At 31.6% G+C, this 115,343-nt stretch carries 91 protein-coding genes and 1 tRNA gene (1 of these 92 running past the window's edge); 46 read left to right on the plus strand and 46 right to left on the minus strand.

Going from position 1 to position 115,343, the window contains the following annotated elements:
• Window positions 1-51 precede the first annotated feature (51 nt).
• Window positions 52-894 carry an AraC family transcriptional regulator gene (locus CHB67_RS06810; protein WP_089380999.1) on the plus strand — a complete coding sequence of 281 codons (843 nt, stop codon included), beginning with the start codon at window positions 52-54 and terminating at the stop codon, window positions 892-894.
• On the opposite strand, the gene CHB67_RS06815 is transcribed toward CHB67_RS06810, so the two are convergent.
• Genes CHB67_RS06815 through hemW form a run of 3 tightly spaced genes read right to left on the minus strand, consistent with a single transcriptional unit; the run spans window position 891 to window position 3,026 of the window.
• On the minus strand, window positions 891-1,247 hold the full coding sequence (locus tag CHB67_RS06815; RefSeq protein WP_089381000.1) for an MmcQ/YjbR family DNA-binding protein: 357 nt from the start codon (window positions 1,245-1,247) through the stop codon (window positions 891-893). The genes CHB67_RS06810 and CHB67_RS06815 overlap by 4 nt on opposite strands.
• A 7-nt stretch (window positions 1,248-1,254) precedes the next feature.
• Window positions 1,255-1,863 carry a DUF4230 domain-containing protein gene (locus CHB67_RS06820; RefSeq protein WP_089381001.1) on the minus strand — a complete coding sequence of 203 codons (609 nt, stop codon included), beginning with the start codon at window positions 1,861-1,863 and terminating at the stop codon, window positions 1,255-1,257.
• A gap of 23 nt (window positions 1,864-1,886) precedes the next feature.
• The gene (gene hemW / locus CHB67_RS06825) at window positions 1,887-3,026 is read right to left on the minus strand and encodes a radical SAM family heme chaperone HemW (protein ID WP_089381002.1); all 1,140 of its coding nucleotides are present in this window, start codon (window positions 3,024-3,026) and stop codon (window positions 1,887-1,889) included.
• A 115-nt stretch (window positions 3,027-3,141) separates the two neighbouring features.
• On the opposite strand from hemW, the gene CHB67_RS06830 reads away from it, so the two are divergent.
• A complete protein-coding gene (locus tag CHB67_RS06830) occupies window positions 3,142-3,429 on the plus strand; it encodes a putative quinol monooxygenase (protein ID WP_089381003.1) in 288 nt (95 codons plus the stop codon).
• 1 nt (window position 3,430) lies between these two features.
• Here the strand turns inward: CHB67_RS06830 and ruvC are convergent, their stop codons facing one another.
• Window positions 3,431-3,985 carry a crossover junction endodeoxyribonuclease RuvC gene (gene ruvC / locus CHB67_RS06835; RefSeq protein WP_089381004.1) on the minus strand — a complete coding sequence of 185 codons (555 nt, stop codon included), beginning with the start codon at window positions 3,983-3,985 and terminating at the stop codon, window positions 3,431-3,433.
• A 105-nt stretch (window positions 3,986-4,090) separates the two neighbouring features.
• Here ruvC and CHB67_RS06840 point away from each other — a divergent pair, with 105 nt between their 5' ends.
• Both CHB67_RS06840 and CHB67_RS06845 read left to right on the plus strand, forming a co-directional pair.
• The gene (locus CHB67_RS06840) at window positions 4,091-4,969 is read left to right on the plus strand and encodes a hypothetical protein (RefSeq protein ID WP_089381005.1); all 879 of its coding nucleotides are present in this window, start codon (window positions 4,091-4,093) and stop codon (window positions 4,967-4,969) included.
• Complete coding sequence (locus tag CHB67_RS06845) at window positions 4,966-6,093, plus strand: glycosyltransferase family 2 protein (protein WP_089381006.1); 1,128 nt, start codon at window positions 4,966-4,968, stop codon at window positions 6,091-6,093. The genes CHB67_RS06840 and CHB67_RS06845 overlap by 4 nt, the downstream gene beginning before the upstream one ends.
• Before the next feature lie 157 nt (window positions 6,094-6,250).
• On the opposite strand, the gene mnmD is transcribed toward CHB67_RS06845, so the two are convergent.
• Window positions 6,251-6,913: a tRNA (5-methylaminomethyl-2-thiouridine)(34)-methyltransferase MnmD gene (gene mnmD, locus CHB67_RS06850; protein WP_089381007.1), complete on the minus strand. Its 663-nt coding sequence runs from the start codon at window positions 6,911-6,913 to the stop codon at window positions 6,251-6,253.
• 266 nt (window positions 6,914-7,179) lie between these two features.
• Between mnmD and CHB67_RS06855 the strand changes: the two genes are divergently transcribed.
• The 3 genes from CHB67_RS06855 to nadB all read left to right on the plus strand — a co-directional run bounded on the left by CHB67_RS06855 (window position 7,180) and on the right by nadB (window position 10,960).
• The gene (locus CHB67_RS06855; protein ID WP_089381008.1) at window positions 7,180-8,232 is read left to right on the plus strand and encodes a branched-chain amino acid aminotransferase; all 1,053 of its coding nucleotides are present in this window, start codon (window positions 7,180-7,182) and stop codon (window positions 8,230-8,232) included.
• Window positions 8,233-8,356: 124 nt separating this feature from the next.
• Complete coding sequence (gene nadA, locus CHB67_RS06860) at window positions 8,357-9,352, plus strand: quinolinate synthase NadA (RefSeq protein WP_089381009.1); 996 nt, start codon at window positions 8,357-8,359, stop codon at window positions 9,350-9,352.
• A 12-nt stretch (window positions 9,353-9,364) separates the two neighbouring features.
• Window positions 9,365-10,960, plus strand: a complete 1,596-nt coding sequence (gene nadB, locus CHB67_RS06865) for an L-aspartate oxidase (protein ID WP_176461230.1) — start codon at window positions 9,365-9,367, stop codon at window positions 10,958-10,960.
• Between the two features lie 36 nt (window positions 10,961-10,996).
• On the opposite strand, the gene obgE is transcribed toward nadB, so the two are convergent.
• The 3 genes from obgE to secDF form a co-directional block, all read right to left on the minus strand.
• Entirely contained in the window at window positions 10,997-11,989 is a 993-nt protein-coding gene (obgE, locus tag CHB67_RS06870; RefSeq protein ID WP_089381010.1) for a GTPase ObgE, read from the minus strand.
• Window positions 11,990-12,051: 62 nt separating this feature from the next.
• Window positions 12,052-13,167: an adenylate kinase gene (locus tag CHB67_RS06875; RefSeq protein ID WP_089381011.1), complete on the minus strand. Its 1,116-nt coding sequence runs from the start codon at window positions 13,165-13,167 to the stop codon at window positions 12,052-12,054.
• 131 nt (window positions 13,168-13,298) lie between these two features.
• A complete protein-coding gene (gene secDF, locus CHB67_RS06880; RefSeq protein WP_089381012.1) occupies window positions 13,299-16,298 on the minus strand; it encodes a protein translocase subunit SecDF in 3,000 nt (999 codons plus the stop codon).
• Window positions 16,299-16,468: 170 nt separating this feature from the next.
• Here secDF and CHB67_RS06885 point away from each other — a divergent pair, with 170 nt between their 5' ends.
• The gene (locus tag CHB67_RS06885) at window positions 16,469-18,145 is read left to right on the plus strand and encodes a formate--tetrahydrofolate ligase (RefSeq protein ID WP_089381013.1); all 1,677 of its coding nucleotides are present in this window, start codon (window positions 16,469-16,471) and stop codon (window positions 18,143-18,145) included.
• Between the two features lie 79 nt (window positions 18,146-18,224).
• On the opposite strand, the gene CHB67_RS06890 is transcribed toward CHB67_RS06885, so the two are convergent.
• Together CHB67_RS06890 and gyrB are read right to left on the minus strand one after the other, a co-directional pair.
• The gene (locus CHB67_RS06890) at window positions 18,225-19,148 is read right to left on the minus strand and encodes a malate dehydrogenase (RefSeq protein ID WP_089381014.1); all 924 of its coding nucleotides are present in this window, start codon (window positions 19,146-19,148) and stop codon (window positions 18,225-18,227) included.
• 188 nt (window positions 19,149-19,336) lie between these two features.
• Entirely contained in the window at window positions 19,337-21,280 is a 1,944-nt protein-coding gene (gene gyrB / locus CHB67_RS06895) for a DNA topoisomerase (ATP-hydrolyzing) subunit B (protein WP_089381015.1), read from the minus strand.
• 389 nt (window positions 21,281-21,669) lie between these two features.
• Between gyrB and guaA the strand changes: the two genes are divergently transcribed.
• On the plus strand, window positions 21,670-23,202 hold the full coding sequence (gene guaA, locus CHB67_RS06900; RefSeq protein ID WP_089381016.1) for a glutamine-hydrolyzing GMP synthase: 1,533 nt from the start codon (window positions 21,670-21,672) through the stop codon (window positions 23,200-23,202).
• A 26-nt stretch (window positions 23,203-23,228) separates the two neighbouring features.
• Entirely contained in the window at window positions 23,229-24,941 is a 1,713-nt protein-coding gene (locus tag CHB67_RS06905) for a LysM peptidoglycan-binding domain-containing protein (protein ID WP_089381017.1), read from the plus strand.
• A gap of 60 nt (window positions 24,942-25,001) precedes the next feature.
• Here CHB67_RS06905 and ppk2 read toward each other — a convergent pair whose 3' ends face one another.
• The 4 genes from ppk2 to CHB67_RS06925 form a co-directional block, all read right to left on the minus strand.
• Window positions 25,002-25,802, minus strand: coding sequence for a polyphosphate kinase 2 (ppk2, locus tag CHB67_RS06910; RefSeq protein ID WP_089381018.1), 801 nt, complete (start codon window positions 25,800-25,802; stop codon window positions 25,002-25,004).
• Between the two features lie 70 nt (window positions 25,803-25,872).
• Entirely contained in the window at window positions 25,873-27,525 is a 1,653-nt protein-coding gene (locus CHB67_RS06915; RefSeq protein ID WP_089381019.1) for a dipeptidyl-peptidase 3 family protein, read from the minus strand.
• A gap of 6 nt (window positions 27,526-27,531) precedes the next feature.
• Window positions 27,532-29,130 carry a mechanosensitive ion channel family protein gene (locus tag CHB67_RS06920; protein ID WP_089381020.1) on the minus strand — a complete coding sequence of 533 codons (1,599 nt, stop codon included), beginning with the start codon at window positions 29,128-29,130 and terminating at the stop codon, window positions 27,532-27,534.
• A 73-nt stretch (window positions 29,131-29,203) separates the two neighbouring features.
• On the minus strand, window positions 29,204-31,141 hold the full coding sequence (locus CHB67_RS06925) for a YgiQ family radical SAM protein (protein ID WP_394335354.1): 1,938 nt from the start codon (window positions 31,139-31,141) through the stop codon (window positions 29,204-29,206).
• 150 nt (window positions 31,142-31,291) lie between these two features.
• Between CHB67_RS06925 and CHB67_RS06930 the strand changes: the two genes are divergently transcribed.
• The gene (locus tag CHB67_RS06930) at window positions 31,292-31,774 is read left to right on the plus strand and encodes a hypothetical protein (RefSeq protein WP_089381021.1); all 483 of its coding nucleotides are present in this window, start codon (window positions 31,292-31,294) and stop codon (window positions 31,772-31,774) included.
• A gap of 63 nt (window positions 31,775-31,837) precedes the next feature.
• Here CHB67_RS06930 and CHB67_RS06935 read toward each other — a convergent pair whose 3' ends face one another.
• Genes CHB67_RS06935 through CHB67_RS06945 form a run of 3 tightly spaced genes read right to left on the minus strand, consistent with a single transcriptional unit; the run spans window position 31,838 to window position 35,477 of the window.
• Entirely contained in the window at window positions 31,838-32,632 is a 795-nt protein-coding gene (locus CHB67_RS06935; RefSeq protein WP_089381022.1) for a glucosaminidase domain-containing protein, read from the minus strand.
• A gap of 2 nt (window positions 32,633-32,634) precedes the next feature.
• Window positions 32,635-33,567 (minus strand): 1-aminocyclopropane-1-carboxylate deaminase/D-cysteine desulfhydrase, encoded by a 933-nt coding sequence (locus tag CHB67_RS06940; RefSeq protein WP_089381023.1) that lies wholly within the window; start codon window positions 33,565-33,567, stop codon window positions 32,635-32,637.
• Window positions 33,558-35,477, minus strand: a complete 1,920-nt coding sequence (locus CHB67_RS06945) for an ABC-F family ATP-binding cassette domain-containing protein (RefSeq protein WP_089381024.1) — start codon at window positions 35,475-35,477, stop codon at window positions 33,558-33,560. Before CHB67_RS06945 ends, CHB67_RS06940 begins: the two co-directional genes overlap by 10 nt.
• A 124-nt stretch (window positions 35,478-35,601) precedes the next feature.
• Here CHB67_RS06945 and CHB67_RS06950 point away from each other — a divergent pair, with 124 nt between their 5' ends.
• Window positions 35,602-36,000, plus strand: a complete 399-nt coding sequence (locus CHB67_RS06950; protein WP_089381025.1) for a DUF983 domain-containing protein — start codon at window positions 35,602-35,604, stop codon at window positions 35,998-36,000.
• On the opposite strand, the gene CHB67_RS06955 is transcribed toward CHB67_RS06950, so the two are convergent.
• The 7 genes from CHB67_RS06955 to topA form a co-directional block, all read right to left on the minus strand.
• Complete coding sequence (locus CHB67_RS06955; protein ID WP_089381026.1) at window positions 35,984-37,021, minus strand: NAD(P)/FAD-dependent oxidoreductase; 1,038 nt, start codon at window positions 37,019-37,021, stop codon at window positions 35,984-35,986. The genes CHB67_RS06950 and CHB67_RS06955 overlap by 17 nt on opposite strands.
• Window positions 37,022-37,096: 75 nt before the next feature.
• On the minus strand, window positions 37,097-37,999 hold the full coding sequence (gene porN / locus CHB67_RS06960) for a type IX secretion system ring subunit PorN/GldN (RefSeq protein ID WP_089381027.1): 903 nt from the start codon (window positions 37,997-37,999) through the stop codon (window positions 37,097-37,099).
• A gap of 15 nt (window positions 38,000-38,014) precedes the next feature.
• On the minus strand, window positions 38,015-39,559 hold the full coding sequence (porM, locus tag CHB67_RS06965) for a type IX secretion system motor protein PorM/GldM (RefSeq protein WP_089381028.1): 1,545 nt from the start codon (window positions 39,557-39,559) through the stop codon (window positions 38,015-38,017).
• Between the two features lie 49 nt (window positions 39,560-39,608).
• Window positions 39,609-40,244: a type IX secretion system motor protein PorL/GldL gene (gene porL, locus CHB67_RS06970; protein WP_089381029.1), complete on the minus strand. Its 636-nt coding sequence runs from the start codon at window positions 40,242-40,244 to the stop codon at window positions 39,609-39,611.
• A gap of 43 nt (window positions 40,245-40,287) precedes the next feature.
• Window positions 40,288-41,640, minus strand: a complete 1,353-nt coding sequence (gene porK, locus CHB67_RS06975) for a T9SS ring complex lipoprotein PorK/GldK (protein ID WP_089381030.1) — start codon at window positions 41,638-41,640, stop codon at window positions 40,288-40,290.
• 116 nt (window positions 41,641-41,756) lie between these two features.
• Window positions 41,757-42,917, minus strand: a complete 1,161-nt coding sequence (locus CHB67_RS06980; RefSeq protein ID WP_089381119.1) for a formimidoylglutamase — start codon at window positions 42,915-42,917, stop codon at window positions 41,757-41,759.
• 49 nt (window positions 42,918-42,966) lie between these two features.
• The gene (gene topA / locus CHB67_RS06985) at window positions 42,967-45,450 is read right to left on the minus strand and encodes a type I DNA topoisomerase (protein ID WP_089381031.1); all 2,484 of its coding nucleotides are present in this window, start codon (window positions 45,448-45,450) and stop codon (window positions 42,967-42,969) included.
• A gap of 225 nt (window positions 45,451-45,675) precedes the next feature.
• Between topA and miaB the strand changes: the two genes are divergently transcribed.
• The 8 genes from miaB (at window position 45,676) to CHB67_RS07025 (ending at window position 53,140) form a co-directional block, all read left to right on the plus strand.
• Entirely contained in the window at window positions 45,676-47,109 is a 1,434-nt protein-coding gene (miaB, locus tag CHB67_RS06990; RefSeq protein WP_089381032.1) for a tRNA (N6-isopentenyl adenosine(37)-C2)-methylthiotransferase MiaB, read from the plus strand.
• A 4-nt stretch (window positions 47,110-47,113) separates the two neighbouring features.
• On the plus strand, window positions 47,114-48,358 hold the full coding sequence (locus tag CHB67_RS06995; protein ID WP_089381033.1) for a sigma 54-interacting transcriptional regulator: 1,245 nt from the start codon (window positions 47,114-47,116) through the stop codon (window positions 48,356-48,358).
• 58 nt (window positions 48,359-48,416) lie between these two features.
• Window positions 48,417-48,923: an LptE family protein gene (locus CHB67_RS07000; RefSeq protein ID WP_089381034.1), complete on the plus strand. Its 507-nt coding sequence runs from the start codon at window positions 48,417-48,419 to the stop codon at window positions 48,921-48,923.
• 4 nt (window positions 48,924-48,927) lie between these two features.
• Window positions 48,928-49,752: a hypothetical protein gene (locus CHB67_RS07005; protein WP_089381120.1), complete on the plus strand. Its 825-nt coding sequence runs from the start codon at window positions 48,928-48,930 to the stop codon at window positions 49,750-49,752.
• Entirely contained in the window at window positions 49,749-50,093 is a 345-nt protein-coding gene (secG, locus tag CHB67_RS07010; protein WP_089381035.1) for a preprotein translocase subunit SecG, read from the plus strand. Before CHB67_RS07005 ends, secG begins: the two co-directional genes overlap by 4 nt.
• Window positions 50,094-50,255: 162 nt before the next feature.
• The gene (locus CHB67_RS07015; protein ID WP_089381036.1) at window positions 50,256-50,534 is read left to right on the plus strand and encodes a co-chaperone GroES; all 279 of its coding nucleotides are present in this window, start codon (window positions 50,256-50,258) and stop codon (window positions 50,532-50,534) included.
• Window positions 50,535-50,651: 117 nt separating this feature from the next.
• Window positions 50,652-52,286: a chaperonin GroEL gene (gene groL / locus CHB67_RS07020; protein WP_089381037.1), complete on the plus strand. Its 1,635-nt coding sequence runs from the start codon at window positions 50,652-50,654 to the stop codon at window positions 52,284-52,286.
• A 275-nt stretch (window positions 52,287-52,561) separates the two neighbouring features.
• Window positions 52,562-53,140 carry an adenine phosphoribosyltransferase gene (locus CHB67_RS07025; RefSeq protein ID WP_089381038.1) on the plus strand — a complete coding sequence of 193 codons (579 nt, stop codon included), beginning with the start codon at window positions 52,562-52,564 and terminating at the stop codon, window positions 53,138-53,140.
• A 74-nt stretch (window positions 53,141-53,214) separates the two neighbouring features.
• Here CHB67_RS07025 and CHB67_RS07030 read toward each other — a convergent pair whose 3' ends face one another.
• From CHB67_RS07030 to xrtF, 3 genes are all read right to left on the minus strand, one after another.
• Window positions 53,215-53,670, minus strand: coding sequence for a heavy metal-binding domain-containing protein (locus CHB67_RS07030; protein WP_089381039.1), 456 nt, complete (start codon window positions 53,668-53,670; stop codon window positions 53,215-53,217).
• Between the two features lie 102 nt (window positions 53,671-53,772).
• A complete protein-coding gene (locus tag CHB67_RS07035; RefSeq protein WP_089381121.1) occupies window positions 53,773-54,207 on the minus strand; it encodes an exosortase F system-associated membrane protein in 435 nt (144 codons plus the stop codon).
• On the minus strand, window positions 54,204-54,740 hold the full coding sequence (xrtF, locus tag CHB67_RS07040; RefSeq protein WP_089381122.1) for an exosortase family protein XrtF: 537 nt from the start codon (window positions 54,738-54,740) through the stop codon (window positions 54,204-54,206). The genes CHB67_RS07035 and xrtF overlap by 4 nt, the downstream gene beginning before the upstream one ends.
• A gap of 41 nt (window positions 54,741-54,781) precedes the next feature.
• Here xrtF and CHB67_RS07045 point away from each other — a divergent pair, with 41 nt between their 5' ends.
• From CHB67_RS07045 to rodA, 7 genes are all read left to right on the plus strand, one after another.
• Complete coding sequence (locus CHB67_RS07045; RefSeq protein WP_089381040.1) at window positions 54,782-55,234, plus strand: GAF domain-containing protein; 453 nt, start codon at window positions 54,782-54,784, stop codon at window positions 55,232-55,234.
• A 172-nt stretch (window positions 55,235-55,406) separates the two neighbouring features.
• Window positions 55,407-56,933, plus strand: a complete 1,527-nt coding sequence (purH, locus tag CHB67_RS07050) for a bifunctional phosphoribosylaminoimidazolecarboxamide formyltransferase/IMP cyclohydrolase (protein ID WP_089381041.1) — start codon at window positions 55,407-55,409, stop codon at window positions 56,931-56,933.
• Between the two features lie 54 nt (window positions 56,934-56,987).
• Complete coding sequence (locus CHB67_RS07055; RefSeq protein WP_089381042.1) at window positions 56,988-58,016, plus strand: rod shape-determining protein; 1,029 nt, start codon at window positions 56,988-56,990, stop codon at window positions 58,014-58,016.
• Window positions 58,017-58,038: 22 nt separating this feature from the next.
• Window positions 58,039-58,869 (plus strand): rod shape-determining protein MreC, encoded by an 831-nt coding sequence (mreC, locus tag CHB67_RS07060; protein ID WP_089381043.1) that lies wholly within the window; start codon window positions 58,039-58,041, stop codon window positions 58,867-58,869.
• 94 nt (window positions 58,870-58,963) lie between these two features.
• Complete coding sequence (locus tag CHB67_RS07065; protein WP_089381123.1) at window positions 58,964-59,368, plus strand: hypothetical protein; 405 nt, start codon at window positions 58,964-58,966, stop codon at window positions 59,366-59,368.
• Window positions 59,369-61,219, plus strand: a complete 1,851-nt coding sequence (gene mrdA / locus CHB67_RS07070) for a penicillin-binding protein 2 (protein ID WP_089381044.1) — start codon at window positions 59,369-59,371, stop codon at window positions 61,217-61,219.
• Window positions 61,209-62,486 carry a rod shape-determining protein RodA gene (gene rodA / locus CHB67_RS07075; protein ID WP_089381045.1) on the plus strand — a complete coding sequence of 426 codons (1,278 nt, stop codon included), beginning with the start codon at window positions 61,209-61,211 and terminating at the stop codon, window positions 62,484-62,486. The genes mrdA and rodA overlap by 11 nt, the downstream gene beginning before the upstream one ends.
• 233 nt (window positions 62,487-62,719) lie before the next feature.
• Here rodA and rpsT read toward each other — a convergent pair whose 3' ends face one another.
• The 3 genes from rpsT to proS all read right to left on the minus strand — a co-directional run bounded on the left by rpsT (window position 62,720) and on the right by proS (window position 64,634).
• The gene (gene rpsT, locus CHB67_RS07080; RefSeq protein ID WP_089381046.1) at window positions 62,720-62,971 is read right to left on the minus strand and encodes a 30S ribosomal protein S20; all 252 of its coding nucleotides are present in this window, start codon (window positions 62,969-62,971) and stop codon (window positions 62,720-62,722) included.
• Between the two features lie 25 nt (window positions 62,972-62,996).
• Window positions 62,997-63,068, minus strand: a tRNA-Glu gene (locus tag CHB67_RS07085).
• Window positions 63,069-63,155: 87 nt separating this feature from the next.
• Window positions 63,156-64,634, minus strand: coding sequence for a proline--tRNA ligase (proS, locus tag CHB67_RS07090; RefSeq protein WP_089381047.1), 1,479 nt, complete (start codon window positions 64,632-64,634; stop codon window positions 63,156-63,158).
• 106 nt (window positions 64,635-64,740) lie between these two features.
• Here proS and CHB67_RS07095 point away from each other — a divergent pair, with 106 nt between their 5' ends.
• From CHB67_RS07095 to porT, 5 genes are all read left to right on the plus strand, one after another.
• Window positions 64,741-66,138 carry a hypothetical protein gene (locus CHB67_RS07095; RefSeq protein WP_089381048.1) on the plus strand — a complete coding sequence of 466 codons (1,398 nt, stop codon included), beginning with the start codon at window positions 64,741-64,743 and terminating at the stop codon, window positions 66,136-66,138.
• A 22-nt stretch (window positions 66,139-66,160) separates the two neighbouring features.
• Complete coding sequence (locus CHB67_RS07100) at window positions 66,161-67,504, plus strand: OmpP1/FadL family transporter (RefSeq protein WP_089381049.1); 1,344 nt, start codon at window positions 66,161-66,163, stop codon at window positions 67,502-67,504.
• 108 nt (window positions 67,505-67,612) lie between these two features.
• Window positions 67,613-68,503: a NifU family protein gene (locus tag CHB67_RS07105; protein ID WP_089381050.1), complete on the plus strand. Its 891-nt coding sequence runs from the start codon at window positions 67,613-67,615 to the stop codon at window positions 68,501-68,503.
• 7 nt (window positions 68,504-68,510) lie between these two features.
• Complete coding sequence (ubiE, locus tag CHB67_RS07110) at window positions 68,511-69,239, plus strand: bifunctional demethylmenaquinone methyltransferase/2-methoxy-6-polyprenyl-1,4-benzoquinol methylase UbiE (RefSeq protein ID WP_089381051.1); 729 nt, start codon at window positions 68,511-68,513, stop codon at window positions 69,237-69,239.
• Between the two features lie 3 nt (window positions 69,240-69,242).
• Window positions 69,243-69,941, plus strand: a complete 699-nt coding sequence (gene porT, locus CHB67_RS07115; RefSeq protein ID WP_089381052.1) for a type IX secretion/gliding motility protein PorT/SprT — start codon at window positions 69,243-69,245, stop codon at window positions 69,939-69,941.
• On the opposite strand, the gene CHB67_RS07120 is transcribed toward porT, so the two are convergent.
• Entirely contained in the window at window positions 69,938-70,666 is a 729-nt protein-coding gene (locus tag CHB67_RS07120) for a TrmH family RNA methyltransferase (RefSeq protein WP_089381053.1), read from the minus strand. The genes porT and CHB67_RS07120 overlap by 4 nt on opposite strands.
• 78 nt (window positions 70,667-70,744) lie before the next feature.
• On the opposite strand from CHB67_RS07120, the gene tamL reads away from it, so the two are divergent.
• From tamL to accD, 3 genes are all read left to right on the plus strand, one after another.
• On the plus strand, window positions 70,745-73,216 hold the full coding sequence (tamL, locus tag CHB67_RS07125; protein ID WP_176461231.1) for a translocation and assembly module lipoprotein TamL: 2,472 nt from the start codon (window positions 70,745-70,747) through the stop codon (window positions 73,214-73,216).
• Window positions 73,217-73,334: 118 nt separating this feature from the next.
• The gene (fbaA, locus tag CHB67_RS07130; RefSeq protein ID WP_089381055.1) at window positions 73,335-74,402 is read left to right on the plus strand and encodes a class II fructose-bisphosphate aldolase; all 1,068 of its coding nucleotides are present in this window, start codon (window positions 73,335-73,337) and stop codon (window positions 74,400-74,402) included.
• A gap of 105 nt (window positions 74,403-74,507) precedes the next feature.
• A complete protein-coding gene (accD, locus tag CHB67_RS07135; RefSeq protein ID WP_089381056.1) occupies window positions 74,508-75,368 on the plus strand; it encodes an acetyl-CoA carboxylase, carboxyltransferase subunit beta in 861 nt (286 codons plus the stop codon).
• A gap of 68 nt (window positions 75,369-75,436) precedes the next feature.
• Here the strand turns inward: accD and CHB67_RS07140 are convergent, their stop codons facing one another.
• Window positions 75,437-76,291 carry a hypothetical protein gene (locus CHB67_RS07140; protein ID WP_089381057.1) on the minus strand — a complete coding sequence of 285 codons (855 nt, stop codon included), beginning with the start codon at window positions 76,289-76,291 and terminating at the stop codon, window positions 75,437-75,439.
• Between the two features lie 213 nt (window positions 76,292-76,504).
• On the opposite strand from CHB67_RS07140, the gene rpsO reads away from it, so the two are divergent.
• From rpsO to rpe, 4 genes are all read left to right on the plus strand, one after another.
• The gene (gene rpsO, locus CHB67_RS07145; RefSeq protein WP_089381058.1) at window positions 76,505-76,774 is read left to right on the plus strand and encodes a 30S ribosomal protein S15; all 270 of its coding nucleotides are present in this window, start codon (window positions 76,505-76,507) and stop codon (window positions 76,772-76,774) included.
• 141 nt (window positions 76,775-76,915) lie between these two features.
• The gene (locus tag CHB67_RS07150) at window positions 76,916-79,138 is read left to right on the plus strand and encodes a polyribonucleotide nucleotidyltransferase (protein ID WP_089381059.1); all 2,223 of its coding nucleotides are present in this window, start codon (window positions 76,916-76,918) and stop codon (window positions 79,136-79,138) included.
• Window positions 79,139-79,296: 158 nt separating this feature from the next.
• Complete coding sequence (locus CHB67_RS07155; protein ID WP_089381060.1) at window positions 79,297-80,160, plus strand: sigma-70 family RNA polymerase sigma factor; 864 nt, start codon at window positions 79,297-79,299, stop codon at window positions 80,158-80,160.
• A gap of 103 nt (window positions 80,161-80,263) precedes the next feature.
• Window positions 80,264-80,923 (plus strand): ribulose-phosphate 3-epimerase, encoded by a 660-nt coding sequence (rpe, locus tag CHB67_RS07160; protein ID WP_089381061.1) that lies wholly within the window; start codon window positions 80,264-80,266, stop codon window positions 80,921-80,923.
• Here rpe and CHB67_RS07165 read toward each other — a convergent pair.
• On the minus strand, window positions 80,920-81,360 hold the full coding sequence (locus CHB67_RS07165) for a CBS domain-containing protein (protein ID WP_089381124.1): 441 nt from the start codon (window positions 81,358-81,360) through the stop codon (window positions 80,920-80,922). The two genes, rpe and CHB67_RS07165, sit on opposite strands and share 4 nt — an antisense overlap.
• A 213-nt stretch (window positions 81,361-81,573) precedes the next feature.
• Here CHB67_RS07165 and CHB67_RS07170 point away from each other — a divergent pair, with 213 nt between their 5' ends.
• From CHB67_RS07170 to CHB67_RS07190, 5 genes are read left to right on the plus strand one after another with little or no spacing between them, the layout of a single operon-like run.
• On the plus strand, window positions 81,574-82,719 hold the full coding sequence (locus CHB67_RS07170; protein WP_089381062.1) for a glycoside hydrolase family 26 protein: 1,146 nt from the start codon (window positions 81,574-81,576) through the stop codon (window positions 82,717-82,719).
• Window positions 82,716-84,554 carry a sodium:solute symporter family protein gene (locus CHB67_RS07175; protein ID WP_089381063.1) on the plus strand — a complete coding sequence of 613 codons (1,839 nt, stop codon included), beginning with the start codon at window positions 82,716-82,718 and terminating at the stop codon, window positions 84,552-84,554. The genes CHB67_RS07170 and CHB67_RS07175 overlap by 4 nt, the downstream gene beginning before the upstream one ends.
• A 5-nt stretch (window positions 84,555-84,559) precedes the next feature.
• Window positions 84,560-85,729 (plus strand): glycoside hydrolase family 130 protein, encoded by a 1,170-nt coding sequence (locus CHB67_RS07180; protein ID WP_089381064.1) that lies wholly within the window; start codon window positions 84,560-84,562, stop codon window positions 85,727-85,729.
• Window positions 85,729-86,910: an AGE family epimerase/isomerase gene (locus CHB67_RS07185; RefSeq protein WP_089381065.1), complete on the plus strand. Its 1,182-nt coding sequence runs from the start codon at window positions 85,729-85,731 to the stop codon at window positions 86,908-86,910. Before CHB67_RS07180 ends, CHB67_RS07185 begins: the two co-directional genes overlap by 1 nt.
• A gap of 17 nt (window positions 86,911-86,927) precedes the next feature.
• On the plus strand, window positions 86,928-88,238 hold the full coding sequence (locus CHB67_RS07190; protein ID WP_089381066.1) for a glycoside hydrolase 5 family protein: 1,311 nt from the start codon (window positions 86,928-86,930) through the stop codon (window positions 88,236-88,238).
• A gap of 6 nt (window positions 88,239-88,244) precedes the next feature.
• Here the strand turns inward: CHB67_RS07190 and CHB67_RS07195 are convergent, their stop codons facing one another.
• The 7 genes from CHB67_RS07195 to CHB67_RS07225 form a co-directional block, all read right to left on the minus strand.
• Window positions 88,245-89,681: a carbohydrate porin gene (locus CHB67_RS07195; protein WP_089381067.1), complete on the minus strand. Its 1,437-nt coding sequence runs from the start codon at window positions 89,679-89,681 to the stop codon at window positions 88,245-88,247.
• Window positions 89,681-90,793: an SGNH/GDSL hydrolase family protein gene (locus tag CHB67_RS07200; protein ID WP_176461232.1), complete on the minus strand. Its 1,113-nt coding sequence runs from the start codon at window positions 90,791-90,793 to the stop codon at window positions 89,681-89,683. The genes CHB67_RS07195 and CHB67_RS07200 overlap by 1 nt, the downstream gene beginning before the upstream one ends.
• Before the next feature lie 4 nt (window positions 90,794-90,797).
• On the minus strand, window positions 90,798-92,996 hold the full coding sequence (locus CHB67_RS07205; RefSeq protein ID WP_089381069.1) for a beta-glucosidase family protein: 2,199 nt from the start codon (window positions 92,994-92,996) through the stop codon (window positions 90,798-90,800).
• 3 nt (window positions 92,997-92,999) lie between these two features.
• Window positions 93,000-95,630 carry a glycoside hydrolase family 3 C-terminal domain-containing protein gene (locus tag CHB67_RS07210; protein ID WP_089381070.1) on the minus strand — a complete coding sequence of 877 codons (2,631 nt, stop codon included), beginning with the start codon at window positions 95,628-95,630 and terminating at the stop codon, window positions 93,000-93,002.
• A 44-nt stretch (window positions 95,631-95,674) separates the two neighbouring features.
• Window positions 95,675-98,965 (minus strand): VCBS repeat-containing protein, encoded by a 3,291-nt coding sequence (locus tag CHB67_RS07215; protein WP_089381071.1) that lies wholly within the window; start codon window positions 98,963-98,965, stop codon window positions 95,675-95,677.
• Between the two features lie 109 nt (window positions 98,966-99,074).
• Window positions 99,075-100,619, minus strand: a complete 1,545-nt coding sequence (locus CHB67_RS07220) for a RagB/SusD family nutrient uptake outer membrane protein (protein ID WP_089381072.1) — start codon at window positions 100,617-100,619, stop codon at window positions 99,075-99,077.
• Between the two features lie 21 nt (window positions 100,620-100,640).
• The gene (locus CHB67_RS07225; protein WP_089381073.1) at window positions 100,641-103,646 is read right to left on the minus strand and encodes a SusC/RagA family TonB-linked outer membrane protein; all 3,006 of its coding nucleotides are present in this window, start codon (window positions 103,644-103,646) and stop codon (window positions 100,641-100,643) included.
• A 169-nt stretch (window positions 103,647-103,815) separates the two neighbouring features.
• Here CHB67_RS07225 and CHB67_RS07230 point away from each other — a divergent pair, with 169 nt between their 5' ends.
• Entirely contained in the window at window positions 103,816-104,688 is an 873-nt protein-coding gene (locus CHB67_RS07230) for an AraC family transcriptional regulator (protein WP_089381074.1), read from the plus strand.
• A gap of 73 nt (window positions 104,689-104,761) precedes the next feature.
• On the opposite strand, the gene CHB67_RS07235 is transcribed toward CHB67_RS07230, so the two are convergent.
• Window positions 104,762-107,197 (minus strand): GH36-type glycosyl hydrolase domain-containing protein, encoded by a 2,436-nt coding sequence (locus CHB67_RS07235; protein ID WP_089381075.1) that lies wholly within the window; start codon window positions 107,195-107,197, stop codon window positions 104,762-104,764.
• A gap of 490 nt (window positions 107,198-107,687) precedes the next feature.
• Between CHB67_RS07235 and CHB67_RS07240 the strand changes: the two genes are divergently transcribed.
• Window positions 107,688-109,937, plus strand: a complete 2,250-nt coding sequence (locus CHB67_RS07240; RefSeq protein ID WP_089381076.1) for a glycoside hydrolase family 3 N-terminal domain-containing protein — start codon at window positions 107,688-107,690, stop codon at window positions 109,935-109,937.
• Between the two features lie 144 nt (window positions 109,938-110,081).
• Here CHB67_RS07240 and CHB67_RS07245 read toward each other — a convergent pair whose 3' ends face one another.
• The 5 genes from CHB67_RS07245 to CHB67_RS07265 form a co-directional block, all read right to left on the minus strand.
• The gene (locus CHB67_RS07245; RefSeq protein WP_089381077.1) at window positions 110,082-110,921 is read right to left on the minus strand and encodes an endonuclease/exonuclease/phosphatase family protein; all 840 of its coding nucleotides are present in this window, start codon (window positions 110,919-110,921) and stop codon (window positions 110,082-110,084) included.
• A gap of 23 nt (window positions 110,922-110,944) precedes the next feature.
• A complete protein-coding gene (locus tag CHB67_RS07250) occupies window positions 110,945-112,207 on the minus strand; it encodes a glycoside hydrolase family 5 protein (protein ID WP_089381078.1) in 1,263 nt (420 codons plus the stop codon).
• 2 nt (window positions 112,208-112,209) lie between these two features.
• The gene (locus CHB67_RS07255) at window positions 112,210-113,034 is read right to left on the minus strand and encodes an alpha/beta hydrolase (protein ID WP_089381079.1); all 825 of its coding nucleotides are present in this window, start codon (window positions 113,032-113,034) and stop codon (window positions 112,210-112,212) included.
• Window positions 113,031-114,419 (minus strand): ADP-ribosylglycohydrolase family protein, encoded by a 1,389-nt coding sequence (locus CHB67_RS07260; protein ID WP_089381080.1) that lies wholly within the window; start codon window positions 114,417-114,419, stop codon window positions 113,031-113,033. Before CHB67_RS07260 ends, CHB67_RS07255 begins: the two co-directional genes overlap by 4 nt.
• A 68-nt stretch (window positions 114,420-114,487) precedes the next feature.
• A protein-coding gene (locus tag CHB67_RS07265; protein WP_089381081.1) for a glycoside hydrolase family 2 protein crosses the window boundary here: on the minus strand, window positions 114,488-115,343 show its 3' portion. It continues 983 nt past the right edge of the window; the window shows 856 of its 1,839 coding nt (coding positions 984-1,839); its start codon lies off the right edge, out of view; its stop codon occupies window positions 114,488-114,490.

Below are 115,343 nucleotides of genomic sequence, written 5' to 3' on the forward strand. Positions count from 1 at the left end.
AAATTAGTTTTTTTAAAAAAATAGATTAGTTTTGATTTAGCATTTTATGTTATGAAAGTTTTACCATTTAAAATACCGAAGCCTGACAATATTACTTTATTTATTAAAGAGTATAAAGATGAGTCGTTTTATGAAAAATTACACCAACACAAGGAGATACAAATTAGCCTTGTTTTACACGGTGAAGGAACGTATATTATTGGTGATTGTGTTGGTGATTTTAAACAACATGATATTTTTGTTGTAGGTGAAAACTTGCCGCATGTATTTAAAAGAGATGAAGCCTTTGAGCATAATACTTCTATGGTTTCTATATTTTTTACGAAGGATTCTTACGGAGAAAACTTTTTCGAACTTCCTGAATTCGAACATTTTACCGACTTTTTTAATAATTTAGAGTTGGGGTATAAAGTGAATTCTAAAAAAGCTAAATTAACAAAACTATTAACTGATATACAGTACGAAAGCAAATACCGTCAGTTTACTTCATTTTTAGAAATTTTAAATTTAATAGCAAAAGCAAAAAAACGAAAACTATCATCTTTGATTAATTTGAAAAAATATGCAGGTGATGAAGGAAAGCGTATGAGTGATATTTTTCAATACTCTATGGATAATTTTCATAAAGAGGTAAGTTTACATGATGTTGCTAATATTGCGAATATGACACCAAATGCATTTTGCCGTTACTTTAAACAACGAACCAACAAAACTTTTGTAAACTTTTTAATTGATATTAGAATTGGGAACGCTTGTAAGTTGTTGACTAAAAAAAATGATTTAAGTATTACCGAAATTTCCTACAAATCTGGGTTTAATAATTTGGCTAATTTTAATCGAAAGTTTAAAGCGATTAAAGGGATTACGCCTTCAGAATACCGTAAAAAACATTAAAGAAAGCCTAACTCTTTTTGTTTTTTCTTTGTCATTCCTTTTACAACCAAATCGTACGAATGGTCTATTAGTTCAATAATTAATTCATTAGAAATATAGCCTTCAATAGTAACAGTATTCCAATGTTTTTTACTCATATGGAAACCTGCAATTACATCTTCGTGAGCTTCTCTTAATTGAATTGCTTTTTCAGGATCGCATTTTAAATTAACTTTAGTTGGTTGATGTTCTAATCCGGTTAGTGCAAACATTTTTTCAGCAACTTTAAAAACCAAGGTTGTTTCATCAAAAGGAAAACACTCTGTTACATATTTTTTTGACAAGCAATAGTCTCTAAATTCTTCTATATTCATAATTTAGTTAATTATTTAAATCCTTTTTATTTTCAGGTAAAACCAAATGTGTGTACACAAATTTCCAACCAGCAGTTTCTAATAATTTTTCAATCATTTCAATTGAATCTAGTGCTTCTTTTTTTGCCGAAATAAGCAACCCACTTTCTGGAATTTTATCAATAATAAAATCTTTAGCTTCTTTATTTAATTCTGTTAAATCATCAGCCTTAAACTTATTAAAAAAACCGTCTTTTTTATCAAAGTATTTTACATCTGTTTCAACCGATAATATTTTTGGTTCAGGAAATTGAGTCAATAAAATTTCTTTAGATTGATTTTTTGATTCTAATTTAATTTGAGATAAATCGTACCCAATATGCACTTTGGCCTTAATTAATAAAATTGCCTTTTTTTTGGAGATAAAAAATTTAAGAAAATGCTTCTTTTTATCTTCATATTGATAAATTTCGGCAAATTCTCCTTCCACAGAAATCAAATTACAAACACTTTTAATTTTCTGAATTAATATTTCAGATTGTTTTACAGTTTGCTTTTCACTTACCTTCCATTTAAAATAAGTAATACCTAAATATGCTAAAACGGCACCTAATAAAGACCCTAAAAATATATCCATAGTAATCAAAGATAACAAATGTATTAGATTATAAACAAATCACTTGCAATACCATCGGCTAAAAACTTACCTTTTTTGGTAGTTAATAAAACGCTAACTAAATCAGGGTTATTTTTAATTTGCAACAAACCATTTTTAATAAAAGGCGCTGCATTTATTTTTAACTTTTGAAGAAATTCTGAACCAAAGTCTGTTTCTATTTTAGTAAATGAAACACCCCAAATGGTTCTTAAGCCTGTCATAATATACTCGTTATACCTATTTTCTACTGAAAGTTCTTCAACAGTTATTGGTAAAATATTAGCTTCTAAAGACTTTATATATTTTGCATTGTTTGAAATATTCCAAGCGCGCTCGGTTCCATTAAAAGAATGCGCTGACGGACCAATACCTAAATAGTTTTCGCCCAACCAATAAGAAGTATTGTGCTTTGAAAAATAAGCAGGTTTACCAAAATTTGAAATTTCATAATGTACAAATCCCTGTTTTTGGGTTTGGGAAACCAACAGATTAAAATGTTCCAAGGCTAAATTTTCATCAACAGGGGCAACTTTTCCTTTTTTAATAAAACTTGCTAATGCTGTTTTTTCTTCAACCGTTAAGGCATAACTTGAAATGTGTGGCACTCCAAATTCAAAAGCTATTTTTAAATTTTCGAGCCATTTTTTTGCGCTCATATTTGGCACTCCGTAAATTAAATCGATGGTAATATTGTCGAAATATTTTAGGGCTTCTTTTAAGCACTTTTTAGATTCTTCAGCTGTATGCGCCCTATTCATAAACTTTAAATCGTCTTCAAAGAAAGATTGAATTCCTATACTTAGACGGTTAATCTGTAATTTTGATAGTTCAAGTATTTTTTCAGAAGTTAAATCGTCTGGGTTAGCTTCTAGTGTAATTTCAGCATTTTCAATTACCGTATAATTTGAATAAATAACCTCAAAAATCTCATGTAATTCCTTTGAATTCAAAATACTTGGAGTTCCTCCTCCAAAATAAATGGTTTTTATTGCTTCGTTACCAAATTCATGTTTTCTTAGTACAAGTTCTTTTTTTATTGCAAGTAGCAACTCATTTTTCTTTTTTAATGAAGTAGAAAAGTGAAAATCGCAATAGTAACATGCTTGTTTACAGAAAGGTATATGAATGTAAATTCCGGCCAATGGGTTGTTTTTTAGATAAATCAAATGTACACTTTTATTTAAAAAAACTAGAAACGTGATTTAAGTTACCTATTTTGTAAAAACAGTATTGTAAATTTGAGAAAACCGAACTGTTATGTACACCTATATTGTATCTTTTAAAGTAAAAGAAGGCGAAGGTATATCCTTTGTTGAACTGCAAAAATTTGAAGAATTAACTGAAGCTAAACCAGCTGGTTTGGATCATTTTCATATTTTTAAAGACCAAAATGAAGAAAATCGCTTTTTTTTAGTTGAATATTGGGCCTCAAAAGAAGATCGTTTAAAAATGGAAGCTTCAAAAGAGTACCAGTTGTTTCGTGAGCATAGAAAACTCGTAGTTGAGAAAAAATATGAAACGTATGAGTGTGATGTAATTATCTAATTTACTTTTTTACTCTTTTTTCGTTTTGCTTTACAAATGAAGCCCAGCCTGTGTAATTTTTATCGACTGTGGCTTTTCCGCTATTGTAAAAATGACAAACAGCAGCTGCTAAACCATCGGTAGAATCTAGGTTTGTTGGTAATTCTTTAATTTTCAATAAACTTTGTAACATTTTGGCAACCTGTTCTTTACTTGCATTTCCGTTACCCGTAATGGCCATTTTAATTTTTTTGGGGGAATATTCGGTAATAGGAACTTCACGCGATAAACCAGCAGCCATTGCTACACCTTGAGCTCTCCCTAATTTTAACATAGATTGTACATTTTTCCCAAAAAAAGGCGCTTCAATTGCAATCTCATCAGGATGATAAGTCTCAATTAAATGAATGGTGCGTTCAAAAATTAATTTCAGTTTTACATAATGGTCGGAATACTTTTTCAGCATCAATTCATCTAACCGAATTAACTCCATTTTTTTATTTACAACTTTAATCAATCCAAACCCCATAATGGTTGTTCCTGGATCTATGCCTAATATGATTTTTTCTGAACTCAATTATTTGTTTATTTGTAAAACCAAATGTACAATATCTCACACAAATATAAACGCATACTATTTTTAATAGTTAAACTTGTTATTGTTTTTGCAGCCTGTTACTTTATGTATCATAAACTAGCTGACAATGAACTTTTATCGTTTACCAAGCTTAGAGAACAATTCACCTTAGTTTTTTCAAACAATAGTTGGGCATTAATAGGCATCCTATTATTTACAGATGCCAATTGGTTTTTAGAAATATTTAAGTGGAAAACATTGGTTACTTCATTTAAAAAAATCACTTTTGTTGAAGCCTATGAACAAAGTTTTGGATCGCATACTGCTGCGTTAATTACACCAAACAGAATTGGAGAATACGGGGCAAAAGCCCTATATTTTGAAAAAGAAAATCAAAAAAAAATTATAGGATTAAATTTTATTGGCAATCTATGTCAGTTAACCGCAACTGTATTATTTGGTTGTGTAGGTTTGTTTGTTGTGCTTTCAAAATTCAAGTTAAATTTACCCTCATTTAATTTTAAAACTGTTTTCATAATAACAATTATTTTAGGCATTTTAATAGTATTCAGAAAACAATTTGGGTTCTTAAAAATTGAAACCTATTTACATCAATTTTTACGGTTTTTTAAATCCGTTTCTACAACAATCTACCTAAAAACATTGGGATTATCCATCGCTCGTTATTTGGTATTTTCACATCAATTTTATTTTTTATTGCTATTATTTGGGGTTGAAGTCGATTATATTACAGTTATAAGTCTCATTTTTTGTATGTATTTTTTTGCTTCATTTATTCCTAGCTTATCCATTTTTGATTGGGCAATCAAAGGTTCGGTTGCAGTTTGGTTGTTTCAGCTAATTGAAATTAACGAGTTAACCGTAATTACAATCACCACTTTTATGTGGATTTTAAACTTTGCAATACCTGCTTTAATTGGAAGTATATTTGTATTGAACTTTAAAACTTCTCATTTAAAATGATTGTTTTTACAATACTAATTTTCATTGTTTACACTCTTTTGGTTTTATCATTTATGGTAGGTTTTGATAAAATTAAATTGACTACAACAACTTTTGAAAAACCAAACAACCATTTTTCTATCATCATTCCTTTTAGAAATGAAGCTGCTAATTTGAAAGCGCTTTTACAATCAATTTTAGAACTTAATTATCCTACTCAATTATTTGAAATTTTATTGGTAAATGATGACTCTTACGATGATTCTTTTGCTATTATTGAAACCTTTCAGCACAAAAACTCACAACTCCATATAACTTTAATTCAAAATAATCGGAAAACAGGTTCTCCCAAAAAAGACGCCATAAACACTGCTATTGAAAATGCACAATTTAATTGGCTTATAACTACGGATGCCGATTGTGAAGTTCCTAAAAATTGGCTCAACAGTTTCAATACTTTTATTGAAGAAAAACAACCTGTTTTTATAAGTGCTCCTGTAAAGTTTCAAAAGGAAAAATCGTTGCTATTTCATTTTCAAAATTTAAATTTTATAAGTTTAATAGGGAGTACCATTGGAGGCTTCGGTATAAAAAAACCATTTTTATGCAACGGAGCTAATTTGTGTTACAGAAAAGATATTTTTAAAAAAATAAACGGTTTTGAGGGAAATAACTCTATTGCAAGTGGAGATGATATTTTTTTGTTAGAAAAAATGTTCCAAAATTACCCAACTAAAACACTGTTTTTAAAATCTAGCGAAGCTGTAGTTAGCACAAAAGCTGAGAACTCTTGGAAATTATTTTTTAACCAACAAATCCGTTGGGCTTCAAAAACAAATGCTTATAAAAATTGGTTTTCAAAAATGGTAGGTTTGGCTGTTTTTACAACAAATTTAGCCATTGTAATTGTTGGGGTTTCACTTTGCTTCACCCCCCATAATTGGATGTTTTTTATTGCTATACTTGTACACAAAATGTTTATTGATGTACTTTTAATTGAAAAAACAACACAATTCTTAAACGCAAAAGATTCCCTACTGTATTACCCTTTAATAAGCATTGCATACCCACTTTATATTGTGTTTATAGCAAGTGCTTCATTACTTAAAAAGTACGAATGGAAAGGACGCATATTTAAGCAATAATTACTCTTTTATTTCAAATAAACTTGAAATAATTCCTTCAGAATTTAGCCACAAATAAGCTATAACCACTAATAATAGTAATAACAAAAACAGTCTTTTTTTATTAGGTTGTTTTCTTTTTTTAAACCGTTGATCTCCCATAATAATATTTTTAAAATTATTCTTTTTTAGCGCGTAACATTTCTCTTTTCCCTGGAGGACCAGGCAATCTTTCTACCGTAAAACCAACAGTTTGTAAAGCTCTTCGTACGCTTCCTTTTGCACTATAAGTTACTAAAACTCCTTCTTTTTTTAACGAATTAAACATTGCTTCAAAAATTTCTTCGGTCCATAATTCTGGTTGAACCCGTGCCCCAAAAGCATCAAAATAAATTAAATCGAAGGTATTTTCATCATCAATTTCATTAAAAAACTGTTTTCTTTTTGTTAAAGAAAATTCAGAAGAAACCGCTTGTTTTTCATCCCAATTTTGCTGATGCATTTTTTTGAAAATTTCAATCGTATTTTCAGCACCTAACTCTGAAACATAATTTAATTTCTCAACTTCTTCTAAAGCCACAGGATACGCTTCTACCCCAACATAATCAATTTTCAACTTTAATTTCTGAGCTTCTAAAAACGTAATAAAACTATTTAAGCCTGTTCCATAACCAATTTCAAGAATACTTAACTCGCTATTTGCAAACAATTGTAAACCACTTTTAATAAAAACGTGATAAGCCTCTTGAATAGCGCCGTATTTAGAGTGGTATTGTTCATTCCATTCTGGTAAATGTATGGTTGAAGAACCATCAGCTGTTACAATAATTTCTCGCTTCAAAAGTTTGCTTTTTAAATTAAAATTTCAATACACAAATATCACAATTTTATCAACGCCATAAACAAAAAAGTAATAGTTTAATTTTTATAAAAAAATAAAACATATCTAAGTTATTGTGTTAATTGTGCATTTTTTTTTTTAGCTAATTACTTATTCATATACTTTTGGGGTATTAATTTAAAAATAAGATATTTACCTTTTTAAAAAATTGAATTACTAATGAAAAAAATATAGTAATTTTGTTTTAACTTAAAATACGATTAACAATGGCTTTACATATAGAAAAAATAGCGACCTCTAAAATTTCAGAAGTTGATTTTAGCAACTTAAAATTTGGACAAGTTTTTACAGATCATATGTTTGAATGTGATTTTGAAAATGGAGCATGGCAAACGCCAAAAATTAGACCATACCAAGCTCTAAGCATTGATCCTTCTGCAAAAGTTTTCCATTATGGGCAAGCAGTTTTTGAAGGCATGAAAGCTTATAAAGACGATAATGACGAAATTTGGTTGTTTAGACCAGAACAAAACCAAGAACGTATCAACAAGTCAGCTGAGCGTTTAGATATGCCTGCTTTTCCAAAAGAATATTTTATGGAAGGCTTAAATACCTTGCTAAAAATGGATAGCGAGTGGGTTAAAAAAGGAGAAAATAATGCTTTGTATATTCGTCCGTTTGTAATAGCTACAGAAAATTGCGTTTCTGCATCCTCATCAACCAACTATAAATTTATGATTATTTGCTCTCCTGTTCAAGGGTATTATGCAGGTGAAGTAAAAGTAGTTTTTGCTGACAAATACAGTAGAGCAGCAAATGGCGGTGTAGGATTTGCAAAAGCAGCAGGTAATTATGCAGCATCATTTTACCCTGCAAAATTAGCAGCAAATGATGGTTACCAACAAATTGTTTGGACAGATGCTTCAACCCATGAGTATTTAGAAGAAGCGGGTACAATGAATGTGTTTTTTAGAATAAATGACACGTTATATACTGCACCAACTAGCGATCGTATTTTAGATGGCGTTACCCGAAAAAGTATTATTGAATTAGCCAAAAGCGAAGACATCAATGTTGAAGTAAGAAAAATTAGTGTAAAAGAAATTGTTGAAGCTGCTAAAAAAGGTGAATTATTAGAAATGTTTGGAACTGGTACAGCCGTGGTTATTAGTCCTATTTCAGCATTTTCAAATAAAGGTGAGAATTTTGATCTTCCTAAATTGGAAAACAGCTACGCAGCATTGCTTAAAAAGAAAATGACAGATATTCAACGTAACTTATCTGAAGATAAATTTGGATGGAGAGTAAAAGTACAATAAATCAAAAAATAGGGCGTTTTGCGAAACACCTTTAAATTTTATATATTACAACTGCTAAAACAATCGGAGTAACTTCCGATTGTTTGGCGTATATTTTGACCTAGGTCAAATTAAAAACCAACCTATGAATACATTAAACGAAGCTAAAAAAAACTTACAAGAAAAAGGGTTTCTAGCTATTGAAACTCCAAAAAACATAAATTATGTTGAGGAAATTAACAAACTAAGAAAAGAGAAAAATGCCGTTATTTTAGCTCATTATTACCAAGAAGATGCCATTCAAGATATTGCTGATTTTGTTGGTGACAGTTTAGCATTGGCACAAAAAGCAGCAAATACAGATGCTGATATTATAGTTTTTGCCGGAGTACACTTTATGGCCGAAACTGCTAAAATTTTAAATCCAGAAAAAAAAGTAGTATTACCTGATTTAAAAGCAGGCTGTTCATTGGCTGATTCTTGTCCGCCAGCTGAATTTGAAGCTTTCAAAAAATTACATCCAAATCACTTGGTTGTTTCTTATGTAAATACTTCCGCAGAAATTAAAGCATTGACTGATATTGTTTGTACTTCTTCAAACGCTGAAAAAATCATTAATTCTATTCCAAAAGATCAACCAATTATATTTGCTCCTGATAGAAATTTAGGTGCTTGGTTGATTAAAAAAACAGGAAGAGATATGGTACTTTGGGATGGTGCTTGTATGGTTCACGAAGCTTTTTCTATAGAAAAAATATTGAATTTATATGCTGAAAATCCGGAATCTGAAATTATTGCACATCCTGAATCTGAAGCACATTTATTAAAAGTAGCCAAATATGTTGGTTCAACTTCAGGCTTGTTAAATTATGTAAAAAATAGTCCGGCTAAAACATTTATTGTGGCTACTGAAGTTGGTATTTTACATAAAATGAGACAAGAATCTCCTGATAAAATATTAATTCCAGCACCTGTTGAAGACGATAACTGTAACTGTAGCGAGTGTTTTTACATGAAAATGAATACGATGAAAAAATTGTATTTATGCTTAAAACACGAATTACCTGATGTTGAAGTTGATGCTGAGTTAAGCAAAAAAGCACTAGTTTCAATAGAACGTATGTTAGAGCTTTCAAAATAAACAACCATTTAAATGAACGCTGAAAAGAAGATACACAATACTGATTTTTTAGTTATTGGATCAGGAATTGCAGGTTTATCATTTGCTTTGAAAACTGCAAACCATTTTAAAGATGCTTCCATTACAATTATTACTAAAGATGAAAAAAATGAGTGTAATACAAAATATGCTCAAGGTGGAATTTCAACAGTTTGGGATAAAACAGTCGATTCATTTGAACAACATATTAAAGATACTTTAATTGCAGGTGATGGTGTTTGTGATGAAGATGTGGTAAAAATGGTAGTTAAAAGCGCTCCTGACCGTTTACAAGATTTAATTGAATGGGGCACACAGTTTGATAAAACTAAAGATGGCAACTATACTTTAGGACGTGAAGGAGGTCATTCTCAAGACCGTATTTTACACCACAAAGACATTACAGGAGCAGAAATAGAACGCGCTTTAATAGAGCAGGTTGATAAAACAAAAAACATTACTTTTTTAACCTATCATTATGCTATTGATTTAATTACAGAACATCAGTTAAAAAAGAAAAAAACTAAGCGAGCTGAAAAAATTACTTGTTACGGTGCTTATGTCTTAGATCAGAAAAAAAACATTGTAAAAACATTTTCAGCAAAAGTTACCATGCTTGCTACTGGTGGAAATGGTCAGGTTTATAATACAACTACCAATCCTGTAATAGCAACCGGAGACGGAATTGCAATGGCTTATAGAGCCAAAGCTGAAATTTCAGATGTTGAATTTATTCAATTTCACCCAACAGCATTGTACAATCCAGGGGAATATCCTGCTTTTTTAATTTCTGAAGCTGTAAGAGGAGAAGGTGCCATTTTACGTGATTATAATGGCAAACGATTTATGCATAAATACGATCCTCGTGAAGAATTAGCATCGCGTGATATTGTAGCCAGAGCCATTGACACAGAATTGAAAAAAAGTGGAACAACAAATGTTTATTTAGATTGCACGCATATTGACTTTGAAGCTTTTAAAAAACATTTCCCAAATATAACCGAAAAATGCTTGACTTTAGGAATTGATGTACGCAAAGATTACATTCCTGTTTGTCCAGCACAACACTATATTTGTGGAGGCGTTACTGTAAATAAAAAAGCAAAAACATCTATTAAAAACTTATATGCAAGTGGTGAAGTAACACGCTCTGGTTTGCATGGCGCCAACAGATTGGCTTCAAATTCATTATTAGAAGGACTTGTATATTCTTACAATGCTTTTAAAAATTTGACCAGACGTTTTCATAAAATAAAAACTCCAAAAAATATTCCTGTATGGAATGATAGTGGTGTTGTAAAAAACATGGAAAAAATACTGATTACGCATGATAGAAATGAAGTAAAAACCATTATGAGTAATTATGTAGGTATTGTTCGGTCTAATGAACGCTTATTACGTGCTGAACGGAAACTACGCGTTTTATACGAAGACAATAAACGTTTGTACGATCATTCTGAACTTTCTACAGATTTATGTGAACTAAGAAATTTAATAACAACAGCTTATTTAATTACACAATTTTCAAAAAATAGAAAAGAAAATAAAGGCGGTTTTTTTAGCGCTGATTTAATAAAAAAGGAGAGTTAAAAGCTCCTTTTTTATTTGTTATAATTTTAAATAAGTTTAATCATTCAACATTTCCCACAAAGTATCCTTTAACTCTGTAAGTCCTTGCTGTGCAACCGATGAAATAAACAAGGTTTGAATACCTTCAGGAAGTTCCTGCTTAATTTCTGCTTTCAACTCATCGTCTAACATATCTGATTTTGAAATAGCCAACAAACGGTCTTTATCTAACAATTCAGGATTATGTTGTTTCAACTCATTTAATAGAACATTGTATTCTTTTTTAATATCATCTGAATCAGCAGGTATTAAAAATAACAAGGTTGAATTTCGTTCAATATGACGTAAAAAACGATGCCCTAAACCTTTGCCTTCAGCAGCTCCTTCAATAATACCCGGAATATCAGCCATTACAAAAGTTTGAAAATCTCGGTATTCTACAATTCCTAAATTAGGTTTTAAGGTAGTAAAAGCATAATCTGCAATTTTTGGTTTTGCAGAAGTTAATACTGACAACAAAGTAGATTTTCCAGCATTTGGGAAACCAACTAAGCCAACATCAGCCAATACTTTTAATTCTAATTGAAACCAACCTTCTTGCCCTTCAACACCTGGTTGCGCATAACGCGGAGTTTGATTTGTTGAACTCTTAAAATGCCAGTTACCTCTACCTCCCATTCCTCCAGGAAGTAATTTTTGTTCTGTATTTTCTTTAGTTATTTCAAATAAAATTTCTTGAGTTTCACCATCACGAATAATAGTTCCTAAAGGCACATCAATGTAAACATCTTTTCCGTCGCTACCTGTACTACGTTGTTTAGATCCGTCTCCACCATGTTCGGCTCTAAAGTGCTTTTTAAATTTTAATGGATATAGTGTCCACATATTCGTGTTTGCACGGATAATTACATGACCACCACGACCACCATCACCACCATCAGGTCCACCTTTGTCAATGTATTTTTCTCTATGTAAATGCATTGATCCTCTACCACCTTTTCCCGATTCAGCGTGGATTTTAATATAGTCTACAAAATTTCCTTCAGTCATGATATCAATGTTTAACCTAATTTGTTGAATAAAAAGCTACGCATTATGCGTAATATTAATTTTTAAAGCCTATCGAAAACGTTACTTAAACGCTCTGTAATTTCGCTTATTTCACCTACCCCATTAATTCCAAAATATTTATTTTGAGCTGCAAAATAATCTTTTAAAATCGCTGTTTTGGTATTGTATTCATTAAAACGATTACGGATTTTACTTTCGTCTTGGTCATCAGATCTTCCACTCGTTTTTCCACGTTCTAATAAACGTTCTACTAGTAAATCTTCTGGAACTTCTAAAGCAACCATACCGCTAATTCCTTGTCCTTTTTCTTCTAAGAAAGCATCTAAAGCTGCTGCTTGAGATTCCGTACGAGGAAAACCATCAAAAATAAATCCGTTAGCATCGGCATTTTTTTCAACTTCAGCTTTTAACATATCAATGGTTACTTCATCTGGTACTAAATTTCCACCATCCATAAATGTTTTAGCTAACATTCCAAGTTCAGTTTCATTTTTGATATTGTATCTAAAAACATCTCCTGTTGAAATGTGAATTAAATTATACTTATCTTTTAATACATCTGCTTGGGTTCCTTTTCCTGCTCCAGGAGGGCCAAATAAAACGATATTCTTCATTGTTGGTTCTTTAGTTAGTTGATATATACTTTCTAGGTTTCTTCCAAATCCATCATAATCTAAACCATAACCAACAATAAACTTATCTGGAATTGAAAGTCCGATATAATCAATTGGTAATTCCTTTTTGAAAACATCTGGTTTAAAAAATAAGGTTGCAATTTTTAATTGCTTTACTTTTTTATCTTTAAAAATTTCATAAATTTCTTGAAGCGTATTACCCGTATCAATAATATCTTCCAAAATAACAACTGTGCGTCCTTCTAAATCTTCATTAACACCAACCAATTGTTTTATGTTCCCTGTTGAACTTGTTCCTTCGTAAGAAGCTAACTTTACAAACGAAACTTCACAATCTGAATTGTATTTTCTTACAAAATCAGCCACAAACATAAAGGAACCATTTAAAATTCCGATAAACAACGGTTTCTCACCTTGCAAGTCATTTGAAACTTGATTAACAAGTGATTGAACTGCTTCATTAATTTTCTCTGCTGAAATGTACGATTTAAAGTACTTGTCGTGTAATTTAATAATACTCATAGTGTTACTTTGTTGCAAATTTAAGAATCAATCCTTAAACTTAAATTTTATTTTTAATATTTACTAGTTTGAAATACAAAAACCGTTTTGAAATTTCAAAACGGTTTTTGTTGTATTAGGTTAACACCTAATTATTTTTTCTTTTGCTCTAATTTCTTAGTAGTATCATACATAATTGGAGATGCAATAAACAATGACGAATACGTACCTACAACTACCCCAACAATTAACGCGAACATAAATCCTTTAATTGAATCTCCACCAAATAAGAAGATGGACATTAATACCACTAACGTTGTTAATGATGTATTAATTGTTCGTCCTAATGTAGAACTTAAGGCTACGTTTACAATTTTTGAGAATTTCCAAGAAGTATGTATTCCTGTAAACTCACGAATTCTATCGAAGATTACCACCGTATCATTCAACGAGTAACCAACTACTGTTAAAATGGCCGCAATAAATGATTGTCCAATTTCCATGTCAAATGGTAATATTTTATAGAAAATTGAAAAAATTGCCAATACAATTAAAACATCATGGAAAACCGCAGCAACAGCTCCTAAACTGTATTGCCATTTTCTGAATCGGAATAAAATATATAAGAATACCACTAATAGTGATCCAAAAATAGACCATCCAGCTGCAATCTTAATATCCGAAGCAATTGTTGGTTCAACTTTAATAGAAGCCACAATTCCGGCAATTTTCTCACCATCATAACCAGGCTTAAATTGATCCATTGTTAACCCTTCAGGAAGGAATGATTTCAAGTTTTCGAATAATAAATCTTGAACTTCATCATCAATATGGTTTCCTTCTTCTTCAATTTTGTATTTTGTAGTTACTTTTAATTGACTAGCCTCACCGTAAGTTTTTACTTCAGGAGCACTTCCAAAAGCACCTTCTAAGGTTGTTCTAACATCAGCAGGGCTTGTAGCTTTATCAAATTTAATTACATAAGATCTACCTCCAACAAAATCAACTCCGTAATTCAATCCGTTTGTTACTAAAGATGCTAAACCTGCAATAATTAAACCTCCTGAAATAATGTAAGCAATTTTACGTTTTTTCAAGAAATCAACATTAATATTTGCAAATAAGTTTTTAGTAATGCTTGTGTTGAATGTAAATAATTTTCCTTTTGCAGCATACCAGTCAATTAATAAACGTGTTATAAATACTGCTGTAAATAATGAAGTTACAATACCTACCATTAATGTATAAGCAAAACCTTTTACTGGTCCTGTTCCAAATACATATAAAATAATACCAGTAAGCATGGTAGTAATATTGGCATCAATAATTGCAGATAAAGCTCCTTTAAAACTAAATCCGTGCTCAATTGAAGCTTTTAAACCTTTACCTTTGTTTAACTCTTCTTTAATTCTTTCAAAAATAATTACGTTGGCATCAACCGACATACCTATTGTTAAAATAATACCTGCAATACCTGGCAACGTTAATACGGCTCCAAATGCTGTTAAAATTCCGAAGATAAATAAAATGTTTACTGCTAAAGCTACATCAGCAAATGCTCCTGCTTTACCATAATAAAATATCATCCATAACAACACTAATATTAATGCCAATCCAAATGATAGCATACTGCTATTAATTGCTTTTTGTCCTAAAGATGGACCAACAACTTCTGATTGAATAATATGTGCTGCAGCTGGTAATTTACCTGCTTTTAATACGTTTGCAATATCTTGCGCTTCACTTACACTCATACTTCCACCTGAAATAGAAGTTCTACCTGTAGTAATTGGTGTATTTACTGAAGGTGCAGTGTGTACATTGTCATCTAAAACAACAGCAACAAACTTACCTACATTTTCAGTAGTCATTTTACCCCATAATCTTGAACCTGTTGCATTCATTGTCATACTAACTTCAGGCTTTCCTGTTTGACCGTATTCCTGACTTGCATCGTCAATTACATCCCCTTCAATAGGAGCAATATCTTCACGGTTAGATTTAATACCGTATAAATAAATTAGCTCAGTATCTTCTCCTGTTGTAATTAATTGCGATACAAATGATTTTGAATCCCATAAGAACTTCGCATATTTCATGTCGTTAGACAATAAAGCTCTTACCTCTTTTAAAGCTAAGTATGAATTTACTTTTGCAGTATCGGCTACTTTTGCAGTTGCAATTACAGATGATACTTGATTTTGTGATTGTGGTACACTTGGCGTTAAAACTGTAAATAAGTTATTCACTTGTTTTGTAGCTAAAGAATCTGAAACCTCCCCTAACAAATCATTCAATTCATCTTTGGTTGAAGTTGCTTCTTCTTCAGTAGTAACTTCTTGTTGTTTTACTAAACCTTCAATAACTGAATTTGCTTGGAAAAAGAAATTTGCTGTTTCTTGGTTTGTATATACTTCCCAAAATTGTAATTCGGCAGTACTTTGTAATAATTTTTTAACACGATCAATATCTTTGGCCCCAGGTAACTCAATTAAAATACGACCTGATTTTCCAATACGTTGAATATTTGGTTGTGTAACACCAAACTTATCAATACGACTACGTAATACTTCAAAAGCTGTATTTACAGAACCTGTAACCTCTTCTTCAATAATTGGCATTACTTCCGCATCCGTCAACTTAAAGTTAATTTTTTCACGTAAAGATTTGTTACCAAAAATACTTGGATCACTTAACTTAATGGTTCCTTTGCTTAATTTTTCAAACTCATCAAAAAATAGGTTTAAGAAAGTATCATCACTTCTTTTTTGAGCTTCTGCAGCATTTGCTAAAGCTTCATTAAAAATAGGATTCTTAGACTCGTTAGACAGTCCTACTAAGATATCTTTAACCGAAACTTGTAAAATAGCATTGATACCTCCTTTAAGGTCTAATCCTAAATTAATTTCTTTATCCTTAATATCACTATAACTAAATTGTGCAAAACCTAAATCAATTACAGGTTTGTTTGCAACAGAGTCTAAATAAACTCTTTCTAAATTTGCTATTTCTCTACCATCATCAGTTCTTGATATAGCATATTCATTTGCTTTACTTTCTACATTTTTTGTAAACCAAGTAAATGATAATTGATATATACTTACTAATCCAAATAAAATAGCGAATAACTTTATTAATCCTTTATTCTGCATGTTAAAATTTATTTAATATAAAATTCATTTTTAATAAACGTGCAAATATATAATTTCAATTAAGAACTAACAATTCTTTTTTCCTTTATTTACGTGTAAATTAAAGGTAACTTAATTTACAGCGTACTCAATTATGATTTTGCTATATTTGATACCAAATTTTTACTAAAATGAAATATTTATCAGACATAGAAATTGCTCAGGAAAAAGAACTTATTCATATAAAAAAAGTGGCTGAAAAATTAGGGGTTGAAGAAGATGACCTTGAAATGTATGGCAAGTACAAAGCCAAACTACCATTAAATTTAATTGATGAAGAAAAAATTAAGAGAAATAATTTAATTTTAGTTACCGCAATAACCCCAACCCCTGCTGGGGAAGGAAAAACAACGGTTTCAATTGGTTTAACTGAAGGTTTAAACAAAATAGGTAAACAGGCTACTGTGGTATTAAGAGAACCCTCTTTAGGCCCAGTTTTTGGAATAAAGGGCGGAGCTGCTGGTGGTGGCTACTCTCAAGTAGTTCCTATGGAGGACATTAATTTACATTTTACAGGAGATTTTAATGCGGTTGAAAAAGCAAACAATTTACTTTCAGCATTGATTGATAATAATTTACAAAGTCGATGCTGCACTTTAAATTTAGACCCTCGAACTATTCTTTGGAAACGCGTAATTGACATGAATGATCGTTCTCTGCGCAACATTACTATAGGTTTAGGCGGAACTGCAAATGGTATTCCTCGTGAAGACGGTTTTAACATTACACCAGCCTCAGAAGTAATGGCTATTTTATGCATGGCTACAGATTTTGAAGATTTAAAAAAACGCTTGGGGAATATTTTAATTGGGTTTACATTTGATAAAGACCCAATTTTCGCAAGAGATTTAAAGGCTGAAAATGCTATGGCTATTTTATTAAAGCAGGCTATTCGACCTAATTTAGTGCAAACATTAGAAGAAAATCCGGCAATTATTCACGGAGGTCCTTTTGCCAATATTGCACAAGGCACAAACACCATTATTGCCACAAAAATGGGCTTATCATTATCTAATTATGTGGTTACTGAAGGTGGTTTTGGAGCAGACCTTGGTGCTGAAAAGTTCTTAAACATAAAGTGCCAGGCTGCTAATTTAAATCCTAAAGCTGTGGTTTTAGTTGCTACCATTAAAGCGCTTCGTCATCATGGTGGTGCGCAAAAAGACAAACTTGAAATACCTAATTTGGATTTTGTAAAAGACGGTTTCTGTAATTTAGAAAAACACATTGAAAATATTAGAAAATTTAATATTGAACCTGTTGTTGCAATCAATACTTTTAAAAGCGATTCTTATGAAGAGATAGATTTTATAATTCGTGAATGCGAGAAATTAAATGTGAACGCTGTAGTTTGCGACTGTTGGTCAAAAGGTGGTGAAGGCACCAAAAAGTTAGCGCAAGCAGTTGTTAATATTGTTGAATCTAGTAAGTCTACTTTTAAACCTCTTTATAGCTGGGATTCACCTGTAAAAGAAAAAATTGAAACTATTGCAAAAGAAATTTATGGTGCTGATAGTGTTGATTTTGATAAAAAAGCTAAATTAAACTTAAAACGTATTGATAGTTTAGGGTTTAATGATTTTGCTATTTGTATGGCGAAAACACAAAAATCATTTTCAGATAATGAGTTTTTAAGAGGAAGACCTCGAAATTTTGTTGTCACCGTTCGTGAAATTGAAATTGCGGCAGGAGCTGAGTTTATTATTCCTATTTTAGGTCAAATGATGCGTATGCCAGGACTTCCTTCAAACCCTGCATCAGAAAACATGACTATTGATAAAGATGGGATTATTTTTGGGCTTTCTTAAAATTTAGTAAAGCGTCACAAACCAAAAAAGCTCCAAAATTAAAATTTTGGAGCTTTTTTTATATAAAACTTAGATAATACTAACCTAATAATGCGTTTGTAGCTTTAACACCAGCAGCACTTTCTTTAATTTTAGCAGATTCTGCTTCAGTCAATTCAACTTCAACAATTTGCTCAATTCCATTTTTACCAATAATACAAGGTACACCTATTGAAATATCACTTAATCCGTATTCACCATCCAATAAAGCTGAACAAGGGAACATTTTTTTAGAATCTAAAGCAATAGCTTTCACCATTTCAGATACTGCAGCACCTGGAGCATACCAAGCACTAGTTCCTAATAATTTAGTTAAAGTAGCACCTCCAACTTTAGTATCTTCAACAACTTGTTGCATTTTTTCTTCTGATAAAAATTCAGAAACTTTTACACTGTTACGAGCTGCTTTTCCAATTAATGGAACCATACCCACATCACTGTGACCACCAATTACCATACCATCAACATCAGATGCAGGACATCCAATAGCTTCAGCTAAACGGAATTTAAAACGAGCGCTATCTAAAGCTCCACCCATACCTATAATTCTATTTTTTGGTAATCCTGTTGCTTTATGAGCTAAATAAGCCATCGTATCCATTGGGTTACTAACAACAACAATAATTACTTCAGGAGAAAACTTAATTAAGTTTTCAGCAACTGTTTTTACAATTCCAGCGTTAATTCCAATTAATTCTTCACGCGTCATTCCCGGTTTTCTTGGAATACCACTTGTAATTACAGCCACATCACTTCCTGCTGTTTTTGAATAATCGTTTGTTATTCCTGTAATTTGAGTATCAAAACCATTTAAAGAAGCACACTGCATTAAATCCATAGCTTTACCTTCAGCAAAACCTTCTTTAATGTCAATTAACACTACTTCGTCAGCAAAATCTTTAATTGCAACGTACTCAGCGCAACTTGCACCAACAGCACCTGCTCCTACAACTGTAACTTTCATATTTTTAATTTTATTTTAATATTATTATTTTTCGAGGTATAAAAGTACTACTTTTTATATAAATAAAATGAACATTTAAGGTAATTTACGAAATCGATATTGATGATTTTTATCACGTTTATTTTACGATAAATATAAAAAAAGCAGCTTTTTACAGCTGCTTTTTACATTTTTACAAAAGAAACACCTTACGCATCAATATTTGCATATTTTGCATTTTTCTCAATAAATTCTCTACGAGGCGGAACCTCATCACCCATTAACATTGAGAATACTCTATCTGCTTCTGTTAAACTATCTATAGTTACTTGACGTAATGTTCTAAATTCAGGATTCATTGTAGTGTCCCAAAGTTGTTCAGCATTCATCTCCCCAAGACCTTTATAACGTTGAATATTCACACTTCCTCCCATATTAAGCGCAATTAAATCACGCTGATCGTCATCCCAAGCATATTCTCTTTTCTGACCTTTCTTCACCAAATAAAGTGGAGGTGTTGCAATAAATATATGTCCGTTTTCAATTAACTCTTTCATATACCTAAAGAAGAACGTAAGAATTAACGTTGCAATATGGCTACCATCCACATCGGCATCACACATAATAACTACTTTGTTATATCGAAGTTTTGACAAGTTTAACGCTCTCGGATCTTCTTCTGTTCCTATAGAGACACCCAATGCTGTAAACATATTTTTAATCTCTTCGTTTTCAAAAACCTTGTGCTGCATTGCTTTTTCAACATTTAATATTTTACCTCTTAATGGTAAAATAGCTTGAAAAGCTCTATCACGTCCTTGTTTTGCTGTTCCACCTGCCGAATCTCCCTCAACTAGGAAAATCTCACATTTCTCTGGATCAGTTTCAGAACAGTCACTTAATTTACCAGGTAAGCCACCAATGCTCATTACCGTTTTACGCTGTACCATTTCACGTGCTTTACGAGCAGCGTGACGTGCAGTTGCAGCTAAAATCACTTTTTGAACAATTATTTTAGCATCATTTGGATTTTCTTCCAAATAATCTTGTAACATTTCAGAAACTGCCTGACTTACAGCTGAAGTAACTTCACGGTTTCCTAATTTAGTTTTTGTTTGCCCCTCAAATTGAGGTTCTGCAACCTTAACTGAAACAATGGCTGTTAATCCCTCACGGAAATCATCTCCAGCAATTTCAAATTTAAGATTTTTAAGCATCCCTGATTCATCTGCATACTTTTTTAATGTTGCTGTTAAACCACGTCTAAAACCAGATAAATGTGTACCACCTTCATGGGTATTAATATTATTAACATACGAATGTAAATTTTCAGTATATGATGTATTATACACCATTGCAACTTCAACAGGTACACCATTTTTTTCACCTTCCATTGCAATAACTCCTGCAGTTAATTGTTCACGAGTTGCATCTAAATAGTTTACAAACTCAGGCAAACCAATTTCACTGAAAAAATGTTCTGTAGGATGATTTCCTTCTTCGTCAGTTACTCTTTTATCAGTAAGTGAAATTTTAAGTCCTTTATTCAAGAAAGAAAGTTCTCTTAAACGCGTAGCTAAAGTTTCGTAGTTGTACTCTGTAGTTTGTGTAAAGATAGATTTATCTGGAGTAAAGGTAACCAAGGTACCTTTCTCTGTTGTTTCCCCAATTGGTTTTGCAGGATACATAGGTTTACCTTTCTCATATTCTTGCTCCCAAATTTTACCATCACCAGAGTAAACTGTAGCTTTTAAATGGTCAGATAGTGCATTTACACAAGATACACCTACACCATGTAAACCTCCAGATACTTTATAAGAATCTTTATCAAATTTACCACCTGCTCCAATTTTAGTCATTACAACCTCTAAGGCTGAAACCCCTTCTTTTTTGTGCATTCCAACTGGAATACCACGACCATTATCTCTTACAGATACTGAGTTATCTTCATTAATTGTAACATCAATTGTATCACAGTGGCCAGCCATTGCCTCATCAATAGAGTTATCTACCACTTCATATACCAAATGGTGTAATCCTCTAATACCAACATCTCCAATATACATAGATGGACGCATACGTACGTGCTCCATCCCTTCCAACGCTTGAATACTGGAAGCGTCATAACTGTGCTTTTTTGCTTCTTCGCTCATAAAATTTAAGTTTTTTTATGTATTAACTAAATACAAATATAAGGCTTCAATTTATAGTTTTAAAACCTGCTAAGAGCTCCTAATTTGAAGTTATTAACAATTTGTAAATTACTAAAACTACGCTTAGAAACTATAAAAACCTCTAAAAACTAGTTTTTTGAATTTTTAACTTCAACTAAAATATTAAATTCTTTAATAATGGCTTATTTCGCTTTATTTTAAGTCATTTTACAAACAAAAAACGGACCTAAACTTCAATTTCGATACATATAAAGTCGTTTTCACCATGAAACACTGTTAAAAACTGAAAATAACCACACTAAATTTACATTGTTAAGAAAAAATGAAATAAAGTATTTATACTCTATATAATAATATTATTTTTGCGGATGCAACATCAGGTACTTATATTAGATTTCGGTTCGCAATACACTCAGTTGATTGCTCGAAGAGTTAGAGAATTAAACATATTTTGTGAAATTTTTCCTTACAATAGTAAAACTTTTGATATTAAAGATTACAAAGCTGTAATTCTTTCAGGAAGTCCTTTTTCTGTAAGAGCTGAAGACGCTCCACATCCCGATTTATCAGAAATTAAAGGAAAAATTCCACTTTTAGGAGTTTGTTATGGCGCTCAATATATGGCTCATAATTTTGGAGGAGAAGTAGGTGCTTCAAACACACGTGAGTATGGAAGAGCAAACCTTTCATTTATCAAAGAAAACGAATTGTTTTTTGAAGGAGTAAATGAAGGTAGCCAAGTTTGGATGAGTCACAGTGACACCATATTGGATTTACCAGAAACTTTTGAATTAATTGGTAGCACCCACGACGTTAAAAATGCTGCGTTTAAAATTAAAGATGAAAGTACATATGGCATACAATTTCACCCTGAAGTATATCATTCAAAAGATGGTTTAACTATTTTAAAAAACTTTTTAGTAAACATTGCAGGGGTTGAACAAACTTGGACTCCAGATTCTTTTGTTGAAACTACTGTTGCTGAATTAAAAGAAAAATTAGGAAACGATAAAGTTGTTTTAGGTTTATCAGGTGGTGTAGACTCTACAGTTGCGGCTACTTTAATTAGTAAAGCAATAGGTGAAAACTTGTATTGTATTTTTGTAAACAATGGTTTATTACGAAAAAATGAATTTGAAAACGTATTAGATCAATACAAACATATGGGCTTAAACGTAAAAGGCGTTGACGCTTCGGCACGTTTTTTGAAAGAATTGGAAGGAGAATCTGACCCTGAAGGAAAACGTAAAATTATTGGTCGTGTTTTTATTGAAGTTTTTGATGATGAAGCACATGAAATTCAAGATGTAAAATGGTTGGCTCAAGGAACAATTTATCCTGATGTGATAGAATCTGTTTCGGCAACTGGCGGACCTTCAGCAACTATAAAATCACATCATAATGTAGGTGGATTACCTGACTTTATGAAGTTAAAAATAGTAGAACCTTTAAATACTTTATTTAAAGATGAAGTGCGAAGAGTAGGGGCTTCAATGGGAATTGACGCTGAATTATTAGGTCGTCACCCTTTTCCAGGCCCTGGGTTTGGAATTCGTATTTTAGGAGATATTACTGCCGAAAAAGTAAGAATGCTACAAGAAGTTGATCATATTTTTATTCAAGGTTTAAAAGACGAAGGCTTATACAACAAAGTTTGGCAAGCTGGTGCTATGTTATTACCTGTAAACTCTGTGGGTGTAATGGGAGATGAGCGTACTTACGAAAAAGCAGTTGTTTTACGCGCTGTAGAATCTACCGATGGTATGACTGCCGATTGGGTTAATTTACCGTATGAGTTTCTACAAAAAACATCAAACAAAATAATAAATGGTGTAAAGGGCGTTAATAGAGTAGTATATGACATTAGCTCTAAACCACCTGCGACTATTGAGTGGGAATAAACTTTTAATAAAATCAATTTTAATTTATGAAGATAATTAAGATTTTCACATTCATACTCCTCTTTTCTACCGTAATTACTTTTGCGCAAGAAAAAAAGTACATTTCGTATGAAATAAAAAAAGGGGAGACCCTAAAAAGTATTGCCAAAAATTACAATTTATCAACTAGAGATTTAGCAAGATTAAATCCTGGAGTTAGTAGAAAACCTGTGCTTGGTACTGTTATAATTGTTCCAAATAAAAACTATGGAAAAGTAACAACAGTTGTAAAACAGGAAGAAAACTTATACAAAGTTCAGCCTAAAGAAACTTTATTTGGTATTTCAAAAAAACATGGAATTACCATTGAAGAATTAAAAGCTGCCAACCCAACTTTAAGTGATGGTCTTAAAATTGGCATGAATTTAATTATTCCTAAACCTGCGGCAACACAATTAAAAGACACTATTAATTATGTGCTTCACAAAGTAATTAAAGATGATACTGTTTTTAACTTAACAAAACGATATCATGTTTCTAAAGAAGCTTTATACCTTTTAAACCCAACATTAAAAAACGGTTTAAATTTAGGAATGTTATTAAAAATAAAACCTATTGAAGTTGAAGAAATTGAGGAAATACCTAGTGATTCTTTAGTGGTTTTTGAAGAAAAATTAATTCTTTCAAAAGAAATTAAAGTTGCGCTATTATTACCTTACCAATTAAACAAACTAAACGATTCTATTGTTGAAGAAAGTTTTGCAAAAAGCAATTCGTTAGTAAACATAGCAACAGATTTTCATTTAGGTGCAAAAATGGCTATTGATTCTTTAAAAAGAAAAGGGTTGAAAATTAATGTTTCTTATTTTGATACTGAAAATTCTAATCAGAAATTACAGTTATTATTAAGTAGAAATCAAAATTTTAATACTACCGATGTAATTATTGGACCTTTATTTTTTGACAAAGCGCATTGGGTTTCAAAAAGAACAAAGGCACAAGTAATTGCACCGCTTCCATCTAAAAAACAAGATGAATTAAATACTGCCAATTTAATTAAAACAGCTCCTAATAGAGCTTCACATCAAGAGCGATTATTGGAACACATGGAGACTACTTATAAAGGTCAAAATGTACTAATTATAAATGACGGAAAAGCTACAACTCAAACGCAATTGTGGCAAATGGTTAATAAAATTAAAAGCTTTGATTCTATTCAAAATGTAAGCGTTATAAAACCTGAAGAAGGTTACATTAACCGCAATAAGTTTTTAACCAAATTAGATTCATTATCAAGTAATTGGATTGTTTTAATTAGTGATGAAAATGTGACTACTTCAACTACCATTAATAATTTAAAGGGGTTTGCTGATAGAATTGACATTAATTTATTTGCCTTAAATAAAGGGAAAAATTTCAATAATATTGATAATTCATTTTTAGGAAAGTTAAATTTTACGTATCCTACTTCTGAATTTTTAAATATTGAGGACCCTGAAATATCAAAATTTTATAATTCTTTCAAACGACAAAATGCTGCATATCCATCAAAATATGCCATTAGAGGATTTGAAGTTACTTATGATGCTCTAGTGAGGCTTGCAAGTAGTGAAAATATTAATGAAGGTTTTACTTCAGGAGAATCTACCCGTGTATTTTCTAAATTTAACTATTCGAAAAATACGTTGGGGAGTTTTGAAAATTACGGTTTATTTTTAGTGCAATATCATGAAGATTTAACCACTACAATTTTTGAATAAATTCTACATAATTTAAAAAAACGTCCATCAAAATATTTTGATGGACGTTTTTTTATACTTTTAATATTTATCTGGCACAAATGTTTGATAATCCATTGGAGGTCTCACATAGCCAACATGTTCAGGTAGCGAAGGCAACTCTATTGGTTCTAAATTCATTTTTTCATAAGGAATTTTACTCAAAATATGACTGATACAATTTAATCGTGCTTTTTTCTTGTTATCGGCATCCACTACATACCAAGGCACTTGTTTTGTATCGGTATGTGCAAACATAACATCTTTTGCTTTTGAATATTCCATCCATCTTGAACGAGATTCTAAATCCATTGGACTAAACTTCCATCTTTTTAAAGGACTTTCAATTCTACTTTTAAATCGTTTCTCTTGTTCTTCATCACTTACAGAGAACCAATATTTTAATACAATTATTCCTGATCGTACTAACATTCTTTCGAACTCAGGACACGAACGTAAAAACTCATTATATTCACTTTCGGTACAAAAACCCATGACCTTTTCAACACCAGCTCTATTGTACCAACTTCTATCAAAAACAACAATTTCACCAGCTGCAGGTAAATAAGGTACATAACGCTGAAAATACCATTGTGATTTTTCTTTCTCAGTAGGAACGCCCAATGCTACTACTTTACAAACTCTCGGATTTAAAGGCTCTGTAAATCGCTTTATAGTTCCACCTTTTCCTGAAGCATCTCTACCTTCAAAAATAATAACAACTTTTAACCCTTCGTTTTTCACCCATTCTTGAAGATGTACTAATTCTTTATGTAAGGTCTCAAGTTCAGCTTCGTAGTTTAACTTTTTCTTTTTTTCTGTTTTATTATTAGATTCTGCCATACGCTAATTTAACAAAAAACATAAAAAAAAGCCTTCAAATTGAAAGCTTTTTAATTCTATATGTTATTTTTTATAAACCTAAAGTCTTCACTCCTTGTTCAAAAACTATATCAACAGGAATATTAGCTTTGCTTAATTTATTTAAATCGTTTTGTAAATCTGCAGGAATAATTCCTTTTTCTTTTACTAATTGGGCAACACCGTCATAATCTCCGTTTCCTTGAAGCGTTAAAATTAAATTTGATAAATCTGCCATAGCAGTTTCCATTTTATCGTAGTTTACTTTGTATGTTCCATCTTCATTTTTGGTGAAAGCACCTTTTTCTTTAAAGAAATTAAATCGAATCATATTTGCTTTTCCGTGTGCACTTGAAGCTCCAAAACGAACCGATCTAAAAATACCCGCCATAAAAGTGGTCATATAATCTTTCATATCACCTTCAATCTCTCCTTTTTTATGTAATTGCTGCACCATATACAACCCTAAAATATCAGCTTTACCTTCTTCCAAAGCTGAAGCCAATTCTTTTAAAGAACTTCTCACAGTTCCTTTATTATTAATGGTGTTCTTAATTCCTAAACCGTGTGCAACTTCGTGAAACATGGTATTGGCAAAAAAGGCATCAAATTTCACATATGCTCTTTGACTTTCATCAATTAAAACTTCTGAAATTGGTACTAATATTTTATCGAATTTAGCGCGCATAGCATTTTTTAATTGCAACCTTCGCGTTCCTTTTTGCAATTGCACTTCTTCATCATTTGGCAAATTAATAGCTATGGTTTTTCCACCTGCATTGCAATCACCTGCATAATAAACCACATCATACGCATTTAAATCTGAATCGGTCCCTGGAACCTCGGTTTTATAAGCTTCATCAACAGGCAATCCTTTTTGTAACTCAGGTAAAAAGTTTGCAAAATGCGCCAGTTTTTCACTCCATTTTTGGTCTTTAATTAACACATACGCTTCATGTGTTGCTTTAATTCCGAACAATTGATCTTCGTACGTTTCAATTGGACCAATTACAATATCAAGTGTATTTGTTTTCATATCCATCCAAGCAAAATCGCTTTCTTGATACTTATCATTTAAAAAAGCAGCAGCACGTAATTCTAAATACTTTTTTAATCCAGCATCTTCGGCCAACGCAGAAGCTTGTAACAGTAAATTTGAAACTTCTTTTACTTGACTTTCAAACTGTATATGAAAAGGAATTGTTTTTAAACTTCCATCATCATTTCTTCTTAAAAAAGTATACAAACTCGTTTTTGATACATCATCAAATTTTTCAAATTCCTCTTTGGACATATCTGAAGGATAGTAATTTGCACCTAAAGGTTTTTCTTCGATTCCTTCAACAAATGATACATTTCCGTTCAATCTATCCCAAGGACCGTAATTTATGTCAACATACTTTTTAATGTCTTCATCAGAAATTTTAGCGAGTAGTTCATTTTTATCACCGTAAGCTTCGTGCCAAAAAAGTTCGTTCATTTTATCAGCTGCTTTTATTAAAATTGGCAACATTTTTAGTTCATTTTCAGTTAAACCACTTAAATCAGCTGTTAACTTAAAAGAAACATATTTATTAATATTATCGGCCATTGTTTGTTGATTTTCTTCTACTGTACTTTGCTTTACAGGCTTACGAGCTTCCTTTGTATTTTCACAAGAAACTATAACTAATAAAGTAAATAGAGTTATTATTATTATTTTCATTCTTATTTATTTTTTAGTGATATTATTCATTATTTGTTGAATTCTTTTCTCTTCTATAGCATAATTTGGCATAGGACCTTTTTTCTCTGGAAACTGCTCAATCATAACGGTAGTAGATGGGAAAGCAAATTCTACTCCTAGGTCAGCTGCTAATTTTAAAATAGACATATGTAAACTATGTTTTGATGATTGTTCGGTAGTCCAATCCAGTGCTTTAAAATACACATTCACTAAAATTAATAAGCCAGAATCACCGAACCCTGTAAACTCAACATTAAAAGCTTCATCGCGTGTATTTGGGTGTATTTCAATAATTTTACGCACCCCATTTACAAATGCTTCAATAAGTTCTGGAGGTGTATCGTATCTAATACCTAAGTTTGTAGTGTATCTTCGGAAAGCTCTCAACCCTTTATTATTTACCACCATTTCAGACAAAGAACTGTTTGGAATTTGGTAAACTGAAGTATCAGCAGCTCTTACTCTTGTTGATCTAAAACCTACTTTTTCAACAGTTCCTACAACAGTTCCGGCTTCAATCCAATCTCCAATATGAAATGGTTTGTCCAAAAATATCATTACGGTACCAATTAAATTTTTCACGGTATCTTGAGAAGCTAAAGCAACGGCTAAACCTCCAATAGAAGCACCTGCAATAACAGCTCCTGGCTCTATACCAAAAAGCGTTAAGAGCTTTAATAACCCAACAAAAACAACAATTCCAGTTAAAAAATTATTTAAAATAGGTACTAGTTGATCGTCTAATTTAGAATCTGTTCCTTCAGCATAATCAGAATAAATACTCATTACAACTTGTACTAATTTTAAGAACACATAAATCCAAAAAACCGTAGTCATAATATTTATTCCCAAAAACAAAAAGGTGTTTACATCTAAATCTAAAAATAACGAAGGTAAAACCAATTGAATAAACCACATTAAAACTAACAACACCAAGGGTCTCGATAATTTTTTAAGCGAGGAATTTATTTTATCGTTTGAAATATGAACAATCCAAAACTGAATTTTTCGTAATAAGTAGAATATAATTTTATGCAAGAAATAAAATAAAATAAAACAAAACACTATTAATATTAAGAGTCCTAAATATTGCCATAATTCAATTTTTAAAAACTTTTTATGACCTATTTCTGGTATTATTTGATGTAATTTTTCTGTATACCACGGAAAAACACTGTCGTAAATTTCATTTACACTTTTGGTTGTTTCAGGTGAATAATACCATTTCCCCCCTATTCTTTCCACATAAACCTCAGGCATTTGATAAGGAAATAACACATACCTATTTCCTATTTTATAACCTGTAGTATCTGAAAACATAGTGTCAGATGGCACTTTACTAAAATCAACCTTTAAGCCTTTTCCGTCTAAAATTTGTTTTAGTTTTATAGCTATATCTTCAGCTTCTTCACCTTCAAACCCGTATATAGTTGTGGCAGCTTTTTCAGGTTCATAAGACTCTGGCTGTAAAAAATATAAGTGTGTATATATTGCCGAATTTGGATTACTTAAATCTACTTCAACCTTTTTTTGAGCTATAAGTGAAGTTGAAAAAACTAAGAAAAATATCAGTATCTTTTTCATTCTAAAATTGTTTTATAAAGTAACCTCAAATTTAAGACTTTAAATTATCAATTATAGAATGTGCTATAAATAATTATCTTTTTCTACGTTTCTTGTACTTATTCTTTCTTCTTGAAGTAGTTGTAATGGTATCATTAAAAGTATCTTTCGCTTTTTCACCCTTATTTTTTCGCCAAGAATTATTTTCAGGCAACAACTTTTGCAATAAATCGTTCCTACCTACTTTTGATAAGGTGTTTCTAATCCATTGTTGATTTTCCTTTTTGTACCAAAAGAAAAATCGATGTTGTTCATCTTTTTCTTTTTTAGATTTTGGTGTTCGTGTAGGTTTTAAAGTATATGGATGGTAACCGCTATAATAAATAACCGTAGCAACCGTCATAGGCGTTGGCGTAAAACCTTGCACTTGCTCTAACTGAAAGCCCATATCTTTAGTTTCAGCAGCTAAGTTAGCCATATCTTCAACCTCACAAGCTGGGTGGTTTGAAATAAAATAAGGAATTAACTGAAGGTTTAATTTTTTTCTGAAGTTAATTTTATCAAAACGCTCTTTAAACTTATGAAAATAGGTGAAAGATGGTTTACGCATTAACTTTAATACAGGATCAGATGTATGTTCTGGCGCAACTTTTAATCTACCAGAAACGTGGTTCGTCATAACTTCTTCCGTATATGCATCTAATTCTTTTGGATCTGCTTTTTTATTAAATTCAGGCACCAACATATCATGCCGAATTCCACTACCAATAAATGATTTTTTCACTTTTGGATGCTTATCAACAGCTTTATATAAATCTGTTAACGGTTTATGTGAAGTATCTAAATTATGGCAAATTACAGGTGAAATACAAGAAGGCGATACACATTTATCACAAATCTCCTGCACCTTCCCTTTCATTTTATACATGTTTGCTGAAGGTCCGCCAATATCAGATAGATACCCTTTAAAGTCTTCCATTTTGGTAACCTTATCAACTTCTTTTAAAATTGATTCCTGACTTCTACTAGCTATAAATTTACCTTGATGAGCTGAAATGGTACAAAAACTACATCCTCCAAAACAACCTCTATGAATATTTATTGAGAATTTAATCATTTCAAACGCAGGAATTGGTCCTCGCTTGTTGTATTTTGGATGTGGTAAACGTGTAAAAGGCAAATCAAATGACGCATCAATCTCACTTTCAGTCATTGTTTCATAAGGTGGATTAATCACCAATGTTGAATTTCCAACATCTTGAAAAACACGGTCTGCAAATAATTTATTTGATTCTTGCTCAATTACTTTAAAATTCGCGGCAAACTTCTTTTTATCCTTCAAACAAATCTCATGTGAATTTATAGAAACATCTTTCCAATTTTTATTTTTAGGAATCTCGACTCCTTTCTTCAATAAAAATGCGGTTTGTTTTACTGTTGTTAAACTAACAAAAGGCACTCCTTTTTGTAATAAACTAACAATTTCTCGCAATGGCTGTTCACCCATTCCATACACCAATAAATCAGCTTTTGAATCTTCTAAAATGGTTGGTTTTAGCGTATCACTCCAATAATCATAATGCGTAACCCTTCTTAAAGAAGCTTCAATACCACCAATTAAAACTGGTACATCAGGAAACTTTTCTTTTAAAATTTTGCTATAAACTGTAGTTGCATAATCGGGTCTAAAACCTTTATCACCGTTTGGTGTATAAGCATCCGTATCTCTTCTTCTTTTGCTTGCCGTATAATTGCTTACCATCGGATCCATACAACCACCTGTAACCCCAAAAAATAATTTTGGAGTTCCTAGTTTTGTAAAATCCTGTAAATTATCATGTACACTAGGTTGCGGAACAATGGCAACTCTTAAACCATAACTTTCTAAAATCCTTCCAATTACAGCAGGCCCAAATGCCGGATGATCAACATACGCATCTCCACTAAAAAGAATTACATCTAATTCTTCCCATCCTCTAAGCTTTACCTCTTTATTTGTTGTAGGTAACCAATCTGAAAGTTTATGCATCATAATTTTGCAAAAATACACTATTTAAAACAATTCTATATAAAATTTAAAATAAGGCTTTTTGTTAACGAATGTTAATGAGTGTTAACGTATTAAACCTTTAAATATTTTGAGGGTCAAAGAGATATAACACAAAATTTAAAAGTTACAATTATGAGAAAATTAGCAGGAATTACAGTATTAGTTTTATTGATATCATTCAGTATAAATGCACAACAAAAGCAGCAAAAACAACGAAAAGGCTCAGATTTTACAACTGAACAAATGGCTACATTAAAAATGAAGCAAATGACTTTAGATTTAGATTTAAACGCTTCTCAGCAAAAAGAGGTTTTTGAATTAATGAAAAAAAGTACTGAAGAGCGTAAAAACGCTATGACCGAAAGAAAAGAAAACAAACAGAGTGGTGTTGAACTGACAAGTGACCAAAAATTTGCAATACAAAATAATCGTTTAGATAAAATGATTGCGCATAAAACTGCAATGAAAAATATATTATCTAAAGATCAGTACGAAAAATGGGAGAAAAAAATGAAACACCAAAAAAGGTCAGGCAAAAAAAACATGGCTAAAAACAACCAAAAAGGTATGAAAGGTGGTCAACAAAAAAAACGCCCAGACAATAACAGAATTTAAGTTTAGTTTGATTAATTGGCAATCTTGGATTGTTTAAAAAGCATCGTTTTTACGGTGCTTTTTTTATTTTATTAGTAACGTTTGACCTATGCTAATGTTGTTTGAATTTAAGCCGTTTATTTTTTTGAGTTTATCAACAGACAATCCATATTTTCGTGAGATTGAATATAAAGTATCACCTTTAACAACTTCATGATTTGATGTTTTTGACAATTTAGGTTTATTATAATTTTTACCTAAAACTTCCATATCAAATTTATGCAAATTGTACTTTTCAATTAACCCAATTAATTTTGCAGGATATCTTCTGTCAGTAGCATAACCTGCAGCACTTAACCCCTTAGCCCAGCCCACATAATCTCCAGGTTCTAATTCAAATAAACTGCTATACCTACTTCTTGTAGTTAAAAATTCTGAATGATCTTTAAATGACGTTCTTGGATCTTTATAAACTCTAAAACATTCTCCTTTCTCATCATCATCGTGATAGGTTTTTTTACCTTTCCAGCCTTTATGACATTTAATTCCGAAATGGTTATTTGAACGCAATGTTAATAAACTTCTACCACTTGAAGATTCTAAGATTCCTTGTGCTAAAGTTATACTTGCCGGAATTTTATAATCGCGCATTTCTTTCACTGAAATATCGCTGTACTGTTTTATATACTCTTCTGTAGAATTTGTTATAACAGATTTTACCTCTTCTGTTTTTTTTACCGGTTCAATAGTTTCAACTTTAGGTTGAACAATCTCTTTCACAACGGGTTTTGATTGTTTTTTTACAGCACTCTTTTTTGACTTACAACTAGCCAGTAAGCTTACAATAAACAAACAAATTAATATATATTTAAACTTCATTATTAAACTATTTGAGGTAAATTTTTCTTTTTCAATATTAAATTCATGCCATCAATTCCTTGTAAACCACCTGTATGAATTGCCAAAATTTTGGTTCCTTTTTTAAAATAATCTTTTTTAATTAAATCAACAATTCCAAATAACATTTTTCCCGTATAAACCGGGTCTAAAGGAATTCCTGTTTCGTTTTTAAAATTATTGATAAATGTAACTAAATCTTCAGAAATTTTAGCATAACCTCCAAAATTGTAATTGGTATTTAAACTCCAGTTTTTATTTTTTAATACATATTTCTCAATTTCATGCTGTAAAAAATCACCTTTTAGCGCAGGAAAACCAATAACACTTTGGTGTTTTTTTGTTGAATTAATTATTCCTGAAATAGTGCCTCCTGTTCCAATTGCAGTACAAATTATATTGAATTGAGTATCTTCTTCTGTCAAAATTTCTTCACAACCTTTTACCGCAAACTTATTTGTACCACCTTCAGGTACTAAATAAAAATCTCCAAATTGCTCTTTTAATGTTGAAATAAATGCTTCCGAAGTTTTATTTCTATAAGCACTTCGTGAAACAAAATGAAATTTCATACCGTGTTCACTCGCAAATTTTAAAGTAGGATTGTATTTTAAGACATGCTCTAAATCATTCGCCAATTCATCACCTCTAATAACACCAATGGTTTTAAAATTATGTTCAAAACCAGCGGCGGCGGCGGCGGCAATATGGTTTGAATATGCGCCACCAAAAGTAAGTAAGGTCTGTTGATTTTGTTTTAAAGCTTCTGCTAAATTATAGTTTAGCTTTCTATATTTATTCCCCGAAATAAATGGATGTAATTCATCTTCACGTTTTATAAATAACGAAACTTCTTTTGTTGAAATTTCCTTTAAAAGAACTTCTTGAACCCTACTATTTTTATTTTCTAAGAACAATTTTCTATTTTTTCTTCAATTTCAGACCATTCTTCCATTAACTTTTCAACTTCAGCCTTTTTTAATTTATATGTTTCAAAAAAATCAGGTTTTGCCGAAACTACTTCATAATTTTCTTCTAATGCTGTATCAATCTCTGAAATTTCTTTTTCCAAATCATCAATTTGGGTTTCAATTTTTGATAATTTATTCTTCAACTTTTTTAGTTCTTTCTCTTCCTCTCTAGAAAGTTGTTGTTTTGCCTTTTTAACAGTGTCGGGTTTCTTTTCTACTACCGTTCTTTTCTCTGCTTCTCGTAAATTTTCAATTTGATGTTGCTCTAAGAAAAAGTCTATATCACCTAAATACTCTTTAATTACTTTATCTTTAAAACCATACACTGTAGTTGTTAATCCTTGTAAAAAATCTCTATCATGAGACACTACAATTAAGGTTCCGTCAAACTGTTTTAATGCCTCTTTTAATACATTTTTTGATGCAATATCTAAATGGTTTGTTGGCTCATCCATTATCAACACATTAAACGGAGATAATAAAAGCTTACACAGTGCCAACCTATTTCGTTCACCTCCAGACAACATTTTGGCTTTTTTATCAACTGCTTCACCTCCAAACAAAAATGCACCTAACATATCTCTAACTCGCATTCGGTTAGTATCGGTAGCTGCATTTTCCATAATTTCTAACACTGTTTGCTCAGGCTCTAAATGTTCTGATTGATTTTGAGCAAAATACCCAATTTCAACATTATGCCCCAACTTTAAGTGTCCTCCGTGTGCAATTTCGCCCACCATGATTTTTGCCAAAGTAGATTTCCCTTGTCCGTTTTGACCAACAAAAGCAATCTTACTGTTACGTTCAATCAGTAAGTCAACATTCTCTAACACATGTTTATCGCCATAACTTTTTGATAAATCTTCAGCCTCAACAACTATTTTACCCGGCTCTTTAGAAATATTAAAACGAACATTCATTACTGCATTGTCATCATTATCAACTTCAATTCGCTCAACTTTATCCAATTTTTTAATTAAAGACTGCGCCATTGAAGCTTTGTTAGCTTTTGCTCTAAACTTATCAATTAATAGCTGAGTAGCTTTAATTTCTTTTTCTTGATTTTTCTGAGCCTGTAATTGTTTTTCCTTTATTTCACCACGTAACAATAAAAATTGTGAGTATGGCTTTTTGTAGTCGTAAATTTGACCCAATGAAATTTCAATGGTACGATTGGTAACATTGTCTAAAAACATTTTATCATGCGAAACCAATACAATAGCGCCTGAATAGTTTTTTAAGAAATTCTCTAACCAAATAATAGATTCAATATCTAAGTGGTTTGTTGGCTCATCCAGTAGTAAAATATCATTGTTTTGCAATAATAATTTAGCCAATTCAATACGCATACGCCAACCTCCAGAAAAGGTATCGGTAAGTTTGTCAAAATCTTCTCTTTGAAAACCTAAACCTTGTAATATTTTTTCGGTATTTCCTTTATAATTATAACCTCCTAGTAATTCGTAACGATGTGAAAAATCATTTAAATTCACCATTAAATCATGATAGTATTCACTTTCATAATCGGTTCTTTCAGCTAATTCTTCGTTAATTTTATCGAGTTTTGCTTCTAGTTGTTTAATTTCTTCAAAAGCTTCATAAGCTTCTTCTAAAATAGTTCTTCCTTCAACAAAATCAATATCCTGACGTAAAAAACCTATACGTATGTCTTTATCAAAAGCCATGGTTCCTCCAGAGCTTTCAATATCTTTTGAAATTACTTTTAATAAAGTTGATTTCCCCGCTCCATTTTTACCAATTAATCCAATTCTATCTCCTTTATTCAATTTAAAAGTTATTCCCGAAAACAAATCAGAACCGGCAAAAGAAACCGTTAAATTATGTACGTTAAGCATTTACTTATTTTAAAATTATGTATTTTTGGATTTTTCCAAAATTCTTGCAAATTTACTATAAATTAAATTGGTTCTCAATTAAAGTAAAATTTTAATTAGGTGAAGAAAGCTAAACTCAACAAAAATGTTTAAAAAAGGAGCAAAACTGTATAGTATATTTTTTAATAAATGTCCAAGATGCCATGAAGGAGATTTTATGAAAGAAAAAAATATTTTTAAATTACATAAGGCCTTTCAAATGCATGAAAACTGTTCCTCTTGTGGTTTAAAATATATGATGGAGCCTTCGTTTTTCTATGGTGCTATGTATGTAAATTATGGGCTTACCGTTGGTGTAGGTATTCTTACTTTTGCAATAGCTACCTTACTTTTTAAGTTAAGTTTACTTGAAAGCTTTATTCCAATTGTAGTACTATTAATTTTAACGGCTCCTATTACTATACGACTTTCAAGAATTGTTTGGATTAATATTTTTGTAAAGTACAATGCTAATTCAAAAAAGAATGCTAAAACCGATCAATAGTATACTCTTCATCAATCTCAACGCCATTTTCTATATGATTGTACAACATTTTAGCCGAAACAGGTGCAATCATAACTCCTCTTATTCCTAAGCCATTTAAAATAGCCAAATTTGGGTATTTTGGATGTGTACCAACTAAAGGCCTTCTGTCTTTAACCGTTGGTCTAATCCCTGCAATATGCTCAACAATGGTGTAAGGTGTTTTTATAAATGATTCTAATTTTTCGATCAACTCGATTTTCCCTTCTTCGGAAGGTGCTTGCGTTTTATCTTTCCAGTTAAATGTTGCACCAACTTTGTACAAATTGTTACCTAAAGGAAGCACAAAAACGGCTGCTTTTATTAAAAAATCGATAGTTAAATTTGGCGCATGAATAATTAACAATTCACCTTTTGCTTCTTGCATTGGTAAATAGTTGAAAAATGGATTCTTTTGAAGTCCGAAGCCTTCACAAAATATAATTTTTGAAGCTACAACATCTTTATATTGAACAAAGTTTTCATTAATCACTAATTCGTCATATTGAAAACTCTCTTTTCTTACTTTGTGATTCAAAATTAAATAATTCCGATAGTTTTTCAATAGTTGTTTAGTGTCAATTCTACCTGTTTTAATTAATTTACCATAACCATAATCGGCAACAACTCCTTCATGGTTTTCGTGTACAATTTCCGAAGTCATGTAATTTGAAAGCTTAGGTTTATCAGAAGCTATAAACCAATTATTTTGTTCTTCAACAGATTTAAATATTCTATAAATATCAACTGAATAATGGTATGTAGCTTTTAATTTCTGCTCTAATTCTTCATAAAAAGGCAATGCAATAGCTAATTGCTCCGTTGCATTCCAAACAGGAGTAAATCTTTTTAAAATTACAGGATTGTACATTCCACCTGCAACTAAGGATGAGTTTTGAGATTCATCTTCAAAAACAATAAAAGACTTACCTTTATCTTCTAACTCTTTAGTGAAAGCCAAACCTGCCAAACCTAAACCTACAACAATATAATCTACTTGCATATTTTAAACGTACGAATTAAAAAAAAACTCTTGCAAATATGCAAGAGTTTTTAAATGTATATTAAATGGAGTTACTTAATAATTCCACATATCAATTTCTTTATCACGTATCTCACCCTTTATTTTGTTAGATTCTAACACTTGAAATAAAGCATTTCCTTTTACATATTCTGAAACATCCCTGTTACCATAAATATTTTCGGTACGGTAAATAATAGCACTGAATCTTCTTGCATTTAAAAGATGGTCAAATGAAATTGGATGTGCTGAATTTTTATGATTAAACACTTTCATATCATGTAAAACTTCACGAGAATCTGGGTACCAAACCCAAAATAACGCTAATTGTTCAGTATTATCAGCAACCTCATCATTTCCCATTACTTGAACATCTGGAGCTACAGGTGCTATTGCTAGCAATCTATATTTTAATTCTCCCTGACGCTTGTCAAAATACCAAAGCCCTTTAATTTTAAAACCTTCAATATCATGAGATGTTAAATTAATTCTATCTATATATTCTTCAATATTAGTATTTCCTAAATTTAATTCATCAAAACCAGCATCTGTTGTATCAACTCTAGATAATTTCCCAGCTATTTCAGCTTTGGTCATTTTAGCTGTAAAATAAGAATCGTCGTAAATTTCAGTAATTTCACCAGACTTAATACCCCTTAACAACGTATCAAATAATGAACGTCTATTGATTGAAACATTTACAGTATCAACTGGGTAGTAAAGTGGCAAATTAATACGCTCATTTAAGTCAATATATTCCCATACTACTTTAGACCAAACAATATCTCTATCGTCTAGGTAGCCGTATTCTAATGGTTTATCATTATCAACTGCTAATTGCTGAGCTGTTTTTTTACCAATATCAGAAGGTACTTTTGCATTTAGTAAATTTGATTGTGCAAAAGTATTTTGAAACAATACTAAAGCCAATACAAATATTCCAACATGTTTCTTATTCATCATAAAATTTTGTAATTACTGTATTTCTACGCTTACTGCTGAAGCAGGTTTAATTTTATATGTACTATTACCTACCAACGAAGATTTGATATCAAAAATTGTGACTACATCTCCTCTTCTTGCTTTTGCAATTGCTTTTTTAGCTTGCGCATTCATTTTATTTCCGCTTACAACCACTGCTGATTGCCCAGGAACTTTAATTGTAAAACCTGTAGTTCTTAAAGTTAAATCAAAATCAAAATCAGGTAATGTAGATCCAATGGTAGCTTTTTCTAGACTCTGTTTTTGCATTTTTAGATAACCTACTTCTTTTCTAACAGTTCCACTTGGTGAAGGTATCCCTTTTATTCTAAATTTTTGAGATGTACTTACCGTTGTTCCATCAGGTAATTTACCTGAAACATTGATAGTTACTTCTTTACCTGAAACTGGTTTCATAATATATTTACCTCCTCCACTAGCTTTACTTAAACCATTACCAGTAGCTGTAACTTTATTATCTGAAATTCCAGGGATAGAAATCGTCATTGGGTTATCAACACCCATATAAACCACGTTCATTTTGTCTGCTGAAATAACTGCATTGTTTGGTTTTGGTATTACTGCATAGCTTGTTTCGATAGGAATTACTACATCTTTTCCATCCTGAGTAAAAATAAATTCACCTTTCACAGGGACTTCACCCACAGCTCCAGCAGGAAATTCTAATTCAACACCACCATCTTTAAAGTATTTTTTATCTATTTTTTTTCCATTTACAATAACTTCTGATGGTTTTAAAGTAGCATCATAACGCCCTAAAACAAGTTTACCTTTAAAGTTCTCTCCTTGGAAAAAAGCAGATTTTTCAGTTGTTAATATTGTTTTATATGTATTTCCTGAAATACCTGCATCAGATTCTAACTGCCCCCCTAAAATAGTATTGAAAATTTCAGCATTTGTAATCTTAATATCCGTTTTCATGGATGTTAAATTAGTAACAGTCGAAATTAAAGGAAAACCTTCATACCTGTTATTTAACCAAGCCTGATCTTTTCCATCTCTATTTTTTTGAGTATCTGTATTGAATCTTTTATTTATGTTCGCTACTAATGGGCTATTTTCACCTATAATTTGAATAACGCCTTCTCTATAATCTCTAATGTGATTTATAAATTCTTGTCCTTTTTTTGTTAAGCCATCTCCAACAAAAAAGTATTCATCTACAGTACTTGTCTTATCCATAGATTCATAATCTTTTACATCCTTAACGCCATCTAAAAATTTTGCACTAAGCGAATCAATATATGCATTAAAAGTCTCGGATAAGTTTTTAATCTTTTCAACCTTTGCAAATTTATCTGCATACTTATCGGGTTGTTCTGCCGCTTTTGTTTTTAGATTTTCATATTTTGCCAGATTGCTCTCTTGAAACAAAACATTATTATCTGTTAATTTTTCATTCATGTAACCAAATGCAGAAAGAACTTGCTTAGACATTTGCATTGCAATCATAGCAATGAAAACTAAGTACATTAAGTTAATCATTTTCTGCCTTGGTGATAATTTACCTGAAGCCATTTTTATTAGTTTTTTGTGTTAATAATTTAGTTAAACAATCAACTAATTCTTATTTTTTTGGAGACATTGCAGATAACATACCGCCATAAACTCCATTTAAAGACGATAAATTGGTAGCCATTGATTCCATTTGTTCTTTTAATTTACCTGCATGTTCAGTAACCTCTTGGTTTATTTCGGCTTGTCTGTTTGCACTTTCTAATTGAACTTTATACAAACTATTTAAAGATTCCATTTGAGCAGCTGCTAATGAAAGTTGCTCACTGTATTTGTTTGTTGCTGCAATTGAATCTACAGCAGGAGCAATATTATCAGCTGCACCTTTAAAATTTTGTAGACTTTCTCCTAAACTTTGCATTAATCCTGCATCTAGTTTAGCTTCTTTTAACATATCATCTAACTTTTGAGACAATAAGCTTTGAGATTCTCTTGCATCTTTTCTATCTTTATCTCTATCTTGACCTGATGCTAGTTCAGGGTAAACTAAACTCCAGTCTAAATCTTCTTCAACAGATTCAAAAGCTGATAAGAAAAATACGATGGCTTCAACTGCCATACCTAATGTTAGCATTTCACTTCCAAAAGGCCAGTGTTGAATTTTAAAAAGAGCTCCTACAATAACAACTGCTGCTCCAATACCGTATGCGTAATTAAAAAATTTTTTCTTGTTTTTCGACTGTGCCATAATAAATTTTTTTTGTAAGTTTTGGGGTTAGTTTTAATTAATATTAATTTGAGGTTGTACCTAGAAAATCTTGTACAGTTCTAAATCCAATATAACTTCTCGCTGAATCTTTATATTCGTAATCACGAGTACTTACTTCTAAATAGTAAGCAACATCTTTCCAAGACCCTCCTCTAATTACTTTGCGATGGTTATTTTCAATTTCTACATTAGGATTCATTGTTGAACCTATTTTATATGATGCTTCGTTGTAAGCGGTATTGGTCCATTCTGAAACATTACCCGCCATATTGTACAATCCATAGTCGTTAGGGTTGTATGATTTTGCTTCCATAGTATACAAGGCTCCATCAACTGCATAATCTCCTCTACTAGGTTTAAAGTTCGCTAAAAAACACCCTCTATCACTTGTAGTGTAAGGACCACCCCAAGGATATTTTGAAAAATTTAGTCCACCTCTGGCTGCATACTCCCATTCTGCTTCTGTAGCTAATCTAAAATAAGGAACCGTTGTTGCATTCTTTTTTGAGCCTAAGAAATCATTTTTCTTTTTTGTTCTCCAACTACAAAAAGCCTTTGCTTGAATCCATCTTACACCAACAACAGGATAATCATCGTATGCTTGATGATAAAAATAATCTTGGTGCATTGGATCATTGTATGAATAGTTAAAGTCTTTTACCCATACAGTTGTATCAGGATATACTTCAACAATATCGGATTTGATATAATCTTTTCTAGCTCCTTTACCTCTTGCAGCAGATTCACTATCAAACCATGCATATTTGTATTTCAGTTTTTTTGTATCTAAAATTCTTTTTCCATCAAAACTATTTTCTAAAGGAATATACATGGTATCCATGACTTCAGAATAATATTCATCAGGGAAATCACTTGAACTCCAAATTAAATCTTCCTCCCAACTCAATGAACGCCCTTGTAAAGGAGAATTAATATCTCCAAGGCTTCCATAATTATTCATCATGTATTTTTCATAAGGTGTCATATCAGTAGTATCAATGTTTTTAAACTGATACTCTTCTAACACAATATTTGTATCATCAGACATTAATTCTGATAACATTGCTAGCTCAGTTCTAATAATTGAATCTCTTACCCAAAACACAAATTGCTTATATTCAGCATTGGTTATTTCTGTTTCATCCATATAATATGGTCGAACTGTAACAGTACGAGTTGGAGAATTGAGTGACCCTGCAACATCTTCATCTTGACGCCCCATTGTAAAAGAACCTCCAGGTATCAACACCATTCCTAGTGGCTTTTTTGAATGCCACTCGCTCTTTGATCTTACTCCTGTAAGCTCTCCCTGATCACTTGAACCACAGCTATATATTAATAAGGATAATAAAATATACAATGATATTTTCTTCATAATAATTTTCTTCTTAATCTATTTACGCAAACCTATTACTAATTATTTTAAAAAACAATAGTTTATTTAACCTCTTAAACATTTAAAAAAGTGTTTTAGTATATCTTTTTTAAAAATTAAACAATTTTTTTTAACGTTCTAATCCACCTATCAGGTATTTCTTGATTGGTGGCACTAATATAATCTTCGTATGTACAAGGTATTAACGTATGTCTTTTATTTTTATTATTCTCATTTAAAGCAATTTCCATCCACCATCTTCCACTTTTATTACTTTTATGAAAATTCAATACCTGATCGTCTATTGGAACAATATATTTGTGATACCTATCTTTCACCCCAAAAGGATAATCATTTGCACGGTAGTTTACACCTTCAATAAAATACCAAATCATTTGTGATATTAATTGAGCTGTTTGATTTTTATCATCGTATATGGCATTATACTCATAAATACCAAAGGATGTTACTTTATCACTAATTCCAGCATATCTTGAAACAGCACACATTTCAGCCCCAGTAAAACCATTTGGAGATGCGTTTTTATTTGCAGGTGCTTCTGAATTTTTAGCGGCAGACATATCAATACTCACAATATCTGCATCTCGTAAAACAGGCTCCACAATTTGCATTGAATTTAACACCTCTCCTAAGCGATGTGTTTCAAAAAACAAGCTATCTAATAAATCAATTTCATCTTGAGAATTGAAATAGGTTTGATAACCAATATTGCAAAAATTAAACAGATTGGCAGGTTGATTCATTACAATTTTGCTAAGATATGTTTGAGAGGTTAACTCATCATCTATTGAACCTAGGTCAAACTTACTATCTACAGCAACTAAATTTACGGTTTGCTCTAATTCATCGTATGCTCTGTAATTAGAGTATGTTAAATCTTGACCTCCACCAATAATTACAGGTATTATACTTTTTTTAAGAAGGTAAGTTACTGTTTCTTTAAGAGCAAAATAAGTATCTTCAATGGTATTGCCTTGTTGAATATCACCCAAATCGGCAACATAAACGGGCCAGTTTCCTGGATACAGTTTATACAATTCTGTTCTAATAGCATCAATACCGCTTCCAACGCCATAATTACCTTCTGAAGCACGGCCTTCTAAAACCCCAATAATGGCTATTTTAGTTTTATCTAAGTCTGGAATTTCATTTTTCGAAGTATAAATTTGAATACTTTGCCCTAAACTTTGATTCGGTTGCATTTTTGCTTGAGCTAACAAATCGTCATTAACAGGTTTCAAGTAATCCAAATTCATATACAGGGGGCTAATTTTTATTTTTTCGGACGCAATATAGCTAAAAATATTATTTCTTTTTAGTTTTGCGTTTGGTTGTTTTCTTTTTAGGTGTCTTTTTTTCAATAATATCTTTTACTTCTTCTAAAGTTAATTTAGTTGCATCAACCGTTTTTGGGAGTTCTATTTTTAACTTTCCTTTTAAAATATTAGATCTTCCCCAACGAGCTTTTTCAACTCTAATTCCTTCATCTTCCCAGTTATGAAGTACTTTTTCAATGTCTTTACGCTTCTTATCTTCAATTAATTCAACAATATCAGTTGCTGATAAATTATCAAAATCGTATTTTTTATTCACATTAATATAAATACCATTCCACTTTAAAAAAGGTCCAAAACGTCCTACTCCTTTTTGCACGGGTAAACCATCGTGTTCTGCAATTGGCGCATCAGCCTTTTGTTTTTCTTGAATTAACTCTATAGCTCTCTCTAAATCAATAGACATTGGGTTTTCATCCTTTGGAATAGAAACAAACATTGTATCGTATTTTATATACGGTCCAAAACGTCCGTTAGCTACAATAACCTCCTCTTTTTCATAGTCTCCTATTGTTTTAGGAAGTTTAAACAAATCCATAGCCTCTTCATACGTGATAGAATTTAGGGTTTGATCTCCCTGTAAACTGGCAAACTTTGGTTTTTCTTCATCAGTAGCTTCTCCAATTTGAACCATTGCTCCAAAACGACCTAAACGTGCATACACATTTTTACCGCTATCTGGGTCAATTCCCAACAAACGTTCTCCTTTTGCTCTTTCTGCATTTGCAGCAACATCTTCAACAATTGGGTGAAAATTTGTGTAAAATTCCTTAATCATTGAAATCCAGTCTTCTTTTCCTTCAGCAATATCATCAAATTCAGATTCTACCTTTGCCGTAAAACCAAAATCTAAAATATTCGCAAAATTTTCAACCAAAAAATCATTTACAATATTTCCAATATCAGTTGGAACCAATTTTCCTTTATCAGAGCCTACTTTTTCAGTTAAAACATTTGTATAAACACTATTGTTTTCTAATTTTAACTGGGTATAATTTCTTTCAACTCCTTCAACAGTCCCTTTTACTACATACTCTCTTCTTTGTATGGTTGAAATGGTTGGGGCATAGGTTGATGGTCGTCCAATACCTAATTCTTCTAATTTCTTCACCAATGAAGCTTCCGTATATCTGTACGGTGCTTTTGAATAGCGTTCAGTAGCTGTAATATATTCGTTATTTAAATAATCTCCTAAAGTTAATGTAGGCAACATACCATCTTGCTCTTCATCTTCATTATCTGTACCTTCTAAATACACTTTTAAAAAACCATCAAACTTTATCATTTCACCATTTGCAGTAAAAATGTTTTTATTGTTTGAATTTGATATTTTTACATTGGTACGCTCTAATTGAGCATCACTCATTTGAGAAGCAATGGTTCTTTTCCAAATTAAATCGTACAATCTATCTTGGTCATAATCAACAGAAACTGACTGCTGACTCATATTAGTAGGTCTAATTGCTTCATGCGCCTCTTGCGCTCCTTTAGATTTGTTACTAAAATTTCTTGGAAAACTATAACTTTCGCCATACGATGAAGTAATTTCTTGCTGTGCATCGTTTTTACAATCATCTGATAAATTAACACTATCAGTTCTCATATATGTAATAAACCCCGATTCGTACAATCGCTGTGCTATCATCATTGTTTTGGCAACAGGAAAATACAATTTACGAGCCGCTTCTTGTTGTAATGTTGACGTTGTAAATGGTGCTGCTGGTGTTTTTTTAGCAGGTTTTTTCTGTAAATCCTTCACTTTAAAATCAGCACCTAAACATGAATTCAAAAAAGATTCAGCTTCCTTTTTAGTATCAAAACTTTTTGGCAACGTAGCCTTAAACTTTTTCCCTTCGGAAGTCGTAAATTCAGCAACAACTTTATATGATGCTACTGGAATAAAATTTTCAATTTCGCGTTCACGTTCAACAATTAATCGAACTGAAACAGACTGTACTCTACCCGCCGATAGACCTCCTTTTACTTTTCTCCATAAAACAGGAGAAAGCTCATACCCCACCAATCTATCTAAAACTCTTCTTGCTTGCTGTGCGTTTACTAAATTATAATCTATACTTCTAGGATTTTCAACAGCTTTTAAAATAGCTTTCTTCGTAATTTCATGAAAAACAATTCGCTTAGTAGCAGTATCTTTTAATTTTAATTGCTCATATAAATGCCAAGCAATAGCTTCACCCTCGCGATCCTCATCAGATGCTAACCAAACAGTTTCTGCCTTTTTTGCTAAAGCTTTTAATTTTTTAACCAAAGCCTTTTTATCTGATGGCACTGCATATTTCGGCATAAAATCACCGTCAACATTAATCCCTATCTCTTTAGAAGGTAAGTCTGCAATGTGCCCAAAACTAGATTCAACTTGAAAATCTTTACCTAAAAATTTTTCAATTGTTTTTGCTTTTGCAGGTGACTCAACTATTACTAAATTCTTCGCCATATATCTTATTCTTTAGATTTTTTCAACTCTTAACAATTGCCTTTTAACAGAAATTTCTGAAAAATTTGTTGAGTTTTTGGACTGCAAAAGTAGATTCTTTTTTTTAAAAACAAATTTTAAGTTTCAAAAACCCTCTTTTTTAACATAGTTTTAGCGCCGAATTTTCTGCCAATTTGTCATATTTTTAAGAATTAATTGTATCTTTGCTCTCACTAAAAAAAGAATATGGGTAGCGAAAAAGTTATAGAAGAAAAAAAGCAAGGGCAAGCGCTTTTAACTGCTAACAAAGAAGGTAATTCTAAAAAATTATATATAGAAAGTTATGGCTGTCAAATGAATTTGAATGACAGTGAAATTGTAGCATCCATACTTTCAGAACAAGGATACAATACCACACATTTAATGGAAGAAGCCGATTTAGTATTGGTAAACACCTGTTCTATTAGAGAAAAAGCAGAGCAAACAGTTCGTAAGCGTTTAGAAAAATACACTGCCGTAAAAAAAATAAATCCAACTATGAAAGTTGGTGTTTTAGGTTGTATGGCTGAACGTCTTAAAACAAAATTTCTAGAAGAAGAAAAAATAGTTGATTTAGTAGTAGGGCCAGATGCTTATAGAGATTTACCTAATTTATTAGCAGAAGTAAGCGAAGGAAGAGATGCTGTAAATGTTATTTTATCAAAAGAAGAAACGTATGGAGATGTTTCTCCTGTACGTTTAAACAGCAATGGGGTTTCGGCATTTGTTTCAATTACAAGAGGTTGTGATAATATGTGTACTTTTTGTGTAGTTCCTTTTACGCGTGGTAGAGAAAGAAGTAGAGATCCTAAAAGTATTTTAGAAGAGATTAAACAGCTGGTTAACGATAATTATAAGGAAATTACTTTATTAGGTCAAAATGTAGATAGTTACCTTTGGTATGGCGGCGGTTTGAAAAAAGATTTCAAAAATGCTTCTGAAATTGCAAAAGCTACCGCTGTAGACTTCTCACAGTTATTAGACCTAGCGGCTACTGAATTTCCAAAAACACGTTTTCGTTTTTCTACATCTAATCCGCAAGATATGAGCTTAGATGTAATTAGAACAATGGCAAAACATGAAAATATTTGTAAGTACATTCATTTACCTGTGCAATCTGGTAGCACCACTGTTTTAGAAAGAATGAATCGCCAGCATACGCGAGAAGAATACATAGAATTAATTGATAATATTAAAGAAATACTACCCGATTGTGCCATTTCACAAGATATGATTACTGGTTTTTGTGGAGAAACCGAAGAAGAGCATAAAGATACGTTAAGCCTATTAGAATATGTAAAATATGACTTCGGCTTTATGTTTGCTTATTCAGAAAGGCCAGGAACACCAGCTGCTAAAAAAATGGAAGATGATGTTAGTTTAGAAGATAAAAAAAGGCGTTTAAATGAAATTATTCAATTACAAAGAGCACATGGATTATTTCGTTTAGAACAATATGTTGGGAAAACTGTTGAAATTTTAATTGAAGGAACCTCAAAAAAATCGGAAACTCATTGGAAAGGTAGAAATTCTCAAAATGCCATGGTTATTTTCCCTAAAGGAGATGAGCAAATTGGTGATTTTGTAAATATATATGTAGAAAATTGCACCTCAGCCACACTATTAGGAAAAAGAGTTTAAAACTATGGAATCATTACAAGTAATAAAACAACGTTTTGAAATTATTGGAAACGATTTACTTTTAAATCGCGCACTTGAAAAAGCCATTCGCGTAGCACCAACTGATATTTCGGTATTAGTTACTGGTGAAAGTGGTGTTGGTAAAGAAAGTATTCCTAAAATAATTCATCATTTATCGCACAGAAAACATGCAAAATACATTGCTGTAAACTGTGGCGCAATTCCTGAAGGAACCATAGACAGTGAACTTTTTGGTCATGAAAAAGGTGCATTTACAGGTGCTACTGCAACACGTAAAGGATATTTCGAAGTTGCCGATGGCGGTACTATTTTTTTAGATGAAGTTGGCGAATTACCACTTACAACGCAAGTTAGGTTATTGCGTGTTTTAGAAAACGGAGAATTTATAAAAGTAGGTTCATCACAAGTTCAAAAAACAAACGTTCGAATTGTTGCTGCTACTAATTTAAACATGCACGAAGGCATCAGCAAAGGTAAATTTAGGGAAGACTTATATTACCGATTAAGTACCATTGAAATTTCTTTACCCCCATTACGAGAAAGAAAAAACGATATTCATTTATTGTTTCGAAAATTTGCAGCTGATTTTGCTCAAAAATATAAAATGCCAACCATAAGATTGACTGATGATGCTGTAAAAATATTAGAAAACTACGGCTTCCCTGGAAATATTCGTCAGTTAAAAAATATTGCTGAACAAGTTTCAGTTATTGAAGAAACTAGATTAATTGACGGAAAAAGTTTAATGCAATATTTACCAAGCAAAGGAACCAACTTACCATCAGTTATTGATGCTAAAAAATCTGCAAGTGATTTTTCTTCGGAAAGAGAAATTATGTATAAAATATTATTTGATATGCGTAATGACATTAACGATTTAAAAAAATTAACGCTTGATTTAATGAAGGGCGACGATACTGTAAAAGTAAGAGAAGATAACAAACAATTAATCCAGAAAATTTACAGCGATAAACCAAGTGAACAACCTTCAGAAAACAAAGTTGAAGTTGTTCGTTACAACGACACTTATGAAAATGATGATGACGATGACGATTATGAATTTGCTGAAACTATTGATGCTGATGAAAGTTTATCAATTCAAGATAAAGAAATTGAATTAATTAAAAAATCATTAGAAAGAAATAGTGGTAAACGAAAACTCGCCGCTAAAGAATTAGGGATTTCTGAAAGAACCTTATATCGAAAAATAAAACAATACGATTTATAATTCTTAAAATTAACTATTCCTAAAATTGATTACTTTTACAACGTATCAAACATTATAAATGAAAAAACTTAGCTATTTAATCCTATTTCTACTAACATTCGCCATTCAAAGTTGTGGTGTTTATTCCTTTACAGGTACAAATTTACATCCTGATGTAAAAACAGTACAGGTTGATTATTTCCCTAACAATGCAGTATTAGTTGAACCTACATTAAGTACACTTTTTACTTTAGCGCTTCAAGATATATTTTTAACACAAACCAATTTAGATTTGGTAAAATCGAACGGAGATTTACAATTTGAAGGAGAAATTACGGGTTATAAAATAAACCCTATGACTGCAACAGCCGAACAAACTGCTGCACAAAACAGAATTACAATAACGGTAAATGTTCGTTTTTATAACAACAAATTAGAAGAAGATAATTTTGAACGTTCTTTCTCATTCTACTATGACTTTCCTGCTGAGCAATCGCTTACCGGAAGCCTACTTACAGATGCTTATGATGAAATTTTAGAACGTATTACACAAGATATTTTTAATGCTTCAGTTGCAAAATGGTAAACTAATGAATAGAGAAGACATTACTTTTTTATTGCAAAACCCAACAAGTATAGATACTTCAAAAACAGCACTTTTAAATGAAGTTGTTGAAATGTACCCCTATTTTCAAGCTGCTAGAGTAATTCAATTAAAAGCATTAAAATCGACTAATAGCGTAAAATACAATCAATCATTAAAAAAAACTGCAGCCTATACTATTGACCGTCAAGTTTTATTTGAGTTTATAACTTCTCAAAATTTCACAAAAAACAATTATAAGGAAAATCCTGTTTTGGAAGAAATTGAAATTATTGATCCTGAAATAGTTCAAGCACCAGATAATGCAATTGATAATACTTTTAAAAGCGAAGTAGAACCGGTACCTAAAGAAATAAAAGTTGAAGACTCTCAAATTGAAACAGCTACAAATGAAACTATTTTAGAAATAGGAAAACCACTTCAATTTAACAGTACTGAGCCTCATTCTTTTAACGAATGGATGCAATTAATTTCAACAAAACCTATTATAAGAGAAGAAATTTCTAACAATTCAATAGAAAAAATCACAAAAAATGAAGACAAATTCAATCTTATTGATCAGTTTATTGAATTGAATCCAAAAATAAAACCTATTGATAAAAACGCTATGTTTCAAGATGTTATAACTGAACAATCTACTGAAAGTGAAAGTTTAATGACGGAAACTTTAGCGAAAGTTTATTTAGAACAAAAAAAATATGAAAGTGCTATAAAAGCATACCGCATTTTAAGTTTGAAATATCCAGAAAAAAGTGGTTTCTTTGCAGACCGAATTAAAGCAATAAAAAATTTACAAAAAAATAAATCATGACATATACATTATTCTTAGTTCTGATTATGATCGTAGCATTTTTGCTAATCCTAATTATTATGGTTCAAAACCCTAAAGGTGGCGGATTATCTTCATCATTTGGTGGTGGCGGAACTCAATCATTAGGTGGTGTTCAAAACACAACAAATTTTTTAGACAAAAGTACTTGGACACTTTCAATAGTGTTATTAGCACTTATTTTGTTATCAAACTTTGCTGCACCAAAAATAAATGTTGTTGATACAAGTTCAGAAATTGAAAATACTATTGAAAATAGAGAAGTTCAAGATTTGCAAACTTTACCAGCAACTCAACCAGCATCACAAGATTCAGTTCAATAACTATTGAAAAACATACCTAGAAAATGCCAATGTGAAATGACACGTTGGCATTTTTTTATTGATTAAATTTCAATAAAAGTACATTTGTCAGTTTTATAAACTTGGCACACTTTTGGAACGTTTTTGTTCTATAAAAAAAATAATTCTTAAACTAATTATAACATGAGTAAAATTAACATTAAACCACTTGCCGACAGAGTTTTAGTTCAACCTGTTGAAGCAGAAACAACTACAGCTTCTGGACTTATTATACCAGATTCAGCAAAAGAAAAACAACAAAAAGGAACAGTTTTAGCAGTAGGTAATGGTACAAAAGACGAACCAATGACTGTTAAAGTTGGTGATACCGTTTTATATGGTAAATACGCTGGTACTGAACTTGTTTTAGAAGGTACTGAATATTTAATCATGAGAGAAAGCGATATTTTAGCAATTGTTTAAATTTTAACAACTAGCTATTTGCTTTTTTACAATTAGCTTTAAAAATAATTAGAAAACAAACCCGCAAAAAGCTAAAGGCTCAAAGCCAAAAGCATTTTTGCAAAAAATATAATTAAAATGGCAAAAAATATAATTTTTGATATTGAAGCACGTGACGGATTAAAGCGTGGTGTTGATGCTTTAGCAAATGCAGTTAAAGTAACATTAGGTCCTAAAGGAAGAAATGTTGTAATTGGAAAAGCTTTTGGAGGTCCTGTAATTACAAAAGATGGTGTAACCGTTGCTAAGGAGATTGAATTAGAAGATGCTTTAGAAAACATGGGCGCACAAATGGTGAAAGAAGTAGCCTCTAAAACCAACGATTTAGCTGGTGATGGTACTACAACTGCAACTGTTTTAGCACAAGCAATTGTAAAAGAAGGTTTAAAAAATGTTGCTGCTGGTGCAAATCCTTTAGATTTAAAAAGAGGAATTGACAAAGCTGTTGAAGCAATTGTTAAGAATTTACAAGAACAATCTCAAGAGGTTGGAAACAAATCAGACAAAATAAAGCAAGTAGCATCTATTTCAGCAAATAACGATGAAACTATTGGTGATTTAATTGCTAAGGCTTTTGAAAAAGTTGGTAAAGAAGGTGTAATTACTGTTGAAGAAGCTAAAGGAACTACAACGTATGTTGATATTGTTGAAGGTATGCAATTTGATAGAGGTTATTTATCTCCATATTTTGTGACTAATGCTGATAAAATGTTAACTGACTTAGAAAATCCTTACATTCTATTATTCGAAAAGAAAATTACAAATCTTAAAGATTTATTACCAATTTTAGAGCCAGTTGCTCAAAGCGGAAAACCATTATTAATTATTGCCGAAGATGTTGAAGGTGAAGCTTTAGCTACTTTAGTAATGAATAAATTACGTGGTGCTTTAAAAATTGCAGCTGTAAAAGCTCCAGGTTTTGGTGATCGCAGAAAAGCAATGTTAGAAGATGTTGCCATTTTAACTGGTGGAACAGTAATTTCTGAAGAAAGAGGTTTAAGTTTAGAAAACACTACTTTAGAAATGTTAGGTTCTGCTGAAAGAGTAACTATTGACAAAGACAATACTACTATTGTAAATGGTGCTGGAGATGCAGATTTAATTAAAGCTAGAGTTGCTCAAATTAAAGCTCAAATTGAAACTACAACTTCTGATTACGACAAAGAAAAATTACAAGAGCGTTTAGCTAAATTAGCTGGTGGTGTTGCAGTTTTATATGTTGGTGCTCCAAGTGAAGTAGAAATGAAAGAGAAAAAAGACAGAGTTGATGATGCATTACATGCAACACGTGCTGCTGTTGAAGAAGGAATTGTTGCTGGTGGTGGTGTTGCTTTAGTTAGAACTATTGAAGTATTAAAATCAATCACTACTGATAGTTTAGATGAGGTAACTGGAATTAAAATTTTAGCAAGAGCTATTGAAGAGCCATTACGCCAAATTGTTGAAAATGCAGGTGGTGAAGGTTCTGTTGTAGTAGCAAAAGTTATTGAAGGAGCAGGTGATTTTGGATACAACGCAAAAACTGAAGAGTACACAAATATGTTAACTGCAGGTATTATTGACCCTACTAAAGTTACTAGAGTTGCATTAGAAAATGCTGCCTCAGTTGCGGGTATGATTTTAACTACAGCTTGTACCTTAGTTGATATTAAAGAAGATGCTCCTGCTGCTGGAATGCCTCCAATGGGTGGTGGAATGCCAGGAATGATGTAATCATTTTATAAAAACAGTGTAAAGAGACTGTCTAAAAAGTAAACTTTTCGTCAACCTGAAGTTGATTCAGGTTCTCATAATGATTAATTATCAGTATGATGAGATTCTGAAATCGTAGATTCACGAATTCCTATTTAAAAAACAAGAAAGGATGTGAGTAAATAAATTCAGAATGACGGATTTTGATACTTTTTAGACAGTCTCTTTCTTTTAAAACTATTATTGCTTTTTTTTAAGTAATTTTGAAAACTACATATAAATAATTCAACTCAATTATGACTATTGATGCTATTACAACAATTGAAGAATGCCGAAAAGTTTTAACTTCTGAAATAAAAACATTCCCAGATTGGCCTGAAAAAGGGGTGAATTTTAAAGATGTTCAAAGTATTTTATTCAATCCTGAATTGGCTTCAATAACGTCTCATTATTTAAAAGAATTACTTCCGAAGAATAAAAAAAATGAGTATGAATTCAATAAAATATTATGTTTTGATGCTAGAGGCTTTTTATTTGGTTTTGACTTAGCTAAAATTGCAAATGCACCAATGATTTTAGCTAGAAAACCAGGAAAACTTCCAGGAGAATTAATTACACAAACATTTCAAAAGGAATATGGTACCGATGAAATTCAAGTACAAGAAGGCTTAATAAAACCCGGAGACAAAGTATTGATACATGACGATTTATTAGCAACTGGTGGAACTGCAGGAGCCGCTGCAGAAATTATATTAAAATGTGGAGCTCAAATAGCTGGTTTTAATTTTATTATGGATTTAACCTTTTTACCAGGAAGAAAAGAACTTCAAAAATATGTTCCAAATCATAAAATAAAAGCGCTTTTAGAGTTTTAACTTTAAAAACATATCATAAAAAAACCAGATTAATTCATATTAATCTGGTTTTTTATTTATCTAAATCGTAACTCTTAAGCTTTACACTCGCAAGATCCCGGCTCACAATGTGAACATTCTTTTTCAGATTTTGCTACTTCTTTAGCTTTACAGCTACATTCACCTGGTTCACACTTAGCACATTCTTTAGCAGTTGATGTATTTTCAGCCATACATTTGCATTTTCCAGACTCACAAGTACACTCACCGCCATCATTACAAGTACAACCTTCCGCATGAATTGGTGTAGCTACAGATTGCTCTTTTAAATCCATTTTACAAACAGGACAAGGACCTGCTTCAGCATACGTTTTTCCCTTTTCACAATCCATTGGACATTGAAAATTAGCATCAGCTAATTTCTCGTCTGCACTATGGTCATGCCCCTCATGGCTTTCAGCTTTAACTTCTTCTTTTTTTGTTTCTTTACATGATGTAAACATTACAGCCATAGAAAAGATAGCTGCTACTAATAAGATTGATTTTTTCATTTTATTTGATTGTTTTAATTTTGATTTTATCCTAATGTAACTTAATTAACATTGGTCGCCTAAATTATGAAAATTATACATCTTTAAACCTGAAAATAAAAATTAATTCTTCAAGCGAATTTTTTGATAGTAAAACGCAGGCAATAGTATAAATACAAATAATGGGTGAATTAAGAATCTGCGAACATAAAACAATAATAGATAACCATCTATAAATTGAAACTTCAAAAGTAAAAAAAGCACTACAACTAAAAACACAAAAACGATTAAATAAAACTGAATAGCAAAATGAATTAATTTTAAGTTTCTAAAAGCTACATAAATAATAGCCAATGAAACCAATGTATTTAAAACATACCTAAAAAACAGGTGTAAAAAATAAACACCAAATTCAATAGTTGGTATTGAAGTATATAAATAATCATTCTTAAAATAATCTTTTAGCGGATCATAAAATAAAGGAGCTACTACTGCTCTAATTCCAACTAAAACAAGCAGTAAAACAATTATTAAAATAATACTTACAATTTTTTTCATTTCTTCAACTTTGAAAATTTTTGTATCCAAATAAACCACAATAAAAAAGTGGTTCCATAAATAATTGAAGGAAATACAATGTCGTGCAAAATATCTTGATATTCTGGGTACTCAAACATTGCAATACAAATAATAGCAATTCGAACAACATTTATACTATAGATTAAAAAACTTCCAAAAATAATGTACAGTGTGGTGGGTAAAATTTTGGAAGAAAACGACACAATAAATGAAATAAATAAAATAATAATGCTTACAGCATTACAACCTTCAATAATCCTTGAAACGTAATTGCCTTTAATTATTAATTTTATTGAAAGTTCCTCGGGGTGTTGTTCAATTACGGTATCGTAACCAACGCTATTCAAAATGTAACTGGTTTGACTAGCAACAGCTTTAGTTATTGGGGCACACGAAAAAAAATTGGTGGTATTTTGGGTGTCATTTAAATACAAACTATATAAAAATGACAGCAGCGCATAAGTACCAAAAAATTTAATTAAAAAGATTACAACTAATTTATTGCTTTGCACCAAAAAAGAATTTTAATTTTGCATAAAATTACAAATTAAAAATGAAACTTACATTATTAAAAAACTCGGTAAAAGATATTCTTAAGCAAGAAACTTCTAAAAATGAAAAACTTCAACAAATATGTGATTATTTAAAAAAAGAAATCACTTACTATGATTGGGTTGGGTTCTATTTTAAAAATGGAGATAAAAACGAGTTAAAACTGGCCGAATTTGCAGGTGAACCAACCGACCATACAATTATACCTTTTGGAAAAGGAATTTGTGGGCAAGTTGCTGTGAGTAATGAAAATTTTGTTGTTCCTGATGTAAGTGCTCAAGACAATTATATTTCATGCGGATGGAAAGTGAAAAGTGAAATTGTAATTCCAATATTTGTAAATAACAAAAACATAGGTCAAATTGATATTGACTCGCACACTGTAAATCCGTTTACAAAAGATGATGAATTATTGCTAGAATATGTATGCAAAAAAGTAGCTAAACTCTTCTAAAAAACAACATATTAAAATCTTGCTTCAGAAGAAAAAAAGAATAAATACACGCAAAAATTTAAAGATTTTTGAATGTTGAAAAATTATAAAAATTCACAAAAATTAAGCTACAATTTGTATTGTTTAAGTAGCTGATAATTATTAGCTTTGCGCAAAAGCAACAACACACCACATGAACACAACTAAAAAAGCCAAAAGCGCTTTAATTTCAGTCTTTCACAAAGACGGTTTAGAACCAATTATTAAAAAATTAGATGAACTTGGAATCACCATTTATTCAACAGGTGGAACCGAAAAGTTTATTAACGATTTAGGTATTAGCGTAGTACCTGTTGAAGATTTAACATCGTACCCTTCAATATTAGGAGGAAGAGTTAAAACATTACACCCAAAAGTATTTGGAGGTATTTTAGCAAGACGCGAAAATGAAAACGATTTATCTCAATTAGGTGAATTTGAAATTCCAGAAATTGACATTGTTATTGTTGATTTATACCCTTTTGAAAAAACTGTAGCAAGTAAAGCTCCTGAACAAGATATTATTGAAAAAATTGATATCGGTGGAATTTCATTAATTAGAGCTGCAGCTAAAAACTTTAAAGACGTTATTTGTGTATCATCTATGAATCAATACGATGAGTTTTTACAAATAATGACTGAGAATAACGGATCAACAACTATTGCTGACCGTAAAAACTTTGCAGCCAAATCTTTTGCTGTTTCAAGTCATTACGACACTGCTATTTTCAATTACTTAAATGATGATGAACCTGTGTTTAGACAAAGTTTTGATGTTTCAAAACAATTACGATATGGAGAAAACCCACATCAAAAAGGGTTCTTTTACGGTAATTTAGATGAATTATTCGAAAAATTACACGGTAAAGAATTATCATTCAACAATTTACTAGATGTTGATGCTGCTGTAAACTTAATTAAAGAGTTTAAAGGTGAAGCACCTACATTTGCCATTTTAAAACACAACAATGCGTGTGGTTTTGCACAAAGAGAAACATTAGTACAAGCTTATGTTGATGCTTTAGCAGGTGACCCAACTTCAGCTTTTGGAGGTGTTTTAATTGCTAACAAAGAAATTGATGAAGCTACAGCAAAAGAAATTCACAGTTTATTTTGTGAGGTTGTAATAGCGCCATCATACTCAGAAGCTGCTTTAGAAATATTAAAGGGAAAGAAAAATAGAATTCTTTTGGTTCAAAAAGAAGTTGAATTCCCTAATATTAGCTACAGAACTGCACTTAACGGAGTTTTAGCCCAAGACCCTAATAACGTAACAGATACTAAAGAGGGTTTAAAAAACGTTACAACTAGAATTGTATCTGATTCAGAAATTGAAGATTTATTATTTGCTTCAAAAATATGTAAGCACACAAAATCAAATACTATTATTTTAGTTAAAAACAAACAGTTATGTGCTGGTGGTACCGGTCAAACATCTAGAGTTGATGCTTTAGAACAAGCCATTACAAAAGCAAAAACATTTAACTTCGACTTAAAAGGAGCTGTTATGGCAAGTGATGCGTTTTTCCCATTTCCTGATTGTGTAGAAATTGCGGGTAATGCAGGAATTGAAGCTGTAATTCAACCAGGAGGTTCAATTAAAGATCAATTATCTATTGATTATTGTAATGAACATAATATTGGCATGGTATTTACAGGTACACGTCATTTCAAGCATTAATTTTAGTAACTTTGAGAGGTTAGATTTAAAAATTAAAAAAACAATAAAAAAAATATGGGTTTTTTCGACTTTATGACCGAAGACATTGCCATTGACTTAGGTACGGCAAACACGTTAATTATTCATGATGGAAAGGTAATTGTTGATGCTCCATCAATAGTTGCTCGTGATAGAAGTACGGGGAAAATAATTGCGACTGGTCAAAAAGCTAGTTTAATGCAAGGAAAAACTCATGAGAATATTAAAACTATTCGACCTTTAAAAGATGGTGTAATTGCCGATTTTGAAGCTTCGGAACAAATGATAAAAGAATTTATCAAAAACATTCCAAGCATTAAAAAGAAATTTTTTACACCATCTTTACGAATGGTTATTTGTATTCCTTCAGGAATTACAGAAGTTGAAAAACGTGCCGTAATAGATTCTGCCGAACACATGAATGCCAAAGAAATTTATTTAATTCATGAACCAATGGCAGCAGCTATTGGTATTGGTATTGATATTATGGAACCTAAAGGAAATATGATTATTGATATAGGTGGTGGTACTACTGAAATTGCTGTAATAGCTTTAGGTGGTATTGTGTGCGATAAATCTGTAAAAGTTGCTGGTGATGTTTTTACCGCAGATATTGCATATTATATGAGAACACAACACAACTTATATATAGGTGAACGTACTGCTGAAAAAATTAAAATTCAAATTGGTGCAGCTACTGAAGATTTAGAAACTCCGCCAGAAGATATGTTAGTTCAAGGACGTGATTTATTAAGTGGAAAACCAAAACAAGTACAAGTTTCTTTTAGAGAAATTTCAAAAGCATTAGACAAATCTATTTTAAGAATTGAAGATGCAGTAATGGAAACACTTTCAAGAACTCCGCCCGAACTTGCTGCAGATATATACAACACTGGTATTTATTTAGCAGGTGGTGGTTCAATGCTTCGTGGATTAGATAAACGTTTATCTAGAAAAACAGATTTACCTGTTTATGTTGCTGAAGACCCTTTAAGAGCAGTAGTAAGAGGCACAGGAATTGCCTTAAAAGATCTTGAAAAATATAAAAATGTATTAATGAAATAGTACACTTTTCTACAATTGACATATGCAGCAAATTATTTATTTTATTAAAAAATTCAGATACTTTCTGCTGTTTTTGGTACTAGAAATTTTAGCGTTTTATTTTACCATACAACACCATTCTTATCACAAAAGTAAATTTGTGAATTCCGCCAATGCTGTAACAGGAGGTTTTTACAAAAAAACAACTGCGTTAAGTGACTATTTTTATTTAAGTACTGAAAACAAAATTCTTATTGAAGAGAACGCTCGCTTAAGAAATTTGTTAGCTAAAAAAGATATTGAATACAATTCAACCACTTTTTTGGTTAATGATTCTTCAAAGTTTACTTCAAGATACGAATACACTTCAGCAAAAATTATTAAAAACGATTACACGCAACGAAATAACTTTTTAACACTGAATAAAGGGGAGAATCAAGGTTTATTAGCTGACATGGGCGTTATAAATGGCAAAGGAATTATTGGTGTTATAAATAGCACTTCTAATAATTTTGCAACGGTACTTTCAATTTTAAATAAAAGTTCTAAAATTAATGTTAGCTTAAAAAATAGCAATCATTTTGGAACACTTATTTGGAACGGAGTTGATTACAATATTGTTCAAGTTACAGACATACCAAGACAAGCACAACTGAAAGTTGGAGATACAATTATTACTGGAGGGAAATCCATTATTTTTCCTGAAGGAATTTTAGTTGGAAGTATCAAAGATTTTATTTTTGAAAACAACCAATATCAACAAATTAATGTTCAATTATTTAATGATATGAGTGCTATTGGTTATGTTGAAGTTATTAAAAATCTTGAAAAAGAAGAACAACTAAAATTAGAACAAAACATTTTAAATGAATAATATTATTTTATTAAATAGTTTTCGCTTCCTTGGCTTGTTACTTTTACAAGTACTTGTTTTTAACCATCTAAATTTATTTGGTTACCTAAACCCTATGATATATATAGCAGGGGTATTTCTTTTTCCAATTCGTAAAAACATAAATGCATTATTAATTTACAGTTTTTTATTGGGGTTATCAGTCGATTTTTTCTCAGATTCTGGTGGAATAAATGCTGCAGCAACCTTATTTATTGCTTTTATAAGATTACCGCTTCTAAAAACAATTTTACGAAAATCTGATTTCGATTACTTATTATTTAATTTAAGAACTATCGCTTTTAGTAAAGCGTTCATTTTTATTTCAACTTTAACAATAATTCACCATTTAATCGTTTTTAGTTTAGCGTACTTTAGCTTAAATGATTTTATGAGCATTATTTCTAATACTTTAGTTACAAGTGTTTTTAGCATATTGATCATATTTTTAGGAATTGCATTATTTACAAAAAAGAAATAAATGAAACGAATAGGTTTGTTATCAGTCTTAATTATCCTTGTGGGGGTCATTTTTATTGGGCGCTTATTTTACCTTCAAATTTTAAATAATCCCTATCAATTAAATCCCTTAAACAATTCTACCATAAAAGTAACTTACGATTATCCTGAAAGAGGTTATGTTTATGATAGAAACGGATTGTTATTAGTTGCCAATCAACTATCATATGATATTATGATTATTCCAAGGGAGGTAAAACCTTTAGACACTCTCGAATTTTGTTCACTCTTAAAAATTTCAAAAGAAGATTTTATAAACAAATTCAATAGAGCTAAAACATATTCTACAAGAATTCCTTCAACATTTGTAGCCCAACTTTCAAAAACTGACTACGCCTTCTTACAAGAGAAAATGTACAAATACAAAGGCTTTTACATTCAGAAAAGATCATTAAGAGAATATCCCGTAAAATCGGCTCCCAATGTTTTAGGCTATATTAGCGAAGTAAATGAAGCAATTATTAAAAAAAACGCCTACTATCAATTAGGTGAATTAATTGGTACAGCTGGTGTTGAAAAAACCTATGAAACAAATTTAAGAGGAAGAAAGGGTGTTAAGCGTATTCAAAGAGACCGTTTTAATAGGGAGATTGGGCCTTACAAAAACGGAATTTACGACACACTACCTATACCTGGAAACGATATTACATTAACAATTGATGGTGTTTTACAACAATACGGTGAATCTCTAATGGTTAACAAAAGAGGTGGAATTGTAGCTATTGAACCTTCTTCAGGAGAAATTTTAGCTTTGGTTTCTGCACCAACATATGATCCTAATTTAATGATTGGAAGAGAACGCTCTAAAAATTTTTCAAAAATGTATCTTGATACAATTAGCAAACCACTACTAGATAGAGGATTACAAGGGGAATACCCACCGGGATCACCTTTTAAAGTTATTACTGCACTAGTTGCCCTTCAAGAAAATGTACTAAGCACCTCAACAACTATTAAATGTTTTGGAGGCTATAAATATGGCACAGGTAAAGGCGCTTTTATGGAATGTCACTGTGGAACCCATGGAAGTCCTGTTGAATTAAATAAGGCTATTTACCGATCGTGTAATAGTTATTTTGCAAACGCCTATAGAAAAACTATAGAAAAATACCCTAACGCCCCTGAAGGCATGAATGTTTGGAGCAAGCACGTAAAAAGTTTTGGTTTAGGTAGTTATTTAAACAATGATTTATCTGTAGGTCAAAAAGGATTAGTTCCTGATGGTGCTTTTTATAACAAATGGTACCCAGATTCTAGATGGGGTGCTACTTATACCATTTCAAACTCTATTGGTCAAGGTGAAATATTAACAACTCCCATTCAATTGGCTAATATGACGGCTACGGTTGCGAATAGAGGGTACTATTTTACACCACACATTGTAAAAAATATAGCGGGAGTTAAATTGGATAAAAAATTTACATCACCAAAACAAACTAGTATCGACAAAAAATATTTTGACCCCGTAATTGAAGGTTTATTTGATGTGTTTGAAAACCCAAGAGGAACTGCTACTTGGTCTCGTGTAAAAGGAATAGAAATTTGTGGAAAAACTGGAACCGCTGAGAATCCACATGGACAAGATCACTCTATTTTTATTGCTTTTGCTCCAAAAGACGACCCGAAAATTGCCCTTGCAGTTTTTGTTGAAAATGGTTATTGGGGATCTAGATGGGCCGGACCGATTGCAACCTTAATGATTGAAAAATATTTAAACGGTGGAACTATAAGACCAAGAGAAGAAGAACGCATGTTAAATGGTAGTTTAGAAGAAGAATATGCAAAACAATTAATCGAAGAAATTGAGAAGTAGAAAAACAAATATATTTCATGGAATAGATTGGGTGTTAGTACTCTTTTATTTTGTATTGGTTTTTATAGGATGGATAAATATTTATTCAGCTACAAATACTGAAGGCAACCTCGATTTAATGAATTTTTCAACTGAATATGGTAAACAATTGATTTGGATTGGACTTAGCATACCACTTATATTATTAATTTTATTGTTTGAAACTAAGTTTTATGAAAAATACGCTTCTATTATTTATTTAATAAGTTTAATTTCATTAGCAGGGCTTTTTGTTTTTGGAAAAAATATAAACGGAGCCACTTCCTGGTATAATTTAGGAATATTTAGTTTACAACCTTCTGAATTTGCAAAAGCAGCAGTTGCTTTAGCTGTCGCGAAATTAGTGAGTGACAAACAATTCAATTTAAAAAAAATCAACACACAACTACAATCATTTATAATCCTTCTTTTACCTGCTTTTTTAATTACGTTACAACCTGACCCTGGTTCAGCATTGGTTTATTCAGCTTTTATTTTTGTATTGTATCGCGAAGGATTGCCTTTTTATTATATTACTATCGGATTTATTGCAGCTTCACTATTTGTAATAACACTATATTTCGGTTATTTGTATACTTTAATCAGCCTCTTATTAGTGTCTATCCTAATCTTATTCTATTTTTATTTTTATCGAAAAAAAGCTTTAAAAAAAGGATGGATTAAAATAATTGGTCTTTTTATAACAGCTGCCTTATTTATTTTTAGTGTTGATGTAGTTTTTAATAAGGTTTTTGAACAACGTCACAGAGACCGTTTTAATATTTTATTAGGAAAAACAACCGATATAAAGAACATTGGATATAACACGAATCAATCGGTTACTACAATAGCTTCTGGAGGATTTTCAGGAAGAGGTTTTTTACAAGGAGAACGAACTCAAGGTAACTTTGTACCTGAACATCAAACCGATTATATTTTCACTATTATAGGTGAAGAATGGGGCTTTTTAGGAAGTGTTTTTGTTATTATTTTATTTATGCTTTTCTTTTTAAGAATCATTCGAACTGCCGAAAAACAAAAATCAAAATTTAGTAGGGTTTATGGCTACAGTATTGCTGCCATACTATTCACTCATTTTACAATTAATATTGGAATGGCAATAGGATTGCTACCTACCATAGGTATTCCTCTACCCTTCTTTAGCTATGGAGGCTCTGCATTATGGGGCTTTACAGTACTTCTCTTTATCTTTATTCGTTTAGACGCTAATAAGTCTTACGAGTGGTAAGTAATATAGTCTGGTTTTAAATATTCATATAACTTTATTATCGTTTCTATAAACTTTTATTGAGATTAAGAATTCTAAGTAATTGTCTAAAGTTTTTTTCCTGTAAAATCTAACTATTATTTAAATAAACACTCAACTTTTGGGATTGATCAATTAATCCTGTGCTACAAAAAATTAGGTACAAAAAAAGCATCCAATTTGGATGCTTTTAAATAATTTCTTTAATAAAAGAACTATAATGCAGCTACGTGTTTAGCTAATTTAGATTTTAAATTATTCGCTTTGTTTTTGTGAATAACATTATTCTTAGCTAATTTATCAAGCATCGCAACAACTTTTGGATATAAATCCGCAGCGTCCTTCTTCTCTGTTGCAGCACGTAAATCTCTAACAGCATTACGAGTAGTTTTATGCTGATATTTATTTCTTAATTGCTTAACGCGATTGCTTCTAATTCTTTTTAATGCTGACTTGTGATTTGCCATTATAAATTTTTTATTAAATTTTTTGTAGTCCGTAGGGGAATCGAACCCCTGTTACATGGATGAAAACCATGCGTCCTAACCCCTAGACGAACGGACCGTTATTGTTTTGCGATGACATTATTTCGTCATTGCGGATGCAAAAATACAACTTATTTTCACTTCTCAAAACTTTTTTCAAAAAAATTTAATAAGATTTTGCAAATAATACTCTTTGGGTTGACTCAGCCCCTGTAAACACACACTTTCCGCCTTCAATTTTATTATCTAAAGGTATACATCTTATGGTTGCTTTTGTCAATTCCTTGATTTTATCTTCCGTTTCTGTAGTTCCATCCCAATGGGCTGACACAAATCCTCCCTTATTTTCAATAGCATCTTTAAATTCTTCAAAAGTATCTACTACTGTTGTATGTGCTTCTCTATAAGAAATAGCTCTATTAAATAAGTTATCTTGTATTTCTTCTAATAAATTAGCGACAAACTCAACTACATCGTCTTGAGACACTGTTTGCTTCTCTAAAGTATCTCTTCTGGCTACTTCAACGGTATTGTTTTCTAAATCTCTATTTCCAAATGCAATTCTTACTGGTACACCTTTTAATTCGTATTCTGCAAATTTAGCACCAGGTCTAAAAGTATCTCTCGTATCAAATTTAACCGAGACTCCTCGTTTTCTAAATTCTTTTACAAATACGTTTACCTTTTCTGAAATAGCTTCTAATTGATCATCTCCTTTATAAATTGGCACAATCACAACTTGTATTGGAGCTAGCTTTGGAGGCAGCACCAAACCTAAATCATCTGAATGCGTCATAATAAGCCCTCCTATTAACCTAGTTGAAACTCCCCATGAAGTTGCCCAAACATATTCTTGTTTTCCTTCTTTTGAAGTGTATTTTACATCAAAAGCTTTTGCAAAGTTTTGACCCAAAAAGTGAGATGTACCTGCTTGCAATGCTTTTCCATCTTGCATTAATGCTTCAATAGTATAGGTTTCATCAGCACCTGCAAAACGTTCACTTTCAGATTTTGCACCTTTAACAACTGGCATTGCCATAAAGTTTTCAGCAAACTCAGCATACACCTTTTGCATTTGTAATGCCTCTGCCAACGCTTCTTTTTTAGTTGCATGTGCAGTATGCCCTTCTTGCCATAAAAATTCAGCGGTTCTTAAAAATAAGCGCGTACGCATTTCCCAACGCACCACATTGGCCCATTGATTAATTAAAAGTGGTAAATCTCTGTATGATTGAATCCAACCTTTGTAAGTATTCCAAATAATTGCTTCCGAAGTTGGCCTAACCACCAATTCTTCTTCTAATTTGGCTGTAGGATCTACACGAAGTTTACCAGGATTATCAGGGTCATTTTGTAATCTATAATGTGTTACAACAGCACATTCTTTTGCAAAACCTTCAGCATTTTTCTCTTCTGCTTCGAATAAACTTTTAGGTACAAATAAAGGAAAATAGGCATTTTCATGTCCTGTTTCTTTAAACATTCTATCTAATTCTGCTTGCATTTTCTCCCAAATAGCATAACCGTATGGTTTAATTACCATACAACCTCTAACTGCCGAATTCTCAGCTAAATCGGCCTTTACAACCAATTCGTTATACCATTTAGAATAGTCTACTTCTCTCTTTGTTAAATTCTTACCCATAATCAAAAGTTTGGCACAAATATTGTATCTTTTACAATAAAAAAATGTTAATTTTCGACAAAATTAGTTTTTTTTAATTGTTCAACAATAAAAATATCAATTGATTATGCAAGTTTCAAATAAAGTACAAATAAAACTTTCAAAAATAAGTTTACTTTTGGTGACTTTTGTGGGTTTATATTCTTGTGGTACTTACCAAAGTGCCTATAATACTGATGGTATTTATGATACGTATACTCAACAAAACACTGCTATTGTTGAAACTGCCGCAATTGTTGACAATACTGGAAGTTATGAAAGCAATTACTTTTCTCGTCAACTAGAAGACGAAAATTATGATAATGAAGAAGGTGAGGTTTTTACAGATATAGATCAATACTACTACACCGACGACACTAATAATGGTGAATATTACAGTAATGACAATAATGCTCCTTGGGAATATACTAATGATGTAACCATAACATTTAACACTGGTTTTAATGGCTATGGTGGATTTGGTGGGTGGTATGATCCTTTTTATACGCCATTTTATAGACCTTATTTCCCTCCTTACTACGGCGGATGGTATGGTGGATTTTACCCTCCATACTATGGTGGAGGATGGTATGGCGGTTATTACCCTCCATACTATGGTGGTGGATATTATAGACCTCCTTATTATGGTGGCGGTGGTTATTACAGACCTCCTTACATAGACCATTATGGAAAAAGAGATTCATATAGCACTATTGGACGAAGAAGTAACAATACTGTAGCCTCAGGAACCAATAGAAGAGTTACATCTTCTGACAGAAGTAATACAATAGATAGAATTGCTAATACCGGAACTAAAAACACTAGTACTTCAACTAGAAATCGAAGTGCAAACACTAGAAGATCTACAAATGGTTCTAGTAACACAGCTACAAATAGAAGCAACTCTTCAACTAGAACAACTAATAGTACTAGACAATCTTCAACTAGAACACCTAGTTCTTCAACACAAAGAAGCTCATCAAATACAGGTAGAAGCTCGTCAATGGGACGAAGTTCTTCATCACGAAGAAACATCTCTTATAGCACAACACCATCTACAAGATCGTCAAACTCAAGAACTGGAAACTATTCAAGCACAAGATCGCCTCAAAAACAATATGCGGTAAATACAAGGTATACAAACTCTAGAGTTAAAAACACTAGTGGAGCTTCAACAATAAGACGTTCTAATAATTCAAACACAAATATTAACAGAAATAATTCTTCAGTTAAAACGAGTAGACCTGTTTATAATAGCTCTTCAACTAGAAATTCAAACGCTAACAGAAATAGTTCATCAAGAAATTCTTCTTATAAACCAAAATCATCAGCTAGTTCAGCATCTTATAGTCGTAAATCTACTAGTACACCAAACAGATCCTCATCAGCTTCAAGTTCGTCTAGTAGATCTTCATCAGCCTCAAGTTCCTCTAGCAGATCTTCATCTTCGTCAAGTTCATCAAGATCATCATCAAGAAGAAACTAACTATTAACTCAATTTAATTATTATGAAAAAAATATTTATTGCTATTGTATTATTTTCTGGGCTTATTGCAAAAGCGCAAACAGTAGGTTATAACGATATTGGAGTGTTATTTGCTAACGAAAGTAAAACTGGAACTGCACGTTTTAATGCTATGAGTGGTGCATTTGGTAGTTTAGGAGGTGATCTTTCGGCGATTAGTATAAACCCTGCTGGTGCAGCTGTTTTTTTAAAAAGCCAAATTGCATTTTCTATTGATTTTGATAATATTGATACTGAAGCCAACTATTACGGAGCCAATACCTATAGCTCGTATGACAATGTAAACTTTTCTCAAGCAGGTGGGGTTTTTGTATTTAGAAATAATTATGGAAACAACGGTGGCTGGGGACGTGTTGCTTTTGCCTTTGATTACACAAAAATTAAAGATTTTAATAATTTTTGGTTTGTAGAAGGAAATAGTAATTATCCAACTTACATTTACGATCCAAATGATGAAAACTTCTTATATCTAAATTCAGATGGGCAATATTTTGAAAACGCTACAAGTGGAGAAAATAATAAATACAATTTTACTGTGGCTGCAGAATATAACAACAAACTGTATTTAGGAGCTTCTTTTACAACATACAATATCAACTTTAATCAACGTGTTTTATTAGAAGAATATAATTATGCTGATAATAATGATTATTTAGACGCTTCATTATTTCAAAAACTGAGCACTTTTGGAAATGGATATTCCTTTAATTTTGGTATTATAGGTAAGCCCTCAAAAAATGTACGTTTAGGTTTAGCTTACCAATCTCCTGTTTGGTATAATTTAGGGGAAGATTATTTAGATTATGACGAAGAAATTTACGTAAGTAATGTTGATGAGTTATACACATACAACTCTGGCGTAAGCAGGTTTTATTACAACTTAAGAACACCAAGCAAATACACAGGAAGTTTTGCGTATATTTTTGATAAATACGGGTTATTTAGTATTGATTATGTATATCGAGACTATTCAAACATAACATTAACAAACGGTCCTTTTAATGAAGAAAACCAAAATTTCAACAGAGATTTAAGAGGTACCAATGAAGTTCGCTTGGGAACAGAGTGGAGATTAGATAATTTCTCATTAAGAGGTGGTTATCATTTTGAACAAAACCCTTATAAAAATGCCATTTCATCAGACAATAAAGATGGTTATTCATTTGGTATAGGCTATAATTTTGGAGCTGTAAAAATAGATCTGTCTTACCAACAAGATTCTCAAACCGGCGCTTATGATTATTACCCTCAATACAACGAAATTGACCCTGTAAATTTAGATTTCAAAATTTCTAAGTTTACCGCATCAATGGTAATAGGAATTTAATTTTTCTTTAAAATATAATGAAAAACGCCTCAAATTTGAGGCGTTTTTGAATTTACACTAAACATACCTTAATATGTTTTAGTACTTTTGCACAAATAAAATAAAAAAATGGACAGAATTTCTTTAAAAATAGAAACAACAAGAACTGATACAATTCTGAAATTTACTGCTAACAATGTTTTAACAAGTGGTAGTCATCAGTACAATAATATAGATGAAGCAAAAAACTCACCTTTAGCACAACAACTTTTTCATTTACCGTTTGTAAAAAGAGTGTTGTTTTCTGCTAACTTTATTGCTTTAGAACGTTTTTCAATAGTTGAATGGAATGATGTTCAGGAAGAAGTAAAAGAGCAGTTAGAAAATTATTTAAACAGTGGAGACCCTATAGTAATTGAAGATCATATTCAAAAAAAGGTACCGGTTGAAGTTTATGCTGAAGTAACACCAAATCCTTCAGTTTTAAAATTTGTTGCCAATAAAAAATTAGTTGATGTAGATTTTGAATTCAAAAGTGTTGACGAAGCAAAAGATGCACCTTTAGCTATTGAATTATACAATTTCCCATTTGTAAAAGAAATATTTATTTCTGAAAACTATGTTTCAATTACAAAATCTGATATTGTTGAGTGGGGAGATATAACTGTTGAAATTAGAAGTTTTATCAAAGAATTTATTGCCAACGGAAAAACCATTGCCGTAGCCTCTGAAAACAATATTCAACCAACAAATGAAACTTATAACCCTGAAGATTTAGATGAAGTTTCACAACAAATTATTAGTATTTTAGATGAATATATTAAACCTGCAGTTGCTGCTGATGGTGGAAATATTTTATTTAACTCGTACAATGTTGAAACAAAGATTGTAAATGTTGTTTTACAAGGTGCTTGTAGTGGCTGTCCTTCATCAACCGTTACATTAAAAAATGGAATTGAAAATATGCTAAAACAACTAATTCCTGGTAAAATTGAAGGAGTTGTAGCCGTTAATTACTAAATTATTTATGAGCAAAAAAGTAACTCCTTATAAAAATTCTGAAGAAGGAAAAAAAGAACAGGTTACCAAAATGTTTGATACAATTTCTAAAGAATACGACAATTTAAATCGTGTTATTTCTTTTGGAATTGATATAAAATGGCGCAATAAAGTTGTTGAAATTGTAGGTAATACAGCACCTGAAACAGTATTAGATATTGCTACAGGAACAGGAGATTTAGCCATAAGTTTAACTAAAACTTCAGCAAAAAAAATTGTAGGATTAGACATTTCTGACGGAATGTTAGAAGTTGGACGTACTAAAATAAATAAACTTCAGTTGAACAATAAAATTGAAATGGTACTTGCCGATTCTGAAGAACTACCTTTAGAAGCTAATTCTTTTGATGCTATTACAGTTGCTTTTGGGGTTCGTAATTTTGAAAATTTAGAAAAAGGATTAGGTGAAATTTATAGAGTATTAAAACCTGGTGGTACTTTTGTTGTTTTAGAAACTTCTGTGCCAACAAAAACACCTTACAAACAAGGATATCGTTTTTATTCAACAAAAATATTACCAACCATTGGCCGTGTTTTTTCAAAAGACAAAGTTGCTTACAAATATTTATCAGATTCTGCTGCTTCTTTTCCTTATGGAGAAGCTTTCAACAATATTTTACAAAAAACGGGGTTTATAGCTATAGAAAACAAACCACAAACTTTTGGTGTTGCTACAATTTATATAGCAAAAAAATAACTTATGAAAAAAATATTTATAGCTCTTACACTAATTATACTTTCTGTTAATTACAGTATTGCTCAAAAAAGAGATGTTGTTGAATACCAACAAAATTGGGACAAACAAAAAGTTTTTTGGGGTTATTATTTAGGGTTAAATATGAAAAGTTATAAAATATCTTATTTAACTGATGTAAATACTTTTGTGAATGTTACACCTGCTGTTGGGTTTAATGTTGGCTTAATTGGGGATTACAGATTGCATAAAAATATTAATTTACGATTAGAACCAGGACTTTCAAGTAACACGAAGGAATTAGCCTTTACTCATATTCCCGGAGGCCCAAGAGATAGCATACGTAAAGTTAATTCTACCTATTTACGTGTTCCTTTATTAATCAAATTGAATACGGACAGATACAACAACATTAGACCTTATATTATAGGTGGTGTTTCATACGACTATAATTTCTCAAGTAATGAGGATAACCCTGATGACAATTACGATGGAGAATTTAGAATGAAAAAAAATAACTTTACCTATGAGATGGGATTAGGTATCGACATTTATTTGCCATACTTTATCTTTTCACCTTCTGTAAGAGGTATTTTTGCGATAAATGATGAATTGGTAAGAGACAAAAACACCAACAGTCCTTGGACTGGAAATGTTGATTATTTTGGAACAAGAGGTATTTTCTTAAAAATGGCTTTTCATTAAAATTGTCGTTTAAACTCGCTTAATAAAATTGCCGTTGCAGTTGCAACATTTAAACTTTCAGTTAATTGCATTGCTCCAAATCTTGGTATTGAAATTGATGAATCTATCACTTCTAAAATTGGTTTGCTAATTCCGTTTGCTTCATTACCCATTACTAAAATAGCGTTTGCTGGCAAATTACTTTTATACACATTTTCACCATCCATTAAAGCTGCATATTTAGGAAGCTGAGATGCTTTTAAATAGGTTAACAAATCGGTATAAACAATTGAAACCCTAGTTAAAGACCCCATTGAAGCCATTACCACTTTAGCATTGTAGCAATCAACCGTATTTTTTGAACAAATTAACTGGGTGACGCCAAACCAATCACAAAGCCTAATAATTGCACCTAAATTCCCGGGATCGTTAATCTCATCAAGCGCCACAAAAAAGCCTTCATTTTGCAAAGTAGCTTCCACAGGAATTTTAAATAAAGCTAACACATTGTTAGGCGACTTTAATGTGCTTATTTTTTTTAATGCTAACTCGGAAATTTCAGTAACGTTTTCAAGAGCGCTATAGCTCGAAAAATCTACACAAAACAAAGAATTCAACTTAAAATTAGCGTTTAAAAACTCACTTACAACCTTTGTCCCTTCAGCCACAAATAAACCATGTTTTGTTCGGTACTTTTTTTGCTGTAAACTCGTTATTAATTTTAGTTGACTTTTGCTTAAACTCATAAATTTATTTATAAATAATTGTAATTGGGTAATACCTTGAAAAGTTTTACATTTGAAACAAATTTAAACTCTTATTTATTGAAAAACAATTTTATAATATTAATAATCATATTAAGTATAACTTTTAGTTTTTCAGCTTGTAACGCCGTAAAGTATGTTCCTGAAAATGAACATTTATTGGTTAAAAATTCGGTAACTGTAAACAATAAAAAAAATGTTGACAGCGAAATATCTGATTATATTGTTCAACGACCTAATCAACCTGTTCTTGGTTTTCCGCTTCAGCTTCATATTCACAACTTAGGTAATAAAGATTTTGATACTGATTTTGAAAATTGGAAGTCTGAATATCCTAAAAGATACAATTTCACTTCTACCCTATTTTCAGACAAGCAAGCAAGGGGGCTTCGTAAATTTAAATACGACGGAAATCAATGGTTACTAAAAAGTGGCGAAGAACCTGTAATTTTAGATAAGAAAAAAACGAAGCAAACGATTGATAACTTAATACAGCATTACAATAATGAAGGTTATTTTAAAGCAACTGTTAAACCCGTTGAAACTGAAATTAAAAACAAAAGAATTAAAGTTAACTATGAAATTGAAACAGGGAAACCCTATTTATTAGACAGTGTTAGAACCGATATTACATCAACCGTTCTCGATTCTATTTACAATACTTCAAAAGAAGCTTCATTAATAAAAAAAGGAAATCAATTTAAATTATCATCGTTTGTTGCTGAGCAAAATAGATTAACAAACCTTTTCAGAAATTCTGGAGTATATCGTTTTAATAAGAACGCCATTAACTTTGAAGCTGATTCTTCAAATTATAAAGCAAGTATAGAATTATTAATTAGTGACAGTATTGCTAATATTCCTTTCAAAATTCAGAAAATTAAAAACGTAAAAATTTATGCTGATTATTCTTTTCAAGCAAAAGATGAGCCAATAACTGATACTATCAACGCTAACGGTTATCAATTTTTATCAAAAAATAAATTACGCTACAAACCCAAGCATTTATTAAATGCCATTTTTATTGAACCAACTGACTTTTACAATGATGATGCAAGAGAATTGTCGAGAAAAAGTTTACGAAGCCTAAATAACTTTAGATCGGTTGATATAAAATATACCGAATTAGAAAATGATGACTTAGAAGCATCTATTTATTTAACACCTCTAAAAAAATACGGAATTGGATTAAATACTGAACTAACACACTCAAATGTTAGACAACTAGGTATGCTAGCTAAAGTTTCATTTTCAAATAGAAATATTTTTAAAGGTGCAGAAACTTTAAAATTTTCGATACAAGGGTCGTTTATTGATTCTAAAGATGCTGCAGAAAACGATAGGTTGCTAAACGCTTGGGAAATAGGTGCTGATATTTTATTAGAATTTCCTAGATTTTTATCACCATTTAAATACAATAAGCTTTTAGCAAAAGGAAAATCGCCCAAAACAACATTTACTTTAGGTACAAGTTTGCAAAAAAATATTGGTCTAGATAAACAACGTTTTACAGGTATTGTTGATTATAATTGGGAAGCTTCAAAAAAAATTAAACACAGTTTACAAATATTAAATGCGCAATACATTAAAAACTTAAATCCAGACCAATACTTCTATGTATATTCTTATGAATATGGTCAATTACAGGACATTCAAGAGCAATATTTTCCAGATTATATTTTAACTGAAGACAATGCATTAGAATTTATTGATGAAAACATAACTCCTGAATTTGAAGAAATTGATCCTGACGCCTACGAAACAGCTATAAATATTGAGTCGAGGTATTATATAATTACTGAAAATGCATTTGTACCATCAATAGCGTATACCTTTACATACAACAATAGAGAAAACTTCAAGGACAATAACTTTTCATTTTTTAGAGCTAGAATTGCTTCTGCGGGTCTTCTTACAACTGCCATAATTCAGAAAAAAGATTCAAACAATGTAAAAAACCTTATTAACACCCCTATTTCTCAATACATTAGAGCCGATTTAGAGTATAAAAAATTCTGGGAGTTAAATGTTGAAAATGTTTTAGCCTTTAGAGCCTTTGCAGGTGTTGCCATACCTTATGGAAACTCAGAAACCATTCCGTTTAGCAGAAGTTATTTTATAGGTGGTGCAAATGATTTACGTGCCTGGAAAGTATATGATTTAGGTCCAGGAAAAAGCAGTACTGGCCTAGAATACAATGTAGGAAACCTAAAATTATTAACAAGTTTAGAATATCGATTTGAAATTTTAAACAGTATAAAAGGAGCGCTATTTATAGATGCGGGAAATATTTGGGATATTACCAACTCTGATTTAAATCCACCAGAAGCAAAATTCACCGGGTTTGAATCCTTTAAAGATATTGGTGTTGGCTCAGGATTTGGAATTAGATACGATTTAAGTTTTATATTAATACGCTTAGATTTTGGCTTTAAAACGTACGAACCTTATATTGAAGAAGGCAGTAAATGGTTACAAAACTATAACTTTAGCAGTGCTGTTTATAATTTTGGTATTAGTTATCCTTTTTAAATTAAATGTCTAAAAACTATTACGATTTCGCTTTTTTTGCCATCTAAAACTACGTTAATCTTAAATATTTGATTAATTTTGCTCAAAACCTATCAATAATAATAATACTTAAAATATTATGAATCATACTATTAAGCCAGGAGTAGCAACAGGAAGCCAGGTTCAAGAAATTTTCAAATTAGCAAAAGCTAAAAATTTCGCTTTACCAGCTGTAAATGTTATCGGCTCAAACACAATTAATACTGTTTTAGAAACAGCTAAAGAATTGAATTCTCCAGTAATTATCCAATTTTCAAATGGTGGAGCACAATTTAATGCAGGAAAAGGATTATCAAACGAAGGTCAAAAAGCTGCCATAGCAGGAGGTGTTGCAGGAGCAAAACACATTCACACATTAGCTGATGCTTATGGTGTGCCAGTTATTTTACATACTGACCACGCAGCAAAAAAATTATTACCTTGGATTGACGGTTTATTAGATGCAAGTGAAAAACACTTTACTGAAACTGGTTCTCCATTATTTAGCTCTCATATGATTGATTTATCTGAAGAGCCTTTAGAAGAAAACATTGAAATTTGTAAAACTTATTTAGCTCGTATGGCTAAAATGGGTATGACTTTAGAAATAGAGTTAGGTATTACAGGTGGTGAAGAAGATGGTGTTGACAATTCTGATGTTGATGTATCTAAATTATACACACAACCTGAAGAAGTAGCTTACGCATACAATGAATTGAAGAAAGTAAGTGACAACTTTACAATTGCTGCTTCATTTGGAAATGTACATGGTGTTTATAAACCAGGAAATGTGAAATTAACTCCAAAAATCTTAGACAATTCTCAAAAATATATTGAAAAAGAAAACGGAACTGAAGCAAACCCTGTAGATTTTGTATTCCACGGTGGTTCAGGTTCTTCTTTAGAAGAAATTAGAGAAGCTATTGGTTACGGTGTTATTAAAATGAACATTGATACTGATTTACAATTTGCTTTTACTGAAGGAATTAGAGATTATATGAATGACAAAATTGAGTACTTAAGAACTCAAATTGGAAATCCTGAAGGAGCAGATTCACCAAACAAAAAATACTACGATCCTCGTGGATGGTTACGTAAAGGTGAAGAAACTTTTAAAGCTCGTTTAACTGAAGCTTTTAAAGATTTAAATTGTGTAGACGTACTATAAATCATACACTTATATATCAAAAAAAATAAAGAGAACATAATTTTATATGTTCTCTTTATTTTTTTTAGTAATTTGCACCACAATTTTCAACTAAAATAAAATATTATGTCATCTTGGTTTAAAAGGAAAGATAAAGGAATTCAAACTCCCACAGAGGATAAAAAAGATGTTCCAAAAGGTTTATGGTATAAAACACCTAGTGGAAAAATTGTTGATACTGACGAATTAAAAGAAAACTATTATGTGAGTCCAGAAGATGGTTACCACGTAAAAATAGGAAGTGCCGAGTATTTTGAAATTCTTTTTGATGATAACATATTTGAAGAATTTGATAAAGACATGGTATCTAAAGATCCTTTAAAATTCACAGACACAAAAAAATACACTGACAGGTTAAAACAAGCCTATGCTAAAACAAACTTAAATGATGCTGTACGAACAGCAGTAGGAAAATCTCTAGGAAAAGACCTAGTGGTTGCTGCTATGGATTTTGCATTTATTGGTGGCTCTATGGGTAGTGTTGTTGGTGAAAAAATTTGTCGTGCCATTGATTATGCAATGAAAAACAAATTACCTTTTGTAATGATTTCAAAATCAGGTGGAGCAAGAATGATGGAGGCTTCATTATCATTAATGCAATTGGTAAAAACATCGGTAAAACTAGCGCAATTAGCTGAAACAAAACTACCTTATATTTCTTTATGTACAGACCCAACAACTGGAGGTACAACTGCTTCTTATGCTATGCTTGGTGATGTAAATTTTGCTGAACCTAACGCGTTGGTTGCTTTTGCAGGGCCTAGAGTTGTAAAAGATACTACAGGAAAAGATTTACCTGAAGGATTTCAACGTTCAGAATTTGTGCTAGAACACGGTTTTTTAGATAGAATTATTGAGCGTAAAAACTTAAAACAAGAAATTAATTTATATATAGATTTAATTCAGAACCTTCCAATTAGAAGTTAAAATAATTATCTAACATAAAAAAAGCGAGCTAAATGCTCGCTTTTTTATGTATTAAACTTAGGCCATTATTACCTTTTTCTTTTTCTTAAAACAATTTCAATTTCTTTACCAGTATCTGTTGTAAATATAGCAACATTATCACAAGTACCGTCACCAAAATTTAATACACCCGATCTATTATTTTTTTGTTTTTCAATAGTACCACTAACAATAAACCTACAAGCCGTTTTACGAATTAAAGGCTCAATAATTGTAGCAGACATAACATTTCCATTTTTAAAAGTTGTATTCCAACTTCCTGTAATCGAAAAAACATTATCGCCCCAATTACTTTTGGTTTCATAACCTCCTATAAGTGTTCTAACTTTTTCTCCTTTTCTAGTAATAAATTCTCCGTCAGGCCAAATAACTTTAATATCAAACATACGGGTGTGTTCTCTTAGTCCGTTTTCGTTTTCTTTTATTTTTGAAACCTCATTAGTTCCTTCAATTTTTAAATCGTTATAGTAAAAATCATCATATGAATATATAATAGTTATTGTTTTAGCTTCAATATCTTTTATATATTCCATCATAATTTTACCACTTAAAACTACATTTTGAAAAGGTAATGTACAATCACTTCCAAAATCTAAAGTTACAATTGTTGTTTCTCCTTCAGTTACTCTAGTTTTAATCATACAACTTAAATAAGGATTTTTATCTCCCTCAGACTTTCCAGCAACAGAAGCATCAATTGACCCCCATAGGTCATCAACTAAACTATCAACATCATTTAATACATCATCAGCTTCTACTGTGGTAATGGTATCTTCTTCTGAAATTGGCTCTACATCATTAATAGCTTCACTATTTTCACAGCTTGTAAAAATAAATGTAATTGCAACAAAAATCATTAATAATTTTAATCCTGAATTTTTCATTTTGGTTGTGGGTTTTAATTAATTAAATAGTTAACATTGAATATGTTGTTATATTGTCTTAGACCTTAAACTTTTGTTAAAGTTTAATTTAGAAAGCAAAAAAGTTCTCTTTATAATTAATTGTCAATCAAAATAATAAATAGTATATTTGCCGACCGGTAGCTGCAACTGCACTAACCATACATAAAAATTATTAAATAAATTAATGTTAGCATGTACTTAACAAAAGAAAAAAAAGCAGAAATTTTTGCTAAACACGGAGAATCAGCAACAAACACTGGATCTTCAGAAGGACAAATTGCCTTATTTACTTTCAGAATTAACCACTTAACAGAGCACTTAAAAAGAAATCGTAAAGATTACAATACTGAGCGTTCTTTAGTAAAATTAGTTGGTAAAAGGAGAAACTTACTAGATTATCTAATTAAAACGGACATTGTAAGATACCGTGAGATAATTAAAGAATTAGGAATAAGAAAATAATTTCATTCAGAAAAAGAGGCAAATTTTGCCTCTTTTTTTTTGAAAATTCTTATTATAAAGAAAGCTTAAATTAAACTTTTCATTGGAAAACACACAACACAACAACAACCAATTGTTTAATTAAAATTTAAAAAATTATTTATGATACCTAAGGTACATACACAAACTATTGAATTAGGAGATGGAAGAACCATTTCAATTGAAACAGGAAAATTAGCAAAACAAGCGCACGGTTCCGTGGTTGTACAAATGGGGAAAGCTATGTTGCTTTGTACAGTAGTTTCTAACTACAAACAAAGTGATGTTGATTTTTTACCATTAACAGTTGACTACAGAGAAAAATTTGCTGCTGCAGGTCGTTATCCAGGTGGTTTCTTTAAAAGAGAAGCAAGACCTACGGATGCTGAGGTGTTAACAATGCGTTTAGTGGATAGAGTTTTACGTCCATTATTCCCAAAAGATTACCACGCTGAAACACAGGTAATGATTCAGTTAATGAGTTCTGATGAAGATGTAATGCCAGATGCTTTAGCTGGTTTAGCAGCTTCAACTGCTATTCAATTAAGTGATATTCCTTTTGAAACTCCAATTTCTGAAGTTAGAGTTGCAAGAGTAAATGGTGAATTTATCATCAATCCAAGTAGAGAATTATTAGAACAAGCTGACATTGATATGACTATTGGTGCATCTGCAGATTCTGTAATGATGGTTGAAGGTGAAATGGATGAATGTAGCGAAGAAGAAATGGCTGAAGCTATTAAATTTGCACATGAAGCTATCAAAGTACAATGTGCTGCACAAGTTGCATTAGCAGCATCTTTTGGTAAAAAAGAAACGCGTACTTATGAGCCTGAAGAAGAAAATGAAGAATTAGCTACAAGAATTCACGATGCAGCATACCAAAAATGTTACGACATCGCTAAAAAAGGGACTTCTAAACAAGAAAGAAGTACTGCTTTTGAAGAAGTAAAAGAAGAAATAAAAGCTTCATTTACTGAAGAAGAAGTTGCTGAATTTGGAGGCATGATTGGAAAATATTTCAATAAAGCACAAAAAACAGCAGTTCGTGAATTAACATTAAGCGAAGGTTTACGTTTAGACGGAAGAAAAACTACAGATATTAGACCTATTTGGTGTGAAGTAGATTACTTACCATCAACGCACGGTTCATCAATATTTACTCGTGGAGAAACTCAAGCATTAGCAACAGTTACTTTAGGAACATCTAGAGAAGCAAACCAAATAGATATGCCAACTTACCAAGGTGAGGAAACATTCTATTTACATTATAATTTCCCTCCTTTCTGTACAGGTGAAGCAAGACCTTTAAGAGGTACTTCACGTAGAGAAGTTGGACACGGAAATTTAGCGCAACGTGCGTTAAAAGGAATGATTCCTGACAATTGTCCTTATACTGTAAGAGTTGTATCTGAAGTATTAGAATCTAATGGATCATCTTCAATGGCAACTGTTTGTGCTGGTACAATGGCATTAATGGATGCTGGTGTTCAAATGAAAAAACCTGTTTCAGGTATTGCTATGGGATTAATTTCTGATGGTGATCGTTATGCTGTATTAAGTGATATTTTAGGTGATGAAGATCATTTAGGCGATATGGACTTTAAAGTTACAGGAACTGCTGACGGTATTACTGCTTGTCAAATGGATATTAAAGTAAAAGGATTATCATACGAAATTTTAGTGAATGCATTAAAACAAGCTCGTGATGGTCGTTTACACATTTTAGGAAAAATAACTGATACAATAGCACAACCTGGTGCAGATGTAAAAGCACATGCTCCAAAAATGGTTTCAAGAAGAATTCCTAATGAATTTATTGGTGCATTAATTGGACCTGGAGGAAAAGTTATTCAGGAAATGCAGAAAGAAACTGGTTGTACAATTGTTATCAATGAAGATCCAATAACTGAAGAAGGTATTGTTGAAATTTTAGGAACTGATCAAAATGGTATTGATGCTGTATTAGCTAAAATTGATTCTTTATTATTCAAACCTCAAGTTGGAAGTGTTTATGAAGTGAAAGTAATTAAAATGTTAGATTTTGGTGCTGTAGTTGAGTATACTGAAGCTCCTGGTAACGAAGTTTTATTACACATTTCTGAATTAGCTTGGGCACGTACTGAGAACGTAACTGACGTTGTTAATATGGGTGATGTTTTTGATGTAAAATACTTCGGAAAAGATCCAAAAACTCGTAAAGACAAAGTATCTAGAAAAGCTTTATTACCAAAGCCTGAAGGTTTTGTTGAAAGACCTCCAAGAGATAATAATAGAGGACGTGACAACCGTGGAAGAGATAACCGTGGTGGTGATAGAGATAGAAAACCAAGATCAAGAGATTAATTCTTGATACATATTTTTAAAAAGCTCCTCAATTTGAGGAGCTTTTTTGTTAAAAGACGTTAATAAATTACAATAAGTTATTTTTTTTGTAACATTTTTAGAAATACAACGTATATATAATGTAGCACATATAAAAATCAAAAATATTTTAATTTTACATGAGACAACTTAAAATTACCAAGCAGGTTACAAATAGAGAAACTGCATCATTAGATAAATACTTACAAGAAATAGGAAAGGTAGATTTAATTACTGCCGAAATGGAAGTTGAATTAGCACAACGAATTAAAGCAGGTGATCAAGTTGCTTTAGAACGTTTAACAAAAGCTAATTTACGTTTTGTTGTTTCTGTTGCTAAACAATATCAAAATCAAGGATTAACATTACCCGATTTAATTAATGAAGGAAATTTAGGTTTAATTAAAGCTGCAAAACGTTTTGATGAAACTCGTGGTTTCAAATTTATCTCTTACGCTGTATGGTGGATTCGTCAATCAATTTTACAAGCATTAGCTGAACAATCTCGTATTGTACGTTTGCCTTTAAACAAAATTGGTTCTATCAACAAAATCAATAAAATGTATGCATTTTTAGAGCAAGAGAATGAAAGACCTCCTTCTGCTGAAGAAATTGCAAAAAAATTAGATATGACTGTGAATGATGTAAAAGAGTCTATGAAAAACTCTGGTCGTCACGTATCTATGGATGCTCCTTTAATTGAAGGTGAAGATTCTAACTTATATGATGTATTAAACACAGGAGAATCTCCAAATCCAGATAGAGCTTTATTACATGAATCATTAAAAGTTGAAATTGAACGTGCTTTAGAAACTTTAACACCTAGAGAAGCTGATGTTGTTCAACTATACTTTGGCTTAGGTGATACGCACCCAATGACTCTAGAAGAAATTGGTGAAACATTTGATTTAACACGTGAACGTGTTCGTCAAATTAAAGAAAAAGCAATTAGAAGGTTAAAACATACATCGAGAAGTAAAATATTAAAAACTTATTTAGGTTAAGATTTAGCTTACTTTTTTGATACTGAATAAAAAACGCTCGAAAATTCGAGCGTTTTTCTTTTTTAAATGTATTTTTGCAAAAACTAAACTAAAAAAAACAAAAATGACTAAATATATAGCTCCTTCTATGTTAGCTGCCGATTTTGGCAATTTACAACGTGATATTGAAATGGTTAACAACAGTGAAGCTGACTGGTTTCATATTGATGTAATGGACGGTGTTTTTGTTCCAAACATTTCTTATGGAATGCCCGTAATTAGCGCCATTAAAAAGCATGCTACTAAAACAATGGATGTTCATTTAATGATTGTTGATCCAGACAGATATATTGAAGATTTCAAAAAAGTAGGTGCAGATATTTTAACAGTACATTATGAAGCTTGTACACATTTACACAGAACGCTTCAGGCTATAAAAGCTGCCGGAATGAAAGCCGGAGTTTCCTTAAACCCACACACACCTGCAGCTGTTTTAGAAGACGTAATTAAAGACATTGATGTTGTTTTAATTATGAGTGTAAACCCTGGTTTTGGCGGACAAAGTTTTATTGAAAACACTTATAAAAAAGTACAACAATTAAAAGCACTTATTGAATTTTCAGAAGCTGAGACGCTTATTGAAGTTGATGGTGGTGTTACCAACCAAAACATAGAACAATTATTAGAAGCGGGAGTTGATGCTTTTGTTGCAGGTAGTTTTGTATTTAAAAGCGAAAACCCTACAGAAACAATTAAAGAACTTAAAAACTTAGTTTCTTTTTAAGTCGCTAATTCGTCTAACTCATATTGATCTAATAAATATTTCAACAAATCAGTTGTTGTTACTATACCTACAAGTATATCGTTTTCAACAACGGGCAAGGCATGAAATTCATTTTTAGCCAAAATTTCAACAACTGATTTTACAGTAATACTCGAATTTACTTTCACAATATTCTTCACCATTAATTGTTGAATGCTTAACATATTATATATAGCATTATCAACTTCCACTTCGTGTGAATCATACGAATCTAAAAAACTTATTCTTTTTAAATCCGAATAACTTAGTATTCCAATAATATGCTCTTCTTCAACAATTGGAATATGCCGAATATGGTGTTTTTTAAATAGCTTTTCGGCTTTATACAAATCATCAGACAAGCTTAAGGTAATAAGCTCTCTGGTCATAATTTTAGATATGGGTTCCAGACGCTTCATAATCATGCTTTTATAATTATTCTAAAGTTCGAAAAAAGTAATCACTATTTGTATGACTAAAATCAGTTGTACTTTAATTTTTTAAGGGAATACATATAAAGTATTCAATATTAATACATTTAAATAATGTAATTATATTTTAATATTTTGACAAAATAATACTACCTCCAACGAATAGTTATAGCTAAATTTGAAAAACAAATTTGTTCAAAAATGAGTAATTCATTACAAAATCACCTAAAAATAGTTTTCTTAGTTTTAGTTATTACCCTTCAATCTTGTAATACTATTCAAAAAAAAGAAAATACAACTACTAATTTTGTAGACAAAAACGCTTCTGAAAGTGTAAAAATATTATATAACAAACTTGAAGCAATTACTGAAAAAGGATTTGCTGTTGGACATCAAGACGACACTTCTTACGGACTTGGTTGGAATCATAAAGATAATCCTTCAAACATAAAAAGTGATGTTGAAATTGTTACCGGTGACTTTCCGGCTGTTTTTGGTTTTGATTTAGGTTGGATTGAAATTAACAAATCTTATAACTTAGATACCGTTCCTTTTAATTCAATGAAAGATTTAATTATTGACGCGCATAAAAGAGGAGGAATTATTACCATAAGCTGGCATTTAAACAACCCTGTTACTGGTGGAAGCTCTTGGGATAAAACACCTGCAGTACCTGCAATTTTAAAAGGAGGAAGTGAAAGAGAAAAATATGAACTATGGGTTGCTAGAACTGCTGATTTTTTAAGTACTCTAAAATACAACGGTGAAGATATCCCTGTAATATTTAGACCATTTCACGAAATGAATGGTTCTTGGTTTTGGTGGGGAGGTGAAAATTGTACCCCTAAAGATTATAGCATACTTTGGAAAGAAACTGTTGAATTATTAAGAGATAAACATAAACTTCATAATTTACTATACGCATACTCTCCAAATAAATTAAATCCTGGTGATAAATATTTAGACTATTATCCCGGTGATGACTATGTAGATATTTTAGGGATGGATATTTATGACTTTAATAATTCTGAAGAATACATGAATGCTGTAGTTCATGATTTAGCAATTGTTAAAGAAGTAGCTATTAAAAAAAATAAATTATTTGCTTTCACTGAAACCGGATTAGAATCTCTTCAAACTGAAAATTGGTTTACTAAAGTATTATACCCTGCTATTGAAAATACCGGAATAAGCTGGGTGTTAACTTGGCGAAATTACGATACAAAACATCATTACATGCCTTACAAAGGACAATTAAACGAACAAGATTTTATTCAATTTAAAAACCTTCCAAAAACACTATTTTTAGAAGACATTAATCAACTAGACAATAAATTAACCAAATGAAATTATTACACACTGCAGATATTTTAATTATTTTAATGTATTTAGTTACCATTATTGTAATTGGACTAGTACTTAGAAAAAGAGCACAAAAAAGTAAAGATGATTATTTATTAGGAGGGAAATCAATTCCTTGGTATATGTTAGGCCTTTCTAACGCCTCAGGAATGTTTGATATTTCTGGTACTATTTGGCTAGTAACATTAATGTTTGTATACGGAATTAAAAGTGCTTGGATACCTTGGCTGTGGCCCGTATTTAACCAAGTGTTTTTAATGGTCTATTTATCAAAATGGCTTCGTAGATCAAACGCAACAACAGGAGCTGAATGGATTGGCACTCGTTTTGGTTTTAAAAAAGGTGCCAAACTTTCACACATTGTAGTAGTAGTTTTTGCTTTAATTATGTGTCTTGGATATTTAGCTTACGGGTTTATTGGCTTAGGTAAATTTGTTGAAATATTTATTCCTTGGGAAGTAGTAAGCAACTATATTCCTTTTACTGTTACTCCAGAATATGTTCCTCATTTTTATGGAATTATTTTCACTTGTTTTGCTGTATTTTATTCTTTACTAGGAGGAATGTCAGGTATTGTTTGGGCTGATGTTGTTCAGTTTGCAATTATGACTATAGCTGCTTTAATTATTGGCTATTTAGGCTTTCAAGCTGTAGGAACTCACCTATTAGATGTTCCTGAAGGGTGGATGAGCCCAACATTTGGATGGAAGTTAGATTTAGATTGGGGTACTATTATTCCTGAAGTAAACGATAAAATTAGAGAAGATGGCTTTGGACTATTTACAATTTTCTTTATGATGATGGTTTTTAAAGGTGTTTTAGTGAGTTTGGCAGGACCTGCGCCAACGTATGATATGCAAAAAATATTGTCTACAAAAACTGCTGCTGACGCTTCAAAAATGAGTGGATTTGTATCGGTAGTTTTAATGCCAATACGTTATTTAATGATTGCTGGTTTTGCGGCCTTAGCTTTAATTTATTACGAAAAACTAGACCTTTTAAATTCAACAGGAAATATTGATTTTGAATTGATATTACCAACAGCTATTAAAGAATTTGTTCCGGTTGGATTGTTAGGTTTATTATTAGCTGGTTTAATTGCCGCATTTATGTCAACTTTTGCAGGAACTTTAAACGCTGCTCAAGCCTATTTAGTAAATGATATTTATTTAAAATATAAAAACCCAAACGCTAGTAACATTCAAATTAAGAACATGAATTACCTTACAGGTATTGTTGTTGTACTAGTAAGTATTGTATTAGGTATTTTTGCTAAAGATGTAAACTCTGTTTTACAATGGATTGTTTCTGTATTATACGGAAGTTACGTAGGTGCCAATATCTTAAAATGGTACTGGTGGAGGTTTAATGGCGAAGGATTTTTCTGGGGAATGGCTGCTGGTTTAGTTTCCGCAGGTATTGTTCCTGAACTATTTCCTGACGTTTTAGGACTTTACTTATTTCCGGTTATTTTAGTTATTTCATTAATTGGAAGTATTGTTGGAACCTACAGTGCTCCACCTACTGAAGAAGCTGTTTTAAAAGATTTTTATAAAAACGTACGTCCTTGGGGCTTTTGGAAACCAATTAGCGATAAATTAATTACTGAAGATCCTACAATTAAACCAAACAACGATTTTGGAATTGATATGTTTAATGTGTTTATTGGTATTGTAGCGCAAACTGTGTTGGTTATTATTCCTATGTACATTATTTTTAGACAAACCACGCCAATATATATATCACTAGCTATACTAGTTGTTTGTCTTGTATTATTGAAAAAATTCTGGTGGAATACTCTAGATAAAAAATTAGATTAGGCATTATGAAAAAACATTCTATTAAAAACATACAAAAACGTTTTGCAAAATTAATCAGTAAAAAAAATAAAAAATCGAAGTGTTCTAATGGAATTTACACACGCTATAAAAATCCTATTTTAACTGCTGAACATACACCTATTGAGTGGAGGTACGATTTGAACCCTGAAACAAATCCACACTTACTAGAGCGAATTGGCATGAATGCTACTTTTAACGCTGGTGCTTTAAAATGGAATAACAAATATATTTTATGTGTTCGGGTTGAAGGTGCCGATCGTAAATCATTTTTTGCAATTGCCGAAAGCTCTAACGGAATAGACAACTTTAAATTTTGGGATAAACCTTGTGTAATCCCTCAAATCGAAGGAAATCCAGATACAAATGTGTACGACATGCGTTTAATTCAGCATGAAGACGGTTGGATTTACGGTATATTTTGTACCGAACGAAAAGATACAAATGCACCAAAAACTGATACAAGTTCGGCTACTGCAAATGCAGGAATCGTACGCACAAAAGATTTGATAAATTGGGAACGTTTACCCGATTTAGTTTCTAATTCTGGGCAACAGAGAAATGTTGTTTTACATCCTGAATTTGTAAACGGAAAATATGCGTTATATACACGTCCGCAGGATGGATTTATTGACATTGGTAATGGTGGAGGCATTGGATTTGGGTATGTGACTGACATGCAAAATCCCATTGTAAAAGAAGAAACTATTATTAATAATAAAGTATACCACACCGTATATGAACTAAAAAACGGTTTAGGGCCAGCGCCAATTAAAACAAAAGAAGGTTGGTTACATTTAGCGCACGGTGTTAGAAACACAGCTGCTGGATTGCGCTATGTTTTATATATGTTTATGACCGATTTAGAAGATCTAACCAAAGTAATTCATCAACCTGCAGGGTATTTTATGGCTCCTAACTACAAAGAAACATTGGGAGATGTTTCTAATGTGTTGTTTTCAAATGGTTGGATTGAAGATGCTGATGGAACTATTTATATATATTATGCTTCTTCTGATACCAGAATGCACGTTGCTGTTTCTTCTGTAGAAAAATTAGTTGATTATGTAATGCATAGTCCTGAAGATACGTTTACTTCACAAGGGTCCGTTCAAACAATTATAGATTTAGTTGAAAGAAACCAAAATTGTAAATAATGCATGCAATAGCTGAAAAAATATCGGTTGTATTAACTACAGAACTTGAAAATATTTTAAACTACTGGAGCAAAAATTCAATAGACGAAATAAATGATGGTTTTATTGGAGAACGAGATCATTTCAATAAAATAGTTCCAAATGCAACAAAAGGAATTATTTTAAATTCCAGAATTTTATGGTCTTTTTCTGCAGCATCAAACCACTATAAAACCGACAAATACACCACTATTTGTAAACGTTCTTATAATTATTTAGAAACTTTTTTTAAAGATGAACTATATGGCGGCGTTTATTGGGAATTAACTTCGGAAGGAACCCCAATTAACAAACGAAAACAAGTGTATGCACAAGCATTTATGATTTATGCCTTGTCTGAATATTATCAGTTTTCAAAAAATAATGATGCCCTTGATTGGGCTATTGAAATTTATAATTTAATTGAAATACATGCAAACGATCAAAATTACAAAGGCTATATTGAAGCTTTTAATGAAGATTGGTCGGTAATTAAAGATATGCGTTTGAGTGATAAAGATGCTAATGAAGCAAAAACTATGAATACGCATTTACATATTTTAGAAGCGTATACAAACTTATATAAAGTATATAAAAACGAATCTTTAAAAAAGAAATTAGATGATTTAATCCATCTTTTTTTAGATAAATTTTTAACCAATAAAAATCATCTCAATTTATTTTTTGATGAAAAATGGAATTTAAAGAGCAATATTGTTTCATATGGCCATGATATTGAAACTGCTTGGCTCCTAATTGAAGCTGCCAAAGTTATTAATAACAACGAATTATTGTTAAAAACTAACAACACGGCGGTTTTAATTGCTGAAACTTTTATAAAAGAAGGTGTTGATGTAGACGGAGGTGTTTACAATGAATACAATCCAACAACAAATAAATTAGATGGAGACAAACATTGGTGGCCACAAGCAGAAGCATTGGTTGGTTTAAATTACGCTTATAAAATTTCAAAAAACGAGGCTTTTTTAAATGTTTCAAAAAGCATCTTAAATTTTCTTCAACACCACATTATAGACCACACAAATGGTGAATGGTTTTGGCGCGTTGATAAAAACCAAGAATTATACACAACCGATTATAAAATGGGAATGTGGAAAGCTCCTTACCATAATTCAAGAGCGTGTATGCTACTCAGTAAATAAATTCAAAATTGTATTTAATGAAACTATTTCACCCCCTTATCCTTCTATTTTTAGTCATTTTTATTTCCTGTAAAGAAGCTTCAAAAAATGAAGCTAATACTAAAGTCAAACTAATTACCGTAAAAAACGGACAGTTCTACAAAGGCGAAAACCCTTATTATTTTATAGGAGCCAATTATTGGTACGGGCCATTAATTGCCGCAAAAAATGGTGGTGATAGGGAACGATTAATAAAGGAATTAGATTTAATGAAAAGTATAGGTATTGATAACCTTAGGATTTTAGTTGGTGCTGAAGGTGATGGTGGCGATTCTCGTGTACATCCTGCTTTGCAATACGAACAAGGAAAATACAACGAAGATTTATTAGATGGCTTAGATTTTTTATTGACTGAAATGCGCAAAAGAAATATGTATGCCGTACTTTATTTAAACAATAATTGGATTTGGTCTGGAGGAATGTCTCAATATTTAGAGTGGAATGGTTATGGAACCGTTCCTAATCCGTTTTTAGAGCAATATACATGGGATGAATACATGAATTACACCAAACAATTTCATAGTTGTGAGCCATGTAAAGAAGCTTTTTACAAACACGTGAAATTTATTATGGGCAGAACAAATTCTTACACAGGATTAAAATACACAACCGACAATGTTATTATGTCTTGGCAAGTTGCTAACGAACCAAGAGTTTTAATGACGCCTGAACACGAAGCCGCTTTTTCCAATTGGCTAAATGAAACTGTTGATTTAATTGAATCTCTAGACGCTATTCATTTAATTTCAACAGGTGCAGAAGGAAAAGCTAGTTATTTACAAGATATTGAAATGTACAAACGATTACATTCAAACAAAAACATAGACTATTTAACAATGCATATGTGGCCTAAAAACTGGGGTTGGTATGATATTAACAACGAAGCCTTAACAACGCTAGAATCTATTGAAAAGGCCAATAACTATATGAATGAGCACATTCTTATAGCACAGCAATTAAATAAACCTATAGTAATGTCTGAATTTGGATTTCCTCGTGAAAAAGAAAGTTTATCTCCAACAGCTTCTATTCAAAATAGAAATACTTTTTACAAAGCTATTTTTGAAAGAATTTCTGAAAGCAAAAAAGAACAAGGTAATTTGGCCGGACTTAATTTTTGGGGATTTGCTGGTTATGCCAAAACAAATCCTGAAAACGGAAAATGGCAACCTAGCGATGATTTTACAGCAGATCCGCCGCAAGAACCACAAGGATTAAATTCTGTATTCGCCTCTGACGTTTCAACGTTAGAACTCATAAAAAAAGCAAGCCTAAAATTAAATAAGTAATTTCTATTAATTCCAAACCCACCACTCGGTTTTAAAACCAAAATAAGTTCCCCAACTTTTTGCCCCTGCAAACTGAAGATAAGGTGAATAAAGTGTTTCTTTTGCAAAATTATTATACTTTGCTACCGTAGCTACAAATCGTATATGTGGTCTTGCCCAAGTATCACGTTTTCCTGTAGGAACATAAACTGGAGCCACACTAAATTTAACAACATTTGCATAAGGATTGTAACCATCTTTCCGTTGAGAAAAATGCAATTCTGTAATTAAATGAAAAAAGTCCGATATATAGTATTCATCTCTTGCTCCAACAGTAAAATCAATTTTCTTGTTATAAACTTCTTTTCCAAAATACGTTTCGGACAAACCATTTGTAGCTGCACCTCCTTTACTTAAGGTAAAAACTATATATGGATTTAAGGTGTGTTTATCTGAAAAATTAAAAACCGCCTGATCTACTACCGACAAAGAATATGCTCCTTTAAAGTTCAACGAATTTAAATCTGGCGCACCAAAAGTCAACCAAGTTTTTGATAACCCTCCATCACCACCATTTGCAATTCGTGTTCCATATCTAATACTAAAATCATTAAAAGAACCTTCCTTCATTTTTGTAAAATTAACATGATGTCTTGCTCCTATCACAAAACCATGGTCTGAAGGAAAATTCACAATCGTTTCAACTGAATCAATTTCCACCTCACTATCACCATCAGGCATACGGTGATATTCACCTAAAAATGTAACCGTACTTGATTTCCCAAAATCTACATCTTGTTCCAACGTTAATACATTCCTTTGTCTAAGTCCTGTACTTGGCGTACCTGTTTTAATGTTTAAATAAAAATAAGGAGGCACTGTAGCGGTAGTATCTGTTGAAGATACAAATATCGATGCAAAACGCGTTTTCTTATATTCAACTCCAAAACCTTGACCTGAATGATCGTTAAAATAAAAATGATCGGCAATATGTAAATCTGCTCCTCTATACAATCTGGCTCCTACCCATATATTTAATTCTTTCCCTCCAATATTTCTAGCTTGAACAAACATTTCAGGGAGCGCAAAGGTTAAACCTCCTAATGAAGAGGTTGAACTATTTGCAAATGATGTTAAGCTATTTGAATATGCAGACAATCTTACCTGCGCATGGATAACCGTACTATCTCCTTTTTTTGGATTGAAATGAAATGACGGAGCTAATTCTAAGTAGTCTTGTTCTTCCAATCTACCTCCAATACTCCCCATATTGTTCAAATTTAATCTCCTACCAATAGTTCTTCCATCAGCAAAAGACCAATCTACGCCAACTCTTCCATACGACCCAACTGAAATATTTTTATTACTTACCTGATCATAGGCTATTTGAGCATTCATATTTGTAGTTATAAAACAAACAAGCAGTAATCCTAAAAACAGACTAGAAGTTAAGAATTTCATCATTAATTATTTTTGATATTTTTAAGAAAAGGAGTCAATTTTTCAGCAATTTTTTGATGTTCAGAAACACTTGGGTGTCCTAAACAACCTCCATTATATACAGCATCAAATATAAATAATAAAATTTGTTTCTTCATATTTTCACTAAAATAAAACTGAACTTCTTCTAAACAAGTAGCTAACAATTCATTCATTTCTCCACCAACCATAGGGCTATTTAATAAAACAATTTGTGTTTTTGGGTAATAAATATACACTGTTTTAACAAACTTTATATAATTGCTTATAAACTTTTCTTTGTTAAAAGGCAAGCGTGGCTTAACACCATCACCCACCGATAAATCATTGGTTCCTAAACAAATACTAACAACATCCGGAATATGGTCAAAATTATTTTTTTTTGAATTATCAGTATTTAAATACAAATTTTCATATACCTGTGGTAAGTTTGGTTCTTCAATATTCTCGTCATTCCAGTTTCTATAAATTCCATAACCAGACACTGAACTTAACTTAAAATCAATATTCAGAGCTCTTGAAACAGTTGGTCCGTAGGCATAATAAACGTTTTGATGGTCAAAATAAGCTGCTGATTCACAAGGAATAACACTCCCGTCTGAAGCTGCACCACATGTAATAGAATTTCCAATAAACTCAATATAGTTAGTGGTTGTTAATTTATAAGGCACTACTTTTTCAGCCTTTAAACCACTAAACAAAACTGTTCCGTTAGAAGCCTCTGTTTCTTTAAAAATTTTAAGTGTATGCTCTTTATTTGTAGTTGAAACATTTATTAAATAAGGCCTTATGGAATCGCTTTCAATTTTAATTCTACCCAAATATTTTCCATCTAACTCTAGCGAAACATAATTATAAGGTTCAAATTCTCCTTTTAAAAAAACCTCGCAGGAGTTCCCTAAAAAAGTACTTACTACATAAGCACCAGGTGAAATTAAAGCTACAGTACTATCATTTAAAACATCTGTTCTTCCTTGGTAATAAAACAATTTACTTTCAGCCTTTATGGCATTTAAGACTTTATTTTGCTTCTTCTTACAACCTACAAAACAAGCAAGAAACAATACAAATAACAATCTTGCTATTTTAGCATTCATTATGTTATTGAATTGAGATTTTAATTTCTTTTGAAATATGATTAGATGCATTTCCAACATAAATAACATACCCACCTTTTTCTAAATTCCAATCAGAAATAGTTTCATCATAAAAAGCTAAATTTTTTACATTGAATGAAATTTCTACAGTTTCAGATTCACCCTTTTTAACCATTACTTTTTGAAAACCTTTCAATTCTTTTACCGCTCTTTCTACTTTTGATTTTGATTTACCAACATACACTTGCACAACTTCTGAACCATTAAAATCTCCTGTATTTGATACAGTTGCTGAAATAGTAATTTGCTCATTTTCAGTATACGCTTTTTTTGCTGTAGCAACTTTTGAAATTTCAAAATTAGTATAAGATAAACCTTCACCAAAAGCGAATAAAGGTTTTATTTTTTTGGTATCATGCCAACGGTAACCAACTAAAATATCTTCTTTATAATATTGTGTAATACTGTCTCCAGGATATGAATTTTCGCCAAATGAATGTGCAGCATTGTCTGTTAATTTCTTCGGAAAAGAAAAAGGTAATTTCCCTGAAGGATTTACATCTCCGCTAATAACATCAGCCATCGCATTTCCGGCTTCACTACCTAAATACCAAGTTTGCATTAAGGCGTTTACATTGTGAATCCAAGGCATTTCCACCGCATTTCCACTTACTAAAATCACACCTGTATTTGCGTTTACTTTTAATATCTCATCAATCAATTCGTCTTGTCCAAATGGCAAGCCAAACGATTGTCTATCTCCACCTTCACAATCTTGAAGATGGTTTTTATTTAACCCACCAAAAAACAATACCACATCAGCTTTTGAAGCTGCTTCTATGGCTTCCTTTTTTAATTGTTCTAAATCATCGGTTGGCTCAACTACTCTAGCGTATTGTGATGGACCTGATGCGTATCCTTTTGCATGAATAATTGTGGCTTTTTTATATCTATTTTTCAATCCTTCCAAAGGAGAAATTTCATTTTTTGCCTTTAATTCAGAAGAACCTCCACCAATTGTTAGCGATTTTGTTGCATTTTCTCCAATCACAGCAATTGTTATTTCTTTATTAGGGTTTATTGGGAAAAATGAATTTTCATTTTTCAACAAAACAATTCCTTCCGAAGCTATTTTTCGAGCCACATCTAGATGTTCTTGATTATTTATTCGACCTAACGGACGATTTACACTCATATTTGTGCGATACATTAAACGTAAAATCCTACTCACTTTATCATCTAAAACAGCTTCTTCAATTTCGCCTTCTTTCAACATTTTTAAAAACGGATTTGCTAAATAATAGTAATCGTAAGCATTTTGGGTTGAAGTAGTTAAACCATCAGTTCCTGTACCCATTTCCATATCTAAACCATAAAGTGCTGCTTCTTTTGTATTATGCGTTGAACCCCAATCTGAAACAACAACACCGTCAAAAGCCCAATCTTCTTTTAAAATTTTGTTCATCAGCATTTCATTGTGAGTTGTATGCTGCCCTCTAAACTGATTGTAAGCTCCCATAATTGACCAAACGTTACCTTCTTCAACAGCCGCTTTAAAAGCTGGTAAATAAATTTCATATAACGCACGGTCACTTACTTCAACATTGATATGACCTCTCCATAATTCCTGATTGTTAAGTGCATAATGTTTTACACAAGCCGCAACACCATTTTGTTGAACACCATGAATGTATGGAACTACCATTGTTGAAGCCAAAAAAGGATCTTCACCCATGTACTCAAAGTTTCGACCGTTTAAAGGTGTACGGTAAATATTTACACCTGGACCTAATAAAATATCTTTTTTTCTGTACCTAGCCTCTTCGCCAACACTAATTCCGTAGGCTTTTGCCAAATCAGGATTAAAAGTAGATGCTAAACAGGTTAATGCAGGAAACGCAGTGATGTAATCATTTGTCCAACCAGCATATCCCCAATCATCCCAATTAATTTCACCACGAACTCCGTGAGGACCATCAGACATCCATACTTCTGGAATACCTAACCTTCCTACGCCAGGCGTAGAAAACTTAGATTGCGCGTGGCACATGGCCACTTTTTCCTCCAAAGTTAATAGTGGTAAAATACTGTCAATTTTAGCATTTATTTCTTCATTAGAAATTTGTTGAGCTTGAATATTTTTACTTACTATAAATAAACTTACAATTATAAATAGCTTTAAATACGTTTTTAAAATCTTCATTTTTTATTTGTTTATTAAATAAGTATCACCAATTAAATGAACTTTTTTTGTTATTACTTTTTGCGCTGTTTCTAATTCTTTATTTGGTTGAGAACCACCAACAGATAGTAGTAATTGTTCATTATTTACTACTTGAGCATAGTTTGCATCAACACTTGCCAATTGTTTTGGAGTAACTTTAAAATTAATGGTTTTGGTTTCACCTACTTTTAAAAATATTCTTTTAAAACCAACCAAGTTACGTGTTGGATTAAATCCGTCATCAATTAATTTTGTAGTATACAATTGCACTACTTCTTCACCAGCTATGGCTCCAGTATTTGTAACATCAACTGATACTGTTAAATCTTTATTTGTTTCATTGGAATTAGGAACATTAAAATTCGTATAGTTGAATGTTGTAAAACTTAAACCAAAACCAAATTCATACAAAGGATCCCCTTCAAAATAACGGTAGGTTTTACCCTTCATATTATAATCTGAAAACTCCGGAATATCATTAATATCTTTGTAAAAAGTTAACGGTAATCTACCTGCAGGATTGTAATCTCCAAATATAACATCGGCAATTGCAGTACCACCAGCCTGACCTGGATACCAAGCTTCGATAATTGCAGGAATATTTTCATTTTCCCAATTAATAGCTACGGCACTACCATTTAATAACACCAACACCATAGGTTTACCAAGTTTTTTTAACTGCTTCATTAATTGAGTTTGAGTAGCAGGTAACTTTACATCTAACCTGTCTCCTCCTGAAAAACCATCAACTTTCACTTTCATTTCTTCACCTTCTAAAAGCGGACTTAGTCCCATACATAAAATAATTACATCGGAATTTTTAGCCAATTGAATAGCTTCATTTTCTAAACTATCATTTGGAGCTTCCCATAAAAACTGCATCACTGCATGGTCTGTATTATTTTGCTTGTATTCTAGCTTAATTTTGTAGGGTTTATTGGCTTCTAAGGTAACATATTCATATATTTTTTTAGGATGATGTACATCTTCTCTTTTCGCCAGCAAGCTATCATTTAAATACAATTTCATACCTGAAAAGGCTTCTCCTCCTAAGGCATATTTCCCAGTTTTAGGAACCGAAATATAACCTGTCCATCGTGCTGAAAATTGATCGTAATTTATATCTTCAAAAGGTGAAGTTGTTCTCCAAGTAAAATCAACATTACCATCAATTTGTGTATGTAAAGCAGTTCCTTCACATTCTAAATTTGAAAAATATTCAGCATTTAAGCCATTTTCTTTTAGAGACTCATCTGTAAATAAAACTGCAGAAGGTACAGCCTCAAAAATTGGTAATCCTTCGGCTGTTTTACAACCTACAGCATACTTAACTTCAGCGTTTGGTAATTTTTGAATAATTCCATTTAATGGAGTTACAGGATTTGAAGGGTAGCCGTTATAATTTCCTAATAACACTTCCAAATCGTTTGCATTTGGACCAATAACTGCTACTTTTTTTACATTTTTATTTAAAGGCAATAAGCTATTTTCGTTTTTAAGTAACACCAACGATTTACGTGCGGTTTCCAACGCCAATAATCTATGAGTTTCAGAATCAACCACATCATAAGAAATACTTTCATACTTCACAGCTCCTTCAGGGGCAAATAGGCCCAATCTTAAACGGGCAACTATCAATCTTTCTAAGGAAACATTTAATTCACCTTCGGTAATATGACCATTTTTTACCGCTTCAATTAATGCAGGATACGTATTTCCACAATTTAAATCGGTACCTGCTTGTACAGCCATCGCAGCTGCTTCTTGTTGCGTTTCTGTAACTGCATGGGCATCTTTTTCATAAAAATCTCTAATCGCCCAACAATCGGAAACAATATAACCATTAAAACCCCAATCGTTTCTTAACAAATCGTTTAACTCGGTATTTCCGCAACAAGGCAAACCATTGTAACTATTATATGCACACATTACAGAATATACGCCAGCTTCTTTTATCACTTTTTCAAAATGAGGACTGTACGTGTTCAACATATCATAAGGTGTAGGTGTAGCATTAAATCTGTGTCTGTCAATTTCAGGACCGCTATGTACCACAAAATGCTTAGCTGTAGCAATTAGTTTGAAATAATTTGGATCATCACCTTGCAAGCCTTTAATGTATCGCACCCCTAATTCGCCGGTTAAATATGGATCTTCACCATAAGTTTCCATTCCTCTTCCCCAGCGTGGGTCTCTAAAAATATTAATATTTGGTGTCCAATAGGTTAAACCTTGGTAAATACCTCTTTTACCTCTAGATGCAAATTCATGATGCTTTGCTCTTGCTTCATCTGAAACTGCAGTGGCTATTTTAAACATTTGTTCTTTATCCCACATAGCTCCCATACCAATTGCCTGCGGAAAAACCGTAGCAATTCCTGCTCTTGCAACTCCGTGTAAACATTCGTTCCACCAGTTATATTCAGGTATTTCTAAATGTGTAATCGCTGGTGATTCATAACTCATTTGCGATATTTTTTCTTCCAAAGTCATTAAAGAAACTAAGTGTGTTGCTCTTTCTTCAAAACTTTTACTAACATCTTTGTGAACTGGTATTTCTTTTGAGCAAGACATAACTAGGACTAGTATTAAAGGTAAAATTGATTTTTTCATAATATCTAATTTTAAGCCTAAATAGGCTTCACATAATAAATTTATTAATTACTAAACTTTATAAATTGTAAATAATTGTTGTTTTTTACTGAAATAATATATTCTTGATTTTTAATTTTAATTTGAACTAAATCTTTCACGTCTCCTGAAGTAAAAAAGCCACTTTCAGTTGGTGGTATAGCTTTAAAAGTTCCGTTACCGTTACCTTCAAAATAATACCCAAAACCTGCATCATTTCTTGGGGTTTCAATTTCAGAAACAAATAAATTCCCTGCTATTAAAAAGTCTAAATTTCCATCTTTATTATAGTCTTCAACCAAAATTTGATTGATACTTGAAATTTGTGCTTCAACAGGTAATTTATGAATTGTAAATTTACCATTTTTATTTTCTAAATAAATACTTGCAAAGGATTTTACTTGATAATGTAAGGCATTTTCTAATTTTTCTTTTGTGTACACATCAACCAAAGTTGCTTCAGAAAAAGTATTGTAATTTTTAAACTTCGATTTAATACTTGGAATTTGTTGCGATGAACAAGAACGCCCTCTAACTGGGAATTGTTTTCCTTCATTATAATAGCTTAACACAATATCATTTTGATTGTTTTTATCAAAATCGTTCACATAAATATCAAAAGTCTCGGTTGAATTTGCTTGGTACTTGTAATTTAAGCCATTGTTTCCAACAATATAATCTATATCGCCATCTTTATCAAAATCGCCTTGTTGAATACTCCACCACCAACCAGCAGTATCTTCAGTTAAACCTGTACTTTTTGAAATGTCTTTAAATTCAGTTTTCATATTTTTAAAAACCTTAATTGGCATCCATTCTCCAACTATAATAATATCTAACCAATCATCATTATCAACATCGGTAATTACAGCACTTGTAGCCATTCCAAGGTTTATAAAATCTTTGGCAAATTGTTGCGTAACATCTTCAAAAATCACTTTTTGTTCGGTACTTTTATTTAATAACAAATAGGAATTTGTAGGTATTGGATATTTTCCGGGTACTTGACGACCAAGCACCAATAAATCTTGTTTTCCATCTTTATTAAAATCTATTGGATACACTTTTGAACCACTTGTTCTCATCTCAGGCAATGTATTTTCAGCTTTTATAAAATCACCTTTTCCGTTGTTTATATATAATCTGTCCTGCAACATTTCAGATTCTGGAGCAAATTCATAACCTCCACTTACTACATATAAATCCTTATCTCCATCATTATCTGCATCAAAAAATAATGCGCCAACATCTTCATTTAACTTCTCTTTTTCAAAATTGGATTGATGTTGTTCAAATCCTGTTTGGGTTTGTAAATACATACTTGCAACATTGTCAAAAGCACCACCAATAAAAAAATCATCAAGTCCATCACTATTTACATCAGCCACAGCAATAGCGGGTCCAAATTGCGACATTTTATGCGGCAATAATACCTGTTTTAAAAAATCATCGTAGGTGTTTTCAACATGTTTATGAGTAGGTAATTCATTATTTTGAATGGTTTCAAAAAGAAGTTGTTTATTTGTATTTGAAGTAACCTCAGCAACTGCGTTTGAATGTTTAAAAGCTAAGTGTTGATTTGCGTTTACATTTTTTAGTGTTTCTATTTTTCCATCTGTCCAAACAACTTTTAATTCATCAATTATATCTGATTTATGCAATCCGAAATGTAATTTTGGTGCTACTGAAGATTGAAAACCTCTTGTTAACGTAAGTTCTTGTAATTGTGTTTGATTGCCAGTAGTAACATACACTCTGTTTCCTAAACCAAATTTATTAGTTGAACTTCCTTCAAATTTAATTGTGATAAAATTGTTAAATTCTGAACTTGTATTTTCAAAAAAAGAAGCCGGTTCATCAATATTATTGGTTATTATTTCTAAATCGCCGTCGTTATCTAAATCGGCATACACAACTCCATTTGAAAATCCTTTATGTTGAATTCCCCACTCAGTATTTGCTTTTTCAAAATTGAGATCTCCTGTATTTTTAAAGATGAAATTATCTATTTTTTCAGAAGGAATCATTAAACTTTTCTCTAAATCTGAATAACCAGTTTTATCATTTTTAGAATAGGTATTAAAAAAATCTCTGTTGTTTATTTCTCTTCTAATTCCGTTTGAAATAAATAAATCTTTATTTCCATCGTTGTCAAAATCGGCAAAAAGTGGTCCCCAACTCCAATCTGTTGAAGAAGTTCCTGTTAATCTAGAAATGTTTGAAAATTGAGGTACATTATTTACAAGAATACCTGTATTTAATTGCATGCAATTGTGCATATACTGATAATGAAAACCTGAGAAAACGGTTTCCCAAAACAATTGAGGATTCATACTTGCCATATTTGCTTTTTGACGACGATTGTTATTGGCATCCATATCAGCCTGAAAAACATCTAAATTTCCATCGTTATTAAAATCGGCAATATCAACACCCATTCCGTAAAATGCACTATGAGAAACAGCTTCTTTTATTACTTCTTTAAAAGTGCCATCTCCATTGTTTATGTAAAAATAATCTGGAATGCTATAATCACTTGAAATATATAAATCTGGCCAGCCATCATTATTTACATCACTTGCTGTAACTCCATAAGAAAATCCATAGGTTTTTACACCAGCTTCTTCAGAAACATTGGTGAAAATACCTCCATCATTTCTGTATAGTTTATCCGATTCTTTATCGGTTACACGTTGCATTTTGTTTTTATATTCAAAGTTTGAAGAATTTATGTTTGCTATTGGGTAATTAGCCACATATAAATCTAAATCGCCATCTTTATCATAATCAACAAAAGTTCCTTGTGTAGAATTTGCACTATCAGCCACACCGTATTCTTGTGCCTTTTCGGTAAAAGTACTGTTACCGTTATTTATAAAAAGTTGATTTTCTTTTGAACCAAATAATCCGGAAACAGCACAATAAATATCTAAATATCCATCGCCATTTACATCGGCCATTGTAGTTCCTGTATACCACCGGTTATCACCACCAACAGCTGCTTTTTCTGTAATATCTTCAAATTGTAAGTCTCCTTTGTTTAAATACAATTTATTTGAAGTTTGGTTTCCTGTAAAAAAAACATCAATTAAACCATCATTGTTAATATCTCCTACGGAAATACCTCCACCAGAATACATAGAGGTATAATTGAAATAATTTAAGGAATCATTTTCAACCAAGGTATTGCTGAAATTAATTCCTGTTAAAGAAGCATTTAATTCTTTAAAAATTTTTGTGCTTTTTAGCTGTTGTTCTTTTTTACAACTTACTAAAACTAGTAAAAAGAATAAGGGAAGGATACTTTTTTTTAACATTCTATTGAATTTATTATTTTGCTTAAAGCGTTATAAATTTAACACTAAAAAAGCAACGTGTTTTAGCACGTTGCTTTTTATCCTATTGTAAAATGAAATCACTCAATTTTTAATACCCAGGATTTTGATCAGCTTGTGTTAATGCTGCATTTAAATCTAACTCTGTAATAGGAATTGGAAATAAATCATTTTTTGAAGTATATCCTGTTCCTACTAATTCTGAAGAAGCTTTTCCCCAACGAACTAAATCCCAAAAACGTTGACCTTCATGTGCAAATTCTAAAAATTTATCAACCATTAAAGCGTCAAATACATCTGTTCCTGTTAAATTGGCGTCTAAATCAGCTAAACCAGCTCTTTTTCTAACTTTATTTAATTCAATAATAGCTTTATCATCAGCACCTGTTTCATTATAAGCTTCAGCAGCTAAAAACAGTACTTCAGCATATCTTAACAATCTCCAGTTAACAGAGTAATTTAATTCTCTTACTCCACCTTCACTAGTGTCAGAAGCTCTTGTAGCATATTTAATTCTAATTGCTCCATCATAACCATAAATAGCTATTGGATTTCCATCATCATCAGTACTTTTTACAGATCCACCTGCGTCAACCAATTCTTGTTCAGTCATTATTGTTGCTGTTCTACGAGCATTTTCTCCAGAAGCTTCAAAAGCAGCTATAGATTTTGCAGAAGGATAGTTGAATCCCCAACCGTTTAATAATCCAACTGGCTCCATATCAAACTCACCACGAGGCCCCATTAATTGTACGTGTAGGTTACTTTCCATTCTTCCTCCCCAGGCAACATTTCCCCAGTCATATCCGTTTGTAGAAATATATCCAATTTCAAATAAAGATTCTACTCCAAATTCACCATCAACAGACCAAACATCAGCACTTGTAGTTGCTAAATCATAATTTGGATTAGTAATTACTGGCTCTAAATAAGTAAGCGCCTCACTATGCTTACCTTGAAACACCAATACTTTACCCATTAAAGACTGTGCAGTAGCCTTAGAAACTCTAAAGTTTTGAGCTATTCCTGCTCTTGCAGGTAAACCAGCTATTGCCTCTTTTAAATCTGCTTCAACTTGTATATAAACATCTGCTCTTGAACTTTTTGGAATTGCAAATGCTTCAGAACTTAATTGGCTTGGGTTTACCAAACGCAATGGAACATCTCCCCACATGGTAGTTAATTCAAAATAACACCAAGCTCTCATAAATTTAGCTTCAGCCAAAACAAAAGCTTTGTTTGATAATTCGCTTGTTTCAACATTTTCAATAATGGTATTTGCCAACGCAATTGTACGGTAATGTAAATTCCATACACTTGTAACAGCTGGATTAGAAACTGATAAGTTGGTGTAATCACTAATTTCAACTAATGGTACTTGATCAGTAGCAGAACCACCTCCACAGTTAACATCATCACCAGGTAACATTTTCACAAAATAAGCACTTGACCAATCTTTGGCATAATTGTATTGCATTAAGTCATACAAACCAACTAGGGCCTGTTCCGCGTTATCTTCACTATTGAAGAAAGTAGCGGCATCTAAAACTCCTACAGGTGGAATTTCTACAAAATCTTTACTACACGAAACACTTATTAAAAGTATTACTATAGTACTATAAATTAATTTTTTCATATTTATATAAATGTTTTTTTATTAAAAATCTACTGACAATCCAAACATAATTTCTCTAGGAATTGGATAAAAACCTCTATCTACACCTATACTATTATCTGAGAAACTACCTGCCTCAGGATCAAGCCCAGAGTATTTAGTAAATGTAAAGTAGTTATCCATAGAAATATACAATCTCAATCTTTTTAAATGTGCTTTTTCAATTAGTTCTTCAGCAAAAGTATAGCCTAATTGTAATTGTTTAATTCTCATATAAGCTCCGTCTTCAACTACTAAATCTGATTGATATGCATCAATTGCATTTGCAGCACCTGGCATAGAAGCATTATCTCCCGCTTGAGTCCATCTATCAGTATACCAATTTACAGGTTTGTTTGTAAACGGACGAGAAGGTTGGTGGTAACCAGCAATAATTTGATTTCCAGAAACACCTTGTAACATTACGTTAAGGTCGAAATTTTTATAACCTAAAGCTATATTAGCCCCGTAAATCAAGTCTGGTTGTGGTGAGCCAATATATGTTTTATCGTTAGCTGTAATTCCATCACTACCATCAGTTTCAACATAAATAGGAGCTCCTGTTGCAGGATCTATACCATTTGTTTTATATCCATAAAAGTACCATAAAGGATACCCTTCTTCAAATCGTGTAATACCATCACCGTTTGAAGGTGCTCCAGCCCCAACTAATGGTGCAGGAACAATAACTTCAGTAACTTCATTCTTCAAAGTAGCCATATTGAAGTTAATGTCATAAGAGAAACCACTGTCTGTTGTATCTCCCCAACCAATTTCAAATTCAAGACCTGTATTTTTAATAGTTCCACCATTAATAGCTCCTACTGTTTGCCCTAATGAAGGTGGAGCAATAATATTTCCGTTTGGAATAATTAAATCTCTAGTTGTTTTATTGTACCAATCAGCTCCAAAATTTAATCTACCATTAAAAGCTCTTAAATCAACACCTATATTGGTTTGTTCAGAACGCTCCCAAGTTAAACTAGGGTTTGCTAAATCTCCTGGTGTTACACCTGTAATACCTTCATAAACAACTGGAGTAGAACCATCAACTGTTCTAAACACTTGAATATCTCCGTTTCCAGCTAAGTTAGCATCAGAACCATTTTGTCCCCAACTTGCACGTAATTTAAAATAATCAACTGCTCCATCTTCACTCCAAAAATCTTCTTTTGAAAGCACCCAACCAGCTGAAACTGCTGGGAAATAACCACCTTTTTCATTTTTAGGAAAAACACTTGAAGAGTCATACCTTAAAGAACCTTCAAACATATATTTTCCTGCATAGTCATAAGAAATTCTTCCATAAACAGAGTTCATATTTTTTTGGTAAATACTTCCTCCTATTCTATCATTATCTCTATTTGTAAAATCAAAGTATGCAAATTCTTCTGATTCTTGAGCTACTTCACTTCCTTGTAAAGAATAGTAAGGACTTTTTATTTTTTCAGCAGAATAACCTAATAAGGCTGTAATATTATGTTCTCCTATTTGTTTTGTGTAATCAGCAAAGTTTTCCCATAACCATCTAGAGTTTCTACTAATATTATCTCTTAATGTTACTTGTGAATTTTGTTCTTCAGAAGTTACGTAATAAATTGGAGTCCATCTAGCATCAAATGTATTAGATCTTTCATATCCTAATCTAGATGTAAAGTTTAATCCTTCGTATAATTTAAATTTAGCAAATACCGATATTAATATTTTATCTGTATCAACACCTCCTCTGTAAAGGTAATTAGATGACGCAACTGGGTTAATTACTTCTCCCGTTGAATAAGTTGGATAACCATATACATTTCCATTTGCATCTGTCATTGCAGTTCCATTTGCAACACCTTCAGCTGCTCTAGGAGGTAAAGCTCCTGTATAAATAACTGGAGTTAATGGGTCAATTAATAACATACTGTTAATTGGACTTCTGTAAGAATCATCTTCAGAAATTGGGGAGTTCCCAATGTTAGTGTACGTAACATTTGCACCTACTTCTAACCACTCTTTCACATCACTTTTTAAGTTTAAACGTGTTGTATATCTTTTGTAGTTGTTATCATCTCCAACTGTACCATCTTGATCTATATAAGAACCTGATAAATAATATGACATTTTTTCAGTAGCTCCAGAGAAACTAATATTATATCGTTGTACAAATGCATCATTAAAGGTTTCGTCAATCCAATCAGTATTAACTCCATTATCAACAACTGTGGCTTCACCAGCTTCATTCATGTAGGTTACAAATTGACTTGCGTCCATTAATTCCATTTTGGTATTAACAGATTGAGAACCTAAGCTTGTACTAAAACTTACAACTTGTTCTCCAATTTTTCCTTGTTTTGTAGTAATAATTACTACACCATTCGCACCCTCGGTACCATAAATAGCTGAAGAAGCAGCATCTTTTAAAACTTCAATATTTGCAATATCACTTGGCGCAATATTATCCATTGAACTTACTTTCATACCATCTACAATGTATAAAGGGTCTGAATTACCATTAGAACCAGCACCTCTAATTCTTACTTTAGCTCCTGCTCCTGGGGAACCAGAAGAAGATACAACAGTAACACCAGATACACGACCTTGTAATACTTGCTCTACTCGAGGAGATGAAGCATTTTCAATTTCTTTAGAATCTAAACTAGAAATTGCTCCAGTTACTAAACTCTTCTTTTTAACACCATACCCAACAACAATTACTTGCTCTAATACGTCTGATTCTTCAATCAGAACAACATTAATAACGGTTTCTCCATTTACACTTACATCTTTTGTACCATATCCCACAAAGGAAATTTCTAGTACTGCATCTGTAGTTACATTCTCTAACATGTAATTACCATCAAAATCTGTAGTTGTTCCATTGCTGGTGCCCTTTACAACTATACTAGCTCCTGGCAATGGGCCATTCGCATCAGACACTGTTCCAGAAATACTCTGCGCATGTGCAAACACACCTAGCAAGAGACTCCCAAGAATTAGGATTTTTTTTAACATTTGAATTTTCATAAATATTTGGTTTAATTATTCGTTTGTTTTTGTATTATCCCTATAAAAGGAACGAATACAGTAACAAAACTAGATAAGATGTTAAAAAAATGTTAATCGTATTTTGTCAAATTTTTATATATTTACGACAACATTCTACATTAATAGGCAAATATTCCATATAAACCATATGATTGATAACGCTCACAGAGAAATTACACGTTTAATACCTGAAGATAGCTTTTTAATTGAAGAAAGAATTAAAGATGATTTTGACTTTCCTATCCATTTTCATCCAGAATATGAATTGAACTTTATATACAAGGGCAAAGGAGCAAGACGAATTATTGGTGACCATACTAAAGAAATTGATGATCTTGAATTGGTACTTGTTGGGCCAAGTGTTGTACATGGTTGGGAATTACACAATTGCACTTGTAAAGAAATCTACGAAATTACAGTTCATATTCATGATGATTTATTGAATGAAAAAACATTGTCTCGTAGAATTTTTAAACCTATAAAGGACATGTTTAATAGAGCTAAACATGGTGTATTATTTTCAAAAGAAACTACAATGAAAATGATGCCAAGATTAATGGCGCTTCAAAGAATAAGTGGTATTGAATATTACCTAGAGTTTATCGCAATTTTAGACGATTTAGCAAAATCAGAAGATCAAATGTTACTTTCAAACTCTTGTGTTGAAAAAATTGATTTTCAAAATAGCGACAAGATTAAAAAAGTATATGATTATATTCAGGAAAATTTCAACAAAACAATTACTTTAAATGAAATTTCTGAATTGGTAAATATGAGTCCGGTTTCATTTAACCGATTTATAAAAAAACGAACTGGAAAAACATTTATCACCTATATTAACCATACACGTATAAGCTTTGCTGCACGTTGGTTATTAGAAACCGATTTAAGTATTGGTGAAATAAGTTTTATGTGTGGGTTTAACAATATCGCAAACTTTAACCGTCTTTTTAAAAAGGAAAAAAAATGTACTCCAAAAGAGTTTAGAAATGAATTTGTTGGTACTAAGAGAGTGTTATAAAAAATGTAATAACTCCTGTAGAAATTTCCCACAGGAGTTATTAACAATCAAAACTTAAAACGTAACTAATTATTTATCCCATTATAACTTGAATGGAATGTTTTTTTCCTTTTTCTAAAATTGGAACTATAACACCTTCAATTTCCTCTCCATTCACAATTAATTGCAATACACCTTTGCTAATATGTTTTGGATTAAAAACTTCAATATTATAAGTTGCTCCTCTAAATTCACGCGTCATTTTAAAACCATCCCATTTTGATGGAATACATGGATTAATTGAAAGTCCATCATAATCTGGTTTTACACCTAAAATATATTGTGTAATTGCATAGAAATTCCAAGATGCAGTTCCTGATAACCACGAATTTTTAGCTTCTCCAGGCTTAAAGGCCTCTTTACCTGCAATCATTTGACAATACACATAAGGCTCTACTTTATGCAATTCAGAAATGTCTTCTAAAAAGCTTGGCGCAATTTTGGTGTAATAATCATAAGCTTCGTCTCCACGACCAATCATAGTTTCACCAATCATAATCCAAGGATTGTTATGACAAAATATTCCTCCATTTTCCTTATAACCTGCTGGATAGGTAGAAATCTCACCGTATTCAATATGGTATTTTGTAAAAGCTGGGCTGTTTAACACAATTCCATACTCACAATCTAAATGTTCTTTAACCGAATTTAACGATTTTTCAACCAAGCCTTCTTCTTTCCCTATTTCAGCCATTGAACACCAACCTTGAGATTCTATAAAAATCTTCCCTTCTTCATTTTCGTTAGATCCTATTTTTTTACCGTAATAATCATAAGCTCTTAAATACCAATCACCATCCCAGCCGTGTTTTTTAACGGCTTCAATCATATTACTTACATGAACTTCTGCTTCAACAGCTTCATCATTCTTTCCTATTCGCTTACATAATTTAACGTATTCTTTTCCGTACATTACAAATAAACCAGCAATCATTAAAGACTCGGCAGTATCTCCTTTTTTATTCCCTGTAGTTTGGAAAGACTCATTTGGATCATTTGAAAAACAGTTTAAATTTAAACAATCATTCCAATCGGCACGTCCAATTAACGGTAATTTATGTGGACCTAAATTATTTACAACATGGTAAAATGATGCTTTTAAGTGATCAAAATGAGGTTTTGCTCTAGACGCATCATTATCAAAAGGAACCATTTCATCTAATAATGAAAAATCACCTGTTTCTTTAATATATTCTGAAGTTGATAAAATTAACCAAAGCGGATCATCATTAAAATCTCCTCCAATAGCAGCATTTCCTTTTTTGGTTAATGGTTGGTATTGATGGTAACAAGAACCATCTTCAAACTGTGTAGAAGCAATATCTACGATACGCTCACGAGCTCTTTCAGGAATTTGATGCACAAAACCAATTAAATCTTGATTTGAATCACGGAATCCCATTCCACGACCAATTCCTGATTCAAAAAATGAAGCAGAACGAGACATATTAAAGGTAACCATACATTGGTATTGGTTCCAAATATTTACCATTCTATCTAGCTTTTCTTCACCCGAATCAATGGTTATTTTTCCTAATAAGTTATCCCAATACGTTCTTAATTCGTTATAAGCAGCATCTACTTTTTCAACAGTGTCAAACTTGGCAATCATTTCCTTTGCAGGCTTTTTATTAATCACCAATTTACTTTCCCACTTGTCAGCTTCATCAACCTCCACATAACCCAACATAAAAACATAATCTTTTTGTTCTCCAGGCTGCAATTCAATTTCAATATAATGTGAAGCTATAGGAGACCATCCGTGTGCTATGGTGTTTTTTGATTTCCCTTCATTTACTACATCTGGATTGTCAAATCCATTATACAAACCAATAAATGATTCTCTATCGGTATCAAAACCATTTATAGCTTGATTCACTGAATAAAATGAATAATGATTTCGTCGTTCTTTAAATTCTGTTTTATGATAAATTACCGAATCTTCTACCTCAACTTCTCCTGTATTAAAGTTACGTTGAAAGTTCGTCATATCATCTTCAGCATTCCAAAGTGCGAATTCAATAAAAGAAAATAATTTTATTTTTTTTACTTCGGAAGAAGTATTCTTTACACTTACTTTTTGAATTTCACCCCAAAAACCAAGAGGTATAAATTGAAGAACTTCTGTTTCAACACCGTTTTTAGCGCCTTTAAACTTGGTATAACTCATACCATGACGACATTCATACGTGTCTAGCTCTGTTTTCATTGGTTTCCATCCCGGTGACCAAACAGTATCACCGTCTTTTATATAAAAATACTTTCCGCCATCATCAACCGGCACATTATTGTATCTGTAACGTGTTAATCTTCTAAATTTGGCATCTTTATAAAAAGTGTATCCTCCTCCTGTATTAGAAGTTAAAGAGAAAAAATCTTCATTTCCTAAGTAATTAATCCAAGGGTATGGTGTTTTAGGATTTGTAATCACATATTCCCTGTTGTCATCGTCGAAATATCCGTATTTCATGTGTAAAATTTTATTTAAGATTTTTGAAAAAAATTAAAGTTTAGAGCTCTGGTTAAAAGCTCCTTTAAAACTTTAGTTCAAAAATCAATAAGTTGATTTATTTTTATTATTCAAAAGTATATAAGCCTTTAGATTTAATTTGATACTATATTGTCATTTTCCAAATAAATCTTTTCTTTGATTTCACCCAATGATAAAATTGATTCCTAATTTGTAATTATTGTATTAAAAACTACAAACCCTAAACTATATTTTTACCCAAAAGAAAGCCGAAAATGTCAACTCATTTATTTAAATACACCTTCTTAACATTCTTATTCATAATAAGTTGTAATTTAAACAATAAAAACGGCATCAACAATATTTCTCTCAATAAAATAGATCGCATGTTGGTGAAAAACAGTTATAATTCAATAAATAAATTAAATTTACCTTACAGGTATTCCTTAGCTATTTTCAAAAACTAAAACTAACTAAACTATCAATTAAAATGAAAAAATCACTAATCATACTTTTTACTTTTCTAGTATTTAGTTGTACTAAGAATGAAAGTTCTTCAATAAAAAACAATGACTTAGAAGAAAAAATTGAAAATCTTGTTTCAAAAATGACCTTAGAAGAAAAAATTGGTCAAACAAATTTAAGAGGAACTTCAAGCAGGGTAAAAGGATCACTTCCTGAAGCATTAAAAGAAGGTGTAAGAAAAGGTGAAATTGGCGCTTTTTTAAATGTAATGAATACCGAGTATGTGGATGAATTACAAAGAATCGCTATTGAAGAAAGTCCGAACGGAATTCCGTTGATTTTTGGAAGAGATGTTATTCACGGATTTAAAACAATTTTTCCTATTCCTCTTGGACTAGCTGCTTCTTGGGATACGGAAACTGCTAAAACCTCCTCTAAAATTGCAGCTTTTGAAGCTTCGGCTGTAGGAATTCGTTGGACGTTTGCTCCTATGTTAGACATTGCTCGCGATAGTCGTTGGGGACGTATTTCAGAATCTCCAGGTGAAGATCCTTATTTAGCATCGGTACTGGGAAAAGCCTATGTAGAAGGTTTTCAGGGAGATTTAAAAAGTCCAACTACCATGGCTGCCTGCGCTAAACATTTTATTGGATATGGAGCTGCCATTGGCGGAAGAGATTACAACACAGTCGACATGTCTGAACAACTACTCAGAAACGTTTATTTACCGCCTTTTGAAGCTGCCATAGATGCTGATGCTGCAACAGTAATGACCGCTTTTAATGAAGTGAATGGCATACCCGCAACTGGAAATGAATTTGTTTTGAAAACAATTTTAAGAGATCAGTTAAAATTTAATGGTTTTGTTGTGAGCGACTGGAATTCAGCAACCGAAATGATTACGCACGGATTTGCCAAAAATGAAAAACATGTAGCCGAACTAGCTGCAAATGCAGGTATGGATATGGAAATGACAAGCCAAGCATACGAACTTCATTTAAAACAATTAATTAAAGAAGGTAAAGTAACCGAGCAACAATTAAATGAATTTGTAAAAAACATTCTTCGCATTAAATTTAAAATGGATTTATTTGAAAATCCATATAGAGATAAAAATCACACAGGTAATTTTTATGCTGAAGCACATTTAACAGCAGCTAAAAAAGCAGCTATTAAAAGTAGCGTACTTTTAAAAAATGAAAACAGTATTTTACCATTACAAAAAAATACAACAATTGCTGTAATTGGTCCGTTGGCAAATGCAAAACGAGAACAATTAGGTACATGGTGTTTTGATGCTGAAAAAGAGCACACCGTTACTCCTATTGATGCTTTTAACCAACACAAAGTCAATTACAAATTTGCCGAAGGTTTAACCTATAGCAGAGATCAATCAACCGAAGGTTTTAACAAAGCTATTAACACTGCCAAAGCATCGGATGTTATTCTATTTTTTGGTGGCGAAGAAGCTATTTTATCGGGCGAAGCACATAGCAGAGCCCATATAAATTTACCTGGAGCTCAAGAACAATTACTAAAAGAATTAGCTAAAACAGGCAAACCAATTATTTTAATAATAATGGCAGGTAGAGCAATTACAATCACCAATATAATTGATGCTATTGATGCTGTTTTAATGGCTTGGCACCCTGGAACTATGGGTGGACCCGCAATTTACGAAATGTTGTTTGGCATTAACGAACCTAAAGGAAGGCTACCAATTTCTTGGCCTAAAACTGCTGGTCAATTACCTTATTTTTACAATCATAAAAACACTGGAAGACCAGCTGATAGCAAAAATTTTGTACATCTTAACGACATTCCTATTGAAGCTTGGCAAAGTTCTTTAGGAAATACTTCACATTATTTAGATGCTGGTTTTACACCTCATTTTCCGTTTGGATATGGTTTAGGTTATACCTCTTTTAAATACGAAAACATTCAAATTTCAAAAGATACCATTAGTTTTAATGAGCAACTAACTATAACAGCTAAAATTACAAATACAGGTAAAAATGAAGGTCATGAAACGGTACAATTATACGTTCAAGATATTTTTGGAAGCATTACTAGACCCGTTAAAGAATTGAAAGGTTTTGAACATATACAATTAAAAAGTGGTGAGCAAAAAGAAGTAACTTTTACCATAACTACCAACGATTTAAAATTTGTAAATCATAAACTGATAAACGATTTTGAAGAAGGAGATTTTAATATTTGGATTGGTCCAAATTCAGCAAATGGTTTAAAAACTTCATTTTATCTAAAAAAATAATGGTTATCATAATTATAGGCGTTGGTAGTTTTAAAAAAACTACTAATGCCAAATTATTATCCCAATAAACTGGTATTCCTTATTTTGATGCGGATGATTTTCATTCAGCAAAAAGATATCACAACTCGTAAAAAAATATTATTTCTATTTTTCAAAGGTTAATTGAACAAAAACTGGAAAATGGTCTGAAGGGAATTTTAATTGATATGAATTGTTTAAAACCGCATATTTTTGAACTATAATTTCTTCGGTATTAGATACAAAAATATAATCAATTCTTTTGGTTGAATTACTTTCATAATTGAATGCATTAAATGTTTCTGCAGGTCCAAATGGTATTTCAATTGAAGTTTCATAACTATCCTTCATCTTTGTTTTTAAAAAAGAAATAGCATCACTATTAGGCTGTAAATTAAAGTCGCCCATTAAAATTGTTGGTAAATTAGTTGTGTTTAAAATTTCCATCTGCTTTAAAATAAGCTCCAACCCTTTTTTTCGAGCTATTACCCCCATATGATCAAGATGTGTATTAAAAACCCAAAACTTTTTTCCTGATTCGTTATTTTTAAACAAACCATAAGTACAAAGTCTTGGAAAAGCCGAATCCCAACCTTTTGAAACAATATTTGGAGTTTCAGACAACCAAAATGTTCCGCTTTTAAGCAATGTTATTTTGTTTTTATTAAAATACAACGCAGAATATTCTCCAGTATTTCCTCCATCTCTTCCTTCACCTACAAAACTATAATTTGCTAATTTTGTATTTATAAAATTCACCTGATTATGCAATGCTTCTTGAACGCCAAATATATCAGGTGCATAAAATTTTAGTTGAGAAACCAATATTTCTTTTCTATTTACCCAAGCATTTTCACCATCAGAAGCAACATCTAAACGAATATTATAAGTCATTAACTTTAAATTCTGACTAAAAGAATTTACATGAAACAATGCTACTAAAATAATTAAGATGTATTTTTTCATAAATTAATTTGCTTCACTAATTTTTAATCCACTTTAAAACCCAAACCTTTACAATAGCCAACATTTGGATAATTATTTTTATATAAACTATTTTCTAAAAATGAATTTAATGCCTTTTGAACTTTTATAATATCTGGTCTATTTTCTCTCATATTTTTATAAGAAGATCGGTCGCTTTTAGCATAATCAGTAATTAAATAGTAATCTTCAGGCTCATCAAAATTCATAATTCCGCGTGGATTATTCATTTTTTTATAAGGCCAAAAACACCAACTAACCGAGTTTTCATCAAGTAATAATCTAAAATCGTTTACCCACTCATCTGTATTTTCACCCGTTTCACCAATATAAATTGGCGCATTTTGCTGATCTCTAAAATCCAGAAATTTTTGAATAGCTTCCTGATTTACATCAAACCAATATTTATGAAATTCATAAACAATATTGTCATCAATCAATTCTTTAAAAACATCAAAATTTCCACCCCAATTTGAGCCACTTAAAAAGATAATATGCTCTTGATCCACTGCTCTTACTTCTTTTACAATTCTTTCATATAACAAACTTAACTGATTGTTTAAAACATCTATTTCATCATTAAAATAATGCGCTATCGGCTCATTTACAATATCGTAACCAACTACTACAGGTTCATCCTTGTATTTTTTTGCAATATCCACCCAAATTTTGGTCATTAAATCTTGTGATGATTTACTTTTTAACAAATAAGGATACCCATAACTATCATCAATATTATCGCCAGTTTGTCCGCCAGGAGCACAATGCATATCCAATAAAACATACAATTGTTCTTCACGGCACCAATCAATCAATTTATCAATATATTTAAAGCCTGAATTTCTTTCACCCATATATAAATCGTCTGTAAACATTTTATAATGAAACGGTAAACGAATGTGGTTACAACCTATGCTTTTTAAATATTTTATATCTTCATGAGTTATATAATTTTTCAAAAAGCCATTCCAAAATACCTGTAAACTATCAGGTCCAACCAGTTCGTACAATAATTCATCAATTTTACGAGGTGAGTTTACCTGTTCCATTTTAAACATATAGCCTTCAGGCACTAACCAATTTCCTAAATTAGTTCCTTTTAAAATTAATGCATTTCCTTTATCATCTACAAATTGACTTCCTTTAGTCTTCAAAAAACTAAGTGTATTTGGAGCTTTTTCTTCAACAGGTTTAACTACATTTTCCTTACATGAATAACTTATTGAAATGAATAGGATTGCTGAAAGTGTTATTAAATAGTGTTTCATTTTTAATAGTTTTTTTCTTTAGTAATTCTAGTAACTTCATTTAATAAAAGTGGAAATCCGGGCTGTGTCATATTATGTCCGTAGCCATCTAATTCATAAAGCACCGTTTTGGTATGACCAACAACTTTCATCATTCGCATTAAATAAGCGTTTTCTTCATATCTCCCTAATAATTCCAACTCACGATCTCCAGTTATTAATAGTAGTGGTGGTGCATCAGCACGTACATGATACAACGGAGCTAAATCGTCAATAATAGGTTGAGTTCCGGAAATTCCGCGTTCTTCACGAACTGTAAAATGTGTAATTGTATGACCGCTAAAAGGTATTAAACCCGCAATAGCATTTGCATCAATATGATGAATAGCTAACCATTTTTTATCCAAACCAATCATACTTGCTAAATAACCACCCGCTGAATGACCAGAAACAAAAATCAACTGATTATTTCCTCCATATTTATGAATATTGTTAAAAACCCAGGCAACCGCAGCTGCAGCATCTTCAATATATACTGGCGCTTTTACTTTTGGATATAACCTGTAATTGATACCAATAATTGCAACACCTTTATTTTTTAAGTCTTCAGGAATCTCTTTTTGCCAACTTGTTAAACCTCCTCCATGAATCCAAACAATAGTTGCAAAATTCTTGATGTTTTTAGGATAATAAATATCCAATACACAGCGCTCATTTATATAAACATCGGACTGATTTATTGAATCAGCATAGTAATGAATATTTTGTTCTAATTGATACTCTATTTGTTGTGAAAAACTCTTCAAACAAACTGTAATAAAAACTAAAATTAATAGAATACGTTTCATTCTTCTAAATATTTAAATTCAACAGCAGGTATGTACCATATGTCTTTTTGCAAATCTATACCACCATTCATTTCTTCCTGCACAACTCTATCAATAATATAAATACCTGTTTCTGCCATTTCTTCAAAAGTGTATAAGCCGTTATTTGGAAAATTAATTCTGGTTCTATGGATATTAAATTTATTTGAAAATTTCCTTCCAAAGGCTTCCTCAACACCTTCTTTTCCAATCATAAAACCTAATAAACCACCCCAAGTTGCAGTCGGATTATCGGAATCCCAACCTGCTAAAGCACCTATTTTTATAGTTTCCTTAATATCTCCTTCACCATACAATAAACTAATAATACTCGATCCAAAATTTATACCAGCAGCAAAACAACCATTACAATACAGTTCTTTTGAAGTTATATTATAACCATCAGCTTGTTCAACTTGATATCTTTGATAAAGTTTATCTCTTGTTGCTTCCCAAGGGATATGTTTATCGTAGTTTGTTTTTACAAAATCGTACATTTTAGCAGAATACGAATTATTTGGTAAGGTTTTACGTGCTTCATTTGCCATCCAATTGGTTTTTTCTTTCATTGTTAAATCTTCATCAACAAAAGACGCTAACGAATACATAATCACATAAAATTCAGAAATCCACTGAGCATTTTCACGTGCAGTGGTTTGAATAGGTAATTTTGCCATTTTTAAAGCAATATCTGGACGAGAAGGCGCAAAAAAACCAAAAATTTCAGTAGTTAATTGCGCGTCTATCATTTCATAATAATTGCTATAAATACTGTCGGAAGTAATTTTAGGATTACTAGTTTCTGGTGGTAAAAAACCTTGAACCATTAAATCTAATGCTTTCTGATTTGAAACCCATAAAAAGTTTTCTTCTTCTTGTTTGATGTGTTTTAACCAACCATCTCTAATTTGCTTACCCGTTAAAACACTAGTTTTATTGGTGTACAACAAATGCTGATACATAAACTCAATATCTGTATCATCATCAGATCCCCAAACACCATTTTCATCTTCAAAAACAAAATCAATAGTTGAAGATAAATCGCTAGGAATTCCTTGTCCCCAAATACTTGGCTGATCGGGTTTTCCCCAATCGTCTCTCGTATAAAAGTCACCTGTTTTTATATCGCCAATAGTACCTATTTTATCCATTTCGGTTACTAAGCCTGTCCAATTTGCAATGCACTGCCCTAACCAAAAACCGTATAATTTATTGGAATAATCCGATCTTGAAATAATTTGATCGGTAGTTTTTGGAGTATATGATTTGTAATTAAACGTTGTATCTTTTAGAACTGTTTTTGAATCTTGATTACAAGCGTACAAGCAACTAATCACAGTTATAAAGATTGTTAATTTTTTAATCATATCATCAAATTACATTCAGTTATATTAAAATAAAAGGCACCTGAAGTTTATTCAGGTGCCTAAAAAAATTAGTTTGAAGTACCTTTAGCGTTGTAATAATCGCTTAAAATTTTAAACGCTGCTTTTTTCTCACCTTCTTCTGAGATTAGTCCTTTTCTATTAAACCCATCTTGAATTTTAGGCAACACTCTTCTTGGTGATTTAAAATCGACTAAAACCCAAGGAGAGAAACCTTGTAATTGTTCAATTCCGTCGATCATTTTTAGGGTTTCAGTATATAAATCTGCTTGAAATTCTTCGGTCCATCTTACTGATTTATCCCCGTGATTACCATATTTTGCACCAGCACCAAATTCAGAAATTAATACAGGCTTATCTTGTGTAATTTTCCAACTTATTTTACTACATTTTTCAGGTAAACCATCATACCAACCAACATATTGATTGAAACTAAGTATATCTACAACATCCGCAAAATCATCATCTATAGTTCTAATTGTAGGATTTCCGTTGTAATCGGTTTGTTCTAAAGCTGCACTTATTAATCGTGTTCCATCTATTTCTCTAGTGTGTTTAGCTAAATTTCCAAGAAATGTATTTCGCGCATCACTTGTAGGTGTTTCATTTGCCATAGACCAAATAATAACTGATGCTCTGTTTTTATCTCTATTAATTACCTCTGTTAATTGATTTTTAGCATTCGCATAAGTTTCCTCGTTTTCCCAAGAAATAGTCCAATAAACAGGATTCTCTTCCCAAACTAAAATTCCCATTTTGTCAGCAAGACGTACCATGTGTTCGTTGTGTGGATAATGAGCCAAACGTACGTAGTTACAACCTAACTCTTGTGCCCAAGTAAGTAATTGTTGCGCATCTTCTATTGAATAACCTCTACCTCCACGGAACGGACTTTCTTCATGAATA

It is taken from the genome of Lutibacter agarilyticus (genome assembly GCF_900188235.1).
Taxonomy (GTDB): domain Bacteria; phylum Bacteroidota; class Bacteroidia; order Flavobacteriales; family Flavobacteriaceae; genus Lutibacter; species Lutibacter agarilyticus.

What these genes read in the sequence shown, in the direction of transcription:
- CHB67_RS06810 (WP_089380999.1), top strand. Translation starts at nt 52, where the DNA reads ATGAAAGTTTTACCATTTAAAATACCGAAGCCTGACAATATTACTTTA.
- CHB67_RS06815 (WP_089381000.1), bottom strand. Translation starts at nt 1,247, where the DNA reads ATGAATATAGAAGAATTTAGAGACTATTGCTTGTCAAAAAAATATGTA.
- CHB67_RS06820 (WP_089381001.1), bottom strand. Translation starts at nt 1,863, where the DNA reads ATGGATATATTTTTAGGGTCTTTATTAGGTGCCGTTTTAGCATATTTA.
- CHB67_RS06830 (WP_089381003.1), top strand. Translation starts at nt 3,142, where the DNA reads ATGTACACCTATATTGTATCTTTTAAAGTAAAAGAAGGCGAAGGTATA.
- CHB67_RS06840 (WP_089381005.1), top strand. Translation starts at nt 4,091, where the DNA reads ATGTATCATAAACTAGCTGACAATGAACTTTTATCGTTTACCAAGCTT.
- CHB67_RS06845 (WP_089381006.1), top strand. Translation starts at nt 4,966, where the DNA reads ATGATTGTTTTTACAATACTAATTTTCATTGTTTACACTCTTTTGGTT.
- CHB67_RS06855 (WP_089381008.1), top strand. Translation starts at nt 7,180, where the DNA reads ATGGCTTTACATATAGAAAAAATAGCGACCTCTAAAATTTCAGAAGTT.
- nadA (WP_089381009.1), top strand. Translation starts at nt 8,357, where the DNA reads ATGAATACATTAAACGAAGCTAAAAAAAACTTACAAGAAAAAGGGTTT.
- nadB (WP_176461230.1), top strand. Translation starts at nt 9,365, where the DNA reads ATGAACGCTGAAAAGAAGATACACAATACTGATTTTTTAGTTATTGGA.
- obgE (WP_089381010.1), bottom strand. Translation starts at nt 11,989, where the DNA reads ATGACTGAAGGAAATTTTGTAGACTATATTAAAATCCACGCTGAATCG.
- CHB67_RS06875 (WP_089381011.1), bottom strand. Translation starts at nt 13,167, where the DNA reads ATGAGTATTATTAAATTACACGACAAGTACTTTAAATCGTACATTTCA.
- secDF (WP_089381012.1), bottom strand. Translation starts at nt 16,298, where the DNA reads ATGCAGAATAAAGGATTAATAAAGTTATTCGCTATTTTATTTGGATTA.
- CHB67_RS06885 (WP_089381013.1), top strand. Translation starts at nt 16,469, where the DNA reads ATGAAATATTTATCAGACATAGAAATTGCTCAGGAAAAAGAACTTATT.
- CHB67_RS06890 (WP_089381014.1), bottom strand. Translation starts at nt 19,148, where the DNA reads ATGAAAGTTACAGTTGTAGGAGCAGGTGCTGTTGGTGCAAGTTGCGCT.
- gyrB (WP_089381015.1), bottom strand. Translation starts at nt 21,280, where the DNA reads ATGAGCGAAGAAGCAAAAAAGCACAGTTATGACGCTTCCAGTATTCAA.
- guaA (WP_089381016.1), top strand. Translation starts at nt 21,670, where the DNA reads ATGCAACATCAGGTACTTATATTAGATTTCGGTTCGCAATACACTCAG.
- CHB67_RS06905 (WP_089381017.1), top strand. Translation starts at nt 23,229, where the DNA reads ATGAAGATAATTAAGATTTTCACATTCATACTCCTCTTTTCTACCGTA.
- ppk2 (WP_089381018.1), bottom strand. Translation starts at nt 25,802, where the DNA reads ATGGCAGAATCTAATAATAAAACAGAAAAAAAGAAAAAGTTAAACTAC.
- CHB67_RS06915 (WP_089381019.1), bottom strand. Translation starts at nt 27,525, where the DNA reads ATGAAAATAATAATAATAACTCTATTTACTTTATTAGTTATAGTTTCT.
- CHB67_RS06920 (WP_089381020.1), bottom strand. Translation starts at nt 29,130, where the DNA reads ATGAAAAAGATACTGATATTTTTCTTAGTTTTTTCAACTTCACTTATA.
- CHB67_RS06925 (WP_394335354.1), bottom strand. Translation starts at nt 31,141, where the DNA reads ATGATGCATAAACTTTCAGATTGGTTACCTACAACAAATAAAGAGGTA.
- CHB67_RS06930 (WP_089381021.1), top strand. Translation starts at nt 31,292, where the DNA reads ATGAGAAAATTAGCAGGAATTACAGTATTAGTTTTATTGATATCATTC.
- CHB67_RS06935 (WP_089381022.1), bottom strand. Translation starts at nt 32,632, where the DNA reads ATGAAGTTTAAATATATATTAATTTGTTTGTTTATTGTAAGCTTACTG.
- CHB67_RS06945 (WP_089381024.1), bottom strand. Translation starts at nt 35,477, where the DNA reads ATGCTTAACGTACATAATTTAACGGTTTCTTTTGCCGGTTCTGATTTG.
- CHB67_RS06950 (WP_089381025.1), top strand. Translation starts at nt 35,602, where the DNA reads ATGTTTAAAAAAGGAGCAAAACTGTATAGTATATTTTTTAATAAATGT.
- CHB67_RS06955 (WP_089381026.1), bottom strand. Translation starts at nt 37,021, where the DNA reads ATGCAAGTAGATTATATTGTTGTAGGTTTAGGTTTGGCAGGTTTGGCT.
- porN (WP_089381027.1), bottom strand. Translation starts at nt 37,999, where the DNA reads ATGAATAAGAAACATGTTGGAATATTTGTATTGGCTTTAGTATTGTTT.
- porM (WP_089381028.1), bottom strand. Translation starts at nt 39,559, where the DNA reads ATGGCTTCAGGTAAATTATCACCAAGGCAGAAAATGATTAACTTAATG.
- porL (WP_089381029.1), bottom strand. Translation starts at nt 40,244, where the DNA reads ATGGCACAGTCGAAAAACAAGAAAAAATTTTTTAATTACGCATACGGT.
- porK (WP_089381030.1), bottom strand. Translation starts at nt 41,640, where the DNA reads ATGAAGAAAATATCATTGTATATTTTATTATCCTTATTAATATATAGC.
- CHB67_RS06980 (WP_089381119.1), bottom strand. Translation starts at nt 42,917, where the DNA reads ATGAATTTGGATTACTTGAAACCTGTTAATGACGATTTGTTAGCTCAA.
- topA (WP_089381031.1), bottom strand. Translation starts at nt 45,450, where the DNA reads ATGGCGAAGAATTTAGTAATAGTTGAGTCACCTGCAAAAGCAAAAACA.
- miaB (WP_089381032.1), top strand. Translation starts at nt 45,676, where the DNA reads ATGGGTAGCGAAAAAGTTATAGAAGAAAAAAAGCAAGGGCAAGCGCTT.
- CHB67_RS06995 (WP_089381033.1), top strand. Translation starts at nt 47,114, where the DNA reads ATGGAATCATTACAAGTAATAAAACAACGTTTTGAAATTATTGGAAAC.
- CHB67_RS07000 (WP_089381034.1), top strand. Translation starts at nt 48,417, where the DNA reads ATGAAAAAACTTAGCTATTTAATCCTATTTCTACTAACATTCGCCATT.
- CHB67_RS07005 (WP_089381120.1), top strand. Translation starts at nt 48,928, where the DNA reads ATGAATAGAGAAGACATTACTTTTTTATTGCAAAACCCAACAAGTATA.
- secG (WP_089381035.1), top strand. Translation starts at nt 49,749, where the DNA reads ATGACATATACATTATTCTTAGTTCTGATTATGATCGTAGCATTTTTG.
- CHB67_RS07015 (WP_089381036.1), top strand. Translation starts at nt 50,256, where the DNA reads ATGAGTAAAATTAACATTAAACCACTTGCCGACAGAGTTTTAGTTCAA.
- groL (WP_089381037.1), top strand. Translation starts at nt 50,652, where the DNA reads ATGGCAAAAAATATAATTTTTGATATTGAAGCACGTGACGGATTAAAG.
- CHB67_RS07025 (WP_089381038.1), top strand. Translation starts at nt 52,562, where the DNA reads ATGACTATTGATGCTATTACAACAATTGAAGAATGCCGAAAAGTTTTA.
- CHB67_RS07030 (WP_089381039.1), bottom strand. Translation starts at nt 53,670, where the DNA reads ATGAAAAAATCAATCTTATTAGTAGCAGCTATCTTTTCTATGGCTGTA.
- CHB67_RS07035 (WP_089381121.1), bottom strand. Translation starts at nt 54,207, where the DNA reads ATGAAAAAAATTGTAAGTATTATTTTAATAATTGTTTTACTGCTTGTT.
- CHB67_RS07045 (WP_089381040.1), top strand. Translation starts at nt 54,782, where the DNA reads ATGAAACTTACATTATTAAAAAACTCGGTAAAAGATATTCTTAAGCAA.
- purH (WP_089381041.1), top strand. Translation starts at nt 55,407, where the DNA reads ATGAACACAACTAAAAAAGCCAAAAGCGCTTTAATTTCAGTCTTTCAC.
- CHB67_RS07055 (WP_089381042.1), top strand. Translation starts at nt 56,988, where the DNA reads ATGGGTTTTTTCGACTTTATGACCGAAGACATTGCCATTGACTTAGGT.
- mreC (WP_089381043.1), top strand. Translation starts at nt 58,039, where the DNA reads ATGCAGCAAATTATTTATTTTATTAAAAAATTCAGATACTTTCTGCTG.
- CHB67_RS07065 (WP_089381123.1), top strand. Translation starts at nt 58,964, where the DNA reads ATGATATATATAGCAGGGGTATTTCTTTTTCCAATTCGTAAAAACATA.
- mrdA (WP_089381044.1), top strand. Translation starts at nt 59,369, where the DNA reads ATGAAACGAATAGGTTTGTTATCAGTCTTAATTATCCTTGTGGGGGTC.
- rpsT (WP_089381046.1), bottom strand. Translation starts at nt 62,971, where the DNA reads ATGGCAAATCACAAGTCAGCATTAAAAAGAATTAGAAGCAATCGCGTT.
- proS (WP_089381047.1), bottom strand. Translation starts at nt 64,634, where the DNA reads ATGGGTAAGAATTTAACAAAGAGAGAAGTAGACTATTCTAAATGGTAT.
- CHB67_RS07095 (WP_089381048.1), top strand. Translation starts at nt 64,741, where the DNA reads ATGCAAGTTTCAAATAAAGTACAAATAAAACTTTCAAAAATAAGTTTA.
- CHB67_RS07100 (WP_089381049.1), top strand. Translation starts at nt 66,161, where the DNA reads ATGAAAAAAATATTTATTGCTATTGTATTATTTTCTGGGCTTATTGCA.
- CHB67_RS07105 (WP_089381050.1), top strand. Translation starts at nt 67,613, where the DNA reads ATGGACAGAATTTCTTTAAAAATAGAAACAACAAGAACTGATACAATT.
- ubiE (WP_089381051.1), top strand. Translation starts at nt 68,511, where the DNA reads ATGAGCAAAAAAGTAACTCCTTATAAAAATTCTGAAGAAGGAAAAAAA.
- porT (WP_089381052.1), top strand. Translation starts at nt 69,243, where the DNA reads ATGAAAAAAATATTTATAGCTCTTACACTAATTATACTTTCTGTTAAT.
- CHB67_RS07120 (WP_089381053.1), bottom strand. Translation starts at nt 70,666, where the DNA reads ATGAGTTTAAGCAAAAGTCAACTAAAATTAATAACGAGTTTACAGCAA.
- fbaA (WP_089381055.1), top strand. Translation starts at nt 73,335, where the DNA reads ATGAATCATACTATTAAGCCAGGAGTAGCAACAGGAAGCCAGGTTCAA.
- accD (WP_089381056.1), top strand. Translation starts at nt 74,508, where the DNA reads ATGTCATCTTGGTTTAAAAGGAAAGATAAAGGAATTCAAACTCCCACA.
- CHB67_RS07140 (WP_089381057.1), bottom strand. Translation starts at nt 76,291, where the DNA reads ATGAAAAATTCAGGATTAAAATTATTAATGATTTTTGTTGCAATTACA.
- rpsO (WP_089381058.1), top strand. Translation starts at nt 76,505, where the DNA reads ATGTACTTAACAAAAGAAAAAAAAGCAGAAATTTTTGCTAAACACGGA.
- CHB67_RS07150 (WP_089381059.1), top strand. Translation starts at nt 76,916, where the DNA reads ATGATACCTAAGGTACATACACAAACTATTGAATTAGGAGATGGAAGA.
- CHB67_RS07155 (WP_089381060.1), top strand. Translation starts at nt 79,297, where the DNA reads ATGAGACAACTTAAAATTACCAAGCAGGTTACAAATAGAGAAACTGCA.
- rpe (WP_089381061.1), top strand. Translation starts at nt 80,264, where the DNA reads ATGACTAAATATATAGCTCCTTCTATGTTAGCTGCCGATTTTGGCAAT.
- CHB67_RS07165 (WP_089381124.1), bottom strand. Translation starts at nt 81,360, where the DNA reads ATGAAGCGTCTGGAACCCATATCTAAAATTATGACCAGAGAGCTTATT.
- CHB67_RS07170 (WP_089381062.1), top strand. Translation starts at nt 81,574, where the DNA reads ATGAGTAATTCATTACAAAATCACCTAAAAATAGTTTTCTTAGTTTTA.
- CHB67_RS07175 (WP_089381063.1), top strand. Translation starts at nt 82,716, where the DNA reads ATGAAATTATTACACACTGCAGATATTTTAATTATTTTAATGTATTTA.
- CHB67_RS07180 (WP_089381064.1), top strand. Translation starts at nt 84,560, where the DNA reads ATGAAAAAACATTCTATTAAAAACATACAAAAACGTTTTGCAAAATTA.
- CHB67_RS07185 (WP_089381065.1), top strand. Translation starts at nt 85,729, where the DNA reads ATGCATGCAATAGCTGAAAAAATATCGGTTGTATTAACTACAGAACTT.
- CHB67_RS07190 (WP_089381066.1), top strand. Translation starts at nt 86,928, where the DNA reads ATGAAACTATTTCACCCCCTTATCCTTCTATTTTTAGTCATTTTTATT.
- CHB67_RS07195 (WP_089381067.1), bottom strand. Translation starts at nt 89,681, where the DNA reads ATGATGAAATTCTTAACTTCTAGTCTGTTTTTAGGATTACTGCTTGTT.
- CHB67_RS07200 (WP_176461232.1), bottom strand. Translation starts at nt 90,793, where the DNA reads ATGAATGCTAAAATAGCAAGATTGTTATTTGTATTGTTTCTTGCTTGT.
- CHB67_RS07205 (WP_089381069.1), bottom strand. Translation starts at nt 92,996, where the DNA reads ATGAAGATTTTAAAAACGTATTTAAAGCTATTTATAATTGTAAGTTTA.
- CHB67_RS07210 (WP_089381070.1), bottom strand. Translation starts at nt 95,630, where the DNA reads ATGAAAAAATCAATTTTACCTTTAATACTAGTCCTAGTTATGTCTTGC.
- CHB67_RS07215 (WP_089381071.1), bottom strand. Translation starts at nt 98,965, where the DNA reads ATGTTAAAAAAAAGTATCCTTCCCTTATTCTTTTTACTAGTTTTAGTA.
- CHB67_RS07220 (WP_089381072.1), bottom strand. Translation starts at nt 100,619, where the DNA reads ATGAAAAAATTAATTTATAGTACTATAGTAATACTTTTAATAAGTGTT.
- CHB67_RS07225 (WP_089381073.1), bottom strand. Translation starts at nt 103,646, where the DNA reads ATGAAAATTCAAATGTTAAAAAAAATCCTAATTCTTGGGAGTCTCTTG.
- CHB67_RS07230 (WP_089381074.1), top strand. Translation starts at nt 103,816, where the DNA reads ATGATTGATAACGCTCACAGAGAAATTACACGTTTAATACCTGAAGAT.
- CHB67_RS07235 (WP_089381075.1), bottom strand. Translation starts at nt 107,197, where the DNA reads ATGAAATACGGATATTTCGACGATGACAACAGGGAATATGTGATTACA.
- CHB67_RS07240 (WP_089381076.1), top strand. Translation starts at nt 107,688, where the DNA reads ATGAAAAAATCACTAATCATACTTTTTACTTTTCTAGTATTTAGTTGT.
- CHB67_RS07245 (WP_089381077.1), bottom strand. Translation starts at nt 110,921, where the DNA reads ATGAAAAAATACATCTTAATTATTTTAGTAGCATTGTTTCATGTAAAT.
- CHB67_RS07250 (WP_089381078.1), bottom strand. Translation starts at nt 112,207, where the DNA reads ATGAAACACTATTTAATAACACTTTCAGCAATCCTATTCATTTCAATA.
- CHB67_RS07255 (WP_089381079.1), bottom strand. Translation starts at nt 113,034, where the DNA reads ATGAAACGTATTCTATTAATTTTAGTTTTTATTACAGTTTGTTTGAAG.
- CHB67_RS07260 (WP_089381080.1), bottom strand. Translation starts at nt 114,419, where the DNA reads ATGATTAAAAAATTAACAATCTTTATAACTGTGATTAGTTGCTTGTAC.